Below are 115,343 nucleotides of genomic sequence, written 5' to 3'. Positions count from 1 at the left end.
AACCGGAAGAAAACGGATTACTAATTTTAAGATAGGCTTTTTCTACATAACTATAGCGACGTTCTTCACAGCGGATGATCTTGTCTGTTACTGATTGCATACAAACTAAACCAAGCAAATTCTGCACCATTTCGCGAAATGGACTCACAAAAACCTGTTTAAATTCTGCGGCACTATTTACCGTATTATAAGAGCCATCGGAAGCTTCCGCAATTTTTTTCAATTCTGCCTCTATATTCTTTGGAACACCGAGACCGATAACCGAAAGTTTAACGGAACGTTCCAGGGAATTTAGAGCCACCAGTTCTCTTGCTTTTGCAATTGGGTCGCCCTGACAACTTTCCACTCCATCGGTGACCAACATAATAGTAAATTTTCCCTTTTTTTTCTGAATTTTCTCAGCCAGGATTTCTAGAGAACGGGCAATGGGAGTCGCACCACTCGGATTTAATGTTTGAATTTGTTCCTGAAGGGTTTTACGCTTTAGTCTTTTAAAAGGTGACTGTAACTCTTTGAGATCTTCGCAGGCGTTGTGTCCGTATACATAAACTCCAAAACGCATGGGGTTTTCTTCGTAGGCACTACTAAATTGTTCTGGAAGATTTTTAATATAATCACTTAGAATTTCTTTTGCTACTTCCATTCGAGACTTGTCTCCCAGCTTCTCCTGCATACTACTACTCTGATCGATCAGGTAAATAAAATGCTCATTTCCTTCCAGACCGTTCAGGGAGACATCTTTACATTGTGAGCTAAATTTCGTATATTTGCATTCATCTTCACCTGCGTTTAAACTTGTGGAAAGGTTTTCAACCGCATCGGGTATGGAATCAGAATCACTATCCTTCAGAATCTCTGCTCCTCTTTTCATCTGTCCGATTAGAACAGAGCTGAGTAGGAGGCTAAAAAATAGGATCCCAATAATAAATTTATTTATTTGCCATTTCTTCATGTTTATACCTCTTGCTTGTTTTTTCCGCGCTATGCTTCTGGAATGCTTATTAGACAAAAAAACATGCGTTTTCGCTTTTTAGAGCTAATTCCAAAATCTCAGGTAATGATACTTAAAATACAACATGTATTTCTCTAGTTTTCGTGTATTTCCATCGCTGTCAATTAAAACAGATATTATAGCTTTGAAAACAGATATTTACAGGGCAGCTCAATGCAATAGTTCTTTTAGACTGATAAAGATCATAAAGCATGCTTATCAACTTTAGAAACGGCAAGGGACTTTATACTTATGTGCACACTCGCTTTACTCAGAATTATGTCCGTTTTAAAAAAATCTCAGATTTTAATTTTTTTTCTAAAAATAGAGTCCAAACTTCATTTTTCAAACCCTTTATAGTAGAGGGTCACATGAACCCAAAAAACCTTTGATGAAGTGTTTAAAAAAAGAGCTATAGCCTTTTTCTCCAGGTTCGCAAAGGTAGAAACAGAATTTGAATTGCACAGGCTTCCGAGAAAACTCGATGTCCTTGTGATAGAGAGTGATAAACCTATAGGGAAGCACCTTGACTTAATGAATTATTTTCAGGAATTTAATATCATCGAATTCAAGTCTGAAAGCCAGGGGGTGAAACTACAGGATATTTACAAAACTTTGTATTATATCTCGGCTTTTGTCCTACGGAAAAAAGAGAAGGTAAGCTTAAGCTTTACTCTTATCACAACCCAAAAACCCCAACGATTTTTAGAGACATATCATTTCTTAGAGAAGAGAAAAGGACTTTTTGTCATGGAGAATCCAGGAATAACAAAGATACATTGCATCGTAGTTTCTGAACTGGAGAAAAAGACTGACCGGGAACTGGAGTTCTTGCAAATATTTAAAGCAAAGAAACAGAGAGAAGAGATAATCCGGGAAGCCATAGAAAAAGGCTTCGGAGAGAACTTGAAAGACAGTTTTTTACTTTACAGAGAAGAAGTAGAGTTTATACTAAAGGAAATGGGAAAGAACATGACGGCCATAGAAGAAAGAGTTTGGGAACTAGCTGAAGAGTTTGGAATCCGGGAAAAAAGCATTCAGGAGGGAATTCAAAAAGGTATACTTCTGACTCAAAAGTGCGAAAAACGAGCAGAGCATAAAAGTAAGCTAAGGACTGCAATTAATGTGAAGAAAGAAGGAGCTGAGCTGAAATTCATTTCCCGTATTGTAGAACTTCCGGAAGCCTATTTGGAGAGATTTTTTAAGAAAGTCTAACAGTAGTAATTAATACTCAGTATTTACTTTCAGACTGCCAGATTTTGTATCAGCAATATTTCTTTTGTTCCCGTGTAAACCTCAATGCAATAGTTCATTTAAACTGATAAAACGAATTAAAAGACGGGAGAGTAAAACATGATCCTCATGTTTTTGGAGAATGAAATGGCTGATTCGTTCCGGTATCTTCCTGGAAATATTTCTCAAAGAACTCTCAATAAAGCTCTTATTTTCCATATTATTTAAGTAGGAAGCTACACTGATATATTCTCTCCTTTTTAAAAAGGAATTATCGGGAAGATACTGAAGTTTTTTCATGGTATAATTGATTACATGCTGAAGGCGGTATAAAACATTTCCGCTGCTGGCCTTTCCTCCCGTACCCGAACGCCTTATACGACTAAATTCCGGGTGATACTGGTTCCAGTAATGATTGTATAACCTGTCCATGCTTCTCAGATCTTTGGAAGTATCGAGGGCAGCTTTTTTTATTTCCCTATCCAGAAAGGGAACCAGGCAGGGTACAGTAGATAGACTTCCTGTAGGACCTGTAGAAAGCAGACAACGGGTTCGGGTATAATGTCCTATTGCTTCGAGGAGATCTTCATGTGTTTGACTATAAGCTTTCAGAAACTGAACAATCGCTCGCATTTTTTTGCGTATTTCCACTTTCTCATCTTTTCCAATTAGCTCCTGCATATAAAAATCTGTAACCGATTCTCTTTGAGAATAGAGTCTTTCTTCATAGGATCTCATACTTTGGAAAGGATGATTATAATTTCCCTGCATATAGATGTATTTTAAAACGGAAATTGGATCTTTGCCACCCTCAAAATAGTAGGTTCCACCTAAGATGGTATCCCCGGCGCATCCATCTACATAGTATGCCGGTTTTTGCTCGTTTATCAGATAATGTAAAAAAAGCAGGTGGGAGTATTCCAGACTATTTAAGTTTCGAAATGTATGCCTGAGATTTGTGTGGAATAGAGCGAGAGCATTCTGGGGAAAACCCATAACATTTAAACTAAGCCCGGCCAGTTCTGCCGCTTTTTTTGCCAGGTTTGTATCCCTGCTATTGTCACGGTTCTGAAAATGTAAAAGTTCAGGGTTCCGATAGGACAAAAAAGCAAGGATGAGTCTGGAATCGTAACCCCCTGACAATCCCAGCATATACTTTTTTTCCGGCATAAGAGAGAAATAGGATTCCAGGGCTATATGTATGCGTTCGGTACTTTCTATGATGTCGCAGTGCCTTTCTCCTACAGATACGTATTTATACCACATTTTATCAGTTTTGGTTAATTGTCTGCTTTGGGTATGAATACAAATAAATTCTTCCGGCATTAGTCTCTGTATATTCTCAAACAGAGAAGGAGAAAAGGGTAGATAACCAAATTTCAAATACTCAATACAGGCGAGATAAGACACGTTCTCTTTTGAAGATATAGAGAATTGGTTGTCGCTAATCTCGATTTCCTCATCATCTACCCTGTAAAATAAAGGGTTAATCCCCATATTATCCGTTTTCAGGTATAGATTTAAGGACTTCTTATCATAAACAGCAAGAGAAAAAAGTCCGCCCCGTATGCAGCTAATGGCGGCCTCGACTCCAATCTGGTTCAATTTTTCAGAGAATTCATCAAGGTTTTTTGCAGTATCTATACTAAGAGCCGAATCAAGATAAAAATTCCCCTGAAGGCATATAACATAGTTTTCTAATTTTCTAAAAAAGAAAGATACACTATCTTTAGGAATACGGGAATATATTGCCAGATTCCCCTCGCTAAATAAAAGAGTTTTAGAAACAGGGGGCTCTACACTTTCTTTTTTCAGATGAATTCGAAAACTATTTTTTAGAAGCATTGGATTGCACTGATTATGTTTAGACCCCTTGCATTTAACAAGGCTTTTTCTTTGGAAACAAGTTTTCCGATTCCAAAAAATGTAAGATTATATCAAGGACTTCCTTACGTTTTTCAAAATGGGGAACATGCTGACATTTATCGATGAGTTTTTTTTGCACCTTCGCATTTTTTAGCTCAAGGGCAAGATCCTCCAAATGACTTGATGCAAAATATTGATCATTTTTTCCCTGCATAAGAAGAACCGGACATACCACATTTTCCATAAAGGATTCAATACTCCAGTATTTAAACTCCTCGGTTAACCAGGTGTCATGCCAGGCATGAAACAGATCTACAGTCTTATCTCCATGGTATCTTTCCAGCCTACTTCCCAGATCGGTCATAAGATAAGCAAAACCAACTTCTCGTATAGCAGAACGAGTAAGCTCTTCACAATAAATATGGGCTGACTCTGAAATAACAGCCCTGACTCTATCCGGAAACCTTGAAGCGAATAATAAAGCAATACTCGCTCCATCACTGTGACCTATAAAAATTACTTCCCTAGATGGAAGTTGATTTAAAACCTGGGGTAAAATTTCAAAAGCTTCTATTTCGAGATAATCAATCTCTCTCTTCTTTAAAAACGGAGCTGATTTTCCATGACCGAATCTATCGTATAAAACTCCGGGAAGGCAGGCTTCTTCGCATAGCCTCTCCGGGAAGGTTTTCCATTGTTCTACTGAACCCAGTCCTTCATGCAAAAAAAGCAGGAAGGGCTTTTCCGGATCCATGAGATTACGGTTCAGGAAACGAAGATAGAGTTTTCCACCCTGAATTTCAAGATATTCTTCTACTTTGAGTCCCATCTCAGGAATAAATTTTTTTTAAATCAGCAATAATATTTTTCTGCATAGCTTCATTCGTTCCACCCCCTATGGATAGAAGTATCGAATCTCTATGCAGCCTTTCAATCGGATATTCCCGGCAATAACCATAACCACCTAAGACTTGAATTGCATTTCTCGATACAGTTTCGGCCATACGTGTGGCTACTAATTTTGCAGAAGCCGCCCCAAGAGAATTACGAGAAGAAGGATGGATTTTGGAAGCTACCTCATAAACCAGGGCCCTGGCCGCAGAACAATCAGCATAAGATTCTGCAATTAAACGTTGCATTTGCCCGAACTCACTTAACTTTTTCCCGAAGGCTTCCCTGTGTCGAATCGCATAATCACACATAATCTCAATGGAACGAAGAGCGATACCCAGAGACTGAGCCGCAAGAGTAACCCTCTCGATTTCCAGGTTGCGCATCATGTGACCGATAGCTCCATTTTCTTCCCCGATTAAATTTTCTTCGGGAACTTCCATGTCCTCAAAAATGAGCTGAGTGGTTGGAGAAGCTCGCATTCCCAGTTTTTCTTCTTTCTTTCCTACACTGAAACCGGGGAAACCTGATTCCACAATAAAGGCTGTGGTTTTTTTGTTATCCTTACTGTCCATTTTTGCATAGACCAGGAATACCGAACCAATATTTCCATTTGTAATATATTGTTTGGTGCCATTCAGTATGTATTTATTTCCTTTTTTAACAGCAAGGGTGCTCATTCCCAGAACATCAGTACCGGCTCCGGGTTCTGTCATGCCCATCCCGGCTATCCATTCCCCGGAAATCACTCTGGGTAAATAACGCTTTTTTTGTTCTGCATTGGCACTATTATTCAGATTGTTTACAAATAAAACTTCATGGGCAAGATAGGATAAAGTGAAACCCGGATCGTATTTAGACATTTCTTCATGAATAATTACAGCTGCAACAGGATCCAGGCCAAGCCCCCCATCTTTTTCCGGAACGGTTACTCCTAAAAGCCCCAGTTCTCCGGCTAACTGACTGAAGAGCTTGTGATTAAAACTTTCCTGTTCATCGTTTTCTTTTGCCTGTTCATCGAGGCGAGCTTTCGAAAAACGCGCAATATTATTTCTTAGCTCAAGGTGAGCTTCTGTAGGATTATAAAGGTCAAATGATTGGCTCATGGAAACAAGCATTCATCGGGTAAAGAAATAAGGATAGTTTTTTTCTCGTATTAGAAAAAAACATTTTCCAAAAAAAAGAAAGTCGAAAATGATTCATTGTAATGGGATATGATGGAATAGAAAGAAGAAAAAGCCCCCGGTTTTTATTTGAAACCTATGGTGAAATGAATGGGGAGTTAGAAGGGAAACCTTTAAGCATTTATATAGAAAATATCGGAAGTGGAGGGGCTATGGTCTTTTCTTCCTATCGTCCCGTAGAAAATGAAAGGTTACGAATTCAATTTATACGACAGGAAAGGGAATTTTTCTTGAATGCACACTGTATTTCCCACAAAGAGATTTCAGAGAAACGACAGCACATCCTGCAAATTGCTAAAAACATGGATTTTGTTTACAGACTCAATTTGAAATTTGAAAACAAGCTCAGCAAAGAAGATATGGAGTTTATTGGGGAGATGAGTCATGGATGAAATTCCTTCCTTTCTAAAAGATAATCAAAAAATATATGAAGAATACTTTGATAAGGATTTTACTAAAAGCCTCATTGAAAATGTGGTAGCCCCTTTAAATGACTATTACTTTCGAACTCGCATGATCGGCTTTGACACTTTACCGGAAAGAAATAATCCGGATAGGCCTCTTATTTTTATCAGCAATCATTCAGGGATGGCTTTTCCCTGGGATGCAATGGTTTTTGTAGGTTCGTACTACCTTAAATGTGGTTTTAGTTTTAAGAATAATATGAGAGCATTAGCAGCTCCAATGCTATCTGCCTCCAATTTAATGTGTCCATATATGATTCCAAATTTTTGGAAGCGTGTAGGAGGAATCGATGCCACACTGGAAAATTTCGAAACCATGATGCATCAAAAAGATTCTAATATACTCATATATCCGGAAGGTGTTCCGGGCATTGGAAAGGGTTTTAATCGACGTTATCAATTACAGAAATTTTCAACTTCTTTTCTCCGGATGAGTATTAAGTATAAAACAGACATCATCGTTGTGTCTACCGTAAATGCTGAATATATTAATCCTTACAGCTATAATAATCATACCATCAATAAATTAGTTCAAAAAATGGGTTTACCCTTTTTACCCCTGGGTCTTCTTACTCTTTTCATCCCTCTGCAACCCTGGTTTTTTTATATCGGTCTACCGGCTAATCTCACCTATGTAATGGGGCCGAGAATCAAACCTTACGAAATGCTGGACAAGCCCCTGGAGAAAATCCGCAAACCTGAACTCAGGGAATTACGAGATAAGGTTCTTTCTATTTTCCAGGAACACCTCGACGAGAGTGTGGAAACCTACGGGCAAAAACCCTTTGAATTCAAACGTTACTTTCTTTTGAGTCTAAAAAATTTGAATAAAATCCCCCTGGTGTCTCCCTCGGGATGGCCTATTCTATTCATGGAATTTTTACGACAGTATAAAAAAAAGAAAGAACAGCTAAAATTTAAAGTAGGTTTCGGAAGTTTCTTAAAGGGAATCTTATTTAACCCTTTTTCATTGTTTTATTATATTCCCCTATTAGGTCTTATTCCACTCATCTGGAAGGGATATAGGGATAACAATATTAAAGAACTCAGGGAAAGAAAAAGGCATCTATAAAAAGAAAGGGACCCTTATAAAAAGTAAAGAAGAAGAAAACACTTTTTATAAAGGGTCCGAATAGACGGAGATTATTCGGTTTTTGAAACCTGAAGAATAGCAATACCGGAATCAGCTTTTTCAGTGCTGTTTCCTTCTATTTCTTCTTTATTATACTTATAGCTCGGAAAACCATCTTCGAGGTTGTATTCCCGGCTATTTCCGGCTTTATCATATACACGGACGACAGCTGCTTTCCAGGTCCCCTGTTCATGATATTCTGTGAATGTAAAACTTCCCTCAAACTTTTGACTTGTTGCATTATAAGTAAGAGTAATGCTGTTAAAGCTTCCTACTTTATTATCTAAAAGCTTGAGTGGACTATAAAGAAGGATTACTACTTTCTGCGCCCCGCTTTTTACCAGTGTAAGCGTAGTGTCTGTAGTTGTAGTACTGGCTGTGCTACTATCTGTAGTTGTTGTGGTATCGGTGCTTGCAGTTGTAGTAGTAATAGAACTCGGATCATCAAGCTCGGCTGTGATGGTAATACTATCATTACCTACGGATTCTTTATCTACACTGAGACTTTTCAGGTAAGGAGGGAAAAAATCAACCTCAGCCGCAGCACTTCCTCCACTGAGAGTAAACTTGGATACAGTTATACTTGTATCGGTAAATACCGAATTATCAGTGGAACGTGCATAGGTCATGGAATTACCGGCCAGGTCAGAAACAGAAACAGAACTTAAAAGCCAGAGTCCATTTTCGTTAGAAGAGTTCACTGTCACAGTTCCCTCATATTTCTTTTGTGAACTGCTAGTTCCATCGGAGACATAGCTGAGTTTTATTTTAAGTTCATTACCGGGCTTACTTTTATCAAATGGATCAGCATAACGAGAAGGACTGATAAGTTTGGCTTCTACTGTATTGATATCTGTATCATTCTCTCCTGTTCCCTTATCTACCGTAAGGCTTAACTTGAGAGAAACTTCGGCTGAACTTACATCTACCGTATCTTCAGGTCCATCCAGAACCAGAGAGGTATCGGTACGGGTAAGTTCTGAACTGATGAGTGTAGGAGCTGTTTCATCCGGGTGAGTACCGGAAACTTCTACATAAGGAAGAGGTAATTTACTATCAATATCTCTTCCGCAGGCATAATAAGCAAAATTGTAAACACTTACTTTTGAATTTTTCCTGTATTCCCGCTTATTACCTACCTTATCTTTCAGGATAATATGGGAAACATACCATTTTCCGGATTCCTGGTAATCATGAACCTTTCCCTTTCCTTCGAATAAACCGGTTTCGGAATTTAAACTTAACTTGGCATAAATACTACTTCCGCCTTTTCCGCTAAACATCTTGGGGCTAAAGAGGCGAATGAATACTTCACTTACACCGGAAATGGGGTTGACGCCATCGTCTCCTTCCAGAATTTCTGCACTTACCGCCACATCTCCGGCAGATTGTAAGCTGGGGGTAAGAGTCATTTTTTTCACATAGGGAGGAGCCGTGTCTCCTTTCGAATTAAAACCACAGACGAAAGGCTTGGCTTTAGAAATGGGAGGATTTCCCGCTGCGGGACCTATAACTTTAATGGTAACACTAATGCCTTCTTCATTTACGACAGTGGCTTTTACTCCGTTTGATGAGGCTTCATCCAGTTCGATTTTAATTTTAAAGACATGGCTGGTATTTTTTGTAGTAGTTACCACTACCTCGTAAGTTCCAATCTTTAAGGTAACGGTGAAATTTCCTTCTGAGTCTGTGGAACTTGAAGTCATGTATTCTTCACCTGTTGGAGTGGCTTCCCCCTGATTGGCTGTACTGCTCGTACTATCTGTACCTGAGGTACTGCTACTGTCCTGGGTTTGTAATCGAATAGAACTCGCAGTGGTTCCGGAACTCGGCTCCGGGAAGTAGAGCATAGCATTTTGCAGCGGAGAACCGGATTCATTCAACTGTCCCTGAAGGGTGTAGACCTGAGTGGAAGTCGCTGCCAGAGCTAAAAGTAGGTCATTATTGGACTTTAGTTTTGGAAAACAGGCACTGAAACCCAATAAAACTATGGATAAAATTAAATAAAACAAACTTTTTCGTTTAAAAAACATCACTTATCTCCCTTACTTAATGAAAGACAAACATGGATTATCTTTTTTGCAGGGCAAGTTTAAAAAAAATACATCTCTCCAAAAAAGCCTGTGAAGCTTTCCTTAAGCTGTGGTAATCCGGTAGACTCCTTGCCTCTCTTCAGGCCACGCCCTCGGGAAAGAATTTATCTAAAGCACCTGCGTAAAATATGATGAAAGGTTAATATACAGAAATTTATTTGACTACCAGAACAGAACAATGGGCATGATGAACCACTCTATCAGAAACGGAACCCATAAGAAATCGTCCGAGAGGACTTAAGCCCCTGCTTCCAATAATAATCAGATCGTATTCACCTTGTTCTGCAAGCTCACAAATTATATCAGCCGGATAACCTTCCGAAACTCTTCTATCCCATTTAATACCCGCATGTTCCAAATCGGGATGTAATTTTTCAAAGCGTTGTTCTGAGATCCAGTTCACACGATTTACTCCTTCCGGAGCCTTTTCATAATAACCGGGAAGCGGTCCAAAATCTTCCACTACTTCTAAAATAGTTAGATGGGCACTAATTTGTTTCGCAGTGGCAATAGCATAGTCTATAGCTTTTTTTGAACTATCAGAACCATCTACCGGTACCAGTATTTTCTTAATTAACCTTTCCATTCGAATTACTCCCTTCTGCCCATGCCTGCAAGGGCAAATTTTACTTCCTTTTCCGGCTTTATAAGAAGATTTGATTTTATTGCTTCATTTGTCAAAAGAAATGTATCTCCTTTTTTAAAAAAAAGACCTTCTTCCGGTATAGATATTTCTCCTTCAATAATATGCAGAACCAGAAATCCCGTTTTATCGGAGAGTTGAGAAGCTGCAAATTCAGTTCCGGTTTCTATGAAGTCAAGAAAAAACGCCTGATTATGTGTAAGTAAAAAACGCTTTCCAAAGTTGCAGGGAATTTCTCTGTACGCTAATAAGTCTTTTTGACTGGATGAGTTATAATTAATTACAGAAAGGGCCTTTTCAAGGTGCAACTCTCTGGGTTTTCCATCTAAGCCCGGCCTTCCGTAATCGTATACCCTGTAGGTAGAATCTGAGGATTGTTGAACTTCTAAGAGGAAATTTCCGGCTCCGATAGAATGCAAAGTACCGGGTTTTATTAAAAATGCGTCACCTGGTTTTGTGAAATATTTTTGTAGGTCCTCTTCAGCTCTTAAGCTATTTATTTTCTTTAAATAGGAGCTTCGACTGCTGGATTTTGAAAAGCCACAGTAAATACTGGCTTTTGGGTCTGATTGAAGAATTAACCAGGACTCTTTCTTTTCTGAACTCTTTGGATCATGCTTGAGTACATAGTCGGCATCCGGATGAACCTGAACAGAAAGCTTGTCCCTGGCATCTATCAGTTTGATAAGGAGAGGAAAGCCTTTTTTGAGTTCATAGTCAAAATCAAAAAATAAATCCGGATATTTTGTATAACATTCCCTCAGGCTCATTCCTTTCCAGTTTCCATTTTTTATAATGGATATATCATTTCCGTAGTCAGAAATCTCCCAGGATTCTCCGATGTTTTCGGAAGGAATATTTCGCCCCAGTAAGGTTTTAAGTTTAGACCCCCCCCAGACCAGCTTTTTATAGATAGGTTCAAATTGTAAGACTTTTTGCATCTCTTTATTTCCATTTTGGGTGTAGGAAAAAGCAAGGACTTTTTAGAAAGAACCTCTGACTGTCCTATGATTTGAAAAGAAATTCTTGACTATTTTTAACTGAAAGAGTATACAATTTTCCTATACTTAAATTTGGAGGTTCTTCTTGAAACCTGTACTGAAAATGTTGTTCCTGAGCTTTTTGGCTCTTTCTTTCTTCTCCCCGGCTTTTGCACAAAAAAAAGGTCAGAGTCCCTGCGCAAAAGATGCACAAAAATTTTGTAAAGACATTAAAGCAGGAGATGGTCAGCGTACAAAATGTTTGAAAGACAATCGTGCAAAACTGTCCAGTTCCTGTAAAACTTATATCTCTAAAGTTGAAAAACTACAGGCAAGAATTCGTAAAGCTTGCTCACCGGATGTTCGTAAACTATGTAAAGGGGTTCAAAAGGGAGAAGGAAAAATTATTGCCTGCCTGAAAGAAAATAAAGATAAACTTTCTCCTGCCTGTAAAAAATATGTAAAGTAATTTGTAATATACAGTAAGCGGACCTGATATGGTTCGCTTGCTTCCTGAAAAATAAGGATTTTCAGAATATTCTAATTTATACATATATCATTATCCGAACATGTCAGACACCTTCAATTTAGCTGAATTTTGTTTACAAGAAAACTTAGAAAAACGAGGCAATAAAGAAGCTCTTATTTTCTTACGCGGGAAAAATATCCGTGCATCTTTTACTTATAGAGAGCTGGCTATAAAAATGGCTTCTTTATCCAAGCAGCTAAAAGAATACAATTTACAAAAAGGTTCCAGGATTTTCATTCGCTTAAATCATTCTCCTGAATTTGCCATTGCTTTTTTTGCTATTGTTGCTTCGGGCTATGTTGCAGTTCCCGCTTCTCCCCAACTCAGTAAAGAAGAAGTTACCTATCTTCTAAAAGATTCGGCATCCTCCCTGGTTCTATTTGACTCATCTTTGCCGCTTCCTTCTGAAATACCTTCATACTGCATTTCTCTCGATATCCAAAAAGTAGACTTTGAAAAAGAATCTAATTTAGTTTTTTTTAATACAAGAAAGGATGACCCGGCATTTCTCGTATATACCTCAGGCACAACCGCCTATCCTAAAGGTGTACTACACGCACAAAGATCGGTTCTCGGTAGAATCCCTATGCTAGAAGGCTGGACCGGTTTGCAGGAGAAAGATAGACTCTTGCACGCCGGACAAATGAATTGGACCTATACTCTTGGTGTCGGTTTGATGGATACCTGGGCGAGTGGAGCCACATCAATTCTTTACTCCGGTGAGAGTATACCGGAATACTGGCCTTATTTCATTGGAAGAGAACAGGTAAGCATCTTTGTTGCCGTGCCGGCTCTATACAGGAGAATATTAAAATATACTAAATTATATAATTATAATTTACAATCTCTCAGACACTGTCTTTGTGCCGGAGAAGCACTCACTTCTGATTTGCATGAAGTCTGGGTTAGAGAAAGTGGTAAGGAGTTATTTGAAGCACTGGGTATGAGTGAAGTTTCTACTTATATAAGTTCTTCCTCAAATTTTCCCTACAGAAGCGGCAGTCCGGGCAAGCCCCAAAAAGGAAGAAAAGTTTGCCTGCTTCCTATAGATAAAGAAAGCACAGAGCCTTTAGAAAAAGGAGAGGAAGGTTATATAGCTATTCATAAAACAGAACCCGGACTTATGTTAGGTTATTGGAATGTAGAAGACAAGAAACATACGGGTTTTAGAGGAGATTGGTTTATTACGGGAGATGTGGCTCACTATGATGAGGATGGTTATTATTACTATCACGGAAGAAATGATGAAATGATGAATTCTTTCGGATATAGAGTTTCTCCCCTTGAGGTTGAGAGAGTTTTAAAACAATGTTTGCTTGTATCCGATGCGGCGGTTACGGAGATAAAAAAAGAGAATGGGATCAGTTTAATTGCAGCCTTTGTTGTTTTACAGGACTCATGTAATGAAACACAGGTAGCAGAAAAAATTTTACAGTATTGTTCCGAACGCCTCGCCCGGTACAAGACTCCCAGGGAGTTCCACTTTGTAAATAAGTTACCCAGAAATTCAAATGGAAAATTAAAACGTAAAGATCTATTATTATTTCTCTAAAAGAAGTCTAATTTAAAAAGATTTTTTATACAAACTATAAAATGGAGAATACTTATGTATTTTAAATACTTAGTAGTTTTTATTCTATCTTTACCGGTATTTGCAGAATACACATTCAAAGTTCAACCTTTACCCGGAATGATTAATACCGAGTTGCAAGAATTTGGTCCTTCTCTCAGTAGTGACGGAAGAACTCTTTATTTTTATTCAAAGCGTTACGGAAAATATACAGATATTTTTTATACAAAAAAGAAGAAAGATGGTAGCTGGACTCCTCCGGCAATATTAAGGGGTGTTAATTCTCCTTACGATGATCAGAGTCCCCACATTTCCCAGGAAGGAAAATTCATGATTTTTTCTTCCAATCGCGATGGTTCTATAGAGTTTCGTTTACCGGACGGAAGACTGGGTGTTTCGAGAGATCTATATTATACAGAGTATAGAAATGCTAAATGGACAAAACCGGTTCGTATGCCGCTTAATGTTAATACGAAGGATATAGAAGAGAATCCCTTTGTACACGCTGATGGACTCTATTTCACCCGTTATCCATTCGGTAAACCTTATGAAGCTAAAATTTATAAATTAAAACTAGAAGGAAATGCTTTATCTAAAGAAAAGGCAGTTCCTTTACCATCCCCTGTAAATGAAGAAGGATCCGCAAGTATAGCAACTATAATTTCTAAAGATGGAAAGGAGCTATATTTTTCTTCCAATCGTAAAGGTGGATATGGTGGATTTGATATTTATAAAGTAAAAATCAATGAAGATGGAAGTTTTGGAAAGGCAGAAAATTTGGGACCGGAAATCAATACGGAAGGTGATGAAGCTTTTATGGTGATCGATGAAAGTGATAAGAGTCTTATTTTTTGTCGAAAGGAAATTGGAAAAAGTTATGATCTGTATTCCGGTAAGGAAGTTCCGAAAGATGATATTGCACTTATCTTGAAAATTAAGAAAAAAATATCCTTAAACAATATTCACTTTGATATCAATTCCCATACTTTAAAATCAGAATCATTGCCCGAACTCGATAAACTCGTAAAATACCTACAGGAATACAAGGATGTAAAATTAAAAGTAATCGGACATACGGACTTAACAGGAGACTTCACGGAAAACCAGGGTTTATCCGAGAGAAGAGCTAATTCGGTGAAGGAGTATTTTGTTTCGAAAGGGATTAACTCAAATCGTCTTGTTACGGAAGGAAAGGGATCTACCGAACCACTCCATAATAGTAAAAAGGAAGAATTCAATAAATTGAATCGCCGAACAGAATTTCAGATTGTTGAATAAATACCCCTTGAGCTTGTGAATAAAATATGAATTATATTGTAAATGAGTGGAGTGGCACTATATTTTTTCTGTTTATGTTAGTCATGCTGGGGTTCTTTATTTTTTTTTATAGGATCCTATTTCTTGTAGAAAAAAAGTTACTTTTAAGCGAGTCAAAAAAAGGAATTCTTATTGCTTCCTATTTTATATTCTTTCTCTTCTTCGTTATTTATTCATACGGATTATTTTTAGAACTTTTTAATAGAGGAAAAATTATTCAAGTTTACTCTATTAAAGAGCAGGGTAAGGATATTCTCAGTATTTTAAGTAGGGAAGATAGTCATGGAAAAGGTATGAGTATTTATACGTATTATTTACTCAACTATGATGCCGGAAGTGCTAAAAAGTTAAAGGAGATCCGCCTTGCTTCTATGAAAGACAATTACAGAATATTTGAAAGAAATGGGAATTATATCTGGTTGCACAGTAAAACTACAGGTCTGCAACTTTTAGATCTGGGGAAAGCAATCATTACTGCCGAAGAAAAAAAGATTATATCAAAAAACCCAAACCTACAATCCCCTATTTATCTTGACTCAACTTATCCTTATGACTTCCAGAACGGCAATATTCAAATTATAAGTTCAGACGGTAAGTATTACTCTATCAATTCTTCCCTGAGATTGCCAAACAGATTAAAAGATCGAATAGTTCTTATCCATCTAATTTCTCCTGTGGTAAATTTATCTTGCAAAATAGTTCTTGTGATTACTCAGTTTGCTGGAAAATGTTATCCGTAGATGGAACTCTCGCATATTCACTTAAGGCTGAAGAAAAAGCAGAGTTTGAATCTAATCAGTTATTGAAAAATCAGACAGGATTTTTAAATCCGAATTTTATTTATAAACTCAATACAAACTGTATTCTTGATTTGCCCGGACAGGCAGGAGTATGGGTTCTTCATTCTCCTGCCATTCGAACAGCAGCAAGTTTGCTTTCTTTTGTATCAAAAACGGGTGAGTCTTTAAATACAATTGATATTAAAGAGAAATATGGAAAATATGCGAAGGTAATCTTCACATATTCTTTTGGAGAAAATTATTATCTATTAATATCCAGAAAATCTTATACTTTATCGGCAGTTTCGTTTGATCCTAAAAATGGAAAAATCGGGAATGAGATCCATTACTTAAAGTAAGAAGAACCTGATACTTGACTTTTCCCCGGGCAGCCGTAAGCGACCGCTCCGGGGAAAGATATACTTCTAACTCGCTACGCTCGCTCAGTAACCGAATACTTACTGTCTGAACCGAAGTCAGAAAATGAAATTTTATAAATAAAGGGTCCGAAAACTTAGCGTTTAATCTAAACTTGCAAGCCCGTATGTTTAGCTATAGACTCCATGCGTTTTTGTAATTTATCAACTCCCAATAAAGAAAAGAGTATAGGAAGTTCAAGCCCGTGGATTTTTCCGGTCGTAAAAACACGAATAGGCATAAATAAACCCCTTCCTTTTTGCCCGCTTTCCTGCTCTACTTCTTTCATGATGGCTTTATAAGCTTCCACATCTGCGGGTTTCTTTTCCAGAACTTTCTTACGAAACAAGAGAGCCACTTTCTCTCCATCTCCTTCTAACATTTTCTTTGCTTCTTCGTTTTCTGTCTGAATTTCTGTCTGGAAAAATTCGGTTATATAGGGAGCCGCCTGAGACAACCTGTCGAGGTACACCCGGATAGAAGAAAGAATCGAGATAAGTTCTTCGCTGTCCACTTTTTTTACCTGTTCGGGAATTTCAGCTACTGCCTCAATAAAGGGGAGGGTTTGAACGGCAAGTTCTTTGATATCTATATGACGAATATGTTTATTAGAAAGCCAGTTCAGCTTAGATTTGGGATTTAAATTTTCAGCCAATTGTTCGAGGCTAAGGCTATTGAAGTCAAGAGCCTCATCCGCTTTTTGCTTTTTAAATACGTCAAAGGTCGCAGGCGATTTGGAACATTTCTCGATACGAAATGTGGTCTCAGCTTTCTTGTCCGGCATGAATTCTTCTTCATCTTCCGGCATCCAGCCCAGTAAAGCCATATAATTCACGAAGCACTGCGGAGTATAACCCAGGTCACGAAAAGCCAGTATGGATGTGGCACCGGCTCGTTTCGAAAGTTTCTTTCCATCCGTTCCTACAATTTCAGATACATGGGCATAAGAAGGAAGGGGAAAACCCAAAGCTTCAGAAATGACAATTTGTCTGGGTGTATTCGGTAGATGGCCGACTCCGCGAATAACGTGGCTTATTTTCATTAAATAATCATCGATTACTACTGCATAATTGTAGGAAGGAAAACCATCTGATTTAACAATAATAAAATCTCCGAGGTGACGGGTATCGAACTTTACTTTCCCCTGAACCAGATCATTTACCTGGAGAGTTTTGGCCGGTACGTGAAGGCGAATAGCATAGGGAATACCCTGTTCCAGTTTTTTCTGGATCTCTTCTTCGGAAAGATTCGCATCGGTTCCATCATAGATACTCGGTTCTCCTTTTTCTTCCGCCTGTTTTTTCTTGGTCTCTAATTCTTCGGGAGTGCAAAAACAGCGATAGGCCTTTCCTTCGGAGAGCAGGCGTTCCGTGAATTGTTTGTAGGTGGAAAGTCTTTCCGATTGAATGTAGGGGCCGTATTCTCCTCCTACTTCCGGACCCTCGTCCCAGTGGATCCCGAGCCATTTCAGGGATTCTAAGATCACTTTCATCGAAGCTTCTGTAGAACGAGCCTGATCGGTATCTTCTACCCGGACAATGAACTTACCTCCGGTAGACTTCGCATAGAGATAGTTAAATAGAGCGGTTCTTGCTCCGCCTACATGTAAAAATCCACTGGGAGATGGAGCAAAACGGGTTCTCACTTCCTCAAACATACTGTCACATTTTTTTAAGCAATATTAAAGGGTAGCCTTTTTTTCCGCCCTTTTCCCCTTTGTTGAGATTGTAATAGACAACATAGGTTCCCTGTTTATACACTTCCAGGCCGGAATCCGAAAAAGCAACAGAATGGAAAAGGTATTCCTTCTCGTCTTCAATCCGATAGTATCTGGGTTTTTCTCCGATTTGAATAAACTGGGTAAAGGAAAAGGGAACCGAAGGGGATTTATAAATATTTCTCCAGAATAATTCCCGTTCTTCTCCTTCGTGACGGTATTCCATTTCTTTCCAGAGGGAATTTTCTCCATGTCTTGAAAAAATAATCACCTCTGCTATGGATAAAACCGGCTCAAATACAGACGTTTCAAATTTCCGGATGGCCTCTTGAAGCTCGTTACTACTGACAGAACGGGTTCTGTATTCAAAAAAATTAATTTCAAAGCCCGGTGGTTTTTTATGAATATAGACCCTGCCGGATTTAATATTTTCTCTTATTTTCACTTTCTTTAAAGTGGAAGCCGGAAACGTAGAATGAATCTTTTGTAAGAAATTGTCCCTGTATACATACACACTGATTTCCAATTCTTCGCCGATGAGAATAGAGTTCTGTTTCCGGATTTTTAAGCAGGTGAACCTCCTGCTTTCCGGTGTAAAAAATTCATTTTCATCCGGAATAGAGGATTCCCGATAGTATACCAGGCGTTCCGGTATAGAGAATTTTTGATTTTTTTCTATGGGTTCGCTTGACTTACAATTAACAAAAAAAAACTTGGTAAAAAGGCTCAGAAGAATTAGAAAAGTTACCTTTGCTCTCTGCATAGATTGACTTTTTTTTGGAATTAGTGCAAATTTCATAGGAATTTTATACCAGTTTTTGGAATAACAGTTTGTTCTCCAGAGTAAAATTCTAAAAGAGCTTGACAAGCATAATAGGTAGACTATTGAAGCCAAAAAACATGAAAAACACCCAGACAAATAACCAGCCAAAAGAGCAGCTCCCGCATAATACATTCCAGGATCAGGTAAATGATGACCAGAGGAAGTATTCCCGCTATGTATGTGATTCACGGGCCATCCCCCATGAAATTGACGGATTAAAACCGGTTCAGAGACGGATTCTCTGGGCTATGTGGAATTCGGATGCGAGAAATCGACATACGAAAACCGTTAAAGTAGCGGGACTTGCCATGGGATACCACCCTCATGGAGATAAATCGATTCAGGATGCTCTTTCTGCCATGGCACAGGATTTTACTTTTGCCAATAATATCCCGCTGGTTCATGGTGAAGGAACTTTTGGAGATGTTCTGGATCCGAGTGCTATTGCCTCTCCTCGTTATACCGAAGTAAAACTTTCAGATTTTGCCAAGGATGTAGGGCTTTTTGAGAGTCTTCCCGATATCGATTATGTAAGCAATTATGATGAAACGGACAAGGAACCCATTCACTTTGTTGGAAAAGTTCCCCTTGTGCTTTTAAATAATATCCAGGGGATTGCCACCGGTTTTCGCTGTTTTATACCGGGACATAACCTCGGTGATATCATTGATTCTCAAATTAGCTATCTAAAAACAAAAAAACCAAAAAACATAAAACCCTGGTATAAAGATTTTCATGGTTATATTTCTCTCGATACTTCCGAAAGCGGGGCTGAAATCTTATCTACCGGTTTTGGTTTTATGTGGGAAGGAGATACATTGTTCCTTACAGATTCTCCTCAAAACTGGAACCGTGAGAAAGTCATTAATTATCTCGATGAGCTTATAGATAAAAAAGATAATTGGCTCCGAGAATATGTAGATCATTCTTCTGAACGTTTTCGTGTTGAGCTGGTGTACAAAAGGGGAGAGCCTCCTACAGATGAACAGATTCATGAACTTTTTAACAAGGTAAATACAGAGGTTCTGGCTTATAATATTATTACCTACGAAGGAAAGCTTAAAAACTACGGTCCTACAGAAATTATTGTTAGGTTCTGTGAATTTCGGAAGAGACATTTGATCCGTCGTTTTACAAGGCTTGCAGGTCTGGAAAAGGAAAAAATCGATAGAAATACAGAGCTGATTCGTTTCATTAAGGAAAGGTGGAATGAAAAGGTAGTAGGAATTAAGTCCAAAAAAGACTTTGAAGAGAAACTTCAAAAATCCAAGTTTGTTTATTTCGAGTGGTTGTCTACAATTCCTGTTTACCGAATGACACAGGAAGAGGTTGAAAAGTGTAAGGATGCTATAGTAGAAGCAAAAGCTAAGTACAGTGAATATATGGCCTTATGTAAGGAAGATGCAAAGTTAACCGATTTTATGATGAAAGAATTAGTTGAGCTTAAGGAAAAGTGGAATAAGTAATGACAAAGAAAACAGCAGAAGCGAGTAGTCGGAATTTTAAAAAGCTATCCAATGTAGAACACGTTCGGATGAGAACAGGGATGTGGCTCGGACAAAACTCTATGTCCACTTTTGAGCAACATTATTTTCTACGTAGTTCTGATAAAAAATATAGCATTGAGCATAAGGAGATTAATGAAATCCCCGCAAAGCTAAAGTGTCTCGATGAAGCCTGTATGAACGCGGTGGATGAATATCGTAAAAATCTTAAGGACCCGAAGGTTCCTCCTAAAGATAAAATGTCCCGTCTGAGTGTTAGTTTATCTAATAACTGTAAACGAATTACTGTTGCTGATAACGGACGGGGGATTCCGGCAAGTAATGCGGAAGGAGTTTATCTCCACCTGATGTACGGTGAAAACTTTGACGACCAGGTAAAGCAAGATCATGTGGCCGGACAAAATGGGGTGGGAATTTCTCTCGTGCGCATGGTTTCAGCATACTTTCGTGTAGAAACCATAAATGGAAAGCAGTTGTATAAAAAGGTGTTCACTCTACACGAAGATGTAAAAAAGCAAATCCGTTCTTACGGATACAAGGGAGATGTGCTGGAGAAAATATTCCTCTACTTCGACGAACACGGAACCTTTAAAAGTTGTAACCTTATGAAAGAGGAAGAGATTGAAAAACTAAATCCTCTTTTAAAAAAACATAATCATATAGAAATCATACAGGATGCCGATCCCAAAAAACACGGAACGGAAGTTGAATTTGAGTTAGATAGTAAATTCTTTAACAAGCTCGATATGTCCTTCGATTCTGCACTTTTAGAGCAGTATCTACAGGATATAGCCATGACAAATCCTGGACTTGAAGTTACCTTTTCCCATAAAAAGAAAACAGAAAAGTTTAAATTTAAAAAAGGGATGGATGAAATCTTTGCCAATTCTGACTTGAGTTACTACAAGATGGAGTACCAGAATCCGGAAGCACCAAGCCAGATTCATCTTGAAACCTATGTGGTAATGGGACAAAATAAAACCCTTACCTGGGTAAATACAAACTTTGCTGTACTGGGTGGCTCTGCTATTGAGTATCTTGAAAACCGTCTCTGCGATGAAGTGAGAAAGAAAAATCAGATTGTACAGTTAGAGAAGAAACTAAAAACCGCCTGTACGAGAAACGATGTAAGAAACTGTTTCCACATGTATGTAAACCTGCGAATCCTGAACCCTCGCTTCAAATCTCAGGACAAATCCTATCTCATTAATGATCTGAATGAAGAAATTCGTAAAGCGGTAGACAAAAATCTTGATAAGCTTTTAAAGAAGACAAATCTTTTAGATGAAGTTAAAGGCCAGATGGAAAGACGTACCCGGATGAAAGAAATGGAAGAAGCACAAAAAGGGGTACGTAAGGCTTCCAAGATGAATATAGCCAAGCTTATGCCTCCGACGGGTAAACCGAATGAACCCGGAAGAACTCTTTTCATTGCCGAGGGAGATTCGGCGATAGCCGGTCTTCGTCCGGCAAGGAATCCTAAGATTCACGGTCTATTCCCTTTAAGGGGAAAACCGATGAATTGCAAGGGAATGAGTCTTGCCAAGGCGCTGGCTAACGAAGAGCTGAAGAATATTGTGGCGATTATAGGCCTTCCCATTAACGGCCATGTTTCGAGCATAGATGAATTAAACTATGAAAGAATCAGCATTATCACAGATGCGGACTTTGATGGTTACGCCATACGTTCCCTGATGCTATCTTTCTTTTTTGAATACTGGCCGGAATTATTTGAATTAGGTGTGATACACGTTTCTTCTGCTCCTCTGTATGAAGTAGATATAAAATGGAAAAATGGTAAGAAAGAAACTTTTTTCTGTATCGATGATAAAGATTATGATATTCTTATGAAGCGAGTGGAAAAAGAAAAGGGAGAAATGGCCAGAAAAAAACGTAATAAAGGTCTCGGAGAAACCGGCAAGGAAGCCATGCGTTTTGCTGTAGACAAGTGCATGACGAAAATTCTTTTAAATGATAAAAAAGCAGCCCAGGAAATCCAGCTTTTATGGTTTCATAAGGGTTATGCGGAGCAAAGAAGGGAAGCTATTTCCGAATATGCGATGTCGGTAATAGAAGACTAGGTCAAATGAAACGGTTCCTTTTATTATGCTTCATTAGCTTTTGTTCTTTTGTGGTTTTATATGCAGATTCAAAAGAAGTTTTAGAATCGAAATATAAGACCTTTGAAGAAAAGTTAGAGAAAGAAGAAAAGGAACTTTTACGAAGAATTCAGACTCTACGTAAAGAACTAAAAGCTTTAAAGGAAGAATCCGCACAGGAATTAGACAGACCGAAAAAATCTGAAAAATCTACCCAAATAATTGAAGAGGAAAAAGAGAAAACAGGAGAAATTCGTTCAAAAAGTGAAATTCTAAAAGAACTCAAACTCTACCTTTTACAATTAGAAAAAATTACAGAAGAGCTTAAAAAGCTAAAATAGTAATTTTATATATATTATTTATCTAAAACTCTGTTTTTCTGAATCTTCGATAAAATTCACGGTATCCTTTTCTTTCCCAGAACTGTAAAGCCTGTAGGTTTGGACTGATAACACGGAGTTCTATTACAGGGAATCCATTTTCTTTCGCCCAATTTTCAGTGAACTGCAATAAAGAACTCATATAACCTTTGTTCTCCTTTCCTTTCTTTGTTACTGCAATATCAATATACAAGATTTTTTCTTCTTTTAAGAAGGGCTTTTCTTCAACTCTTGAAAGCATTATCGCGACAAGTTCCTTCTCTACCTTTTTGCCTATGAATAAGACCTTATCTGTGCCCTGTAACTTACGATAGATTTCGAATATTTTTACCGGGAAACGCTTTCTTACTTGAAAGATGGGATCTGCACCCGAAGCCAGTTGATTAATCGTGCGGGTAAAGTGATTTAAAAGTTCCAGAGACTCAATTTTTTCTGCATCACCAATGTGAATAATTTCTTCCATATTCTAGTTTTCGTCATACAATAAATGATGGATGAGAAAAAAAGAACCCTTACTGAACCCATTTTTCGACCAGGGATATAAGATTTTCCTTATCAAAGGGTTTTTGGATAAACTCTTTTACGATACCTTCATTCACTGCTTTCTTTATTTCCTCATTCAGGTTATAGCCGGATAAGATAAAGCAGGGAATATTTCCACAGACTTGCAGGGCTTCTTTGATAAACTGTAAACCGTCCATCTCAGGCATATTCATATCACTGATAATTATATCGTATATGCTAACTTCCTTCAGGAGTTTAAGAGCGTCCTCTCCGGAAATAGCTTTTTCTACGTAAAAAATCCCTTTGAAACACATACTGAATAATTCGAGGTTTATATATTCATCATCTACATATAAAATGCTTAAGTGCTTTTTCATCGGATAATCCCTTACTATTTCCTTGTATCTTTTTTCTTTGGAATGGCAAGCATAATTTTAGTTCTCTATTTTATTGCTCGGAAGTTCTATAATAGCTTCTGTTCCCTGGCCCGGAATTGAGGAATATTGAATCGTTCCATTATATTCTTTTAATATTCCATAAACAATAGACAGACCTAAACCCTTGCCCAGTCCCGTCGGTTTTGTTGTGAAAAAAGGATCGAAAATTCGTTTGAGGTCCTCTTCTTTTATTCCTATTCCGTTATCTATTATTCTAATTTTTATCATTTTATTATTAAGTTCAGTATGAATGGTAATCTTACCTCCATCTCCTTGAATGGCCTGTATAGAATTTAATAAAACATTAAAAATTACCTGGTGTAGCTTACTCTCGGAAATGAAAATTTCGATATTTTCGGGATAATAATGTTTATGCAAGGTGATTTTTCTTTTTATTATTTCATGTTGTAAAATAATAAGAGAGTGATTAATCATTTGGTTTACTTCACATTCATCTTTTCGGGTTTCGGTATGCACATTGAAAAAATTTAAACCTTTTACAATATCCGTTACTCTCTGTACACCCGTATTCATATTTTCTAATATTTTATTCTGTAAGTCTTTAAATTCCTCGGAACCTGTAATTTCTTTTGTTATATTTTCCAGGCTGTAAATACCCGCTTTTATAAAGTTAAGAGGATTATTCATTTCATGAGCCAATCCGGACGTTAAAATACCGAGAGAGGCCATTTTTTCTGATTCGATCAACTTGTTTTGTGTTTCCTGTAATTGCTGAAGGGTCTCTTCTAATTCTTCTTTTTGTTGTAATACTTTTTGATGATTTAAGTTGAGTTCTTCCGTTCTTTGCTGCACCAAATCTTCAAGATGTTTCTTATATAACTCTAATTCTATATTCTTGTCATTTTGTATACTAATGTTGTGCAACATAGAATCTCTATAAGTTTTACTAATTATATAAATCGCAACAACAGCTATGCTGAGAGCAACATAATCCACCGCCCATGAAAACATTTTTCTAATATAGATATTTGCGTCAAAAGTAACCTGCAAAATTCCTGATGTATGCAAATAAGCCATTATAATCAAATAAAATATGGATATACTCAAAAAAAATACTGCTGTTCGATTGCTAAATATAAAAACAGCGTATATCGGTATTAGAAGAGTATATATTTTACTGGAGGCTAAAAAACCATATTGATAGATTCCCGAAATTTGAATCATAAAGATAGCCAGGAAAAGAAATAATACTTTAAAGTTTATGGATACCCTTTTACGAAAAAGAGTCATGCTTATAAAAAAGAAAGCCAGGGAAGTTTGCAGGAAAAATACCCAGTTGAATCCACCGGTATAATAAGTTCTGAACACTGTAAAAAGGGTAGAAAAAAGAGCCAGAAAAGAAAAGGCAATAAGGGAATTGTCTATAAGTCTATTCCGAATCAGATCCATTTCCAAAACAGTATTTTTATCTTTGCTTTCCTGCGTGATTCTTTCCATTCTCATGATAATGCTACAGCAATAGAAAATGTCAACAGGAAAGATTGTTTAATTATTTTAGTTTTTTTCTTTCAGCTTTTGGCGCCTCTTACAATATGAACCTGGGGGTCAGGCATTGCTGGAATTAAAAGAAATAAATAAATACTATACAAGTGGAGATTCCCGTCTGCACGTTTTAAAAAATATTAACCTGAAAGTAGAGAAAGGCTCCTTCATTGCCATCATGGGACCTTCCGGTTCCGGTAAAACCACTCTTTTGGGAGTGGCCGCGGGTCTCGACACGATTGATAGCGGAGAAATATTATTAAATGCTATTCCTATCAGTGGAAAGAGTGAAGAATTTCTATGCAAATTGCGATCAGAGAAAATTGGCTTTATTTTTCAAAACTTTCAATTAATTAAAACCCTCACGGCTCTTGAAAATGTTAGCCTTCCCTTATATATCCAGAAAAAAGTTTCAGAAAAGGAAGCCCTGAATAAAGCAAACGAAATGTTACATAAGGTATCTATGGAACACCGGGCCGAACATTTCCCGACTCAACTTTCCGGAGGAGAAGAACAACGAATCGCTATTGCTCGTGCTTTTGTCAATCAACCTTCCCTCTTATTTGCAGATGAACCAACCGGGAATCTGGATTCAAAAAACGCAAAGAATGTAATGGATCTACTACAGGAACTTCACAAGAATCATTTGTCTACTCTGATTATTGTTACCCATGACCCGAAAGTAGCTGAATTAGCTGATAGGGTATATACCATGCAGGATGGGGTTTTAGAGGAAAGTAAATGAGAATGAATTTTTTTTGGAAGTATCTTTTTCGTGAAATCCTATCCAGAAAACTGTATTCCCTACAAATTATTATTTCGATTGCCATGGGTGTCGGTGCGATAAGCGGCGTAAGCTCCTATAAGGTAAACTTAAAAAATGCCATCTTCACAGAAGCGAAAGTTCTTATGGGTGCTGATCTTACGATTCAATCTTCCAGAAAGTTTGAAGAAAAAGAACAAAAACTTGTTCAAGATATAATCCCTTCGGGAACTGAATTGGCAATGCTTGTAAATTTTTCTTCTATGCTATATAATGAAAAAACAGAGGATACGGCCCTCAGTATGGTAAGAGCAATAGAGAAGAAATTTCCTTTTTATGGTTCAATTGTAACCCGACCTCAGAATGCTTATGTGGAGCTTGGTGAAGATGAAATTCTCCTTGATGAAAATCTTGCCAAAAACCTGAAACTGGAATTAGGAGATAAAATTCAGTTAGGTAGTCATTACTTTTTCTTAAAAGGTTTCATCCTGAGAGAACCGGGGCTTTCCGGTTCATTTATGGGAATGGCTCCGGGCTCTATCATCCTTGATTCCTCCTTACCCAAAACGGGTTTAAGTGTAAGAGGTTCCCGGATACAATATAATCTTTTAGTAAAACTTCCTCCTTCTATTGATAGCATGAAGTTTAAAGAGAAAAATTTTGAAAAATTTATAGAACACAATTTAACTCTTTATCATAATACGGAAGCCGGTTCCGGAAGTCAGAAGTTCATAAACAATACACTTGATTATTTAAGTCTTCTGGCTATGGCTGCATTTTTTTTGGGAGCTATTGCTATCTATATTTCCTGTAAGTCCCGACTGGAATTACACCTGAAGGAAATTGCGGTATTGAAATGTATAGGAGCTGACTCAGCTTTCCTCTTAAGTCACTTTATCAGTGAATTACTCATTTTATCGACTGTAGGTGTATCCTTCGGAATTTTAACAGCCTACTATTTCCAATTCTGGATTCCCGATTTGGCGGGTTCTGAATTTTTACTGAAGATAAAGCCTTCTATCCCTCTTACCGCCTTTTTGAAAGGAGTCTTTACCGGGATTTTGTTACCCCTCTTTGTTGCCCTTGAATCGATTCTGAACCTGAATCGTTTAAGTCCCCTTCTTGCCATTCGTAAACTCGAAGATGAAAATCCGGGCAAGGAAGTGAAAAGTTTGTCTAAAAAATCCTTACAGTTAATCCTATTATATACCATATTTTTCTTATTATCTTATCTTGAAACAGAAGATTTAAAAAAGAGTTTTGCCTTAAGTATTAGTCTTGTTTTAATTCCTGTAATGGTTTTTTTATCCTACCTCTTACTTCGATTTTCCTCTCGCTTTGTCTTAAGCTTGCAATTTTTCACCAGACCCTTTCGCCTGACTTTAAAAAAACTCTATACCGGTAAAAATCATCTTAATTTACCGGTGGTAGGTATCGGTTCTGCCCTGAGTATATTAATACTTTCTATATTTCTTAAAGATGCACTTATACGCCTCGGCGGAGGAGGAGAAGAAGCCTTAGAAAAACGCCCCAATGTTTTTGTACTGGATATAAAGAAGGAGCAAAAAGACTTTTTCTCAGGGCTTTTAAAGCAATACAAAGCTGAAAATGTTCTCATGGCACCGATGATAGGGGCCAGGCTGTATTCTATTAACGGAGAGCCTATAGAAAAGACAAAGACCGAAAAAAGTGCCTTAAAGAGAGATTGGAAATCCACTGCAAAAACAAGAGAGTATTTTTTGTCTTATCGGGAGAGCTTGTATGATACGGAAAGTCTTGAAGAAGGAAAATTTTGGGAAGGAAGAGGAGAAGAGATTTCTGTAGAAAAGGATTTTGCCAAAAGTCTGGGTGTTAAAATAGGAGACAGTTTGCAATTCAATGTACAGGGAAAACTTATTGAAGGCCGTATCAGTAATTTACGCTCTGTAAACTGGTCTGATATGAAACCAAATTTTGTTGTTCTTTTTTCTCCGGGAATATTACAAAAAGCTCCTGCTTTTTATATTAGTTCCTTCTTAATTTCGGAAGTGGAACTTCGCTATAAATTTCAGAAAGAACTGGTAAAGCTTGCACCGAATATAACCGCAATTGATATAGAGAAAAGTGTAAAAAGTTTTTTGGGGATTCTCGAAAAAGTTACAGATGTAATACGGCTTATGACTTTATTTATAATCGTTTCTTCGTTTTTACTGTTATATACGGCTATTTATTCCAACCGTAAAACAAGAGAAGAAGAAATTAAACTCCTGCGATTAATAGGTGCCCCGGCAGATTTTATTCGGCAAATGTATCTTTCGGAAGGTTTACTCCTGGGACTTTTTTCTTTTCTCAGCGGGCTTTTTCTGGCCTCAATATCCAATTACTTTCTTTCAACCGAACTTTTAAACCTTTCCGCTCATTATCCCCTGAAACCCCTGCTTTATCAATTTATTCTAATACAGGCATTTCTTTTTCTACTTTATTTCATTGAGATGGAGACATTACTCCGAAAGAGAACAAAGAAAATATATACCTGAATGCCCCACATCCTCTTACTCCCTATTTACTCCCCCCAAGGGGTTGGGGGATAGGTAAATATTTTTCTCCAACATTTACCTATCCTCATCTTATCATTCGCCTTGCTTCGACTCAAACTTACGTCATCGCTCAACCGATACAGGGTAAATCCGTTCTTCGAGAATTTGAAGTGTTTCCGGATCGATATCAATAGGTTGATTATATGGATCCATGATTTCTAAGTTTTCTATTGCCATTTCAGTCCCCTATGCCAAAGTATTTTTTCATAACTATATTTCTTCATTTTAGAGAAAAACCGAGAACAACATCCTGCTTACTAATGCCTTTTGCCTCTAAATCAGGAATAAAATCTTCTTAGCCAATTTCAATCAATTTCACTTCCCAATTCTGAGACTGTAATATTCTTATGATTTCTAATATATGAGGTTTTACTGTTTCATAGTGATTATTTACAGCTTTAATTAAGAATATCATAAGCGGAAACTTGGACAGATTTTGCTGATGTCTTAAACTTTTATCCATTGTAATAAAAACATCAAAGCCATTTAAGACCATCATACCCAGTAGTTCTCCATCTTTTTTACCATCCCAACCCAGACTTAAGGGAGTTTCTACTTGAAATTCATTGAATAAGCTTTTAAGCTTTCGAGGAATATTTTCATCAAGAAGGATTTTCATTAAGCAATTCCTCAGCATGATGTATCAGGTAGGATGACAGATTCAAGACCTCCAAAATTTTCTCTTTTGACACCCCCGGAAAATCTTCCCTGAATTCCTTTAAGGCAGACTCTGTTTCAAGGTAATCAAATAAAGCTTGAATCGGCACACGGCTGTTGGGAAAAACCGGGGTTCCGCTCATTGTTTCGGGATCGATAGTTACTACTTGTTTATAATACTCGATAAAATCTTCTTTATTGCTTATTTTTTCCATTTCCCTACTCCTATTCAAAATATTTCTTATTCTTACAGATTCGTCTACCTTTATTCTTTCTCTTTTTATAATTATAATGTAAGCATTTCTCTATAAGATTCAGAATAAAATCCTAAAACAACATCATTATTATCAATTCCTAATTCTTCAAATTCTTCTTCCATATCTCTATCAAAGCCGTTATACTGAATCCAGATTTTTCCATCCTCTTTAATGTCGATATGTAAATAGCAATCATGAATTCTGGTATCCTCATCTTTCCAACCAACAAGGTAAATTAGATAATGGTGATTAATTGCATCTATAATTACTTGAGTTTCTGTATCCGGTCTATTTACCGGAGAGAATTTGCCATAGTCCCGAATCAGTTTTATGATGGCTTCACTATATTTTTTTATCTTATCCATTGTTCTACTTTTTTAAGGTATATAGGCTCTTCTACTCTACCCCCTTAACCCACAGCTCAAGTCGTGGGTTAAGGAAAGGGATTCTGGGGATAGGTAAAAATCATAAACCGAAATGCTGCATTATCTTTGGAATAGTAGCCTGAGCCAGAATAGCAAGTTCAGCAGCAGCCGGTAGTGCTACCAGAATACCTTTCAAGGCATTGACCGCCATCTTAACCGTGCTTTTGTTTGCTTCACTGGCTTTTAAGGCTTCAGCAATCGTTTTCAGATATTCCAGTGCGTCAGTCTTACTAGTATCATCTAATTCTTTTTCTTTCTCTATAGAACCTTTTAGTTCTTCAAGTGCCGTTTTAATATCCGATTTTTCCGGCTCCTTGATTTCATTCAAAATGCTTGACACATTCCCGCTGATAGTTTGAGAACCGGAACCTATATTTACTCCAGTCATATTTCCACTGTTGGATACAGTAAAGTTTTGTGATTTTTCTTCTGACATATTCTATTCCTTGATAAATAAGCTATATTTTTCTATAAAATGTGATAATACTAACTTGTGAAACTCTTTCGCTTGTTTGAGAATTTGATTTGATTCTTGCATTAAAATTTTATTCCTTCGCGCATAACATTTTTATATATAGGAGTAGTTTTATATTTTTGAAAATTCAGTTCTTTGGTGGATAGTATTATGGGTGTAATAAACAAGTCATTTTCAAACCCATATTCCCAGATTATTTCCTGTATCTTTTCAGGTGCATCTTGCCTATAGGAATGGATGACAAGAAGATCATAATCTGAATCAGAATGGAAATCCCCTCGTGCCCTTGAACCAAAAAGGAAGAGTAAAGTTTTGAAGTATTGCTTTCGTATTATTTTTGCTATAGGAAGCAGCTTTTCAAGTTCTGAGTTCGTATTTGTAATTTCTTCCTGAAGCGTTACCATATCTATCTTCTCCGTCCTTTATTTCCTTCATTTAGAAAGTTTAATAGTTTTACCAAAAACGGGAATTTCATCCTGAAAGGTGAAGCTTTTTTGTATCATATACATCTTCTCTCTAGGCTGTTTATAGATTTCCAATACCTTTGTATTTACATCAACTATCCAGTATTCTTCTACTCCTGCTTCAGCATAGAGAGGAAGTTTTTGCCTGTCATAGGCAAGGGAAGTTTTAGATACTTCGACAATCAGGAGAGCTTTTCTTGGATGTCTTTTTATAAAATCCCACATACTTCCTTCTACTATGGATATATCCGGTTCTAATTCTGAACGTTCTAACTGTATTGTTTTTTCTGTTTGGATGAAAGTTCCGGAAGGTTTGAGCTCTCTCAGTAATTCATAAAGAAGGTTTGTGTAAAAATTGTGCTCAGTACTCTTTGTCATTTTTCTTAGTATCACTCCTTCAAAAAGCTCAGTCTTTTCCAGACCCGGGTCGAGTTCCAGCATCTGATGATATAAGTCTACAGGTATCAAATAAAGCTGTTCTGCTGCATCTTGAAGCAGTTCAGGGTCGAGTTTCTTATTCATATTGATTTCTCCTGTTAGCATCATTCTATCCCAATCCAAAATATTTCTTTATACCAGATATAAGCTTACCTTTCTTTTTTGTCAGCTCAGAATTTTCGGGTAAATCAGAGATAATATCTTCGAGTGATTGTAGCTCTCTTTTAGCTTTGCGACCTTTTCCTTCCGGGTCTTTTAATGCTCTTTTCAGGTTATCTACATTGGAGAGGGAATCTTCGAGGTCATCTTCATCCAGTTCTTCTTTCTCCAGTAATTCCTTAAATTCTCGAAGAAGGGCTGATAGTTCCTCTTTAGTTTGAATCGTAGAACTTACATCTCCGGCAACTTTCTGAGTTCCGGCAAGGTTGACAGCAGCCATATTTCCCTTATTATCTATGTGTATATTATTTATATAGGTATTCCCACCAAAGATTTTCCCTTCTTTGCCCATATACTTTTCTTTGAGTTCCGGGTTCTTCTCGATGCGGTCTTTCTGGTCTTCTATGCCATCGAGGAGTTCTCTTACTGAGAATTTCTTTCTTAATTCTCCATCAAAATATTCAGATATTCTCTCCATCTCATGTCCGATTAAATTCTCATACCCCACATAATGCCCCTCGTGTCCGGGTAAAGGAATTAACTCATCATAGTCGAGGTTCTCAAAAGACTTATGGATTTCACTGAAAGTTTTCCAGATTGTAGAGAAATACTCACGTTTTCTTTCTCCATTTACATAGACATAGCCTTTCTTATCATAGCGATCAAAGCGAACTAAAGCTCTGGTTTTATACTCTTCATATTCTAAGACAACACCGGAGCGCCAGGAGATTTTCGTATCCTTATGGCTTTTTACCATAAAACGGGGTATGATGGTCGGTGGCAGGTGTTCTTTATAATCAAAGACAAAACGCAGGCTGCCTTCTTTATCAAATTCAAACTCGGGTTCCGCTTCGGGTAATAGTCCGGGAATGAGGATTGCATCATTACTGATATAATAACAGAGTTCAAACTCTTTCATCAGATCAAGGATATATCTATGCTTACTTTTCGGATAACGCTTCGAGTCCAGGATTTCCTGTAGAAGTGCTGTATTCAACTTGCCTTCACAATCATTTGCTTTTTTAGAAGTAATGATTGTATATACTGCATCCGTAATCCAGCGGGGATTGATAACATGAGTGTCGGTGAGGCTTATGGAATCAAAGTGGAGAAAGACTCCGAGGTCATGGAGAAAATTTAACAGAACCCTTTGACCCGATTCCCAGTTAATACCTTCCTTTTCACAGATCTCGCGGTAGGTTTCATCGGAGATATAGTCTCTTGTGCTTTCGTTCAAAGCCTGTTTTACCTGGAACCACGATTTTGGCCAGAAGGTATGAAGTATTTCGGTATCTTCCAGTTCCTGCTGGATGGCATCGGCAAGCTCCCTGATACCGGTGTTGGTTTTGCAGGAGGTTGGGAAAAAGCCCCGGATGTTTTTATACTTTTCTTTAAGCTTCTTGCGGTCAGCATCTATATCCGGGTTCTCGTCTATCTTGTTCAGGGCAATAAACACCGGTGACTTGCTGCTGTTGGTATCAATCTGCTTGAGCCAGTATTCGGCTTTTTCGTCCTTGCGGTTATCCAAAACAACAAGATAAATGCAACGGTCGGAAAGAAAAAACTGGTGGGTAGCGTGCATGATTTCCTGACCGCCGAAGTCCCAGATATGAAGCCGCACCAGTTCATCTTCTACATCCAATTGCCAGTCACTGATATTAATTCCCTGGGTCTGGGATTCGTCTTTGTCGAAGCCCTGTCCCAAAATCCTCTTAACCAGAGAAGTTTTCCCGGCAGCCCCATCACCAACGATAATCAACTTGGCTTCGTTGAGAGGAAGAACTTCCCCGCGTTCTCTGGCTTCAAAGTATTCCACCAGAGCTTCCCTGCCCTGCATGATGATTTCCGGCATGGGGTTAATAAGAGGATTGCCATAAAGGTTTATGCCTTTATCTATTCCCCAGAAATCTTCTGTATAGTAAAGCTCCAGAGGCATATTCATGAAAACTCTCGGCAAATGCTTTATCTTATTTTTAGATAATTCTAATTTATTAAGATTTAAACCTTTTATACTCTCCGGCACTTCGGTTAGCTGATTACTCCCCAAATGAAGCGAAGTCAGGTTTGTGAGCCTGCTGATAACCTCCGGGATTTCCTTTAGCTGGTTGTCCGACAAATAAAGCGTTGTCAGATTTGTAAGCTTACTGATAACCTCCGGGATTTCCCTTAGCTGGTTGCCACCCAAATAAAGCTCAGTCAGGTTGGTGAGTTGACCTATACTCTCCGGGATTTCTGATAGCTGGTTATTACTCAAATAAAGCGAAGTCAGGTTGGTGAGTTTACCTATAAACTCCGGCACTTCGGTTAGCTGGTTACTCCTCAAATAAAGCGAAGTCAGGTTAGTGAGTTGACTAATCCACTCTGGCACTTCTGTTAGCTGGTTGCCACCCAAATTAAGCGTAGTCAGGTTGGTGAGTTTAGCTATTGATTCAGGAAGTTCTGAAATTTGGTTTCCTTTAAAACTCAAACCCATTGCTTCTAATAATTCTTCTGGAAGACTCTTACGTTCTTCTTCTGTTAAATTCGCTCCTCCTAAATTTACTAATTCACCAATGGAATCTGGAATCGATTTGACTTGACTGTTTGTAATTTCCAAGGTAAGAAGCTTATCTAATTTCCCTATAGACTCCGGTAGAGAATCTATTTTCGTTTCACTTAGCATTAAAAATTTGAGTTCTTTTAACTCACATAAAAATTCCGGGAATTCGCTTAAGTTCTTTCCTGAACCTATACCGAGCATTTCTAACTCTCTTAACTCTCGGATTTCTTCGGGGATTTCAGTACCTTCAAAGTTTTCTTCTCCAATTCCCCAGACATGCTTTGGTTCAATTTGTGATTTCAGTTTTAGATACATCGAAATATTTAAAATAAGACCGGGATGGCTGCATATTTCTTCGATTGGATTATCAATAATATTCCATATCTTCAAGTTTTTCAGCTTTCTAATATCTTCCGGTATGACTTTGATCTGGTTATTTGATAAATCCAGTATTTCCAGCCAATCCAGTTCAAAGACCTCCGGTGGGACTTCTGTGAGTTCCTCTCCCCTTAAATTAAGTTCGGTGAGTTTTTTCTCCCTCACTTCCTCTATTTTTTCCAGTATGTGCTGTGGTGTTTTCACCATGGTTTTTACCTGCTTCTCTCTCTGCCTTCTCCCTAACCCACGGCTAAAGTCATGGGTTAAGGAAAGGGGGCTCTTCCTCTTGATTGAGTTTTCCTTTCCTGTGATGTTCTTCCTGCTTTTCTATATATATAGCAACTCTCTGAAAAGAGCTTCTATCCACTGTAAATGCAGCATAGCCTCTTGCCCAGTAGTATTTGGAACCGAGCTTTCGGGATGAGTAGCCCTTTTGCTTTTTCAGAAAAGGACTCTCTTAGCTCTTTTAGAGCGGCTCTATCCAGCCACTTCTCCCGGTTTTTCGTAACAAACACCAGATGATAGTTCAGTTCATGGTAGGCATGGTTTCTTCTCATCACATCAGGCTTCCTTTTTCCTTAACCTCTGACTTTAGTTAGAGATTAAGGAGAGTGAGTGCTTCTTTCTCTTCAGTCCACAACTGGGGTCGTGTGTTCCTCAACCCTTTCCTAATCCGCCTGGCTTCGACTCAGACTTACGTCATCGCTCAGCCGGCGTGGGCTCGTGCCACTTCTTTCTCCTTAACCCACGGCTTGAAGTCATGGTATTAAATCCAGCTTTCGATTTTCAATCCCTGAATTCTCTTAAATTCTTTTACGTTATTGGTAACAAGAACACAGTTTAAAGAAATTGCATGAGCAGCAATAAGATAATCCATCGAACCAATAGGAGTTCCTTGCTTTTCTAAGAATGCTCTTATTTTTCCATACTCCTCTGCTGCTTTTTTATCATAAGAAACGACTTGAAAAGGAGATATAAATTCAAGCAAGGCTTTTTGGTTTTTGTCCAGTCTTTGGCTTTTATTCACACCATGAAAAAGTTCACTCAAAGTGATAGAAGATATTACAATCTCTTGTTGAGAAATTGATTCCAACTTTTTGAAAACACTTTCTGGTTTTTTCTTAATTGTATATATACAAATATTTGTATCCAGCATATATTTCATGTAAAACCTTCTCTTTCCTGCAAATCCGGTTGAATCCTTTCTGGAATAAAATCATCCGTAAACATATCCAGACTTTTATAGAAACGTTCAAGACTTCTCTTGATCGGTTGATTTCTTCCATTTTTCTCTATTTCTTCTACTTCCGCAATTATATCAAATACCAGAACTTCAATTGTTTTTCCGATATATTCATCCGGGATTTCAATCGTAATCGTTTTCGTTTGGGGTGTGATGATTTCTCTTACCATTTTTTTCTCCGTTATTTCCCTGTAGGGATGTTATTATGTATCTTTTCCAGTATGTGCTGTGGTGTTTTCACCATGGTTTTTACCTGCTTCTCTCTCTGCCTTCTCCCTAACCCACGGCTTGAAGTCATGGGTTAAGGAAAGGGGGCTCTTCCTCTTGATTGAGTTTTCCTTTCCTGTGATGTTCTTCCTGCTTTTCTATATATATAGCAACTCTCTGAAAAGAGCTTCTATCCACTGTAAATGCAGCATAGCCTCTTGCCCAGTAGTATTTGGAACCGAGCTTTCGGGATGAGTAGCCTTTTAGAAACTTACTTACCTCTGCGATACTTAGAGTTGGAGGTACAGAAACAAGTAGGTGCACATGATCTTCATAACCGTTCACGATATGAAGGAGAAGCGATAGCTCTTTTGCTTTTTCAGAAAAGGACTCTCTTAGCTCTTCCAGAGCGGCTCTATCCAGCCACTTCTCCCGGTTTTTCGTAACAAAAACCAGATGATAGTTCAGTTCATGGTAGGCATGGTTTCTTCTCATCACATAAGGCTTCCTTTTTCCTTAACCTCTGACTTTAGTTAGAGGTTAAGGAGAGTGAGTGCTTCTTTCTCTTCAGTCCACAACTGGGGTCGTGTGTTCCTCAACCCTTTCCTAATCCGCCTGGCTTCGACTCAGACTTACGTCATCGCTCAGCCGGCGTGGGCTCGTGCCACTTCTTTCTCCTTAACCCACGGCTTGAAGTCATGGTATTAAATCCAGCTTTCGATTTTCAATCCCTGAATTCTCTTAAATTCTTTTACGTTATTGGTAACAAGAACACAGTTTAAAGAAATTGCATGAGCAGCAATAAGATAATCCATCGAACCAATAGGAGTTCCTTGCTTTTCTAAGAATGCTCTTATTTTTCCATATTCCTCTGCTGCTTTTTTATCATAAGAAACGACTTGAAAAGGAGATATAAATTCAAGCAAGGCTATTTGGTTTTTATCCAGTCTTTGGCTTTTATTCACACCATGAAAAAGTTCACTCAAAGTGATAGAAGATATTACAATCTCTTGTTGAGAAATTGATTCCAACTTTTTGAAAACACTTTCTGGTTTTTTCTTAATTGTATATATACAAATATTTGTATCCAGCATATATTTCATGTAAAACCTTCTCTTTCCTGCAAATCCGGTTGAATCCTTTCTGGAATAAAATCATCCGTAAACATATCCAGACTTTTATAGAAACGTTCAAGACTTCTCTTGATCGGTTGATTTCTTCCATTTTTCTCTATTTCTTCTACTTCCGCAATTATATCAAATACCAGAACTTCAATTGTTTTTCCGATATATTCATCCGGGATTTCAATCGTAATCGTTTTCGTTTGGGGTGTGATGATTTCTCTTACCATTTTTTTCTCCGTTATTTCCCTGTAGGGATGTTATTATGTATCTTTTCCAGTATGTGCTGTGGTGTTTTCACCATGGTTTTTACCTGCTTCTCTCTCTGCCTTCTCCCTAACCCACGGCTTGAAGTCATGGGTTAAGGAAAGGGGGCTCTTCCTCTTGATTGAGTTTTCCTTTCCTGTGATGTTCTTCCTGCTTTTCTATATATATAGCAACTCTCTGAAAAGAGCTTCTATCCACTGTAAATGCAGCATAGCCTCTTGCCCAGTAGTATTTGGGGCCATTGACTTTAGTTAGAGGTTAAGGAGAGTGAGTGCTTCTTTCTCTTCAGTCCACAACCGGGCGCTTCCTTTTCCTTAACCCATCACCTCCTCTCACTCCCCTTTCCTCGTAGGAAAGGGGTTGGGGGATAGGTAAGAGTATTCTCAAGTATAACAGCACTATTCTCTAAATATAGCAGAATTATACTCCAGACATAGCCACCCCTTTCCTCGCAGGAAAGGGGCCGGGGGATAGGTAAAATTAGATGATTCTAATGATAGAAGAAATTTCTTCTTAGCCACATTTTAAGGTAGGTAATTTTTTAGCTTTTTACTGTATATCCTTCTTCTTCAATCTGATCCTTAATCGCCTGTAGAAGAGTTTTGGATGGATCGAAGTCTACTTTAACCTCTTTCTTTTCAAGACTCACTTCTACCGAGTGAATACCGCTAAGAGCCTGTACTGCTCCCGTAACTGCTTTCACACAATGCTGGCAGCTCATTCCTTCAACTATAATTGTTTCTATTGCCATTTTAAATCTCCTCTTATTCCGGATAGTTTGTGGATGAAACCGACTCTAAAGCTGCTTTTAACCACTCATAGAAATTATTAAATTTCTTTTCCGGCCTATCATCTCCAATACTGACATAAACCGGGTAATCCTCTGTGTTCGCACTGGTATCAAAAAGAAAGATATCATCATGCCATTTGCCGAAAACGACAAAAGAAGAATCCTTATCGTATTTTTTTGGAGGCAGAAAGTGAAAGGTTCCTTTATCAATGTAGCCGGCCAGCAGGGTTTTCTTGTAATCGGGTGGAAGCTTACAACCCGCGTTCTTTTCAAACTCTTCCACTTCTCTCTGTGTATATCTCGGAGTGCCGGGATGCATATTTAACCTATCAAAACCTCGGATTAAGTCTTCAATATTTTTTGAACTCATTCTATTCTCCTATGCGAACTTTAAAATAAGAATGTTCTGGTACCAATTAAAAACGGGTTTCTTTGTGGGGAAATATTTTTTTTTCTGGAATTATGATGAGATATCTTCCTGTCTTAGCGGGCCTTTCCGGTTTTTTAGCTGTCGCATTGGGAGCTTTTGGAGCCCACGCTCTGAAAGGTATTTTTAGTCCTTACCAGCTCTCGGTTTTTAAAACCGGGAACCTTTATCACTTTATCCACACCTTTGCTCTTCTTTTTTCTTTTTATGCCTATGAAAGAACAAGAGATTCGGCTTTTAAATATTCTTCTTATTGCTTTACTTTGGGCCTATTCTTTTTTTCGGGAAGTCTGTACACCCTTGCTATTACAGGGAAAGGCCTTTTTGGAGCCATAACTCCTATAGGAGGCGTTCTTTTTTTGAGTGGCTGGCTCTTTCACACCCTCGGAGAATACAGGACTCGAAGATAAATTTATACCCCGACTCGCGACCCCGGTAGGAAAAAGGGGCAGCACTGATGCTTCTATATTCCGGGCCGGGCTTACAGTGTGTCTAAAATAGGCTTATCTATTAGCTGCAAGAGCCTGTAGCTTCATTTTCAGACAGGGCTCTTATAATAATCCAGAACCTTTTACAAAAAGATTGACTCCTCTTCTTACAAATAATAATGCTTCATTAGACGATTTTCTTGTATTCAGATTCGGACGATTTTACCGACAAACCCCAAATATTTCGATGAAATGGATAGCGGTTGGCTAATTGGCTGATTCCTTGAGTCCGAATTCTAAAAAGAGAAATCACCAATAAATATTGGGTATTTTTTTTTAAAAAGTAATTTCCTATTACTATTAAGGATTGAATCAAAAGGAGAGTGTGAATGGAATATGTTTATCTGACCCTGGTTGCCGGTGTGCTTGCTCTTTTATTTGGTTTCTGGCGTACTTCCTGGGTTGAAAAACAGGATGCCGGCAATGAAACCATGCGGAATATAGGTTCCTATATTTATGATGGAGCGATGGCTTTCTTAAAAGCGGAATACAAAATTCTCGCAATTTTTGTGCTCGTAGTAGCTGTTATCCTCGGTATTACTGCTGATAATAAACTTTCTTCCAGCATTGTAGCCGTTTCTTTCATCGTGGGTGCTGTTTGTTCAGCTCTGGCCGGTTATCTCGGCATGAGAGTGGCTACCAAGGCGAACTACCGTACAGCTAACGCTGCCCGTACAGGTCTCGTAAAAGCCCTTGAAGTAGCTTTTAGCGGTGGTTCTGTAATGGGAATGAACGTGGTAGGTCTGGGAGTTGTGGGTCTGGGTGGCCTTTTTGTTGCTTATAACCACATATTCATAGAGCCCGGTTCTGCCGATACAGGCAAGCAAATTATTCGGGTTCTGAACATCCTTTCCGGATTCTCCCTCGGTGCATCTTCTATCGCTCTTTTTGCCCGTGTGGGTGGAGGAATTTATACCAAGGCCGCTGATGTGGGTGCTGACCTGGTAGGAAAAGTGGAAGCCGGTATTCCCGAAGACCACCCCTTAAACCCGGCAACTATAGCCGATAACGTGGGGGATAACGTGGGAGACGTAGCCGGTATGGGTGCTGACCTTTTCGAGTCCTATGTGGGTTCTATCCTCGGTTCTATGGTTTTAGCTACGAGCTTCGTAGGAGCTGCTACAGCCGGTGGTGGTGTAATGGGTTTTGAAGGTATCTACCTTCCTCTTTATATTGCCGGTCTGGGAATTGTTTGTTCCATCATCGGTACTTTTTTCGTGAAAGTGAAAGAAGGTGGAGACCCTCAGAAAGCCCTGAACATGGGTCACTTTATTGCATCTGCCCTGATGATTGCTGCAACTGCCGCTTTAGTGAAAGTCGGTCTTCCGGAAACCTGGACATCTGCAGATGTTTTAACCGGTGTAGCCCGTACTTACACCGCCTGGGGTGTCTTCTGGGCAACGATTATCGGTCTGATTGCCGGCCTACTGGTAGGTATCGTAACCGAGCATTATACAGGAACTAATAAATCTCCTGTTGTCAACATCGTAAAACAGTCCACTACCGGAGCTGCTACCAACATCATCGCCGGTCTGGGTGTGGGAATGTATTCAACTGCTATTCCTATTTTACTGATTGCTGCTTCTATCGTAGGTGCTTATATGCTTGCAGGTCTGTACGGAATCGCTATTGCGGCTCTTGGAATGCTGGCGAATACCGGTATTCAGCTCGCAGTCGACGCTTACGGTCCTATTTCAGACAACGCGGGTGGTATCGCGGAAATGGCTCATCTTCCCAAAGAAGTCAGGGAACGTACCGACAAGCTCGATGCAGTAGGAAACACTACAGCTGCTATCGGAAAGGGTTTTGCCATTGCTTCGGCAGCCCTGACTGCTCTGGCTCTTTTCTCCGCTTTCATGCAACAGGCAAATGTTAAGACCATCAACGTGGCTGACCCCTGGGTAATGGCCGGTCTTTTTATTGGTGGAATGCTTCCTTTCGTATTTTCCGCTATGGCCATGGGTGCGGTAGGTCGTGCTGCTATGGACATGATTAACGAGGTACGTCGTCAATTTGCTTCGATTCCCCAACTGAAAGCAGCCCTGGAGCTAATGCGTAAATACGACAACCAGATGGAAAAGATGGACGCTAAGGAAAAAGCTATCTTCGAAGAAGCTAATGGAAAAGCTGAATATGCAAAGTGTGTGGAGATTTCTACTCAGGCGGCTGTTCGTGAAATGATGCTGCCGGGTTTATTAGCTGTTCTTTCACCGGTGCTGATGGGCTTTCTTTTTGGTGCAGAAGCTTTAGGCGGTCTTCTGGCCGGTGTAACGGTTTCCGGTGTGCTTATGGCGATTTTTCAATCCAATGCGGGTGGTGCCTGGGACAATGCAAAGAAAATGTTCGAAGGTGGAATTGATATCAACGGTAAGAACTATAAAAAAGGTTCCGAGCCTCATAAGGCTGCTGTTGTAGGTGACACGGTAGGTGACCCTCTGAAAGATACTTCCGGTCCTTCTATCAACATCTTAATCAAGCTTATGTCAGTTGTAGCCCTTGTGGTTGCACCTCTGGCCCCTTACATGGGTCAGGTCATGAAGTTTATGCAGTAAAAATATACAGGCGGTTTCAATCGATTATTTGCTTGAAGCCGCTTTTTTAATGTTCCCTGAAAAAGCGGGAAAGCCAATGGACAGAGAACTTGAATTGAAGGATGAAGCTGAAATCTGGAATGAACAATATTCCAGGAAGCTTGTTAGCTCAGCCTATATAACCGCCTTCATCGGGATGATGACTTATATACCGGGTACTCTTTTTTCGGCTTTTATCATCGAAGAAAGAGGTAGTCTGGAAAATGTGTATATACGTTTTTTTCCTTTATTTCCAACTCTTATTACGGCTTATCTACTATTCAGAAAGAAAATTTCTGCTAAAGTATTTGCTTATACTATCTGGATGTCTCTTTTTTTATCGGCAGGTTTTGCAGCCAGCAGTCTCAGCAAAAATTTTGATACTTTAATAGCCAGCATACTTGCTAATATTCCTATTATTATTGCACCGGCCATACTCTTATTCTGGCATTATAAGCATAGTCTGTTTAACTGTGTATTCGGTTTTCTTGTTAATGTTCTTTTTGCTTATCTTTTCAATCCTGAAAACTTTTCTAAGTATATTACCTACTGGCTAATTCTTTTACCTATTGCTCTTGCTGCTATTACAATTTCTGGTTTGCGGTATCAGTATTTTCGAATCATCTTCTTCAATGCTCTTAAGCTTGCAAAAGTAAATCAAGTATTAGAAAAGCAAAAACAACAGATTGTAAAACAAAATCTTCAATTACAGGAGAAAAATGAAGAATTAAATACACAGGCTTTTTCTCTTACAGAAATGAATTCCATGAAAAACAGGTTTATCTCTATCATGGCTCATGATCTGAAAAATTCGTTCAACGAAATTTTAGGACTTTCGAAAATTCTAATGGAAGATGCTGAAGAGGAAAGTCTTGAGGATGTAAAAACCTATAGTCGCTATGTTCACAATTCTGCACAGAATACCTATACTATGCTAAATAGTCTTCTGGAATGGTCCAGGGCTCATGATGGAAAACTAATACTCCATCCTCAAAATATCGAAATAAATACTCTTCTTTTAAATGTGATAAGCCTTTTGCAAAGCAGGGCAGACAAGAAAAATATTACCATAAATAGGAATTTTGAAAAGAAGTTATTTCTATATGCTGATGAAAATTCTCTAAGTACCATATTCTTCAATCTTATAGGAAATGCAATAAAGTTTACCTATTTGAACGGTAAGATAGAAATAGACTTAGAGGAAACAGAGTACTGTATTCGTATTAACATTAGGGATAACGGTCAGGGTATAGCAAAGAAAGATTTGGATAAGATCTTTTCTTTAGAACATAATTTTCAAACAGAAGGCACTGAAGGTGAACGTGGAACCGGTATAGGTCTTATTCTCTGTGCGGAACTTATAGAGAAAAACAAGGGACAAATTTCTGTAGAAAGTGAACTCAGTAAGGGTAGTACTTTTAGTCTTTTACTTCCCAAAAGTGAAATTCCATGTGCGGAATCCTAGGGGCCTATGATCTATTAAAACAAAGAACCTTCCCAAAAGAAGTGCTTCAAAAAATGGCTACTGCTTTGCAACACAGGGGACCGGAAAAAGAAGACTTTTACTCAAAACCCGGTTATGCCACGGGAGTCAGACGACTCATTCTCAGGGACCGAGAAGGCGGGAATCAACCGATGCAAACAAATTCTTCCTGTTTTTCTTATAATGGGGAATTATATTCTTTTAAAGAAGACAGGCTAAGATTAAGCAAATCCCACATTCATTTTCATACTTTCTCTGATACGGAGGTTTTTCAAAAAGGCTTAGAAGTCGAAGGTCTCAAGTTTATACAAAATGCAGAAGCCCAATTTGCCTTTGCTTTTTATGATAAGACTTGCCGTTCTTTACTATTAGCCAGGGATAGATTTGGTATTGTTCCATTGTATTATACTTATCACAACAACTGGCTTTTATACGCTTCGGAAATAAAAGCCCTTCTGGCATCCGGAGAGATAAACCCAAAACCCGCCGCCCTTGCTTTAGACCATATTTTAAGCGGTCTTGCCCTGAGTCCGGGAGAATCCTGCTTTGAAAATATATTTTCTATTCCTCCAGGTTTCTACCTGCACATAGACGGAAAAGATAGGAAACTGGAGAAATATGTAGCTTCGTCGGAAGATGAATTTATTCTGCATAAAGAACCTGAGAAAAAACTTATAGACAAGCTGGATGCTCTTTTGCTTTCGTCTGTAGCCAGGCGGCTCGAGGCCGATGCGGATATAGGAGTTTACTTGAGCGGAGGGGTGGATTCTTCCCTGATTGCAGCTATGGCAAAAGAAGTTACAATTTCTGAAAAAAGAAAAGATTTAAGTGCCTATAGCATTCGTTTAGGAAAAGATGAGAGTAGCTTTGCAATAGAAACTGCTAAAAAACTTGGCATTCGACATATAGTTTTAGATGTTCAGGAGAAAGACATTATTTCTGCTTTTCCCGCCGCTGTATATGCTGCTGAAATGCCCGTATTAGACCATGCGAATATATGCTTACAACTACTGGCCAAAGAAGTAAAAAAAGATGGCAGGAAGGGAGTGCTTACAGGTGAAGGGGCCGATGAAGCCTTCGGAGGTTATCCCTGGCACAGGTTTATGAATCCGTTCATTCGAACTATAATATATAAGGGAATGGAAATGTATTTTTCGAATAAGAATATACAAAAGACTGCAGTTTTTAGAAGCTTTAACCAGTACCCACTCTTTCTTTTTCTTTCACATATACGAGATTTGTTTTACTCAAAAGAGTTTAAAGACAAAGTTTATTCTTCTAATAATATCTCTTATCCTCTCACAAAGAATTACCAGGTTAAAAGAAGTAAATTACAGAACTCCTTACATCTGGACTATGAGTGGCTCTTAGCCGGACATCTCTTGATAGACAAGGGAGACAGGGTTTCTATGTCCGCTTCTATTGAAGCGAGATACCCTTTTTTAGATACACAGGTTTTTCAATTTGCAAATCAAATTCCGGATGTTTATAAGTTCCGGGGATTAACAAACAAGTGGATACTGAGAAAAGTAGCAGAACGCTATCTCAGTAAAGAAACAGCCCAAAGAAAAAAGCACATGTTTCGGGCAGAACCTCTTATTCATGGAAAGGCACGTCCTAATTGGGTGGAGGAGCTTTTATCACCCGAATCTCTTCGATTCACCGGCTTCTTTGAACCTGCATTGGTTGAAAAACATTTGTATTCACGAAATCATTCCGGATATTTCAGCAATCCTTTACTACAGGTGGGTTTATCGGGAGTAGTGAGTACGCAACTCTGGTATCATTTATTCTGTGGAGGGAATCTCTGCTCTCTTCCGCCTTCAATATAGAGAATTAAAAGCCGGGGATGTATACCAGAGTAGAAGACCCTTTGCATTGTTCTTCTTTCTGGCTAAATCAATAATTGCCTGTCCGGCTCTTGCCATGTAGATGGGATCCAGTTGTATTTTATCTTTTTGAAATATTTCAATAGCTTCTTTACAGGATTCATTTTCTGTTCCATAAGCTTTTCCGATATAAGAAGAGCTGATAGATAGATCTGTATCTCCATAAGACGTAATTCCATATTTTACCTGTGATAAGCCTGCGAGGTTTCGAATATATAACTTTCCATTCCAGAAACCGGGATAAACCTGAACACTAAAGATAGGAGGAAGAGAAGGTTCTAACTGCCTTGCGAGTTGCAAACCGGCTGTGATTCCACCCGAACCATAGATACAAACCTGGTAATCTACAGGTACGGGCTGTTGTAAAAGTTCTAAGCCGGCTTCTACATAAGCAGAAATACCTCCCGCATTGGTTCCGCCGGGAAAGAGAAAATAGGGTCTTTTCCCTTCTCTTTTTAATTTATGATAGAGGTATAAAGCCCGAAAAGCAAGACTTAGTTCATTTATAGAAAAAGAAATGTCCTGCACCAGAGAACAGGTATTTTGATAAATTGCATAAGAATAGTCTAAATAAGGTTGTTTTAGAAATATCGCATGAACCTTAAAATCGAAAGTTTTTGCGATCTTAGCTGTAGCATTTACATGATGAGAGCCTGTAGTTCCGGCTGTAATGATATCTGTTACAGATTCTTTTTCTAGCAGGGGCAGAATTTTAGCCAGTTTTCTTGCCTTACTTCCGCTGGCCGAGTAATAGGAAAATAAGTCTTCTCGTTTTATCCAGACGGGTGTTCTGAGATACTCAGAAACCTTTTCTAAGTATTGAAGCGGAGTCGGAACCTGAATAAAAGATTTCAATAGCGAAAACCGAACCAATCAAATATGCGGAGAATAAAGAGAAAGAAATAAGCATGAATTTTTGTTCTAAGAGACTGCAAGAGTTTCATTTTTTTATACGGGAGAATCAGTTCAGATCGATTCCAAAGTTCTTCAAATTGTTTTTGAAATTGATTTAAAATCTTTTTATCCTCTGTATACACATTGGTTTCGAGCCAGGCCCCTGAAAAGGAGTTCGGAGTATAGTTTGCCTGACCGGCAATCAGGGAAGCTTTTTTCCCTAAAAAAGCAATGGCTTTACAATGCATCATTTCTGTAGGTCTTGAGGGAAATAGTCTTAGTTCTACATTTTCATTCTTTCTACAGGTATGAATACAGGAAAGATTTACCGTGTTTCGTAAAAGAAAACGAAGAAAAGGTTTTAGGGCCAGGGCATGACAATTATCCACCAGTATACGAAGACGAACCGTTTTTGAAACCAGTAAGAGTTCTTCTAAGGTTTTCAAATCGGAGAAATAAGTTGAGGCCAGGATTATCTCCGTAATATGGCTTTCTGTTATATTATGTATTTCTTTTATAACTGTCTTTAAGATTACAGGACCGGATTCCAGAATTTTATTTTTTGAGTTATAGTTTTGGGATTTTCGTTCAGTTTCTTTTGTGAAAAGGGATTTTAATTGCAATTCTTCTTCGGAGAAAAGAATAGGAAGAGATAGAGCATTTTTAAGGGAAACTAAAGCTATATTCCAGAGTTCTGAAGCCATAGTTCCACGTAAAAGAAATGTATTTTCCTGCCAGAGATAAGCCTGATCGATGATGTTGTGAGAAAAAATCAAACCGGCTTTCCCTGAATCTATGACAAGGTTTTTTCTATGGTCTTCTACATTGTGCAGGCTTTGCCAGCGATTTTGTAGGGAAACCCAGTCTGATTTGGTGTAAGGTCTATTATTATCCCAGGTTTCATGAAATCGACAGATCTTCGGAAATTTTCTATTTTTATTATATAGGGTTTCTCTAAGACTCGCGTTTAAAACAATAATACCTTCCGACTCGAGCCTGTGGCGGGTGAGGGGTGGAATTTTTACAGGGGTAAGGGAAGCCTTTTCTATTGTCTGGGTATCCAATATAACAATGATTTGGATTTCAGGAATCTGTCTTTTTTTTTCGATAAGCCACTTTGCTACTGTATGTGCCCAGGGGTAAGCCTTTTCTATCATCTGCAAAGTCCTTAATTCTCCATTTCCTGAAAATAAATACATTTGCAGGATAATATTTTCTCTGGCAGACTGTATCAAGTATTTGAGTATTCGAATCCTTTGCCGGGGTTTCGGAAAATAAAGTAATTCTTTTTTCACTATATCAATTTTGATAAAGCATAAGAAAGACTTGAAAGTCCGGGTACGGGTTTTTGCTCGTTTTTTTGTATATACGAGCTTATTCCCATCCTATCTGATTTCGACATACCCTTTTTTTTGATTTCTTTATACTGTGTTGCATTCAAGTTTTCTTTGATGGCAAAATACTTCGCTGCCTTTTTCCAGGCAAGAGCAACCTTTTTATCAGAGTAAGCTACTAAAGGTAAGAGACTCAACATTTCAAACTGTGTTCTGAGAAATGAACGCTTTGTGATTACCCCTTCCACTACAATTCTATCGTAACGAACGTGGCTTTTTTCTTCCCTGGCATGTAAGTCCATTACATCCAGAACGGGTTTCCAGCTTTCATCCAATTTTTCTTGCATGACAGGAAAAACGAACAGAGTCATCTCTTCGAACAAAAATGCCATCATGAAAAAAGAAGACAGGGGAGTGTGTCTCAGGATGAGAGAATCAAAGCTTGAACGATGCAGAAACTGAAGTTTATCTTCGGAATATAATTCAGGAGCGATTATTTTAGATAGAGTTTTAAACGCCCGAATATGCTCTTTTTCCTCATAAATAAACTTAGTATATTGCTTTTCCGTTAAGAATTGAAAGATTTTACTTTTATTATATTCCATATATTGAATAATCGAAGTTTCAAAATATACAAACATTTCACACATGAAATAGCTGGCCAGGTGGTTCAGTCGAATTCTTTGTTCTAAACTTAAAGATGTGTTCAGTAGCTGAGGCCAGTGATGTTCCGGGATTAAAAAAGTCTTCGGAACTTCTGATTCATATTGTATGCTATTCCAGTTGAGTGAGTTCATATTTCTTCCTATGCTAAGAACACCATTTCCCAATGGCTTTATAATGAAATCCATAAAAAAATAACATGATAAGGGGCATTCCGATTATATACGGAAGGAACTCTTTTATATCATTAAATTCTACCGCTTGAAAGGGAAAACGGGATAGAGTTCCCTTTAAAATGAAATAAAAGAAAAATATTATACCCAGGTTAAATAATGCAAGAGAAATCCACTGGTATGAAGATAAGTTAAAAAATAGGGGACTATCTTTTTCTCCTCTGTAGAATTCACAGATAAATCGTAAAAGTCCGTATAGCACTAAATAAGTAGAAAAGAATATTCCGGGAATATAAAATAACAATATCATTGTAAGCTGGAAAATTCCAATCCCGATACATCCGAGACTTTCGTATAATTGTACCGGGTAAAGAGGAGTTTGTGAATAATGGGATACCCGAATGGCTTTTGATAGGGGGTCTGTATAGAGAATATGTAGCTGATCTCTTGTGAAATTCGGAATTTCTTTTCCATGGCAACAACCATAATTAATACAGGCAGTTCTTGCATAACCATGTATAAAGCCACCTAAAAGAGCCGAACCATCCAGAAGGGCAAGCAGATTGAAGTTGTCTTTGTAGGAAAAATAAATAAAGGTAGATATTACTCCGAGTAAACCACCAAAAAAACCAAAGCTAATGTTTTTTAAAAAACGATAATCTTTTAGAATACTCTTAAATGATAAAATTATACTTTGAACAAAGGAAAATAGAATTAAATTTAGAGGAGCGTACAGGAGAAGGGAGTTTACCGTTTTTTTTGAGATCCCGAGCCCTACTAACAGGGGAATAAAGAGTAAAAGTCCAAATAGTAAAGAAATAGAACTTACAAGTCCAAAACGGATTAAAAGAATATTCTTATATTTAAATAAAACAATAGGCATACCGGTTTGATTATGTAACCAGTTTTGAATACGAAATTTATAATTTGGCATTAAAGGATGGATCCGTGTATATCATTCGAAAAACCTTCTTTTTTAGGAACTAAACATTTCCAGAAATATATCTTTTTCAACAGACTTACAGGTACTCGAAACCGTGTCAATTTGTAAATCTTTCCAATTATGTAAAAACTCTTCTTTCGATTCTATATTTTCAAAACAGATCACAAAATCATCACCGTAGACACGAAACAATTGTTCTTCCCTTACGTATTTTTTTAGAATATCTGAAAATTTGCGAATTACTTCATTCCCCTGATGCCAGCCAAACTTATCATTGTAATCTGACATCCCGTGAAGTTCGAGTAAAGCAAATTGGGAATATTGAATTTCCGGGATAATATTTCTTATTACCATCCATAAATAAGTATCGTTATATACCCCGGTCAGTTGGTCTTTGAAAAAATAAGAAAATCTTTCTTTTTCTAACTGCGTAGAAGGTAACTGGCTTGTATTCATCTGATTTTTATTCTGAAACTTTTTCGTTGCCCTAATCGCGGCATCAACTACCTCAGGATGATACCATTTCCCTCTGTATAAAAGTAACTCAGCAAGAGCTTCTTCTACTGTTTTTCTTGCCTGGTAAATACGATTCGTTGTCATGGCATCAAAGGAATCTGCAACAATCATAATATGCGAGAGTAAGGGAATTTCATCTCTTTTCGCACGATAGGGATAACCTGTACCATCATATTTTTCATGATGATACTTTATGATATTGGCCAGAGGTTTATAATAATCTATTTTATCTAATATTTGAAAACCTACATCTAAATGTAGTTTTATGAGTTCATACTCTTTTTGAGATAATTTCCCCGGTTTTAATAAAATCGAATCCGGGATGATTACTTTTCCTATATCATGAAGTATTGCGGCTTCTCTCAGCACGGAAATCTCTTTTTGGTTTAATTCCAACTCTTTAGCGATTTCTACCGAATAATCAGCGACCCGTTTTGTATGACCGGCTGTATAAGCATCCCTTTGTTCTATTACCCCTACCAGCATTTCAATTAGCTCTTTATAATGCTTGGCTCTTTCCTGTTCCATATCAAAAATTTTTTGCTTGTGAATTTCGATTTCCTTATTTGATTCAAAGAACTCAAAGAGTCGATAAAATTGGGGAATAACATACTGAGAAAAATATTTTTCAGATTGATTCCAGGGGATGGATCTATGGGTTACTAACTGGTTATACTTTTCAAATGATTTACGGGGAGAAATTTCGCCCTGCTGGTTTACTATTGCTTTTTCATTCGGGTTCCCTCCCCAGGAAATGGTACGGGTCTTTTCTTCCCGGGTCCAGATCCAGAGACTATCCGGATTTGTGCTCAGTTTCAGTACCATGATTCCGGCGCACATTTTTAATATTATATCAGGTAAATTTGGACAGACTCCTACCAGATAGTTGGTATAAAATATTCCATTTTCAATAAAAGTATCTATATTTTCTAATAAAAGAAGAATCTGAGAATTAGAAAGATCGAGATTGTAAGAAATAATTTTATTACGATTATAAAATATAAATCCATCGGATTTATAAATAGACTGAAATAAAAAAGTTTTGCTTGTGATTAAGTTTAGAGCATCCAATTCATTTTCCCTTGATAATAGGATGCCCATGATTATTTCCAGCCTGGCAAGTAACTCACTGTTTTTTCTGGAACTTTCGCTTTCTTCTCTCATCTGGATGATTCCACCCAGTATATTTCCAAATATTTCACAGACACTCTGTAATTTTAAACTGGGAGAATAGGAGGTTCCGTGATGACAACTTATAAGACCCCATAGACTCTGATTCACCAGGATAGAAATGGTCATTGTTGCACAGACTCCCATATTGTTTAAATACTCAAGATGAATGGGGGATACACTTCTTAAGGTACTATAACTCATGTCCAGAGGTTCTGAAATATGAGAAATAGTTTGAAGGGGAACAGGTTTATAATGTATATCTACGATTGTACGTATCATATTTTTACAATATAGATCTCTTGCCTGGGAAGGAATGTCACTTGCAGGATAGTGAAGATTTAAATAGGGTTCCATTTCCTCTTCTTTGGCTTCGGCTATAACTTCCCCATTGAATTCTTCATCGAAACGATAGATCATCACTCTATCATAGCCGCTTAATTTTTTTATTTCCTTTGTAGCCAGATCAAACAAATGAGAGATTTCTTGAGTTGTAATAAGTTTCTTGACAATACCATTTAAGACAAATTCTATCGATTCTATATCTCCTTCGGATAAGCTATTGGGAAGAATTTCTATGATAAATTCTTTTTCTGCATCGCAGATAATAAGATCGATAGGACTCGAAGAAAATAGGGGAATGAGTTTATTTGAAAATACATATTTTTTTTGAAGATTCCAATCAAGTTTACTTAATATCTCGGAAGAAATCTCATCCGGGAAAAGAAAATTCATTGGTTTATCTAAAATTGAAGTAAGGGGTATAACTATACTTACATTTTCACTGGACCGGGTTACTTTTAAGCTAAGCTTGTCAATTGCAATCGAGTATCCATGCGGCTGGATCAGGCTTGGAATGTGAATTTTTTCCTGTTCACATTTTGAAAAATCGAGTTTCTGGCTTTTCATGTTTATGTGTATCCATTAATTGTATAGAGTTGAGTGAAAATAGGTAAACCTCATTTAATTTTTACTTAGATACACCTTTCTATAATCGTGTGGCTTAATTCTTTAAAATCAGAGCTTACTTTTGATACTGCCTCATAGTGAGCTCCTATTGCTCCGTCTGCGGGTTTTAGATTAAAGATGTTTTTTTTCCCTTCCATGGTCATTGCCATTAAGCTTCGATAGTGCCTAATTAAGGCAATACAGTATTTAATGGAATTATTTTACAAAAGGAAAGTCAATCCTTTTTCCTTAGCATAAAGTTTCGAATATCAGAAATCTCTGAGTATTCCACTCTGATTGTATCATTATTATTTTGAATCAAATCTATCTGTTTAATTCTGAGTTCTTTCTCCTGAGATGTCATTACAGGGAAATTCATTTTTTCATTATGATGTTTTATTTCTTTTCCTGATTCCAGTCTATTCTTAACAAAAATTCTATGTTTTTCAATTCGCTTATATAAATACTCATTTAAAGAATCCTTAAATAAACCCACGGTATCTAAAAATTCCTTTTTAAAATAAGACTCCAGTTCAATACCTATACTGTTTCTTTCTGATGCAATAGCAGCTAATGTTGTAGTGCCGGTTCCCCAGAATGGATCCAAAACCCTATCCCCCTTGCAAGAGTACATGTTAATCAACCTGTAAGCCAACTCGAAAGGATAAGCTGCACTTCTGTTCCTGGTTTCCGAATTTTTTATGAGTTGTTTTATTCCTTTGATATCTTCCCAGATATCAGAAAACCAGACATTTCTTTCTTCCCAGAAATAAGAACTTTCACGACGAATCTCTTTCTGCTTCGAATTAAAACTCTTTTTAGGTCCTTTTCGGAATATTAAAATATATTCATGTTCCAGAGTAACATAAGCACCTGCCGGAAACATGCCGGAACCCATAAATTTATTAGGAGCATTGGTTTGTTTTCGCCACAGAATATTTGGTAGATTTTTAAAACCAAGCTGTAAGCACTTTTGAATAATCCTTGCATGATTGGAGAACAATTGAAAATCACCGTTAATACTGCGAGTAGCATCGCCAGTATTAATAATCAAAAAACCACCATCTTTTAGGGATGTATACAAAGATTCCCAGACTATGTCCATCTCCCTGTTCATAAGTTCGAAAGCTAATGATGGATCTTCTTTTAAAATATTTTGAATTTCCGGGTTCATTTGAAAAAAAAGATCATCCCACATCTGGATCATCGGATAAGGAGGCGAAGTAAGAACCAAATCAAGCGAATCTGGTTCGACTAACCCTGATAAAGACCTTGAGTCATGAATAAATATTTTGTGATTGGAACAAGCCATAGACAGTTTTAAAGACCTTTATAAATAAAGTGCCCTAATTGAAAAGTAAAAGATTTTCCTTCAATGCTTTGAGACGAACTTTACACTCCGTTCCAGGGATGGTAAGCGGATATTTAATATTTTGGCAGTATGTTTTTAATAAGAAAAATTAACTCGACAGAGAAGGTATGAAATATAACAAGAATAAGAATAGAATTAGAATTTATATGAAAACGTATTTCTTTATTATTTTATCCTTTCTTTTCAACTGTAGAATTCAGGATATAGAAAAACCTCCCCTTATCAATCTTTTGGGTGGGATAAATCAGACAGGGAAAATTGGAGTAGTTTCTTCTGACCTGGGGCCTGCCGGGAGATATAGTACAATGAGTCTCGATGGACTTTCAGTTCCTTCCAGCTATGTAAACATACATTCCGATGCAGAAGCCAGATATTATTTGGATAAAGTATACATCCTAAATAAGCTAAATCGAGATAATATCCAGGTCATAAACCCGGCTCTTGCTAATATTACAGAAATCGAATTTACCGTGGGGCGAGGAATGAATCCTCAGGATATAGTAGTTCTAAATCAAAACAAAGCCTATGTGACTTTACTTAATGATTCGGGTATTTTGATTGTAAATCCTTCTACGGGTTTACATATAGGAAAAATAGATCTGAGTGCCTATGCTGATAAGGAGGACAATCTTCCTGAAGCCAGTGGAATGATAGAATATAAAGGAAAGCTCTACGTAGCCTTACAGCGTTTAAACCGTAAAGCTTCAGGAGGTATCTGGCCGCCTACCAATTATTCTTCTCTTCTGGAAATCGATACATCAAGCGAAACAGTTATCGCCGAATATCGCCTGAAAGGTAAAAACCCGGTAGGACAAATTCAACTTATCAATCTCGATGGAGAGCCTCATCTTGTTTTTGCCTGTCCGGCTTACCAGGGTTTTAACTTTAAAATTGATGGCGGAGTGGAAGCCTTTAATCTCAGGACAAAAACTTCAAGAGCGAATTATTTATATTCAGAAGAAACAGCCGGTGGAGATATTTTAGAAGCCATACTCCTGGATGAAACTACAGCTTATGCAATTGTCCAATTTCGGGATTTTAGTTCAGCATTACATCGTTTTAATCCCCTTACCGGTGAAAAACAAAAAGAACTTAGCTTTTATCCGGCAAGCGGGGGGTATGTAACCGGTTTACTGATTGCACCCAATGCCTATCTTTATACCGGGGATAGTTCCTACACCAATCCGGGAATTATGATTTATGATAGTAAAAATGCTGATAAAAAGGTGGTTCCCTTACCGGTAAATGTGGGACTCAGACCTACCGGGATGATATACATACCATGAGAATATTCATATATATAATAATACTTATAATCTTAAGTCCCCTGTGGGCCGATGAAAACCCGGAAGTAAAAGAAACAGAAAAAGTACGGGTTGTTGGAAAAAAAGATAAAGATGAGTATGAAAGTCTCGAAGGAACCGAGAAAAATCCCAGTGGTTTTAGTTCCGTAATTCCCCTGGAGGATACAAAAGATAAATATAACTCCATAGACGAAGTTTTAGAAAAAGAGTCAGGCCTGCGTGTAAGAAGATACGGAGGGCTCGGAGCCTATTCCACCCTTTCTATTCGAGGAGCAAATCCGAACCAGGTAAAATTCTATATCGATGGAGTTCCTATTAATAATAATGTGGGTGGTGAGATTAACCTTGCCGAACTTCCCTTTGAAAATTTGGAGAGCATTGAAGTTCATAAAAGTGGTTCCTCTTACGGGCTGAGTTCTTCTTCTGTGGGGGGAGCGGTTAATTTAAAAACCAGAAAAGGAAAAAAGAAAAAGAAAGAAAGTCGGATTCTTCTCGGAGGAGGAAGCTTTCATACTATTAAAGGAACTGTATCTCATTATGATAATACGGGAGAAGATCTGGGTTATGGCTTTCTCGCATCCTCTGAAAAATCTGATGGAGACTTTCGTTTTCGTAATGATAATGGAACACCGGTCATTAATACCTATGATGATTATGATGACATTCGTAAAAACTCCTGGTATGAACGCTCAGCGGTTTCCGGAACAGTCAATCTAAAAAAAGGAAATACAGAGTACAAGTTATTTAATGATTTCTTATATAGGATGTACGGTCTTCCGGGTCAATCAAACCGTACAGAAAAAGTAAAACGAAAATATCTAAGAAACACATCGGCTCTGGGAAGCACAAGCAAGGGTATTGGTTTTGATAATTTGAACCTTTCAACAAGGCTGTATTATACAGGAATGCGGGACCAGCTTTTCGACCCCAAAGAAGAAATCACCTATTCGGAACCTAATTCAAGAGCGGATATACAGCAGTACGGAATTCACCTTTTACCCGAAATTTATCTTCTTTCGTATCATCAAATTTTACGTTTCATGTTCGGACTGGAAAGGGAAACCTTTAAAAATGATAAGAGAAACACAGATGATAAAATAGTAGAAAAGCTTCCACGAAAATTTAGAAGCCATGATCTGGTTCAGCTGGAAGATGAGTTCCGCTTTTTTAAAAAGAGATTGCGAATCATTCCTTCTTATAAATGGGAAATCTATCATGATAGATATAATGAGAATATTCTAAAGAAAGATTATTATAATCTAACAGAGAAGGATAGCTCTATTCAGAGACTTACCTCGAAGAAGCTCGGAGGACTCATTGTTCCTTATAAAGAAAAACATCTGGAATTTGCCTGGAAAGCCAATGTGTCGGAAGAATACAGGATGCCCGACTTTTTAGAGCTATTCGGAGAAAGAGGGAGTATTATCGGAAACCCAAATTTGAACCCGGAAAAAAGCCGAAACTTTGATACCGGTCCAGTAATAGAGCTAAACTATGAGAATCTTTCTTACCATACTTCTCTTGTTTATTATTCCAAAAATATTCTGGATATGATTCAGTATGTTCCGAATTCCCAGTTTACCCTGCGACCGGAAAATATCGACAGTGCCTATATAAAAGGATTTGAATGGAATCAGAAGCTAAAACTTTACAAAACCTGGATACTAAAAAGTAATTACACCTACCAGAAAGCTATAAATACCTCCGATTCCTATAGCTTAAATGGAAAATATTTGCCCCTGCGACCCATGCACGAATGGCAGGCCGGAATTTATTATAAGGCTGAAAAATTGGAATGCGGTCTGGAAAATACCTTTATTGGAGCAAATTATAAGGATAGAACCAACGAATACCAGAATTACCAGGAGGCCCGCTGGATTTATAATACCTATTTCACTTATTATCTATATAAGAATAAAGAAAAGGATTCGGAAACAGAAGTCTATATAAACTTCCAGATAAAAAATATCGGGGATAAACGCATTTCGGATATCGTAGGCTACCCCCTACCCGGCAGGTCTTACTATGCTTTCTTGAGTGCGAAGTTTTAGTATCCGCACAAAAAATCAGTGATGGAGGAACTAGCAACATTTTCAAGACCGATTTTGTTTAACTCGGCAATTGTTTCGCTTCTTTCATTTGGTTATTATTTTTTAGTTGAATTGCAAAATTACAAGTCTTTTTTCTTTTCATCCGCTTCGAACCAGCTATCAGAAAACCCTCCCATTGTCGGAACAGGATGCTTACTCAGCACAAGTTAATGACAAGCTTGATGTAGTATTTGATCTAAACTATACTTCAAGAACATCGTTTAAATATTTCTGCAAACGCCCGGTATTTTTATTATTCTTTTTTCTTCTGGTAGGATCTATAATTTGTAAAAGCCAATCAGATTTTTTACCGTTATAGTGTTCTATTAGCCTTTTTTCAACAGCGGCGGGTTGCCAGACGGAAAGTCTTTCCAGTCCCATACATTCTTCTATTGTTGCTTTTCTTCTATTGCCATTTTCGACAATTTCAAATATTTCTGGATTTAGAGCGTCCTGAACGAAACGTGGTGGTTCTTTTAATAGTGATTCTTCCAGAGGAATTTTTCCAATTTTCAACCACCTGCCTCTGGTAATTGCATAATTTTGCACGGATATAATAAATAAAATTGGGCTGGATATTATTTTTGTAAGGTCTTCTATTTCGTCTGTTGTGCGGTGATCGTAGAAAGCAAAAGAAGTTCCGGGTAGTATTCTGGCATAGGTATGATAATCCTCATTTAGGGGAACTTTAATTATAGAACCTATGGTTCTGTGTTGTTTTACTTTCTTCTCTGTCATAGCCCTGTAAATAACCAGAAAACGGCAATCAATGAAGTTATGCTACCAAAAATCTTTAAAGCGGTCAAGAGATATTTCTTTTTCTTCGGGTTCCTGTCACTAATAGAATTGATGCTATTTCCGGAAGTTCCACCTTTAGATTTTGCTCCACCATTATACTCAATAAGCATTTGCTCTCTGCCTCGAATTGCTTCATAATTATTGGATATTTTGTCTATATCATAAACATCAAAACCATCTTCATTTTTATGATGACTACTATCTCTCTTGGCCATAATTTTCTCTGCTAACTCTTCTTCTTTAAGACTTCCATCATCAATACCACTTGCTCTTCCTGAATAAACTTCTAAATTTTCAGGATTTGTTTTAGTATAGCTAACATGTAAACGTTTAGAGCTACTCATTATTTTAGTAATAATTATAACTTGTATATGTTTCAAGTAATTTTTACATAAAGCTTATTGCTGCTGTTCTTTTTTATAGAATCTTTATTGTACGAATCCTGCTCGGAACCCAATTCAAGATTAGAAGCCATGATCTGGTTCAGCTGGAAGATGAGTTCCGCTTTTTTAAAAAGAGATTGCGAATCATTCCTTCTTATAAATGGGAAATCTATCATGATAGATATAATGAGAATATTCTAAAGAAAGATTATTATAATCTAGCAGAGAAGGATAGCTCTATTCAGAGACTTACCTCGAAGAAGCTCGGAGGACTCATTGTTCCTTATAAAGAAAAACATCTGGAATTTGCCTGGAAAGCCAATGTGTCGGAAGAATACAGGAGGCACGCTGGATTTATAATACCTATTTTACTTATTATCTATATAAGAATAAAGAAAAAGACTCGGAAACAGAAGTTTATATAAACTTCCAGGTAAAAAACATTGGGGATAAACGCATTTCGGATATCGTGGGCTACCCCCTACCCGGCAGGTCTTACTATGCTTTCTTGAGTGCGAAGTTTTAGTCAGGGAAATATTACGGGACTATATTCCCCAACAAACCGATTTATGCTTCGGCCTGGCTCAGAACGAGCACCGATAGTCAGTTAGCTATTTCCACCTTTCAGATTGACAGTATGAACCTCAGATGTAGACAGCCTGAACCTCTGAGGTGCTTAGTCTGAACCTCCGAAGGAGAAGTTTAAACCTCGGAGGTAGATAGTACGAACCCTGAAGGTGGAAGTTTGGACCTCGGAGGTAGATATTACGAACCCAGGAGGTGGAAGTTTTAACCTCAGACGTGGATAATATGAATCTCCGAGGTGAAAACGTGAACCTTCGGGGTAGGTATTTATGATTTATCCTTCTCAATCGTTCGATGGATCGCCCACAAAATAAATTACTTGCTAATAAAATTGCAATTTATGAGAATATGTTTAAAGGCTAAAGATTGTATGAAAGTTACATTTGAATTAGAAAGCCAAACCGAAATAGATATAGTCATGAGATTTTTAAAATCTATCGAATCCTCTATTCATTCCTTAGATTGAAAGCGTGGAATAGAAATTGATCCTTTGCGATACGAATATTTTTATCAGTGCTTTTAATGGCATTCAAGAAACAACAGAATACGTTGAACTATATAAACTCAGTCATGATTTGTTCTTCTGGAGCGAGCAAGTGCTTGTTCGCTTACGTTAAAAGAAAAAACCCAGCTTTCTTGAGTGCGAAGTTTTAGTCAGGGAAATATGTGTTTACGGGACTATATTCCCCAATAAACCGTCTTTGTTGCTGAAAACTAAAAAAGCAATAAACATATTCTTTTTGCTTTTTGGTACAATCCGGGCTTGACCTCAAAAGCCTATACCTGATTATTGTCATATCATAAACATTCTAAAACTACGGGATATTCCATGAGCAATACAGAAGATTATAGCAACAAAGGTGGTTACCTTATCTTTACTTTTTCTATGGTTTTTACACTGGCATTTTTTGCTTACCTGCTTTTCTTTCATCCGGGTGTAAAACTTGACACCAGTATCAAAAAAAGCACTTCTATAGAAAATAAAACCAAGTAAATCGTTTCATGGTTTTTAAAATCCTCTTTCTCTATTTTTTTATCTGTGTTTCTGGACTCTCTTTGCTGGCTTACGATCCTTCCAAACAGCCAGTAAAGAACGAAACCCCAACACATTTAAAAGATATTGGGGTGGATGAAAGACCCGGAGCGAGTCTCAGTCTCGATACAGTGTTTCGGGACGAGAAAGGAGAAGAAAGACCTCTTTCTTCCTTTTTTAAGCAACAAAAGCCTATTCTTCTCGCCCTGGTCTATTTCAGTTGTCCGAATCTCTGTAATTACCAGTTGAATGGCTTGACCAAAAGTCTTAAAAAATTGGACTGGTTAACCGGAAAACAATTCGAGGTAATGGCTATCAGTATAGATCCCAAAGAGGACTCTACTCTGGCAGCACAGAAAAAAGAGGCATACCTGAATGAATATGCCAGATCGGGTGCATCCGAAGGCTGGCATTTTCTAACAGGAAAAGAGGAAAGTATTCATAAAATTGCCGGCGAAGTCGGGTTTCGTTACAAATGGAATCCGGAAGCCGAACAATGGGCACATGCAGCAGCTACTTACGTTTTAACCCCGGATGGGAGAATTTCTCGCTATCTTTACGGGATTGATTTTGATCCACAAACCGTAAAGCTTTCTTTGGTAGAAGCTTCCAATGGAAAAATCGGAAATTTTGTAGACAGGGTGTTATTGTTTTGTTTTCAGTTCGATCCAAAACTGAATCGCTATACCCTGTTTGCCTATAACCTGATGAGGGTTGCAGCAGGTTTGACCGTTTTATTTATAGGAGCATTTATGCTTCTATTCTGGTTTAAGCAAAAGAAATCAAAGGAGATACAAGGAGTCCACCGGTAATGAACTTCATTCACCTCGCAAATTCATTTATGCCACCTGACGCAGCTACTTACGCGAAAGGTTTAAATGGCTTATACATTTTCCTGTTAGTATCCAGCTTCATCGGCTGTGTTTTATCTATCGGGGGAATGATCTATTTCACATATAAGTACAGACGGAAGTCCGATAACGACAAAACCGCCTATATCACCCATAATTACACCCTCGAATTCCTCTGGAGTTTTCTTCCTCTGGTTGTGTTCCTGGTGAGTTTTTTCTGGGGATATAAAGTTTACAGCCACATGAAGACTTTTCCCAAGAATGCATACGAGGTCAATGTTACCGCTATGCAATGGAGCTGGAGTTTTCGCTATAAAGAAGGAATTGAAACAGCCAATAGGCTGGTTGTTCCTTTAGGCAAACCGGTCAAGCTACTTATGACTTCCAAGGATGTACTCCACAGTTTTTTTGTTCCGGCTTTCCGTAACAAGATGGACGTACTTCCCGGTAAATACACCGCCTACTGGTTTGAAGCTACACAGGAAGGAGAGTTTGACCTTTTCTGTACAGAATACTGTGGTTTTTCCCATTCCGGCATGATAGCCAAGGTTGTAGTATTGAAACAGCCTGATTTTGAAGCCTGGATAAAAACCGAAGAAGAAAAAGCCAAAATGGCCAATACAAAAGACCCGGTTACCCTGGCAAAAGTCGGAAAGGAAATCTTCGAAGGAAAAGGCGCCTGCTTTAGCTGTCACTCTATTGATGGTTCTCCCAAAGTCGGTCCGAGTTTAAAAGCCCTTTCCGGTGCTAAGAGGGAATTCGCCGATGGCACAAACGCAGTAGCCGATGAAAACTACCTTCGGGAATCCATTTTACAGTCCCGTGCCAAAGTAGTAAAAGGTTTTGCTCCTTCTATGCCAATTTTCCAGGGCCAGTTGAAGGATAACGAAGTTCTCGCTCTTATCGAGTACATTAAAACACTGAAATAATTATTAGGAGTTTAGATATATGTCACAGGCTCATACAGCAGGTGGTGAAAATCACAATTACCTGAACCATGAAAAAGGCCTGTGGTCCTGGTTAACCACCGTAGACCACAAGCGTATTGGTTTGATGTATTTTATCGCCATTGCCCTTTTCTTCCTCGTAGGAGGAATTTTTGCTCTTCTGGTCAGGTTCGAACTCATTGCTCCGGGTAAAACCCTGGTAGATGCAGGAACCTACAATAAATTCATGACTTTACATGGGGCCATCATGGTCTTCATGGTAATTATCCCCGGAATTCCGGCTTTCTTGGGAAACTTTTTTCTTCCTATTATGGTCGGAGCAAAAGACGTTGCCTTTCCCCGACTCAACCTGACAAGCTGGTATGTTTTCATGCTGGGAGCTATCCTCGCTGTTCTTTCTCTTACCATGGGTGGAGTCGACACCGGCTGGACTTTCTACACTCCTTATAGTATCCGCACAAGCGGTGGAGTGGTGATTATGGTAGTGGGTGCATTTGTAATGGGGATGTCTTCTATCCTGACCGGCTTAAACTTCATTGTAACCGTTCATAAACTTCGGGCTCCCGGAATGACCATGATGAGGATTCCCCTATTCGTATGGGCTCTTTATTCTACCGCCATCATCCAGATGCTGGCTACACCGGTTTTAGGAATTACCCTTTTACTTCTTATTGCAGAGAGAGTTTTAGGAGTGGGAATCTTTGATCCGAAATTAGGTGGAGACCCGGTTCTCTTCCAGCACTTCTTCTGGTTCTATTCTCACCCGGCTGTGTATATCATGGTTTTACCTGCCATGGGTGTTATCAGTGAACTGGTGACTACTTTCTCCCGCAAAACAATTTTTGGTTATACGGCCATTGCTTATTCCAGCCTCGCGATTGCGGCAGTGAGTTTCTTCGTCTGGGGACACCACATGTTTGTAAGTAGCCAATCTGATTTTGCCGGGATCATGTTCTCTATTATCACTGTATTCGTAGGGGTTCCGACGGCTATCAAGGTTTTTAACTGGGTAGCTACTATGTACAAAGGTTCCGTCCGACTCGATTCCCCCATGCTTTATGCACTCGGTTTTCTCTTCCTCTTCAGTATCGGGGGGGTTACCGGGATTATGCTGGCAACCCTCGGTATGAACGTCCACTTCCATGATACTTATTTCGTAGTCGCTCACTTTCACTACGTGATGGTAGGAGGAGTGCTTATGGCTTTCATGGGAGGAATCTTCTACTGGTTTCCAAAAATGTTCGGTAAAATGTGCCATGAAGGAATGGCAAGAATTTCCTGGGCATTTATCTTCATTGGTTTTAACGTAACCTTCTTTCCCCAGTTCATTTTAGGAGCGATGGGAATGCCGAGAAGATATTATGACTATATCCCGGAATACCACTCTCTAAACCAGATTTCTACTATAGGATCCTGGATTATCGGCACCGGCTTCTTGATTGCCCTGATAGCTATGATTCACGCCCTGATAGCCGGAGAAAAAGCCAGCAAGAACCCCTGGGGTGGAAAAACTCTCGAATGGTATACCGATGGAGATCCTCTTCCTATACACGAAAACTTTAAAGAAATTCCAGTAATTACGGCAGGTCCTTATGAGTATCGCTAATCCAGAAAATACAACAGAAGCACCCGTTTTTCACCACGCTCATCACTTCCAAAGTGCTGAGCACCAGTATTCTTCTTCCAAACAGGGAATCTGGCTCTTCATGGTTACAGAAATTCTCATGTTTGGTGGCCTTTTTGTGGCTTACCTTATTTATCACAGTTTGTATCCGGAAATTTTTCATCATGCAAGCCAGCTTTTGAATGTGAAAATGGGAGCTGTCAATACAGTTGTTCTGATTACAAGTTCTCTGACAATGGCTCTTTCGATTTATTTCCTGCAAATAAACGATACAAAGAAGGCGGCTGCGAGTCTTGCCATTACCTTTGCCTGTGCCATGACTTTCATGGTGGTAAAATACTTCGAGTATTCCCATAAGATTCACATGGGAACCGTTCCCGGTAATTATGCCTATATCCTTGATAAAAATGGAGAAAGGGTAAAACCGAAAGTGGAAGCCCTGGTGGAACAATCTGCCGGAATGACCAACCGGGAACTGGAAGAAAAGCTTCATATGAACCGTACCGAACTGGATCACTACAAAGCCCTGATAAAACTTCAGACCTTCAATGGAGAAGAAAGCACCGGTAAAAACTGGCCTCTATTCTTCGGCTTCTATTTTGTAATGACCGGTCTGCATGGTATTCACGTTCTTATGGGTGCGGGTTTGATTTTCTGGTTACTTTTAAGAACGATTCGCGGAGACTTCAGTTCGGCTTATTATACTCCTGTTGAAGGTGTCGGGCTTTTCTGGCATATTGTAGACCTTATCTGGATCTACTTATTCCCATTACTTTATCTGGTAGGTTAATTTATGGCTAATCATAACAATCACGAAGAACACCACATCATTCCGATTCCCATTTATCTTATGACTTTCGGAGTTTTGATAATGGGTACTATCATTACCATTTTTGTAGCCGAGTTTGATTTTGGAAAATGGAACATGATCATTGCAATGCTGGTAGCTACTTTTAAAGCGAGTTTTGTAATGCTCTATTTCATGCACCTGAGGTATGACAGCAATATGAACCGGGTGATTTTTGGTTCCGGTTTTGCATTTTTGATTTTGCTCTTTGCCTTTACCCTCGTTGATATTATCACAAGGGTAAAACAGGTTACTTCTTTCTAAGCAAAAACTACTACTTCAAAATTCTACTCTTTGCAGAATGACTTCGATAATTATTTGGAGTCATTCTGTTTCAAACCTGATACGGGACTTTTAAACCCGACTCTTTTTTAAACCTAAAATGGCCGTTGACAAAGTCGATTAGATAAAGTATACAGGTAATATGTTACGCATCGGCTATGGTGAGGGCAATTTCGAGAACCTGAGAAAGGATAAATGTTTATTTATCGATAAGACCCATTTTATTCCTAAAATGGAACCGATAAAAAAGTTTTTCTTCATACGCCCACGACGCTTCGGCAAAAGCTTATGGCTGAGTCTTTTAAAGTCCTATTACGACATCAATGCAAAGGATAAATTTGATACACTCTTTGCAGATCTCTACATCCAGAAAAATCCAACAGAATTACGAAATACTTATCTAACACTTTACCTGAACTTTTCCGGGATTCGGGGAGATGATTTTAGTAAATTGCAAAAGAGTTTTGATTATAGTGTGAATTTGTATGTTGATTCGTTTATACAATCTTATAAAAAGTTTTTACCCCATGATTCATTAGAAAGGTACCGAGCTATTGTGGGTAATCTAACCGCCGCTGATATAGTTGGGTTTATATTAAATGAAGTGGAAAAGACATCTTATAAAATCTATGTTCTTATTGATGAATACGACCATTTTGTAAATACCCTGGTAGCAGAAGGAAGGGATGCGACTCCTCTTTTTATCTCGCGGGAGAGCGGTGGTGAACGTTCCGGCTTTGTCCGTCATTTTTATGAGAAGCTAAAAATCGGCAGCGATTCGGGGGTTATGGAAAGATTTTTCATGACGGGAGTCTCTCCTATTATGCTCGATGAATTGTCGAGTGGATTTAATATCATGACCAATATGACGACAGATAAACGGTTCAATGAGATGTTAGGTTTTTCTAGGGATGAAGTGAATTCCATTTTAGATAGAATTCCACCTGAGAAATATGAGTCGAACCCGAGAGAGCAGGTACTGTACGACCTTCAACATTATTACGACGGCTATTTGTTTTCTCCCGGTACAGATACAACTCTTTTCAACACCGATATGGTTTTGTATTTTGTTGAGAAATTTCAGAGTTATGGATACCCGGAAGAAATTCTGGATATGAATGTAAAGACGGATTATGAAAAGTTGCAGGGTCGGATTGTTGGTGTAAGCGGTAGAGAAGAGTTGCAGAGAACGATAGAAAACATAGTGAATGAAAACACCATACGCTTTAACCTGGTTGAGAGGTTTACTTTTAAACACCGATTCGGACATGAAGAATTAAATTCCCTGCTGTTTTATCTGGGGCTATTAACAAAATCAAAAAAACCTTTCACCTATGTTGTACCCAATCATGTAGTTCGTAAGCTTTTCTGGGAATACTTACAGATGTTTTTACGAATAGAAAAGAACATCGCTTTCGATTCAGTGCTATTACACGATACGATAGCCGACATGGCGGAAAGTGGAAAGATAGAAAAATTACATATCCTCATTTCGGAGTTTTATCAGAAGAAGTTATCCAATTATGATTTTTCGAATCATTCAGAGAAGCATGTAAAGTTTATGCTGGTCGCCTACTTCACTTTAAGTGGAATCTATAATATTATCTCGGAAAGAGAGCTTCCCGGCGGAAAACGAATCGACCTCTTATACGAAGGAAATCCCGCGTATGATGACTATATAAAGTATAATTATATTATGGAGTTAAAATATATTAATAAAGAAAAAGAGTCTCAAGGAAAGGAGATCCGTGAGAAAGCTATAGAACAGGTAAAAGAATACTATAACATTTACACGGAGAACTTCCAAAGAAAAAATAAGAAAACGAAAGCTCTTCTTATCATGGTAAAATATACCAAAGAAAGCGAATTAATTGAGATAGTTTAGACAGCCCGCATTCTTTTTGCTTGTTTAAAGAAACTCTTCGATAAGTCCTCGCACATCAATAAAAGAATGCAAGGCATTCAAATTTCCGCTGAGACCGATAAGTGTTCTATTGACAAAGATTAAGTCCGCCGGAACCTGAATGTTCACTAAAACGTAACCAGGCTAAGAATGAGGGGATACGATGAAAAGGAGTATGTCTGAAAAAAAATGCCTTGACATGACTTGGATATATTATATTTTAATACAAAAAGACTTAAATATTCGAAAAATAGCAAGGTGGCTCTTCATGTTAAAGGTAAAAACATTTTTTTTAATAGTGGTTTTGTATAGCTTATCATCCGTCCCGATTTACTCTCAGGACAAAAACCAATCACAGATTCGAGCAGAAAAGAAGGTTCAGATCGGTTTAATGGCTTTCAATAGGAATTTCTTTTCTTTTTTTGCATTTAACCTGAATTCAAAGTTTTCTGCTGGTGTGAGCCTCAGTGGCTCTCGCTCAAAAAAACACTTTGATGTGAATTCAACAGTTATTACAAACCCAATTGGAACGATAGGGATTTTTCAGAAGATTGAAAATAAGGATACTACATTCGGTCGTGCCGGTTTATTCCTAAGATGGTATCCTTTTGAGAATGGTTTTTTTATTTCTATGTCTACAGGTATCAGCAAATACTCAAAAAGATCTGAGAAACTTTCCTATACCTTCGATAATTCAATACCCATGACATATTTGAAATATACGAATAATCTTTCAAACCGCGTTGATGCAGGTTTGGGCTTAGGTTATCAACATATTTTCTCAAGTGGATTTTTTATTGATGCCGGTCTTGAGCCATTTATTATGAGCAAAACAAAGTCCAATATCTATATTACAGATTTATATTCATCTTCAAGCATAAACCCCCTTGTAAACTATTACACGACGAAGACTTCTTTGAGACGTGAGTTTCAAGATTCCAGCAGAGGTATTAATTTTCATTTTAATGTGGGTATTGCTTTCTGAGTATTCGTATCATAATGTGTTTAAAGAAACTCTTCAATAAGTCCTCGCACATCAATAAAAGAATGCAAGGCATTCAAATTTCCGCTGAGACCGATAAGTGTTCTATTGACAAAGATTAAGTCCGCCGGAACCTGAATGTCCATTAACTTCCAGGTATATTTTTCTTTTACACGAATTAAAGCCTTGAAAATATGTCTTTCTCCAGCAAAAGAAAATCCACCCTTACTAAATACAGGCTTCATTAGCTCTCCGTATTCCGAGGTAATCTCTTCTTCTATCGTCCTTCCATCGGCATGATAAATCCCAAGCTCTTTTAAAGCTTGCGGCATCTCGGATAATTCCTTATTTAGTAAATGTTGTAATATCTTTTTAAAACTGAGGACAAAATCTTCCGGGAGAACTTTGACACTACCGAAATCATACAATATAATCTGTCCATCCGACCTAAATGCAAAATTGCCAATATTCGGATCAGCGTGTAAAAATCTATGAACGAACATTTGTTCTATAAATGAACGGTAGAGATTTGTTCCCCAGAGATCCAGAAGCGACTGTTCAAAGTTTCCTTTTTGTATATCATGAATGTCATAGGCTTGAACAAACTCCGAACTCAACACTCTTTGTGATGAAGCCTCTTGAATCGGAAGCGGTACATACACTATATTGGAATTTTTATAAATAGAAGCAAATCGATTTTGATTTTTAAACTCCATCTGATAATCCAATTCATATAATAATTGTCTATTTAATTCCTCCCAAATACTTTCGATGTTTATTTTCAAAAAAGTAGAAAATAGAAGCTTAAATAATACTCTCAGATTCTTTAAATCACTCTTGATAATTTCATCAATTTGTGGATATTGGATTTTAATTGCAACTTCCCTTCCATCTTTTAAGGTCCCCCTGTGAACCTGCCCTATCGAAGCCGAAGCGAAAGGTTTTTCTTCAATAGTTGAAAAGATTTCCTTATAATCAGGAAAGTCTTCCTTTAAAACAGTTTCCATAGTAGAGAAAGGTAAAGGTGGAGCTTCTTTTTGTAAAAGCTGGATAACCTGTAAAAGTTCCGGTGGCATGAGACCTTCCTGAAGGGAAAGCATCTGCCCGATTTTCATGGCACCACCTTTCAACTTCCCCAGTGTTTCGAGAATTTTTTGTCCATTATTGAACCAAAATTCAGCATTACGTTGTGCTTTCTTCACCTCACTACTGAAAAGGTTTAAGGTTCCATTACCGAGGATGGAAAAACCAACATTGCTTACCATCCCCCCTATTTTCATAAAACGTGAAAACGCCGATGTTATAAGAGTATCTTCCGAATGGCTCATAATCTACCAAAATGTTTTTAATAAAATATGTAAAGAATTAAATACCCAAAGATGAACTTACAGCGTATCTTAAAATAAGCTTATATACTAAAGAAAAGCAAGCAGCAAGAGCCTGGCATCATTTATGGGTGATTTTTCTTTCTCTTTCGTATTTCTTTTGCCCGACTACGATTCACTTCTATTAATTCTTTTTGAAAACCTTTTACGAGTTCGTCCGAATCTTTATTGATCCTGTCAATCATTCTATCCGGTAACAAATACCATCTTCCGGAAGAACTGACCAGAACTTCTCCCTGTGCGCTTTTGAGTGTAGCCCTGGTGTAAAGTCTTCTTTTTCGTACGGTAGTAATCCAGGCATGAACTTCTACTACTTCCTCAAGCGGAGTCGCTTTATGGTAGCGCAGATAAAGCTGGTCGGTCATAACTATGTGACCGATGTGGTGGGCTAAAACCCCCTGGGCTTCATCCAATAGCGCGGCTATCGCACCACCATGAACGAGACGCCTTTTTCCGGGTGCCCCCTTTTCATGGCCGAGAAAGTTATGGGTAAACTTTACTTCTCCATTTTCCTCATCAAATAAAATACTGGCTTTCAAGCTCGCAAAATTTTCACGTCCGCATACATAGCAGTCATCGGGGTGAAGGTCGGGAGCAATTCGGCTTGGCTTCACAATGTCTTTTTTTTCCATGTCACTAAGGATCTTCTACAAGGAATCTTCTCATCCTTACAGTCCTTTTCTGATTTTACGTTTACAAAATCAGGCTATTTTTTATCATACCGATAATTTTTATGCCTGCCCTTTATTATCTGAACTCACTTTTTGAATACGAAATCGCCCATTTTCCGAATCTGTATCAACCTTCAAAACTCGAAATAAACTACGCTTCTGCCTTATCTCATCTTTTCTGGCTACTTTCTTCCCCGGAAGATCAAGTCTTTTTACCCTATCAGGTAGATGAAAGCCTTGCATCCGAATGGAAAAAGAAAGGCCTGCAATTCGGAGAAGTTTACGCAGGAAGTTTTCAGCCGGACTCTCTTATTCTCTGGGGACAAAACTTGAATTGGAAGCAGAACCGCTGGGAACATTCAAAGGAAAAAACAGAGTCTGCAAGGCTCTATAATTCCAAGTTCCGACAGGCGAAATATAAGCTCAACTTGCAAATACCCGGAATTCTTCCTATTTTTCATACGGAGATGCTTAAAGACGAACTTTTATATGTGCAAAAAAAGGAATTTAGCTTTTCCGGGAAAGGAAATCGATTACGGAAAGGTTCGGATTGGAAGAAGGAAAATCCCGAGACAGATTCTGTGTGGGAAGAATGGAGAGAGCACAGAACTCTGGATTTCAGCTGTATTGCTGAAAAAAAAGGTTCGGATATGCAGATTCTGGGATACACCCGGATGTTAAATTCTCCGAGAGGAACTTACAGGGGAGCGATTCTTTCCTCTCCGGAGAGTCTTCGTATACCGGCTAACTATTCCGAACAGGTTGAAAAATTCATTTTCGGGTTTGCGAAAAGCTATGAAGGTCCCTTTTCTGTGGATAGTTTCTGGTTTCAGGATGAAAGGGAAGAAAATTTACAATATATCAGTGAAGTGAATTTTCGTTATTCCATGGGGAGAATCCTTTTAAAACTACAGGAAAAATTAAAAGAAGATTCCTCGGCAATTCTCCTATTAAACCCTGAAGAGGCCCGGGAACTCGAGAAAACTTTTTCTCTTTTACAGGTATGTCCATTTTTTCAAATCTCCCGTGTAAAAACCGCTTATTTTTTTATAGGCCTAAAAAAACATGGTGAAATTCAGCTCCTTCAAAACTTAAAGAATTTGTCCTATAATAGCTGAAGTTATAGTCTAAAGGGAAATATGAAACTGGACATCCAAACCTTAAAAACTCCCCTGAATAAAAGTTCCAAACATGGATTGGAAAGAGAAGCTCTAAGGATTGATTCGGAAGGAAATATCTCACGAAAAAAACATCCTCTGCTTCTTGGTTCGGCACTGAAAAATCCCTGCATTAAAACAGATTTCTCGGAGGCACAGATTGAGTATGTCACAAAACCTTATCCTTCTATAGAGGAAACTCTTTCGGTTTTGGATGATTTGCATCACTTTACCGGTAAGCGACTCGAAGAAGAAACGCTCTGGCCTTTCAGTATGCCCTCTATTTTACCTGAAGATGAAAACGATATTCCTCTTGCTTATTATGGAACAACTCAAGAAGCCCAGAAGAAGACGGTTTATCGAAGGGGACTCGGATATCGATACGGAAGAAAAATGCAGACTATTTCCGGGGTTCATTATAATTTTTCTTTTTCGGATGAGCTTTTAGAAGAAGCTTCACAAAAACGATATGGACAAGTCTTGAGTAAAGAATCTCGATCTGAACTATACTTTGGTTTGATTCGGAATTTTAACCGCTTATCCCCTCTTCTTATTTATTTGTTTGGTGCCTCACCTGTGGTCGATCATTCTTTTGTGAACGAGCCTCAACTGTTGCAGGAACTATTTCCGAATACATTCGGTTTTCCTTATGCAACTTCTCTACGATTAAGTAGAATTGGCTACACTTCAGAAAATCAGGATTCTCTACACATTTCTATGAACTCCCTTCCTGAGTATATTCGAGATTTGAGAAGTGCTATTCAAACAGTATATCCTCCTTTCCTGAAATACTCGATGACTCCGGGAAATCAATTAAATCCGAATTATCTGCAATTGGAAAACGAGTTTTACGCCATCCTTAGACCCAAACAAACACCGGGGGAAGGAGAAACTCCTCTTGAAGCCCTTGAAAAACGTGGTATTGATTATATAGAAGTGCGTTGCCTGGATATAGACCCTTTTGTTACCAATGGAGTGAGTAAAGACAGTCTTCTTTTTACCCACATGTTCCTTATATATAATCTCTTAGAAGCAGCTCCGGAACTATCGGTTTTCGAGAAAAATCAACTTATCGATAACCAGAGAAAAGTGGCTGAAAATGGTAGGAAGCCCGGTATTAAGATTTCTTATTATAACAAAGAATATTCAGTGACAGAACTTGGACTTTTTATTGCAGATGAGCTTTCATCTATTGCAAAAATATTAGATAAGGAAAGAGGTGGGACTGAATATTCCTTATGCTTACAAAGACAAAAAGAAAAATTCTTAAATCCTGCACTCTGTCCTTCTGCTAAATTGTTACAGGTATTGGAATATTCAAAACAAAGTTTTATTTCATACGGACTGGAACTGAGTTCTAAAAATTACTCCTACTTTCTCTCGAAATCTTTAAGCTCCTGTACAGAGAAATCCCTGGAATGTATTGCAAATAAATCCTTATTTGAGCAGAGAGTGGAAGAGTCAAAAGAAAGTTCGGAATATGTAGAAATTCCAATATATGTTTGCAATGTCTGAATATATTTTAGAAGCTTATGCTGATCTCGAAATATCTACCCAGATAGTTATCCGGGAAGCCCTTGCCAGGAAAATTCGGGTAGAAATTCTCGACCGTAAGGAGAATTTTATTCGCCTGAGTAAAGATAGAAAAACAGAGTATGTAAAGGAAGCCAGTAAGACCTCTCTTGATAGCTACATTTCTTTTCTTATCATGGAAAATAAATCTGTTTCCAAGTTAGTATTGGCAGAAGGAGGGATTTCGGTTCCAAGTGGAAAAAGTTATGATACGATTTCCAATGCCCTTGAAGATTATTCTCTTTATCAATCCAAAAAAGTAGCTATAAAACCTGTCACTACAAATTTTGGAACCGGTGTTTTTATTAAAGAAGAAAATAGCAATTTTGAAAATTTCAAATACTATGTAGAAACGGCATTTTCTTATTCTTCCTCTATTATCATTGAAGATTTTATCCGTGGCGAGGAGTATCGCTTTTTGGTGCTGGGAGAAGAATGTGTGGCGGTTTGTAAGCGTGTACCTGCCAATGTAAAGGGAGATGGAAAATCCAATATCATAGAACTAATAGACAAGAAAAATCAGGATCCGAGAAGAGGAAAAGGACATGTGACTCCTCTTGAAAAGATTCAACTGGGTGAAGTGGAAATGGAAAATTTAATTTCCCTCGGCTACTGTGCTTCTTCTATTCCGGAAGATGGAGAAACCATTTTTCTCAGGAAAAATTCAAATATAAGTACGGGAGGAGATTCTATAGATTTCACTGATGAGATGCATCCTTCTTATAAAGAGATAGCAATAAAGGCTAGCAGGCTGGTTTCTGCAAAAATTTGTGGAGTAGACATTATTATTGAGAACATAGATGAAAAGGCAAGTCCGTTAAATCATGGAATTCTCGAAGTGAACTTTAATCCCGTCTTATATATCCATGAATATCCTTATATAGGAAAGTCCAGGGGGATAGGAAAAAAAATTCTGGATTTATTAGGATTTTAAGAGCTTGGTTAAAAAGTTGCAGGTAAGCGAGTCTGTTTAAGCGTCCAGCTCGGAGTTTTCTTTTTTTAATTCCTGAATAGCCAAATCACTTTGTTTATCATGGATTATTCCAAGAAAGACAAGTAAGCCTTTAGGAAGTTTATAAATAATCTTGAAACTTTTCATGTAATGATAATAGCGGTATTCAATTTTTTCATCTTCAAAACCCTCTGCTTTAATCAGTGGAAACGAACGAGGATGTTTTTCTACTTTTTCTATCGCAGGGAGTATTCCATCAGCAAATTTATCTGCGTTCTGTAATGAATCTTTCTTTATATAGTTATAAATATCCTTTACATACTGAAAAAATTTCCTACCAATTATAGTTTTTCTTTCATTGTCATCTGCCACTCAGTATACTCCTTTTTAAATTCTTGCTTTGTCATCATTTCTGAAGATTCGCAATCCTTTATCCATGTCAAAAAATCATTTTTTCTCATGGATTCACTAAAATAAACCTCTGAAGGTGTCTTAGCTGATTCTTCTGTATCTTCTAATGGCTTGAGAATTTGGTATAGATTTTGTAGAATGTCTTTTTCTTCTAAAAATAAGATTAGCCTTATTATTTCTAATTTTAGTTCCTGTGTTTCCATATAATAACTCTGTATATAACCTTTCTTATTGTTTAAAAAAAGCAATAGAAAAAAAGTTGAACCAGAAAAAATAGGATTTTTAAACATCCGGCTCCTATGCGATTTATAGAAAACATGACGGTAGTTTATACTAGGAAAAAATTCTGGATTTATTAGGATTTTAAGAGCTTCTTATTTTCTTTCAATTCCTAATATAGTTATATCATCTTTTCGAAATTTCTGTTTTCGGAACTCTCGTTCTCTGTGCATAAGTTCTATCACTACTTCCTGTATAGATTTTCGGTGTAAGGCAATTACGGTTTCCAGAATATTATCTTCTCCAAACATTTCATTTTCTGCATTAAGGCTTTCGGATAGACCATCTGAAAATAAATAAATTCGATCTCCGGAATGAAAAGGAAAGGAGATATCTGTTATATTTGGTTCTTTTAAAAAACCCAAAATCGGGCCTGTCCTATTGAGCCACTCCTGTTTTAGATTCGAATAGAGTAAAAGTTGTTCCGGGTGCCCGGCAGAGGCGTATTGTATTTCATTTTTCTGAGTATCTATATCTATAACAATGCAGGGAAAGTAGGTTTGCAAGGCTTCGTATTTATTTAGAAATCGTTCATTCAATTCCTTCAAAACGAAAGAAGGTTTTTCATCGTATCGCTTAATCTCTTCGTATTCACTTTTTATGGCAATGGTGATGAGGGAAGCCTGAATTCCATGACCGATAACATCACAAAGCATGAGTCTGGTAAGAGAATCTGAAATGGAATAAATATCAAATATATCTCCGCCGACTTCATCGAGAGGATTAAATTCATAATAGTAATCAAGATGAGACAGCCTGGTGTTTTTATGAGGTAATATTTTATCCTGAATTTTTTTTGCTATTGATAGATCTCTTTTCATTTGTTCTATAGAATTATTTAATTCTCTCGTTCTTTCTTTTACCTGGTATTCAAGGTTTTCATTGATTTGTTTGAGTTCTTCTCTTGCCTTATGTGTTTCGCGACTATAGATAGCCTTGGTGAAAATTTCCGATAAGGAACTTAAAAAATTGATTTCATCCTGTGTCCAACTTTTGTTTACTTCTGTTCTGGAAACAGATATAAACCCGTATAAATTCTTTCCCATACGTATCGGTGTATCCAGGCTGGCAATGGTTTTGGCTATTTTTTCAGGGTCATTTCGAAATTCCAGCATGGCCGGATGTAAAAGAGCATCATTTGCTACAATAGCTCCTTTCTCCAGATAAGCGAAGTAGCGGGGATACTCTGAGCGTTTTAAACTTTCCATTCCACTATGTGCTTTTTTATGCACATCATAAAAGTCGATACAATAAAACTTTTCTGAGTATTCCAGTAACCAGATAGATACAGTATGAACATTTAAAACCTTACTTACGGATTCAGAGATAATATTGGCGGCTAATTCTATATTACCCGATTCTATAGAATTACTGGTTGCGATTTCAGCGAGAATATTATTTTGTTCTTTAAGGGAATCATTTTTTGATTGGATCTTATGGGCGTATGAACGTATATCATCCAGCATGGAATTAAAAGCATCAGCCAAAATTTGAAATTCATCTCTTGACTTCATATAAAAGTGAAGATCAAAATTGTGCTCTTTTAATTTCTCCGCTTTATCACTCAGGATTTTTATAGGCTGACTTATCTTGTAGGCAATAAAGTAAGAAAGGGCGAGAGACAGAATAAATGCAGCAATTACAAATTTTATACTAAAGAAAAGAATTCTATCCAACTCAGATTCAATAATAGATGAATCCAAATCAATACTGAGTATGGCCACTTGTTTTTCACCATCCTGTAGAGGACAAAAAGAACTGATAAAAATACTTTTCTTATTATCCTTCCTAATATGGCTTATGGTATGCATGTTATATTCGTAGGTATCTAAAATTTCAAGAGAATTCACAGACCAAAATTCTCCAAGAGAGTGCTTACTTTCCATTTTGTCGGGATCTACTTCCCTGGCCTCAGCTATAATTTGAAAAACACGCCTGTCCTTAGACATTGGTGTTTCAATTAAAATAGAGACATTAGAAAAGGGCATTTTTTTTATATCCATTTCCTTGCTTTTATACCTGGAGGCTTCCTGGATTTCTAAAAGGGTGTCTCTAAGACTTTTATAGGCCGGAGAGTTCATAAGCCCTTTAGCTACATTCTCTCTCAATATGCGGATACGACTTCCCGGTTTTAACCTATTTGCACTATCTGACATTTGATTGACTGAAAGGGATTGGATTTTTTGTTTCAGTGTAAGGATATGTTCCAGTTCTTTTTTGTGAAATAGGAAAGAACCGAGACGACAGACTTCTGATACCTTTTCTTGTTTTTGCAGGATAAGGGTTTCCCGTGTCAGACCATAAAAATACCAGCTACTGATTCCGGCGAGGAAAAGTGCCAGTAAGGAAATGGCAAATCCTATTTTAACGAAAAAGGGCAGACGCATCTTTCTATCAGGATAGCTTTTATCTTCTTACCTTCAACAAATAAATAGACCTGTATGCAAAAAACGGATTTTTTTCGGGAATAAAAAATTTTGCTTTCCTTTATCGATATATGTGGCTATCTTTCGTTATGGCTGCAAGCCCTGTTTTTCAAGTTTTGCTTTTTACAGATGATGAGACTTTCCTAAGAACCTGTAAAAAGACCTTGCAGGACATGATTCCCCCTATAAAAATAAAACATTGCCATTACGGAACCTTCCCTAAACTTAAAAAAGAACCTATTATCCTGATTTATGATGAGAGCACAGCAGCGAAAGGAATAGAAGAACTGGTTCAGCTTAAAAATAAATTTCCGGATATAGGAATCCTGGTATATTTCCGGGAAAATACGGATTTTTTAATTTCTTTAATTAACCAGCCGGTAACATTTCGCTGCATTTCATTTCCTGTTAAATCCTCTACCTTACAGACTGAATTGAAGAAATTGCTTTTAAGTTATGAACGGAAAAAAAAGAAAAAGAGCAGGATACTCGAAGAAGAAAATAAAGAACTCGGCCTGGCTCGTGAAATCCAAAAAAGTTTACTTCCAAATACTTCTCCGAACTGGAAAGATCTGGATATCGAGTTTTATAGCGAACCAGCAAGGAATGTGGGAGGAGATCTGTTTACTTATTACGGAAACAGAAACGATAGGGCACTCATCAGTAAACATATTATTGCAGTTGGAGATGTTTCCGGAAAAGGAATTTCAGCCGCTCTTCTAATGGCAACCTGTCTTTCAAGAATAGATATGGCCATGCGTTTACAAATAAAATTGACAGAGAAAATGCAATATTTAGATTCGATTTTAACACCCTATATGAAACCTCAAAAACAAAATTGCGCTCTCTGCTTGATGGAATTTTCCGGAATCAATACCGGTCAGGCCATTGTACGGATTGTGAATGCAGCTTGCATCCCCCCCTTCTTAATAAAAAAAGATGGTAGTCTGACCTGGATAAGAGCGAAAGGCTTTGCTCTCGGGCAGGGCATTGGGACTCAATTTGGATATAAAGAGCATAAACTCTCCTTAGAAGATGGTGATACATTTGTCCTGGTGAGTGACGGTGTCATTGAAGCAAATAATGAAGCTTCTGAATTGCTCGGCTTTGAAAGGTTTGAAACGATTTTGAAGTCGGTGAGTACGAACAAGTCAAAAAAAATATTAGAATACATTCATAAGTCAATTCGTCAATTTTCCGGTAAAGCTGAAGTTCATGATGATTTGACTATAGCCGTAATACGTTATAATAAAATTTTGGGAAGAAAACATGATAGAAAATGATAAATATAAGTGGCAGTATACGTTTTTTTATAATTATTTGGAACAACTAAAACTGGCCGGTTATACAAACAAAGAAATCTGTAAAGTAGCCTGGAAGCCCTATCTTATAGACGATTTAAAAGTTATGGGTGAAGACCGGGATTTAGATTTTCATAAAGTACTTTTAAAACCGGAAGAAGTTGATACATATCTTCAAAAAATTCCAGATACAAAGATCAGTATCGATGAAGAATTTTTCAGGAAGCGTAAAACGGTAATTTTATTGGTACCGGGCTTTACCCATCATACCTTAAAAAATCTTTCCCTGCACGAGCAAATCGAAAATCCTAAATCACCGCATCAAATTATCCACTTCAAATTTGGGAAAGATGGAAAAACAGTAGAAGAAAAAATTTATAATGAAGGACAGGGTTTAAAAATTGCTTACCTGGCTTACCCGAGGGCCAATGCTCATTCGAGTCATGTAATCGAACCCCTTTTCCGCTTAATACACGAATCAAAAACAATTCGTCGCTGGGCGATGGAAGAAAATCAGAAATTTGTATTTTTAGGTTACTCTTACGGTTCTCCTTTGAGTCTGGAGCTTTTATCTGCCTTAAATCAGGGAAAATATAAGGATGAGTTTATCTTGAACTCCACCAAAGCTTTCTTTTCTCTCTGCGGAGACATAGGAGGTTCTTACCTTGCTGACTATGTAATTGACGAGACTTCTAAATATAGTATATACAGAGCTTTGAAACTTGCTAAACGTTCCAGGCTTATCGCAAAAGTCTTTGGTTTAAAAACTAAACAGGATCTGGAAGATATAGCAGAAGGAGCCAGGTCTCTCGGACACGAAGAAAGACAAAAAGCACTACTGGATTTTAGTTCTAAGATGCCTTCTAACTTAAAATATTTTTCCATATCTTCCTTCTTACCTATGGAAGATTATGTAAATGGCTTATTCCGTAACTTTGATGATTGGTCGATGTATAAACAGGCTCTGGCTTCTAAAGATATTTCTATTTATAACGATGGACAGGTTGTTTTAAAAGATACTATAATTCCAAAATTTAAAAATGTACCGGAAGGGAACATTGTAAATTTGGGTGCTGTTCGAACTCATCACTGGGGAGTGAGTTATAAAACCTTTAACTTCGGTAATAATAAGTTTCCGAGAGTTCCTTTTTATCACGCTCTGATAAAAACACTTTTTCAAGCGGAACTTTCGTAAGCTAAATAATGAAAATTTTTAGTTTATTGTTATATTTTCTTTTTGCAAATTATCTATTGGCTTATGATGTATTTGTTGATAAAGCTTTAGATGAATATAATCTCAGTCAAAATCTGGAAATATTTATTGATAAAACCAGAAAAACAGGGATTGAAGATATCCAAAGTGGAAAATATGATAAAGAGTTTAAAAAGAACAATCAGAAGAATCCAAATTATGGAATTCAATACGATAGATTCTGGATACGACTCCAAATCGAAAATTTGGGTAATAAATCAATCGATCGATTTATTGAATACTCTTACCCTTTAATTGATGTTCTTGATTTCTACGTTTTTGAAGAAGGGAAAAACATACAAACTTTTAACACAGGGGATATGCGAAATTTTTCCAGCAGGGGAATTGAGACCAGTAACTTCGTATTCCCTCTACACATCGAACCCAATCACAAACAGACTCTTTACTTTATGGTGGAAAGTAAAGGGTCTATACAAATTCCTATAAGCATTTGGAAGAAAGATGCATTTATTGAAGCCGATGAAGATAGACAAATTTTTCTGGGTGCTTATTACGGAACTCTTGCTATAATGTTTTTATACAACTTATTTTTATTTTTTATAGTTAGAGATTTTAGCTATTTCTTTTATATCATTTATATATTAGGATATTTTTTCTTTCAGAGTAATTATAACGGTATGGTTTTGAAATACATTTTACCGGAGTACCCGGAACTCACCAATATCTTAATGCCCTTTAGTATTGGAATGACTTTATTTTTCGCATCTTTATTTTCCATGTCGTTTTTACAAACGAAAAACTATACTCCGTTTATGCATAAAGTCTTATACGTTGTGTTACTTCTTAACTTTTTTGTAATGTTCTTATCCCCTTTTGTTGATTACAAACCTATTGTTACAATAGCAACAGCCTCCGCTTTTCCTTTTATTTTATCTGTTTTGACAGCGGCTTTTATTGTTTTAAAGAAAGGCTTTTTGCCTGCGAGATATTTTATCTTTGCCTGGACTTCTTATCTTCTGGGAATGGCTATTTTATCAGGAAAACAATTTGGAATTTTTCCTGTAAATAACTTTACAACTTATTCTATACAATTTGGCTCAGCTATAGAGGTTACTCTTTTATCCCTGGGTCTGGGATACAGGATCAATACATTTATACAACAGAGAAATGAAGCCAGGTTAGAACAATTAAAATTGGAAAGAAAGAGTCAAGTAATAGAATCCGAATTATTAAATGCAAGGAAAATTCAGGAGCTATTAATTTCAAAAAATACTCCGAATAATCAGTATTTTTCTACTGCCTTATATTATCAACCGGCACATTCTGTAGGTGGCGATATCTGTGGTTTTCAGGAATTAGAAGAAGGAAAATTGGGTGCCTTTATTGCTGATGTATCGGGACACGGTATACCGGCAGCCCTTCTTTCCCTACTCATTAAACAACAATTTGACTATTTTTCTATTAAGGGTAAAACACCAAAAGATATATTAGAACAGTTGAATATAGAATTATTTGAACGCCTGGCCGGTCATTTTGTAACTTTCTTCTACTGCCAGATCCAGAATTCTTTAGTTCAATATGTAAATGCAGGCCATAATCCCCCTATTTTATATAAGCGATCAAGCGAAGAATATCATTTTTTGAGAGCAAAAGGTAAGCCTCTGGGAATTTTTCACAATAACTCTTTAGAAGCCGGGGAAATATTATATACATCGGGAGATAGGCTGGTATTGTATACAGACGGTGTAACAGAAGCCGGAGAAGAAAAAGATCAATTCGGTGAAGAAAGACTTGTAGAAGTGATAAAGAATACAATTAATTATACGGCGATAGACGCTCTGGATCTTTTAAAAAGGGAAATCATCTTACACGCCGGAAATAACTCCTTCGATGATATGGCTATAATGATTATAGATATGCACTAAGATTCTCTTAACTTTACTTTTATAGTTCTATAATTTATTACTTGCATTTTTAGAGCCAAAAACCTTTTATACGGATATGGATTCATTTATTATACAGGAAATTTCCGAAGAACTGAGGCTGAAGCCGGGGCAAGTAGAAGCCGTATTGGAACTATTAGAAGATTCAAATACAATTCCCTTTATTGCTCGCTATCGTAAAGAAAAAACCGGTTCTTTGGATGAAGTGCAGATAACGCAAATACGTGACCTGCACGAGAAACTAAAAGAACTCCTGAAACGAAAAACATCTATTTTAGATTCTTTGCAAAAACGAGAACTCTTAAACCCAAACTTACAAGAAGAAATTAAAAAGGCAAAAACACTTGCGGAATTGGAAGACATTTATCTTCCCTATAAACCAAAACGAAAGACCAGGGCTTCAATTGCTATTGAGAAAGGTTTGCAGCCCATTGCCCTCAGTATTTATTCCCAGACGAACTCTTTTAACCCTAAAAAGGAAGCCGAAAAACTTCTACAAGAAAAACCGGAACTTGAGTCTGTCGATAAGATATTATCCGGTGCCAGGGACATTATCGCTGAGATGATAAGCGAAGACAAGAAGACAAGAACTCTTCTTCGAAAAGTATATGCAGATAATGCAATAATCGAGTCTTCTAAAAAAACAAAAATTGAGAAAGAGGGTGCTGAAAAATACGAAGACTATTTTGAATTAAAAACACCCTTAAAAGACTGCCCGGCTCATAGAATACTTGCTATTTTCAGGGGAGAAAAAGAAGCTTTTCTAAAAGTTTCAGTAGAACCTTCGAAAGAAATTTGTTTATCAAGCTTAAAAAGTTTACACATAAAAGGACGAAACCCTTCCTCTGAAGAAGTGCTCCTTTCTATAGAAGATAGTTATAAAAGACTCTTGCAACCTTCTCTTGAAACCGAGTTAAGAAATAGTTTGAAAGAAAAAGCAGATATTGATTCTATCCAGATTTTTGCTGAAAATCTTCGTCAACTTCTCTATGCTGCTCCTCTGGGTAATAAGGCAATTCTGGCTTTAGATCCGGGCTTTCGTACCGGTTGTAAATTGGTCTGTCTTGACCCTCAGGGCAAACTTCTATATCATACAGCCATATATCCCCATAAACCCCAGGAAAGAACAGAGGAAGCTAAAAATATAATATTAGAATTAGTAGATAAATATGCAATCGAAGTAATTGCAGTCGGGAATGGAACCGCCGGTAGAGAGACTGAGTCTTTCGCTTCTTCCTTACCTTTTTTCAAAAAGCTACCTGTAGTGATGGTCAATGAAAGTGGAGCTTCAATATATTCAGCTTCCGAGGTAGCCAGGGAAGAATTTCCAAATGAAGATGTAACTGTAAGAGGAGCGGTATCTATAGGAAGAAGACTAATGGATCCACTGGCTGAGCTGGTAAAGATAAATCCGCGTTCTATCGGAGTCGGACAGTATCAACATGATGTAGATCAATCCTTACTCAAGAAAAAGTTGGAAGAAGTTGTAGAATCCTGCGTAAACCGGGTGGGTGTTGATTTGAACACCTGTAGCAAAGAGTTACTTGCCTATGTATCGGGTCTCGGCACTTCACTGGCTAAAAAGATAATTGCGTATAGAAACGATAAGGGAAAGTTTCAGTCGAGACAGGATTTGAAAAAAATATCCGGTCTTGGTGCCAAAGCTTTTGAACAGGCAGCCGGCTTCTTACGGATTCGGGCTGCTAAAAATCCTCTCGATGATAGTGCTGTTCATCCGGAGAGTTATGGCATTGTGGAAAACATAGCAAATAAAATGCAGACAAGTATACAGGAACTCATTGGCAATGAAAGACTTTTAAAAAGTGTTAAGCCACAGGACTTTGTTACAGAGACGATAGGGCTACCGAGTTTAAAAGATATTCTTTCCGAACTATCCAGGCCGGGCAGAGATCCCAGAGATAGCTTTGAATTTTTCGAGTTTGCCAGGGGAGTAGAAACGATAGAGGACTTAAAACCCGGCATGAATTTACCGGGCATCGTTACAAACCTGACAGCCTTTGGTGCTTTTGTCGATATAGGAGTGCATCAGGATGGACTCATTCATATCAGCCAGATTTCTAATACTTTTATTAAAAATCCAGCCGAGGTTTTACACCTGCAACAAAAGCTGAGGGTTAAAGTTTTAGATGTAGATGTTAAGCGAAAGAGAATTTCTCTCAGTCTGAAAGAAGCTTAATATTAAAGGGGTCTTATAAAGTATTATCTGCTTCTCTATATTCCTGTTTCCATCTTAGAAAACCTAGGATTGCTAATATAAAGAATAGAGAATATAATATAGTTGTATAATATAATTCTTTTTTCGCATAGACCCCTATGGCGATAATATCCACACTTATCCATAAAATCCAGGATTCCAACTTCTTTTTTCCCAGAAGCCACTGAGCAGCCAGACTTGCAACTGTTGTAAAAGCATCCGGATAGGGAAGGGAGGCATCTGTATAACGCTGCATTCCATAGCCAAGAAAAAATGTACCTACTACTATCAGGATTAACCAGGTATAAAAAACCTTTCCGAGACTCGTAATTTCTGCATCGTTCCTACTTTTTCCTCCGTAAAGCCAGAAATACCAGCCATAAAATTGCATGAAAATATAAACGATATGTAAGAGCATATCCGAGTATAATTTAGCATTATAAAATACAAATATATACAGACTCACCTGCACAAGGCCAGCCGGCCAGCACCAGATATTTTCTTTTATAGTTAAAAGAACACAAGCTAAGCCAAAAAAGGTAGCGATAATTTCTATTGTTGTCATAGAGAAGGAATACAGTTTGTTCCCGTAGAGCTTTGGGAATCAACAAAATATTGATTTGTTCAGAGAAGGGAAAACAAACCCGGAGATAGAAACAAATCATCTAAAGCAGGTTCCAACTGAAAACCCGGACTTAGTTCCATAAGGTAATATTAGTTAATAATTACTTTCGATTTTTTAGAAAAGATCTGACTTCTAAAATCGCATTTCTCCGGTCCAGTACCGTGCTTTCGGCTTTCGACTCCTCTGCATAGTTTTGAATCCGGATATGAATATCTTTTCCGTAAATATGCGTGGAAAGCTGGTAATCTTCTGAGGACTTTGCATTTTCCGAGCCTGAGTATTCCGAGCTATGCAAGAGATTCTTTTTCCGTAGAAGGAGTATGAAATTGGAAAACTCTTCTTCCGATAGCTGGAAACTCGCTTTTTCACCGGAACTTTTCTCTATACTCAGATTATTTTTCTCCATTGTATAAATTTCTTTAATGATACTTCCATTTTTCTTATTCGAATACAGAAGTTGAAGGGTAAAATCCTCATTTTGAGGAGAAGTCATTCCCTTACATTGAAGAAAGATTGATAAGGAAAGGAAAAAAAAGAATAAGATGGATCTTTTTCTCATCTTATTCTTTTACAAACCAGTGTACCTGTCCCGGCATTAGGTGGATATACAGTCCGTAGCGCATGAGATCATCGATACTACGGATATAATGGGCTTCTGAAGAAACATCAATAAAGCGAATATCATGGATTCCGTTTCTATCCAGTTTCTCTAAAATTTCATCATCAATTTCCAGTCTTCCCTTGATTTCGTGGGGATAAAAATTATAGATTAAAATCTCAAGATGAGGATCGTTTGTATCTTCTACCAGGGTATAGGAAACTACATCGGAAAGATCATACTCTCCATAGGGATGCAGGTGGTTATGATGTATTTTAAGTTTTTTCTCCTTCCGGCTGGCAATAGCCCGGAAAGCACGGATATAATAAGCCAGAATCTCAGATTTCACTTCTTCATCCGGAATTCTGGAAAGTTGCACCGGAACTTTATACTCTACACCCAGATCCTGACCATCGTGATACAGAATCATACCGGGTAAGAAACAAAGAAGGGAGAAGTCCGAAACCGAGTCCTGAGCGAAAGTCGCATAGGCTCTTTGTTCATCGTGGTTTTCTATAAACCTTAAAGACTTTTCCTGAAAACCCGGATCTGCATTTAAGTGACCGAGAATTTCTCTCAGATTTTTTTCTTTTAAGCGGTCATAGAGAGTTTTATCGTAGGTATAATCAAAGCCGAGGGTCTGTAAATGGTATTCGAGATTCCAGTATACTTCGGCGATGAAAATAAATTTCGGATGCCCCAGTTTAACGGATTGGATTAAATCAGTCCAATAAGGTTTCGCCTTTTTTCCGTGAGTTTTCTCAAAAATATCTATAAGGGGGAGCATGGCCATGTCGCAACGCACCCCATCACAAACGCTGGCGATTTCTCCTAAAATTTTCTTATGGAAAGCGAGGGTCTCCGGATTAGAAAAATCCCATTGAACTGTATCTGTCCAGCCATCAAAATAGGGGTCTTTTCCGTGATAAAAGACTTTTCCATTTCTTTCAAAGGAGTTCCGGCAGGCCGGGCCATTTTTTTGTAGAAATAAACCCGGATGAGTATCCAGAAGAGGAGTATCCACCGCCATGTGATTGGGAACAAAATCCAGAATGAGCTTTTTTCCCATAGCCTGTAGCCTGTCCCGAAATATTTGAATTTCTTCGAAAGATTTTGCACAGAGAGGGTTCGGCCTATAGCGATATATTGCGTAGGGAGAACCAATGATCTCGTTTTCTTTTAGATCCGGAAGAATGGTTTTAAAATCTTTCCTCAGACCCTCATGCTTACTGGCTATATTCACAGAGGCAGGAGAAGGTTCCCAGATCCCCATGAGCCAGATATAATCAGCTGCACGGATTTCCGGGCTTTCAAAAAAGCTTTCTGGAAATTCCGCTAAAGTACAGCGGTTTTCGAGACAAAAAATTCTTGTATTTAATTCGTAGATATAGCTTTGCTTAAACGTAATATATTTCATGGGAGACCGGCTTATTTTGAAACTAAATTATTCTTTTTATAAAAAAACACTATTTATCGTATTTTTATTTATATCCCTTTCTTGTAAAGAAAAGACACAAAACTCTTCTAACATTTCTGGAATAGTTAAGGATATTCCCTGGCAGGGAAATCCGGAATCTATCCCTCCGAAAATGAGAGAAACAAACCCTCTGGCAAACACATCGGCAAAAAAAGGTGGCTCTTTTAGGATTTATGCTCACCAGTTTCCAAAATCTCTAAATTATTATCTCGAACAATTTGCCACCACCGCCCAGATTTTTACCATGATGTATGAAACTCTCACCGCATATCACCCCGAAACTCTGGAAACCATCCCGCATATCGCAAGGGAATGGAAGATTTCCGAGGATAAAAAAACTTTCACCTTCCTCCTCGATAAAAATGCAATGTGGTCGGATGGTAAACCCATTACAACAAAAGATATTTTATTTACCTATGATACAATTATGAACCCTAAGCACGATACGGCTGTTTTTCGGATTGGACTTTCCCGCTTTGAAAAACCAAAAGCTATCGATGAGTATACCGTTGAATTTAAAGCAAAAGAAATTCACTGGAATAATTTTAATGAAATTGCAACAGGGTTTTTGGTTCTTCCCGAACACGTTTATAAGGGAATGGATTTTAACCGGGTAAATATTGAATTTCCGGTAGTTTCCGGTCCTTATAAAATCGTGGAAGTGAAAAAAGGCCGTTATATCAAGATGCAGAGAAGAGGTGATTACTGGCAGAGGGCGTATCCTTTTGTTAAAGGACGTTATAATTTTGATGAACTGGTCTTTAAGGTCTACAACCAGGAGAATATTGCACTTCAAGCCCTAAAGAAAGGAGACCTCGATATTTTCCCCGTGTACACTGCCTCTGTCTGGGCTACCGAAACAAAGGGAGATAAGTTCCAGAATAGCTGGATTATCAAACAGAGAGTTTTTAACCAGAAGCCGATTGGATTTCAGGGCTGGGCCATGAATATGAGGCGGGATGTATTCAAGGATAAACGAGTTAGAAAAGCTATGGCTCATCTGGTTCCGAGGAAGATGTTTGTAGAAAAACTTATGTTTAATGAGTATGAACTTACGGATAGTTATTTCCCCGATTTTTATCTGCTGGGTGAAAAAAATCCGAATGAACCCATAGACTATAACCCGGAAAAAGCGAGAGCTCTTTTAAAAGAAGCCGGCTGGAAAGCGAATCAAGAAGGTTATCTGGAAAAAGATGGAAAAAAACTGGAATTCAGCGTATTAGAACGTGACCAGAGAACCAGTAAATATATTACCCCTTTTATTGAAAGAGCCAAGCAAGTCGGAGTCAGGGTCAATATAGAGACAACCGATCTCGCAGCCTGGAGCCAGAGAATAGATAGTTTTGATTTTGATATGACCTGGACAGCCTGGGGTGGAGGAATTTTTAAAGATCCGGAACCTTTATGGTTTTCGAAGTATGCCGATGAAAAAGGTCAGCATAACCTGCCCGGTTTAAAACTTCCCGAAATTGATAAAATCATTGAAGAACAAAAAACCATATTTGATGTGAATAAGAGAAATGCTCTTCTGAAAAAACTGGATACGATTATCTATAAAGAATATCCTTATGTACTACTCTGGCATTTGAATAACACAAGACTTTTGTATTGGAATAAATTTGGAATGCCTAAGAATCCCCTGGGGAAATACGGTGGGGAGGGTTTTTCTATCGACTACTGGTGGTATGATGAAGGTAAGGCAGATGCCTTGAATAAAGCCATGAAGGACAATAAGGCACTGGAAAAAATTCCGGAAAATATAAAATGGATGGAGTAGATACCGAGGTTTAAGATGAAAAGGGCTATAGTGATGATATTTCTAATAATGGTTTATTGTAGCCCTCCTTCCTTTATCGGAGAAGACAGAGTTGATGTAGCTATGGTTGCTTTTCTATATCGCATCTCCGAACAAGCTCCGAAAGATTTAGTTTATACACAATCGGAGCTTCTTGGCTATACAGGAGTCAGTATCAGTAATTTGAATCCCACGGTATCGGGCATTGTGGAATATTATACAATAAGTCCTTCATTACCGGAGGGCTTAAGTTTTTCAAATACAACAGGCGTTATCAGCGGAACTCCCAGCTCTGCCAGTTCTCGAACAGAATATATCATTTCTGCTATCAATGGAATTGGCAGTGCCTCTTTTTCTATCTGGATAGAAGTACAAAAAACTATTACCCCCATTGCGTTTGCTTATAATCTCAGCAGCTATTCTTTTTATATGAATTACTCGGTTGGCACAATAACACCTTCAGTAAGCTCGGGTTCGGTGAGTTCGTATTCTGTGAGTCCTTCTCTTCCTGCCGGTTTAAATTTGGATACAAATACCGGTGCTATTAGCGGAACCCCTACATCCGCTCAAACTGCTTCTGTCTATACGATAACGGGAAGTAATTCCGATACTTCCTATTACTTTAGTTTATCGATTACTGTGAGTACGGGCTCTCCGGGGATCAATTATACGAATACATCTTATTATTTTACTTTAAATACAAAAGAGAGCCTTGTGGCCGGTCTCAGTGGTTTAAGTCCTACTTCCTGCACCATAAGTCCAACACTTCCTTCCGGTTTGAATATAGATAACTATAATTGTTCTATCAGCGGAACTCCTATTGTAGCTGAACCTTTGAAAGATTATACGGTCACTGTAACGAATGGACAGGGTTCTGCAACAATAGGTTTAAAAATAGGAATAAAAATTTGTTATACCTGGGGCTGTTTTATTGATAATGGTGATGGAACAGTTTCTTTTTCCGGAATCGGGATTGCCAGCTCTTATGATTATTCAGGTAAAAGTTTTACTTTTTTAAAATGTACTCAGGGACAGACATATAATTCTTCCTCAAATGACTGTACGGGAGCGGGCACGGCTCCTCTCTATAATGCCAGGCAGGTTCAATTTTGTACGAGTAACTCGGATGATTGTAATAATAGAGACAAAACCCAGCTTCTGGGTTCCGGCTTTTGGGGTACGGAGTCAAGTTCAGCTTATACTGACTGCAACGGGGTAAGTTTTGCAGGAAAGACCGGCTGGCGTGTGCCTAGCCATGAAGAGCTAAAAGCCACATTTCATTGCATTGATCTGAGTATGCCTTCTGACTTAAGTTCCTGTGCTACGGGTTCAAGTGCTCCTACAATCAATTCATTTTTTCCTAATACAGTTTCGGGGGCTTATTGGTCTTCTACAAGTTATAGCGGAGATAGCCAGAATGCTTATGTACTGTACTATGATATAGGAATAGATTCTTATGCTCTCAAAAACACATCTACTTTTTATGTTCGCTGTGTAACAGGTCCATGACAGAAGCTTTACGAACTGAAGTATTTAACTCTACTCATGCAATCGAAATAGAAAATGTAAATAAAATTTATCCTCTTTACGATAAACCTCTAAACCGCGTTAAAGAAGCCTTAAACCCCTTTCGAAAAAAATACCACCATGACTTTTATGCTTTATCTAATATTTCGTTAAACATTAAAAAGGGAGATACTATCGGGATCATAGGACAAAATGGTTCAGGCAAATCTACTCTATTAAAGATCATTACAGGTGTACTACAGGCAAGTTCGGGACGCGTTTCTGTTAATGGCCGAATTTCATCTCTTCTGGAATTGGGTGCCGGATTCAACCCGGAACTAACAGGTATTGAAAATGTGTATTTTAATGGAATGATAAATGGTCTTACAAAAAAAGAAGTAGAGGAAAAGTTAAACGATATTTTAGAGTTTTCTGATATAGGGGAATTTGCCTATCAGCCCGTAAAAATTTATTCGAGTGGGATGTTTGTACGCCTGGCATTTTCCTGTGCAATTTATATCGAGCCTGATATTTTGATTGTAGATGAAGCTCTTTCGGTTGGGGATGCCTATTTCCAGGTGAAATCGATAAATCGTATGAAAAAATTGATAGAAGCCGGTTGTACGGTTCTTTTTGTATCCCACGATCCAGGAACAGTTCGTACCTTATGTAAAACTGCTTATCTATTACACGAGGGAAAAATACTTCAATCGGGTGAACCTTTAGAAGTATTTGATTTTTATAACTCTCTTATTAGTTTAAAAGATAAAGAAAGAATTGTTGATTTTTCTAAATTAGAAAGAGATGAAATAGCTAAAATAGGAAAACGCACAGGAAATTTTAAAATAAAAATTGAATCTATTCAAATGTTGAATGAGAAAGGAAAGGTTTCAAAAGAATTTATTAGCGGTGAGAAGGTTGAAATTCTTATCAGGGTTTATGCAAATGAATCTGTAGAGAAGCCTACTTTTGGAATCGCTATCCGGGATAGGCTCGGGAATGATATATTCGGAATTAATAATATGACACTTCATCAGGATAGTATCAATTGTCTTAAAGGTAATTCTTATACGATTCAGTATTCCTTTCCTATGAATCTCGGAGCAGGTATATACAGCCTTACCGTGGCTATACACGGAGACAGAACCCATGTAGAAGATTGTTATGATTGGGTAAATGATGCAATAGCTTTTACTGTTATATCCTCTTCTGATTTTAGTTTTACCGGCTATTGCCGAATAAAACCTGACTTTTCTATTTCCGGGCCGGAATTGAATTAGAGAATGATTTTTAATTTATAAAGGAAGAATATATGGAGGAAGGAAATAACTATCTTTTCAAAATCTTATCAGATACCTTTCAGGAACCCATCTTAGCTATAAAACAGGAATATGATCTGAATGATTTTCTTGTTTATAAAGATGAAATATTTATCCAAAATCTTTTTCGAGGAATTTTACAGAGAGAAGCATCCGAAGAAGAATATAGTGAATATTTACAGCTTTTACAATCCGGAAGAAGTGAAAAAATTCAAATAATGGGAAAGCTGAGGTATTCGAAAGAAGGAAAAGAAAAAAATATAAAAGTAAAAGGGCTTAAAGGGAAATATATCTTTTATCTTATATTTCAAATTCCTATTCTGGGTTATTTTTTAAATTTAGTCCGACTTATTTTAAAACTACCTAAACTCTTTCCTTATATTGAATCCCTGCACACAGTTTCTCAAAAACGCTCCTACAGTTTTTCCGAAGCCTTACTGAAAGAATTAGAGCCGGAACAAAAAGAAATGAAACAGACTCTGGAGAAAATAAAACAACAGCAATCTGGACTTGAAAGTAGTTTTTCCCGTATCGCCAATCAAGAGAATTTAAATATAACAAAAACATTAAATATCTTTAAAAAAGAAGCAGAGCACATTCTGGATGCGTTTTATCTGGATTTTGAAAATAAGTTTCGAGGAGAAAAAGAAAGAATCAAGAACCGTCTGGGTGTATACCTACCCTATATCAGGAAATTACAAGTAGATTTTTCTGAAAATTTAAAAGCCCTGGATCTGGGATGTGGAAGAGGAGAATGGCTGGAACTATTAAAAGAAGAATCCATTCAGATTAAGGGACTGGATCTAAATCGCTCAGTCATAAGCGAACTGCAAGAATTTGGGTATGATGTAATAGAGGAAGATGTAATACAATACATTAATAGTTTGGAAAGTGCTTCTCTTCATATTCTAACAGCTTTTCACCTTGTAGAACACTTACCCTTCCCTGTGCTTATGACACTTGTAAACGAAGCCTATAGAGTACTAAAACCCGGAGGGATTCTTATCTTAGAAACTCCTAATCCGGAAAATATACTGGTAGGTTCTCAGTATTTCTATATAGATCCCACTCACAGAAACCCTATTCCACCTGCTGCTTTGCAGTTTATTGTGCAATATAAGGGTTTTGCTTCGCTTGAAGTTAAGCGACTACCCAATGATTTCAAAGTAGAATATAATATGACTACAGATGAAAGCTTAAATTCTATAATAAAACATTTCACTGCCAGTATGGATTATTCGATTATTGCTTACAAATAGGCCCTGGTAAATAAAAAAGCCCGGCTTGTAACCGGGCTTCTCGTTTCTATAATATAGCTTGAAAGCTCTTAATTGCTTGCGAGTTCTCCATTGTAATGAAGAGCAAGTTTTTGATAATCTGCGGCTTCCTGCTCTAAAGCTTCAGCTTTTTTCAGATACTCTTTCTCTTTAATATCCTGCAATCTTGCTTTTCCACCAAAGTGCATTTTAGCCAGTGCTCTGAAACGTTCAGCCTCAGCCTTTTTTTCTTTGGACAGCAAGTTCATATACTTACTAACAGACTCTTTTTGTGCCGGAGTAGAAGCTCCCTCTACCAGGGCTTTCATTAGAAGTTTGTTTTCCTGTGCCGGAGTGATAGCAAAAACGGAAGAAGTTAATCCGAACACCAGGGCGATAGTAAGTAATTTGATTGTAGTTTTCATGTTTATAATCTCCTCTATTTGCTTTTTAGACAAGTACCCTGCTATTTTTGTTTGCATACTCTTTATAAAAAACGATTTTTTTTTATAACTTAAAGTAAAAATAAGAAGCAAATATATTTCTCTTTAAGCAAACTGTATAGGCTCTTTATATGTTCTGGTTAATACTGCAAGTCTATTTTTATTCCTCCTTTGTATGACTGAGAAGTAAATTTACAAGTACGGGCATAAAATCTTCCGGCAGATCATGTCCGAGTCCATCAATTAAATGCAGTCTTGCATTAGAAATGTAACGGGCAAGGTTTTGGGCACAGGAATAATGAATTAGAGGATCCTCTTTTCCGTGTACTATCATCGTCGGAACTTTTAAACTCGGATAATAGTTTCGTAAAGAACCGGTAGATAGAATGGCGTGTAACTGCCGATTTAAACCCTCCGGTTTATAGCTTCGAAAATAACCTTTCTCGATTATTGTCAGTAATTCCTCATCGCTTTTTTGTCTAAAACCAGGGCTTCGGATAGCTTTAATTAATAATAGCCTTCTTCGTTTAACGGATTCCAGGTCATGCCCGCTGATTCCACTTCCTAAAAATTTCCAGAGTGTATCTATAGAAGGAATCGGATTGTCAGTCGAATTATCAGAAGTGGCAAGCAGGGTGAGAGTTTTGACTCTATCGGGGTATTTCGAACTGAGAATTTGGGAAATCATTCCCCCCATAGAGATTCCGAGCAGATGAACCTTTTTCAACTCGAAATGATCCAGTAAGCCTATCGTGTCTTCTACCATATCTGTAAGAGAGTAAGCGTGTTGCATCGCAAATTGAAAGCGATACTGCAAAAGGCTTAAAAGAATATTATCCTGCTTCTTGTAGGGAATTTCCTCTGAAAGCCCTACATCCCGGTTGTCAAAAAGTAACACCGGATAGGAATGCTTCTGCAAAAGTTCTAATAGGTTTTCGGGCCAGCTTGTCATCTGAAACCCGAGACCCATTACAAGAACAATAGGGGTTTTGTCTCCATCAGGTAAATAACGTACATGGAGATGAATCCCATTGCTTTTTACTTTTCCTTCAAACTCGTCCATCTTTTACTTCTTAGGCTTTACGAAAATTCGAATTTCCTCATAGTCTATACTTTCTAATACCAAACTTAGCTTTTCACCGAGATAAAAAGTCTTGGTATATTTCTTCGATTGAAAGGAAAATTCATTCGGAAGCAAAAGCTCTTCTTCATCTGTAAAATGCTGGTGACGAATGACTCCTTCTACATTCAATTCTTCTAATTCAACAAAAACCGAATGAGGACGTATGCCGGTTATCGTTCCTATAAAATCAGTTTTACCCGTAGTTTCTACATAACGACAGGCTTTTAACTTCACCATATCGCGTTCGGCATCCGCTGCTGCACGTTCTTCTTCCGAGCAGTGATAACCCATAGAGGTAATTTCTTCTTTCGTGTAAGGCAGGGTATCCTCGTTCAGGAGTGCATCCAATGCCCTGTGGCAAACAAGATCCGGGTATCGACGAATCGGGGAAGTAAAGTGGCAATAATCCTTGAAGCCGAGTCCCCAGTGACCTTCATCGCTACCATCGTAGTAGGCCTGCATGAAGCTTCTTAAAAGAAAGTAATTAAAAAGTTTTTCAGCCGGATGTCCCTGTACAACTTCGAGGGCTTTTTTCAGGTCAGAGTAATCGGTTCCCCGTATCCAGTGCTTGATGCCATACATACGCAAGAAGGAGTTCAGGGTTTCGAGCTTGTCATCTTCCATAGGTTCATGAATTCGGAAGAGAGAAGGAACTTTATTCTTCCTGAGCTTTTCGGCAACTTTGATATTCGCAGAGAGCATTAGTTCCTCGATAAGCATGTGGCTTTGCAAGCGTTCCTGTGCCTTGATTTCCACCACGTTTCCCTCTTCGTCAATTACAGGTCGAACTTCGCTGAGGTTTAAATCGATTCTACCGCTCTTTTGTCTCTTTTGTTTTAGAGCCATAGCCAGACGGTTTACCTTACAGATCCAGTTTCCTTCTTCATTCTTTTGAATTTCTTCTTCCGCCATATCATAGGTATAGCGTTGATTTACTTTAATAATACTTTTATAAAACTTGGCGAAGTGAATCTCCCCTTCGTAAGTACCTACCATTTCTACTGTAAAAGCAAGGCGATTGGTTTCGGCTACCAGGCTACAGAGATTTTCAGAAAGTTCCGGGGGTAGCATCGGAACTACCCGGTTTGCCAGGTAAACCGAAGTTGCCCTTCTGTAGGCTTCTTCGTCGAGGGGGGAACCCTGCTTTACATAATAGGAAACATCAGCAATGTGGACATAAAATCGAATTGTATGCTCTTCTTCCACGAGACTAATGGCATCATCAAAGTCCTTAGCAGTAGCACCATCGATAGTTATGGCATGCAGATCCCGCAAATCTACCCTTGACTGCCAGTCGGAAACCGTAGATTCATTGACTTCTTCCGGTAAATTTTTCATAAGCCCATCCGGATAAACAGGGTTATAATTATATTTCATCAGGATACGATCCAGGTCTTTGTCGAGGTGCGTATCATCTTCAAAACGGATGAAAGATACATCAAAAATGAGGTGTTCATGAAGTTGTTCGTCTTTCATTTTAACAACGACAACATCTCCTATCTTCATCTGATCGAGTATATCTTTTAAAATACTTTTCTTAGGAATAATTCCTTCTTTATGATCTCCGGCTAAGTCTAAGAACTGACCGAGAATATATTTTCCTTCGAGAGAGCTTATCTTCATCCGGTAGAGCTCTCTTCCCCTGCGGGTAATGTCAATAACCTCTCCCTCAAGTCGAAACTTCTTTCCTATATCGGTAGGAAAAATATTCACTATATCACCTTTGATAGCAGACTCCGTTTTGGGTGCCGGAACAAATACTTCATGCCCGGAATTTAAACGAACAAAGCCATCCCCCCGGTTACTGATGGAGATTTTACCTTCTAATTTAAAGGGTTTCTTTATTTTGAATTCTTTTTTGTGAACTTCAATGAGTCTCTCTGCTTCTAATAAAGAAAGAAAGAAATACAGTTTTTCTTCTCTCTCCTGCATTTTCTCTCGATCTCTTCCTTTTACTTTTTTCTTCTTTTTATGCCCGCCTTTGGCATAAGGATCGGAGTATACAAACTCTTCTATCAGTTCATTGCGGGTAACTTCTTTTCCTGCCCTTGCGTGCAGGTATTCATAGATTCTTTCTACGAGTCTGAGTTTTCTTTTATATCCAGCCATATATGGTTTTCCTTTTATTGTTCTGCATAGCTCGCTCTCATGTAAGCGGGGTGCAGGTTTTTATATGTATCTTTTACTACATCTATGTAAAAAATTTCTTCGGCACACATTGTTGCCAGTAAATCCGGAGAAGGTAAATCTTCCCGAATATTTTTTGTCGCTATATTTTTAAGGTTTACATCGGAATAAACAGAATAAGTATAAAATTTTTCTTTATAAGATATTTCTAATTCTTTCGGTGGAATATCCATACTTCCATAAAAACCATCTTCATCATAATAAGCCGCGTATACTTTTTTCTGTTTTGCATCGAGAACTACAAAGGAAGGGTTTTTAGTTTTGTAATAATAATAAGAAGAATAAACTTTCAAACTATCTACTCCTTTCACGGGAATTTCCCAGAGCTGGGCCAAATTTCTCGCTGTTGAAACAGCAATGCGAATCCCGGTAAATGAACCCGGGCCTATTCCGCAAAGAATGGCGTCCGGCTTTTGAATGGAACTTTCCTCCAGGGCGATTTGGATATCTTTCACCAGTCGAAAAGAGGATTCCCTTGGATGCAAGCCCTTATAAGAATATAGAGTTTGAACGGAAGTCTCCTTATGCTCATAAACAGAGATAAGTATCCAATCATAACTTGTATCAATAAATAAGTATTTCATTATATTCTATTAACTATATATTTATTATAGAGTCTTCTTTTGCAAAAAATGCAGAATCGAACGAACCGAAGCCATTGACCCGTCTTCATAGCCACAAAAATCCATGATTTCTATCTCTCTACCCATTCGGATATATTCATTCACTTCAGAATAAACCACTCCCCCGGATTCTTTGCAGAGGGCGAATACAATTTCAGAGGTAGAACGATGAGCATAGGGGCCTTCCGAAACTTTTTTAATCAGGCTTCTGTCGTCTATACCTTCATAGATTTTCCAGGCTTCACAGTCTCTCGAATAATACCTCGTTCCGCTTCGCTTCAGGCAATGGCTGCTTATCGTGATAAGGCTTTGGGGGAAACGAATCATCGAATGCCGAACCTCAGAATCGTAGAATTTATAGGATTCAAAAAAGGCTTTTTCCGAAGTTGTAAACGGGTAAGAAAAAAGCAGGGAAGCAGCGAAATATAGAATAAGAGCGAATAAAGACCATAGGAGTTTCATAAGCTAAGCATTTCCTTTCCTGTTTTTAAGTCTATCATAATTGTATTTATTCTACTTTGTCAAGCGAGGTTTCAAATAGCAAATTTTAAAAATATGGTGTATTCTGTAATTTTTCTGTAGGATAGAAATTACAAATATATACCCTTTTTCACCTTTCCTGCGGTGATGTTATTTTTCTTGACGGTAATTTAAGTTCATTCAATTCTTAACTATGCAGTATTATTTGCATAAAAATTCTATTCCTCAAGTCAAACATGCCAAAACAAAACAATAATTTCGCAGGAACCGGTGGAGGTAAATCATGGAAAATAAAGCTCATAAAATATCAAATTCATTTACGGACTTCCTGCAAAGTGATAAAAACAACAATATTTTCTACAAGATATTTAAGCATTCAGTTATCCCAATTATCATTCATGATCTTGACATGCATATTTTAGATATTAATGATAGTGCGTTGCATGAATTTGGCTATACAAAAGAGGAAATTTTAAAAAAGAGTATATTTGATTTACATGATGAATCTGAATTAGAACATTCTGCCAAAGTGCGAGATACTATGCAAAAAGTAGAGAAATTAAGTGTTGAAACAAGCTTCAAGAGAAAAGATGGAACCACATTTTATGCTATGGCCACTCCCTGTAAATATTTATTTGAAGACAAAGAGATAGTTCATGTAACTATTCAGAATATTACAGAACAAAAAAATACCTTAAATGAATTGAGAAAAAGCGAATCCTGGTTAAAACACATTCTGGAAATATTACCTGTGGGCGTTTGGATTACGGATAAGAATGGCGTAATTATTCACGGTAATGAAACCGGAAAGAATATTTGGGAAGGTGCTCTCTATGTTGGAATAGATGAATTTCACCAGTATAAAGCCTGGTGGTATAGCACGAAAGAATTAATAAAGCAGGAAGACTGGGCAGTAGCAAGAGCAATCAAATATGGAGAATCCTCTTTTAAGGAGGAAATAGAGATTGAATGCTTCGATGGATCTCATAAAATAATATTTAACTGGGCATTACCCATCTTTGATGAAAATAATCAGTTTGAAGGGGTCGTAGCACTAAATCAGGATATTACGGAAAGTAAAAAAGCTGAACGCTGACAGCTTAATCGCTGGTGGCTGGCCCGTTAATTGCCCCCTACTAATTCCTGAGCATACCTTTAATTCCAAACATCTAATCATCAAATTCCTAATCCCATTCTGTATCTATAATTTTCAAGCTGAGTTCTTCAAGAGCTCTTTCGAATAAAAGTATAGAGAGTTCTTCTCCCTCTTTTCTCCGATAGACTCCGTAAATCAATAAGCTATATTTGTCGGATTTAAGAATAGATATCTTTTGTTCTTTGCTTGCTTTTTTTAGTGTACAATCAAGATTGATGTCTATGCTTCCGGTCTTTGCGAGAAGAGGAAAATAACCCGTCGCAGGCCAGAACCCCGGTATAAAGGTTGGCAAAAACAATATATCACCTGAATCCTCATTCCACGGTTCCGGGTTATAATAACCTATCCTGATTCTTTCCGAACCACGAATATCAATTTGGATATAAATAGTATCTTCTGAATCAGACACATATTCTTTTTCTCTATAGATTTTAGAAAACTTTCCGGTATTTTGAATGTGAACAAGGATTGCGTCTACTAAGCTCTCTTTATAGGCTTCCAAATAAGGTTTCTGGTCAGGCAGGCCGCTCGGTTGTTGTAATCTTAATATCGGATCTTTGAGTATGGCAATTGGATCCGATGAGTTCTTAACTTCTATTTCTTTATATCCGATGCTTCTGTTTAGTAAACTTGCCCTGCAATTTATGATTAAAAATATTAGTAAAAGAAAATATTTCATATGCTGATTCCTATTAAGAACGCATAGTTCAACTTTATCGTTCCTGGTGGCCGGACCGCATATCTTAATTGTTCATGTAAGATCCAAAACCTTTCCGGGCTTATATATCCGGGATCCGGATAAGCCAGTTTTATGTTAGGATCAAATGCAGGCTTATGAAGACTTACCAATCCAAATTCAATTCCTACCGTTAATCCAAATGGAAGTAAAAACTTTCCACCAAGCCCTAATCCATAATAAAATGTGGGTAATAATTCTGCTGTCATACTTAAAACCGGGTAGCCATACTCCTCCGTTCCGAATATAGCCGGAGACACAAAAACCGTATTTAAGGATGAAAGTATAACTTTTGATTTTCGAGTTCTGCCGAGGTAAGCTGAAATATAATAGGGGTAGTTGTCCTGGATGAAAGGATAGAAATGTAGGAATGCATTTAGGTTCATATCAGGTACGCCCTGTGTTTTTCCATAATCTTGCTGGTATGTTTCGGCATATGTAATAATTCCCTTATCCATTGTGCCAAAATCATAAGTCCCCATATCCCAGCCCCCGTTGTAATGAAAGTTATAAGAAACTCCAAGAGAGAAAAAACTATTTAAGTTATATCCGAGGTTTACAGTTGTAAGCTTGAAACCATCCAGGCCGATCGTTAAAAAACTTTTATAAGTTTGCCTCTCTACTTCCTGTCCGTAAGGGCCTAACTCACTATGCGATAATTCTTTGTTTCCGATGACTTCTTTCGATAATAAAAAATTTGGCATGAATATTAAAACAATTATAAGAATCAATTTTTTCATAGGATTAAAACCTGTGATGGATTCCTATCGAGAAAACTGCTGGATGTTTCCGGATAGGAGCTTGGATATTTAGAGAGAAGTTGGTATCATCAGAAATATAGAATATATCATAAACGTTATAAACATAGACACAGGCAGCAATAAAGAGCCAGTTGTTTGCACTGTATTCCCAGCCCTTTTCTGCTTTTTCGGCTTTCTCTCCATAAACCCAAATAGCTCCATAAGAAGGATTGTTTTGGGTATAGGCATATAGAGAGATTCCTTTTAAAAATCTTGCTTTTCGAGATTCTTCCACAGAATAAATATATTTTTGTGCATTATATATGTTTAAAGTAAATAAAAACAATCCGGAGAATAGATACCCTTTCCTTTCGCTTCCCAGTAACCACTGCCCGCTACCCGGGAGAATTAAAGACAAATATTTTTTATGTGTTTTGTAGTCGTTTGATTTAAGATATTTATCACCGGGAGGTGTTCCTGTAAGTTTGGATACTATCTCTTTATTCTTGTAGGAGATTTTATGCTTATCACAAAAGGTCTTAATCTTCTGGTTTAAAATGTATAATTCCTTCCGGGTACAATTAGACTTCGAACATTCAAGCGAAAAATCATATAAAATGTTTTCTGATTCGGTATCAATGATATAAATATTTCTATAGTATTTATAACCGGATGCCCGGACTGTTCCCCAGATAAGATAATTTGCTCCTTTTTCTCCGGCTTCCCTGGACATCTTTTTTATGGACGGGAGCCTATCCGGGATATCCTCTAATGAAACATTATCTTTCTCTATTAAATCTAAGGATAAATTTTCTAAAATTTCTGAAGTTATCAGGGTATTGTTCAGGGCTGCTTTTTTAGAAACTCCCTGCAGGTTTATAAAGGGATAGACCATGAATTTAGACTTCTCTTTTGCTTCCGGACTTACAGTAAGTAGTAAGAATATTAGAAATGTAAAATATTTCATGCAATTTATAAAATAATCTTTGTAAGCTTTAAGGTTCAATCTTTTTTCAAATCTTAAAACCTTATTATCCTTTATCTCACTACCCAAAATCATCCCGTAAAGAATTAATTAGAATTTTTTGAAAAATTTAAAATTCTTCTTGAAGTGCTTTAAATCCCGAAAGGCAATGGTGCTATGAATTGGACAGAAGAGCAGGTGCTGGCACTTTCTCCCGATGCTTCCTCAACCAAAGCCGGAAAGGGACTGGCCAATGCCCGTAAGTGGGTAAGTTATGCGGTAAACGAGAAGGCTCTCTGGGGAGAATGCCAGGGTAGCGGGAAGAATCCCTATAGAACGAAGATTGACCTGCAAAATATTGCCTTTAGCTGTTCCTGTCCGAGTCGGAAGTTTCCCTGCAAGCATGGACTGGGGCTTTTTCTCTTATATGTAAATCAATCTTCTACGTTTAAAACTACCGAAGAGCCGGACTGGGTAAAAGAATGGCTGGATAAAAGACAGGCCAGTGAAGAAAAAAAGAAAGCTCCCAAAAAACCTGTAGATGAAAAAGCGAAAGCCAAACGCACAGAAGCCAAGGAGAAAAAAATCCAGGAAGGAATTCTTGAACTTCAGGACAGGTTGCAGGGGATGATTCGGGTGGGTCTTCTGGATACAGTTCAGGAGTCTCATTTCTGGGAAACAGCCCGCGCGAGAATGGTGGATTCTCAGGCTACGGGGCTTGCGGCTATGCTGCGTTCTCTCTCCGATATTAACTTTAATGACGATTCCTGGAAGTCTCTAACTTTAAAAAAGATATGTCGAATTTATCTTACTACGGAGGGTCATAAAAATATAAACTCCCAGGCTGAAGACCTTCAGGAAGAACTTCGTTCTCTTATAGGCTGGCCTCAAAATCAGGATGAGCTTAAATTACAAGAAGGAATCAAAGATACCTACCTTATCCTGAGTAAAAAAGTCGAACAGGAAGACAACCTGAGTGTTCAATCCAACTGGCTCTACGGCAAGAAGACAAAACGCTTTGCTCTTATTTTGAGCTTTGCCGTCGGAAGTCAGATTCACGATGTAAGCCTCATGCCCGGTCTTTCGATTGAAGCCGAATTGGTTTTCTTTCCCGGTGTCGCACAATACCGCGCCCTGGTAAAAACAAAAGGGAATAACACAGAACCTTTTTTAGCGGAGGGATTTAAAAATCTTGAAGAAGTGCAGGAAGCCTATTCAGATTTACTTTCCATAAACCCCTGGCTGGATAGAGTTCCTCTTATTCTTGAAAATGTGGCTCCTGTCTATGATAAGGGTAGCCTATACCTTAAGGATTCTGAAGGTCGATTTGTTTCTGTGGAGAAAGGTTTTCCTGCTGCCTGGGAACTTCTGGCCCTAAGCGGTGGCAGACCCCTGACTATGGCTCTCTTACGAAAAGAAGATGAGTTTTTGCCCCTGGGTGCCTGGCAAAATAAACATTATATAATATTCTAATAAATACTATGATAGAAGATTGGTTACAATTACAAAAAGTGTCTCTTTTCGGTACGGCCAAAGAGAGTCTCGATAAACTTTCCTTTAGTGATACTCTTTCCGGCTTCAGAGAGAATGTGAAAAGAAAAGCAAAAAATCCGGAAGAAGAGTTTTTCTTTCTCTGTGCTTTAAGCTTAAATTATATAAATGCAGGTAAGGAATTTCCAAAGATGTCAGAGATTCCCTATAAAGAAGCAGAACCGGAAACGAAAGCAATTATTTCAGCCGAAAAAACTTCTATCCTGCAAAAGATTCTCAGCCATGATTTTGCTGATGTTCTACAATTTTTCCTTTCTGCCTGTGTAAATACTAAAGAAATAATTCCACCCGAATTTGTTCCGAGACTTTTAGACTACGGAAAAAAGTTTATAGAACTGCGAAAGTACCTTCCGGATAGTACGGGTAAACGCGGAGAATGGCTCGTAAGTTTAAACCCGGACTGGGATTACCTGAGCCCGAAAACCGAAAAAGAAGCCTGGGAAGAAGGTAAAACTGCCGAAAGAGTAGAGCTTTTAAAAAATGTAAGGGAAAGAGATGCCGCTTTAAGCCGTGAGTATCTCCTCTCTACCTGGAAAGAAGAAAATGCAGCCAACAGAACTGCATTTTTACTCTGTATGCGTCAGGGTTTATCCCCGGATGATGAGAAAATGCTGGAATCCTTTTTATCTGACAAAAGCGATAGGGTGAGAAGCATTGCAGTTGATTTTTTAGTCCGCATCAAAGATTCCAAATTACGTTCAAAATTATCCGCCTATATTCCTTCCTGTATCAAGTTTAAGGGTTCCGGAAAACTCCTTTCTTCAGCTTCCCTGGAATTTATTATTCCAACAAAAACAGGAGAGATGTTTTCGGATCTGGGCATTAAATTGGATAAGGACATCAAAGGTCTGACTCCGGAAGAAGGAGAAGTCTTTAATTTTCTTTCTTTGCTTCCTCCTTCTGAACTCAGCTCAAACCTCGGTACAAATCCGGAAGAGTTTATCCGGCTTTTACAATCTTCTAAGAAGAATGCCAGATTCCTTCCTGCCATTTATGATTCTACTTCTCTGCATTCCGATAGAGACTGGGCAAAAGCTATTCTTGAAGAAAAATCCAAAAACAGCAAGTTTCCGGCTATGCAGGAAGATGTGGTGATTCGTCTTTTAGATTCTTTGCAGGACACAGATCTGGAATATTTCTTAGATAAAAAAATCTATGTTACGGGTCGTTACGGAATTAATATATTATATTATTTGAATAATTGCAGATTTCCCTGGTCCTATAATTTTACCCAGAAAGCCATGAATGAACTGGGTTCTCAGTATAAAAATTGGTACTACAATAAGAATGAAATTTATACCCTGAACCCTTACATTCACCCGGACTTTCTCGAAAAGGCCAATGAAATCGTAGCTAATAATGATTCTCTAAAAGAGGCTATCAGCAACATGCTTTTAGCAGTAGAGCTTAGAAAAAGAATTAAAGAAAGTTTCAATATATCATAAAATACAAATAGAAAGGATTTGAAATGTCAGTACTGAGAGCGCACGCGGAAGAACAATTTAAAGAAGAGCTTGCCGAATTAAAAAAACAGGATAAGAGTAAAAGACCTCCAAACTGGGAGCTATCTCCTGAAGCTGTGGTTACCTATCTTGTAGGTGGGAAGTTAAAAAATGGGTTCACGGTATCTGCCAAATACATCGGCAACCGGAGGTTAATGGAAATTGCTGTAGCTACCCTTACTACGGATAGGGCCCTACTTTTATACGGTCTACCCGGAACCGCCAAATCCTGGGTGTCCGAGCATCTGGCGGCTGCAATCAGCGGTGTTTCAACTCTCATGATCCAGGGAACTGCCGGTACCGGAGAAGAGGCCATTCGTTACGGTTGGAACTATGCTCGCTTACTTTCAGAAGGTCCCTCGGAAAAGGCTCTTGTAATTACTCCACTCATGAAAGCTATGCAATCGGGACAAATTGCAAGGCTGGAAGAGCTTACCCGAGTCAGCTCTGATGTGCAGGACACATTGATTACCATCCTTTCAGAAAAGACGCTTCCTATTCCGGAGTTAAACACCGAAGTACAGGCTGTAAAAGGTTTTAACCTTATCGCTACTGCCAATAACCGCGACAAGGGAGTAAATGAACTTTCGAGTGCGCTAAAACGCAGGTTCAATACGGTGATCCTTCCCGTTCCCGATACAATAGAAGAAGAAATTGAAATTGTTCAACAAAGGGTAAATAGCATGGGCAAAGCCCTCGAACTTCCGGCAGAAGTCCCGGCTATGGAAGAAATTAAGCGTATTGTAACTATCTTTAGAGAATTGCGAAGCGGCTTAAGTTCGGATGGTAAAACAAAAATCAAATCGCCAAGCGGAACTCTGAGTACCGCCGAAGCTATAGCTGTTGTCAGTAACGGTATGGCTTTAGCCGGTCATTTCGGAGATGGAAAGCTTACAGCTAAAGATGTGGCTTCCGGTCTTTTAGGAGCCATCATTCTCGATCCGGTTCAGGATAAAATTGTCTGGGAAGAATATCTGGAAACGGTGGTAAAAAAGAGAGACGGCTGGAAAGATATATACAGGGCCTGTAAAGAAGTAGATTAATGTCGGTTCATATTCTCGGTATACGACACCACGGCCCGGGTTCGGCCAAGGCAGTAAAAACACATCTACAAAAGCTCAAGCCGGACTGCGTTTTGATTGAGGGACCTCCCGATTCAGAAGATGTTCTGCCTCTTGTTATGGATAAGAAGATGAAGCCGCCCGTGGCCCTTCTGGTTTATATGGAGGAAGAACCTCAAAGAGCCGTTTTTTATCCATTTGCCGAATTTTCTCCGGAATGGCAGGCCATGCAATATGCCCTGAAAAAAAAGGTGGCCCTGCACTTTATGGATCTTCCTATTGCCAATCGAATTGCTCTTGAGCTTAAAAAAGAAGAAACAGAGAAAACGGAAGAAGAGAACACAACTGAACCTGTAAAAACAGAAGAACCGGAAGTAGAGAAAGAAGCTTCCGAAATTCCGGTTAATCACGATCCATTTCGTTACCTCGCCGAAGCAGCCGGTTATAAAGATGGAGAACTCTGGTGGGAATACACCTTCGAACAGAGAGAAAATTCGGAAGATTGTTTTGAAGCCATACAGGAAGCTATCCATGTTCTGAGAACCGAGCTACCCGAAGTGGAAGATGAAAAAGAGCAACTAAGAGAAGCTTTCATGAGAAAGACAATTCGGGAAGCAGAAGCGAAATACAAGAAAATTGCGATTATCTGCGGTGCCTGGCACGGCCCTGCCCTTGAAGATAGAACGAACGAAAAAGAAGATGCCGCTCTTTTAAAGAAACTTCCTGCCGTAAAAAAAATTCAATCCACCTGGGTTCCCTGGACTTTTAGCCGCCTGAGTATGCAGAGCGGATATGGTGCCGGCATTCGCTCACCCGGCTGGTATAAGCATATCTGGGAAAACAAGAACTTCACAGAAAGCTGGATGACAAAAGTAGCCAGAACCTTTCGCAAAGAGAATATGGATGTATCGGTAGCCCATGTGATTGAGTCGGTAAGGCTTGCCGATGCTCTCGCTTCGATTCGAAACATTCCGAGGCCGGGACTGGTAGAACTGAATGAAGCCACACAATCGGTTATCTGCATGGGAGATGAAATTCCCTTGCAACTTATTCAAAAAGAGTTGATAATCGGAAAGGCTCTCGGTAAGGTACCCGACTCCGCACCGAAAGTACCTTTGCAGGTGGATCTGGAACGATTGCAGAAAAAACTCAGGCTACAGGCCACAGCCGAATCAAAAGATCTGGAATTAGACTTGAGAAAAGATTTGGACTTAGAGAGAAGTCATTTTCTACACAGGCTCAATATTCTCGGTATTCACTGGGGTAAAAACATACATGCAAAAGGCAAGGGTACCTTCTGGGAAGCCTGGAGACTTAAATGGGAACCCGAATTATCGGTGAGTATTATTGAAATGGGAATCTGGGGAAATACCATTCGGGATGCTTCCCTGAAGTATATACAAAATCGGGTTCAAAACTCAAATTCCCTGCCTGAAATCACGGGACTCTTTGAAAAAAGCTTATTTGCGGATTTGCCGGAAACTGTAAGTATACTGGTTCATCGTGTAGACAACCTGGCAGCGGTCTGCGGAGATGTCTTCCAATTGATGGAAGCCATTAGCCCTCTTGTAAATGCTGCAATGGGGAATGTAAGAAAAACGGATGCTGAAGTAACAAAAGCCCTGATTGAGAATCTGGTTGTCAGAACCTGCATCAACCTTCCGAATGCCTGTTATTCTCTCGACGATGATGCGGCAAGAGCCACTTTTGAACGAATCGCTTCTGTGGATTCTAATCTCAAATTAATAAACAACGATTCTTTAACGGAACGCTGGGTAAATACTCTGAAAGAAATAATGGATACGGAAGATGTTCATGGAATCATTCACGGAAAATGTGTGAAATTACTCTTAGATAATGGAATCTTTAATTCCGGGCAAGTAGAAGAAAAATTGGAACTCGCCCTTTCTGTTGGTGTAGAAACTGCTTACTCGGCTTCCTGGCTGGAAGGTTTTTTACAGGGAGCTGCACAACTACTACTCTACGACGATTCGATTTTTAAAATCTTAGATGCCTGGATAGCAAAATTAGATAAGGAAAAATTTGTAGAAATTCTCCCCTTATTGAGAAGAACCTTTTCCAATTTTTCCGATCCGGAAAGAAGACAAATCGGAGAGAAAGCCAGAGGTGTAAAGATAGCAGGAACTTCTGAATTGGAGAATAAATCCGGTTTTAATCCTAAAAGGGGAGAGAAAACCTTTCCGCTTGTAACAAAGCTTTTAGACCTGGAGACAAAGTAAATGCAGGATGATAAAATCAAACGCTGGCGTTTAGTGCTGGGTGGAGAACAGAGGGATGGCACAGGGGTTCAGCTACAGGGAGAGGAACTACAAATCGACAATACGCTTTCTGCCCTGTATGACTCGGAAAGAAAAGGTGGCCTCGGTAAGTCATCACCGAATGTATCCCGCTGGCTCGGAGATATACGTACTTACTTCCCCAGTTCTGTAGTCAAAGTTATGCAGCAGGATGCTTTTGACAGGTTGGATATGGCTTCTATGCTTACAGAACCAGAAATGCTTGAATCTCTCGAACCCGATGTCCACATGGTTGCAAACCTGATGAGTCTCGGAAAAGTGATTCCCGAAAAAACCAAGGATACTGCCAGACAGGTTGTGCGCAAGGTGGTCCAGGAACTTATGAAGAAGTTAGAACAACCCGTGCGTCAGGCGATTTCCGGAAGTTTGAATAAAGCCAATCGAAACAATAGAAGACCGAGGCATAACGAAATCGATTGGAATACAACTATTCGTAAAAACTTAAAAAACTACCAGAAAGACTATAAAACGATTATCCCGGAAACTCGATATGGTTACGGTAAAAAGCGTTCTTCTTTGAGAGATATAGTTCTCTGTATCGACCAGAGTGGCTCTATGGGTTCGTCTGTAGTCTATTCCGGGATTTTCGGTGCGGTCATGGCTTCCATCCCTTCCGTAAAAACCAAGATGGTGGTGTTTGATACGGCCTTTGTCGATCTAACAGAAGAATTACAGGATCCGGTGGAACTCTTATTTGGTGTTCAGTTAGGAGGTGGTACCGACATCAACCGTGCCCTCGGTTATTGTCAAAAAATCATTGATAAGCCCTCGGATACAATTCTTGTTTTAATCACCGATTTATACGAAGGTGGCAATCAGACCGAGATGAGAAAAAAGGTGGCCTCTCTTGTGAGTTCGGGGGTTCAGGTGATTACACTTCTTGCACTCAGTGATGATGGAGCTCCTTTTTTTGACAGAAATAATGCAGCCTATTTCTCCGGACTCGGAGTCCCGGTATTCTCCTGTACGCCGGATTTATTCCCGGAACTTATGGCCGCGGCCATACAAAAGCAGAGTCTTTCTGAATGGGCAGCAAAAAATAATATTCCTCTCGGAAGAGAATCTTAAATTTTGCTAAAATAATATATAAGAGAAATATAAACTAAGGACATAACAATATGAGTAAAATGGAAGATATTCAAAATTTCTGGAAGATCATTCAGGAGAATATAAAAGAACTTACAGACGAAGAATCTGAAGAACTCGAAATCTACGAGAAAATATTAGAAGCTCTCGATAAAATACATCCTGAAATTTTCTACGAGTTTATGCTCTCCGATGATGACATACTAACTTTAGTACTCAGTGCCGGGGGAAACAAAGAACTATTTCCCCTGATAGAAGAAATGGTTTCGAAAGCTCCTAAATTATCCGAACTGGAAGTGCAGGCTCTCATGCCAAACCTGGGCTTTGAGGAGACGATCTTTTTACAAAGCTCAGATATGAATGTGGCTGATGTTTATTTTCTCCCTAATCGGAAGACTGAGAATCAACAAATTAGTTTAGATATATACGTTCCGAAAATTAACTACAGTGATTCCGGGGATGAAAAAGAAGAGTTACATTTTGCCCTGGTGGATTCCATAGTAGAGGGAATCGGGGAGCGTTTCTACGCAGAAAAGATCAGCTCTATCCATGTTTTCTCAATGGATAAGACACCTAAAGATAATAAACTCATTCCCTTACTGGAATTGGAAGAGTATCTAAATAGTCTAAAATAGTATATACTAAAATTCTTTCCCGGACTTCACAAAAGTCCGGAGTTCTATCTCTTTCATCTGAAGTCAAAAATCTACTTCCCAGAAAAGGCCTGAATCGAAACATTGTATTTAAGTTATGAAGCATTTATCTATTTTCCTCCTATTTGTTCTATTTTCCTGCAAAGATCCTGTTTTGGAAAAGTGCAGGGCTGCCTGTGATATGTTTATTCGTTGTACCGAAGAAACCTATAAGGTTAAAGTCCCGGCTGAATTACAGGATAAGGCCGGACGTCAGTGTGTAGATGGATGCACAAGGTTACAATCGCAAATTCTTAGTTGTTACGACGAAGCCAATAATTCCTGCAAGGGGATGGCGGAATGTATCAAGCAATCAGATCTAATGGAGTAAATATGAAGAAAGATTCAATATATTACTATATACTCATTCTCTTACTTTCCCTTCCATACCTATTAACTCTTCCCCTTGATGTAATGGATATAGATTCTGCCCAGTATGCAGAAATTACAAGAGAAATGGTAGAGCGAAAGGATTTTATATATTTACGAGACAACGGTAAGCAATACCTCGATAAACCGATTATGACTTTTTGGAGTATTGCTCTATCCTATCTTATTTTCGGTATTCATAATTATGCCTATAGAATCCCGGCCATACTGATTACTTTTTTCTCAGTCTTTTTTTTATATAAGCTCTCCTTTTTACTATACGAAGACGAAAAAAAAGCGAGACTAAGTTCTATTCTTTACCTTTTAAGCCCCGGTCTCTTTGCTATGGTAATAGACCCCAAGACAGATGTGTATTTAGTCGCCTTCCTAATTTTTACATATTATTTCTACTTCTCAGGCTTAAAGAAAAATAAAAATTACTATTATCTAATGTATTTAAGCATGGGTCTGGGTTTTATTACCAAGGGGCCTATTTCTGCTGTGATACCGGCTATCTCAATAGGAGGAGATATTTTACTGCGAAGAGATTGGAAGCTCTTAAAAGAAATGAAACTTATAGGCGGAATTCCTATCTTGCTTTTTTTCCCCCTACTCTGGTCTTACTTTTTATACCAGGAATTTTCCTTTTACGGGCCCAACTTTTTTCTCTGGATTCAGTCTTTCGGAAAGATAACCGGACAGGGTCTACATGCCGGTGGTAAAATGAATCCCGGTTTCTTTATTTCAAATTTTTCCTGGGCTTTTCTGCCTTTCATCCTTCCTTTTTTTATGCTGCTCTTTTTACAGCTCAGGGCATCCATTCACAGAGCTTCCGGTTTTTTATCTTTTCCTTCTTATCTATTGCAAACCATACGCAAGAATGAATTTCCGAGGGCCCATTTTGTTATCCCGTTCTGGCTTTTTCTTTTCTTTTCTTTGATTTCTCTCTCCACATTCCAGCTCCCCCAGTATATCTTCTGGGTCTTACCGGCAGCTTCTCTGTATACGGCCGATCGTCTCGTCGAGTTTTTTAAGACGGAAACTTCCATAAAGCAAAGACTCCTGTTTTATCCGGTATTGATAGTTTCTGTAATTCTAATCGTCCTGATACCCATTTACACGGTGGATGTAAATTCTCTATATTACCTTATACCAATACTCTTCATCCTTTTTCTTTACCTCTTAAAAGATTCCTTCGAATGGGAAATTTTGAGTGTTAGTCTTTCTACTCTTGCCCTCTTTATCATAACCACTCTCTATATATATCCTTTACTTTTATCTTATCAGCCGGCCAAACAGGTAGCCGCAGTTATTAAGGAAAAAGAAGCCGGGAAAAAAGAGTTTTTTGCTTATGGATTATCTTTTTCCAAGCGCTCCTATGCTTTTTACGCAGAACGTTTACGAAAAAGTATTTTTGATATACAGACTTTTAAGAAAAAGCTAATAGAAGACAAAGAACGTCTACTTATAGTTCCAGGCAAGTTTCATTTTTCCTTAAAGGCATATCTGGGTAAAGAATTTAAATTAGAAAAGGTAAATGAATTTCCGAGTTATGGAAGAATTGCCAAACCGGAGAGGGAATTTTTCTTAAAAAAAAGTAGACCTCTTTTACTTGATAAAGTATATATCTATAAAGTGTCCCTGGAGAATGATAAAAATGCTCAATAAACTGAAATATCTGAATACGGACGAGAAGCTAAATGTGTTTACTCATGGAGGAGCCTCCATATTTAGCCTCTTTGCCATGTTACTTCTTGTCTATAATGCTGTCAGTGAAGAAAATATCTGGAAAATTCTCGGTTCTTCGGTCTATGGCTCTTCTCTTTTCCTGCTTTTTTTCATTTCGGCAGTATACCATAGTCGCACAGGAAAAGCGAAAAAACTCTTTCAAAAATTTGACCACATTGCTATTTATCTTTTAATTGCCGGAACCTATACTCCCTATATTCTCGTCAAGTTTCGCAATGATAGAGGACTTTTAATATTAGGAATTGTCTGGTCACTTTCGGCACTGGGAATTATTTTCAAAGCCTTTGCTGCTCATAAATTTAACCTGCTTTCCACTCTTTTCTATGTACTCATTGCCTGGACAGTACTCTTAGAAATTAAAACGGTATTCCAGACTCTGAGTAATTCCTGTCTTGTCTGGTTAGTCGGAGGAGCCCTTTTTTACATGATAGGGGTATATTTTTTCTTAAAAGACCATAGACCCCTGTTTCATCCGATCTGGCATATCTTCGTAGTCGCAGGGGCTTTCAGTCATTTCTTATCCATTTATCTCTACGTTATTTAGAGAATCCGTATATTCCTTATTTCTAAATAAATAAGTTCCGGCCAGAAGTCCCAAAAAAGATGCAGCAAGACCGGGTAAAACGGGAGGAGGAAAAGCAAAAGAAGATACCCGGAAAAAAAACCAGGTTCCGAGTCCCAAAACCATCGCCAGTATAGCCCCTACTGCGCTGCTTCTTTTCCAGAGCAAACCACCCAGAAGGGGAACAAACAGGGATACAAGACTAATCGAAGAAGCTTCTGCCACCAGTTCATAAATATTACTACGATGCAGGGCGAAGGCAGTTCCTATTAAAGCAATTAAAAAAACCGAAATCCTGAGTAGAAGCAAATGTTTTTTATCATCTAATTCTTTAATTAAGGGTTTTATAATATTCTCACCCAGAACAGAAGCCGGAGCCAGAATAGCTCCACTCGCAGTACTCATGATTGCAGAGAGTAAGGCTCCTAAAAATATAACCTGTATAAAAAGTGGCATGTGCTTTTGGACAACCGTAGGTAAGATTTCCTGGGGATTGGTTTGTAAGATTTCGGGATAAACCTGTGTAGCCGCAAGAGCAGCAAATAAGGGCAGAAAGGCTATACTTAAGTATAAGGCACCGGCAAGATAAGAAGAAGATACCGCTACCTTTTCAGAGCGAGAGGACATGACCCTCTGAAAAATATCCTGCTGCGGGATAGAACCGAGGCTCACTGTTATCCAGGCGACAAAATAGTTGGTCAAAGAAATATAGTCCGTTTTAGGAAAGGGACGAAAAAAACCGGGACCTGTTTTTTTTACAATAGCCTGAAATCCTCCCGCTGCCGGTACTAATTCATATAAAAGTAAAGAAAGGCCTATTACAATAATAATGGTCTGAAGAAAATCTGTAATCGAGATAGCCCACATTCCTCCTACAAAAGTATATAAAACAACAATAGAGGCCCCGATAAAAATTCCACTTACCATGGATATTCCTGTAACACTATGGAGAATAATTCCGAGGGCAACTAACTGGGCAGCTACCCAACCGAAGTAGGAAGGAATAATACAGATAGCAGCAATAATCTCGGCTTTCCTACCAAATTTCACTCCGAAAAAGTCAATGATCGTTACTAAATTCATCCTGTAAAAGGTGCGAGCAAAGAATGCCCCTACCAGAAAAAGGCAGAGAGAAGCGCCCAGTGGTTCTTCAATAATTCCTAATATTCCTTTTTTAACGAATTCAGAAGAAGCACCGAGGATGGTTTCCGAACCAAACCAGGTAGCAAACAAAGCCGATGTAGCTAAGAAAGCCGGCAGGTTTCTTCCGGCTAAAACAAAGTCCATGGAGCTTTTCACAAATCGGGAAGCAAGAATCCCCACAAGTAAGGTTCCTCCAAGGTATAAAAAAATAAATAGAGCCAGCATTATTTCTTAGATTTCCTTTGTAATAATCTTCCGAGAATAGGAAGCTGAATACCGAGCTTTGACAGAGAGTATAAGAAAATTCCACCGGCAGCTCCCTCATCCAACCAGCCAATAATGGGGACAAGGTCTGTGGCTTCCGGGATAAACATGTATACGAAACTTCCGAGAGCTGTAATCGACCAGAAAACTTTTTTTCCTGTGCTAAGCTCCGTCTCTTCCGAGCTCTTTTCTTCATCCTTCATAAAATTCTCCTTTCTGGTAGAGCATATCGAAAAATATTAGAATTATTCAACATTTTTATTATCAGGATAAATTAGAATTAGGAGCAAAAAATGTCTTATCAATGGTTTAAAATCTGGCACATCATTGCATTTACCGCCTGGTTTGCCGGTATATTTTATATCTGGAGATTATTTGTGTATCATGCGGAAACCGGTTCACAGGAAGTAAGAGATACACTTGCTGTAATGGAGAGAAAACTCTACAAATACATTATGAGACCGGCAATGGTAGTTACAATTTTTTGTGGAACTGCCCTTCTATGGATTCAGTGGAATTCTTTCGCCAGAACCTACTGGATCTGGATAAAAGTCGGGCTTGTTGTCCTGGTCTTATTCCAGCATTTCCTTTCTGAATACTACAGACATCAGCTACTAAAAGGAAAGGAATACAACTCCAAACTTTTCAGGGTCTTAAATGAGTTTCCCACTCTACTTCTTATTTTTATCGTAATCCTTGTAATTTTAAAACCCTGGTAACAAGATAAAGGGAATAAAAAAGACTTTCTTTTAAAACCCTGCAAATCATATCCTGTACCTGTTATGAAGAAGTTGTACAAGGTTTTACTGGTCGAGGATGATGAGCTTGCCTCACAGGCGATTATTCATTACTTAGAGAAATACAATTTTGCTGTAACCTATGCTGCAAATGGTAGTGTAGCTCTGAATATTGTAAAAACAAAAGGGAATATCTTTGATATAGTCCTTGTGGATCAGATAATGCCGGTCTTAGATGGCTTGAGTTTTTTACAAAAGGCCAAACCCATTCTGAATGATACCCCCTGCTTGATGATGACAGCGGTTCGTGATAAGCAGGTAGTTCTAAAATCAGTCAGCCTGATTCATACTTACCTTCTTAAACCTATCATGCCCGATGCCATTTTTAGTCGGATAAAGAATATACTCAAATTAGAAGAGGAAGATATTATCCAAAAAAGTGAGCATCCCTTCAAGCCTGCCTACAGAGGCAAGTCGGCTAATGTATTTCAGGTAGTACTTCATGGTTGTCCGTATAAAGATTTCTCAGAAGAAGTTTTAGACGTTTGTAAGCTATATTTAAAAAATAACTCCGGCCTTGATATAATTGAAATTTATATAGAAGAGGAACTTTCGTACACGAAAGATGCCGGAGATTATCTCGATAATCTCATCAACAAACTCGCAAAACAAACCCGCGTGAAATACGAGGACATTTATTTAAAAGGTCCCTTCTTACAGGATAAAGATAAAAAGTATTTCTTGCAGTACAAAGGCCTTTCTCTCGCAAACTTTGGAGAACCGGAAGAAAAAGGGGATAAGAACAATATGCCTGATAAATCCAGATACTTAATGATGGACTAAATTAGGAATTTGATTTCTGCTTTTGTTCAATCGTCTTTAGGATAAACTAAATTGATATATACTCTCAGCAGAAAAGACTCCATCCGCTGCATATCTTCTTTCATAAAAACTTACGAGGCCATTTTTTTTTAGAAAAACAAGGGCGGTAGATCGGGTTCCGTATACCGGGCTTTTTATAAAAATAGAAGATAAAAAGCGTTCGTTTTCAAGACCCACTCCTGTATCCGGCAGCAAGTGATCCGGTGCCTTTTCTGTATTCTGCATGAGCTGAAATAATTCTTCCACTTCCAGATTTTCACTCAGTATATAATCTTTAACAAGAGCCAGACCTTTTGCTATTTTGGGCCAATCAGAGTTCAGGTGAGCATTACTCAGTCCGTGAAAACCCTCTTTGAGTTCATGACATACCCTGTTCATATTACTATATACTTGAAATCTAAGACTCTGAAGATTTCCGAAAAAAAGGTTATAGGGGTTATATTTGTCATTGGAAGTCTGAAGATATTCTAAAAAAGATTCCGGCTCTTTATCTGAAAGCAAATAGTCTTTTACGAGTTGTCCCCTGGAGAGTCTTCCTTCCCTGTGAGCTTTCATGTCTCTGTAGTTGGTTAAAGCACTGACTCTACCGTTTGTATGTAAACCTAACCAGGTTCCTCCTTCTTTTTCATCCTTTCCGGCTAAGAGTTCAGGAAATTCCGGCCAGAATCCGGCTTTGGTGGTGGGTCTTTCGTGATATTCATCCCGATTGGCAAGAAGAATCAGGGGAAAGTCCTTATGTTGTTTTAAAGCAATAAATAATATACACATATACTTATATCCCTAAAAATAATACCGGCAACCGAGAGCAAAAAGTACATCCGTACCCTTATTTTTCCCAAAGAAAATATTTCCGCTGAGTTCGGTATAGGCTTCTATATTCTTTTTTCCTCCGAAAAACAAAGAAAATCCCAGAGGAATACGAAGCCCGGTCTGTAAAAGATAAGAATCCGAAAAGAAGTCTTCAAAAAAGTCCCTGGTTTTATTTTCTCTTTCTAAAAAAATAAGGCCCATTCCGGAATAAATGGACCAACTAAAAAGATTTGGCCCGGCAAAAATTCCGCTATTAGTCCCCGGGCTGTATATATTATACAAGAAACTTCCGTGAAGATGAAAACGGTTCGAGCTTAAACCGAGAGCGGTATCTACCGACATTTTATTATTTAGTAAAAACCTACCGCTAAGTCCGGAAGGGCCAAAAAGAGAACCACCAATACCGATACTTCCCTCTGCCTGAAGGGCTTTTGGCATTCCTGAAATACAAAGAAAAAGAAAAAGAGCAAATAGGGCTTTCATAGTCTAACAGGAAAGGGAAACTCGCTATTTTTTTCAAGGATTTTGGTAAAACGCAAATTGGCTTTTTTAATTTACAAAGCTCATTCTATATAATACCCTGATTCGGTATAGTCTAAGGTTAAAAAAAACCGTTCCAATTTAAATTTAATCCCGGAGTAAATATGAAAACAAGAATAATATCAGGAATATTGTCTACTTTCTTGGTAATTATGTTTTTTTCCTGCAAGGAAAAGCCCAAAACCGTTCTTTACCAGGGTTTTGTAGTCGGACTCAATGGAGTTCCGGTTTATAAAAAACCCGCCGATTACGGACATAAAATTAGTGTATTACCTGTTGATGCTCAGTTCGAAGTTTTAGAAGAAAAAATTCCCGATCCAAAACTGAAAGATAAAAGATACTGGTATGAAATCCGTTCCGGAGAAAGCAGGGGTTATCTCAGCTATAATGAAGTTCTCATCAATAAGAATGTATCCATTTTTTCACAGGCTGGCACAAAAAACGTCGCTTTAATCACAGCCAAAGGGGGTTTAAACCTGAGACAAAAACCCGGGCTTAAGGCGAAAGTAATAAAGGTTTTGCCCACAAATAGTCTTGTTGAAGTAATCAAGCAGGGTTCTTTTATGCAGGCGATAAAAGATAAGTATGATCGCTGGCTCGAAATTAAAACAACTACAGGGGAAACCGGGTTTATATTCGCAGGCTATGTAAATCTCTATACAAAAGAAGAAGCAGAATTAGCATCCAAAAGAAAAGAAACCCAGGATAGTGGTTATATACTGATAACTGTAGATTCTCCCGTATACTATGAAAACCCCGGAAAAGACCCGATAAACCCTGAAAATAAAGAATTTCAGGGAGAAGGGATGAACTATAAGGGCTTTCCTCAGAAAGGAGAATTTGGTGTAGTTAAATCTATGGTAGAATTAGCCGGAAAGAAATACTTCAAAATAGAAATGGTGGAATTTATTAATTACAGTGATATGTATTCCCAGGCTATGGGTTGGATAAGTGCTGATTCCGGAACCTATTATAGCGAAGAAGATTTTGAAACGTATACCCTGAAAAATGCCGGGGAATTTGAATCCGGATTTATAAATTTAGTGAAAACATCTATAGAAGGAGATATTAATTTTACAGAAACGAAACTCACCCCTCTGGAATTCGAATCTCCGAACCCGGAAAAACCGAATCCTTCCTTTTACCTGGCTCACATCGCCACAGGGTATAAAACCAATAATAATCACGGAAATTTTTCTATGACGCAGT

Annotated in this window: 109 protein-coding genes (2 of these 109 running past the window's edge); 53 read left to right on the top strand and 56 right to left on the bottom strand. The window is 38.0% G+C overall.

What is annotated here, in order from left to right; genetic code table 11:
• On the bottom strand, positions 1-952 hold the 5' portion of the coding sequence (locus H7A25_05065; protein ID MCP5499249.1) for a VWA domain-containing protein. The gene continues 182 nt to the left of window position 1, outside the view; 952 of the gene's 1,134 nt are visible here — the first part of the coding sequence; it begins with the start codon at positions 950-952; its stop codon lies beyond the left edge, outside the window.
• 435 nt (positions 953-1,387) lie between these two features.
• Here H7A25_05065 and H7A25_05060 point away from each other — a divergent pair, with 435 nt between their 5' ends.
• On the top strand, positions 1,388-2,206 hold the full coding sequence (locus H7A25_05060; protein ID MCP5499248.1) for a hypothetical protein: 819 nt from the start codon (positions 1,388-1,390) through the stop codon (positions 2,204-2,206).
• 81 nt (positions 2,207-2,287) lie between these two features.
• On the opposite strand, the gene H7A25_05055 is transcribed toward H7A25_05060, so the two are convergent.
• The 3 genes from H7A25_05055 to H7A25_05045 are packed head-to-tail and all read right to left on the bottom strand — an operon-like array spanning position 2,288 to position 6,099.
• Positions 2,288-4,069, bottom strand: a complete 1,782-nt coding sequence (locus H7A25_05055; GenBank protein MCP5499247.1) for a hypothetical protein — start codon at positions 4,067-4,069, stop codon at positions 2,288-2,290.
• A gap of 34 nt (positions 4,070-4,103) precedes the next feature.
• The gene (locus H7A25_05050; GenBank protein MCP5499246.1) at positions 4,104-4,919 is read right to left on the bottom strand and encodes an alpha/beta hydrolase; all 816 of its coding nucleotides are present in this window, start codon (positions 4,917-4,919) and stop codon (positions 4,104-4,106) included.
• Position 4,920: 1 nt separating this feature from the next.
• Positions 4,921-6,099 carry an acyl-CoA dehydrogenase family protein gene (locus tag H7A25_05045; protein MCP5499245.1) on the bottom strand — a complete coding sequence of 393 codons (1,179 nt, stop codon included), beginning with the start codon at positions 6,097-6,099 and terminating at the stop codon, positions 4,921-4,923.
• A gap of 89 nt (positions 6,100-6,188) precedes the next feature.
• Between H7A25_05045 and H7A25_05040 the strand changes: the two genes are divergently transcribed.
• Together H7A25_05040 and H7A25_05035 are read left to right on the top strand one after the other, a co-directional pair.
• On the top strand, positions 6,189-6,557 hold the full coding sequence (locus tag H7A25_05040; protein ID MCP5499244.1) for a PilZ domain-containing protein: 369 nt from the start codon (positions 6,189-6,191) through the stop codon (positions 6,555-6,557).
• The gene (locus H7A25_05035) at positions 6,550-7,701 is read left to right on the top strand and encodes a 1-acyl-sn-glycerol-3-phosphate acyltransferase (GenBank protein MCP5499243.1); all 1,152 of its coding nucleotides are present in this window, start codon (positions 6,550-6,552) and stop codon (positions 7,699-7,701) included. The genes H7A25_05040 and H7A25_05035 overlap by 8 nt, the downstream gene beginning before the upstream one ends.
• A 71-nt stretch (positions 7,702-7,772) precedes the next feature.
• On the opposite strand, the gene H7A25_05030 is transcribed toward H7A25_05035, so the two are convergent.
• The 3 genes from H7A25_05030 to H7A25_05020 form a co-directional block, all read right to left on the bottom strand.
• Entirely contained in the window at positions 7,773-9,794 is a 2,022-nt protein-coding gene (locus H7A25_05030) for a hypothetical protein (GenBank protein ID MCP5499242.1), read from the bottom strand.
• Positions 9,795-10,008: 214 nt separating this feature from the next.
• Positions 10,009-10,440 (bottom strand): universal stress protein, encoded by a 432-nt coding sequence (locus H7A25_05025; protein MCP5499241.1) that lies wholly within the window; start codon positions 10,438-10,440, stop codon positions 10,009-10,011.
• Positions 10,441-10,445: 5 nt separating this feature from the next.
• Positions 10,446-11,438: a class I mannose-6-phosphate isomerase gene (locus H7A25_05020; protein ID MCP5499240.1), complete on the bottom strand. Its 993-nt coding sequence runs from the start codon at positions 11,436-11,438 to the stop codon at positions 10,446-10,448.
• 145 nt (positions 11,439-11,583) lie between these two features.
• Here H7A25_05020 and H7A25_05015 point away from each other — a divergent pair, with 145 nt between their 5' ends.
• From H7A25_05015 to H7A25_04995, 5 genes are all read left to right on the top strand, one after another.
• Positions 11,584-11,946, top strand: a complete 363-nt coding sequence (locus H7A25_05015) for a hypothetical protein (protein ID MCP5499239.1) — start codon at positions 11,584-11,586, stop codon at positions 11,944-11,946.
• A gap of 100 nt (positions 11,947-12,046) precedes the next feature.
• On the top strand, positions 12,047-13,558 hold the full coding sequence (locus H7A25_05010; protein MCP5499238.1) for an acyl-CoA synthetase: 1,512 nt from the start codon (positions 12,047-12,049) through the stop codon (positions 13,556-13,558).
• Between the two features lie 54 nt (positions 13,559-13,612).
• A complete protein-coding gene (locus H7A25_05005; GenBank protein MCP5499237.1) occupies positions 13,613-14,854 on the top strand; it encodes a PD40 domain-containing protein in 1,242 nt (413 codons plus the stop codon).
• A 26-nt stretch (positions 14,855-14,880) separates the two neighbouring features.
• Positions 14,881-15,633, top strand: coding sequence for a hypothetical protein (locus tag H7A25_05000; GenBank protein MCP5499236.1), 753 nt, complete (start codon positions 14,881-14,883; stop codon positions 15,631-15,633).
• Complete coding sequence (locus H7A25_04995) at positions 15,621-16,031, top strand: hypothetical protein (protein ID MCP5499235.1); 411 nt, start codon at positions 15,621-15,623, stop codon at positions 16,029-16,031. The genes H7A25_05000 and H7A25_04995 overlap by 13 nt, the downstream gene beginning before the upstream one ends.
• Positions 16,032-16,198: 167 nt before the next feature.
• Here the strand turns inward: H7A25_04995 and H7A25_04990 are convergent, their stop codons facing one another.
• Both H7A25_04990 and H7A25_04985 read right to left on the bottom strand, forming a co-directional pair.
• Positions 16,199-17,746 carry a glutamate--tRNA ligase gene (locus tag H7A25_04990; protein MCP5499234.1) on the bottom strand — a complete coding sequence of 516 codons (1,548 nt, stop codon included), beginning with the start codon at positions 17,744-17,746 and terminating at the stop codon, positions 16,199-16,201.
• 4 nt (positions 17,747-17,750) lie between these two features.
• The gene (locus tag H7A25_04985; GenBank protein MCP5499233.1) at positions 17,751-18,605 is read right to left on the bottom strand and encodes a hypothetical protein; all 855 of its coding nucleotides are present in this window, start codon (positions 18,603-18,605) and stop codon (positions 17,751-17,753) included.
• Between the two features lie 101 nt (positions 18,606-18,706).
• Here H7A25_04985 and H7A25_04980 point away from each other — a divergent pair, with 101 nt between their 5' ends.
• From H7A25_04980 to H7A25_04970, 3 genes are read left to right on the top strand one after another with little or no spacing between them, the layout of a single operon-like run.
• Complete coding sequence (locus H7A25_04980; GenBank protein MCP5499232.1) at positions 18,707-20,095, top strand: DNA gyrase subunit A; 1,389 nt, start codon at positions 18,707-18,709, stop codon at positions 20,093-20,095.
• The gene (locus H7A25_04975; protein ID MCP5499231.1) at positions 20,095-22,215 is read left to right on the top strand and encodes a DNA gyrase subunit B; all 2,121 of its coding nucleotides are present in this window, start codon (positions 20,095-20,097) and stop codon (positions 22,213-22,215) included. Before H7A25_04980 ends, H7A25_04975 begins: the two co-directional genes overlap by 1 nt.
• A 5-nt stretch (positions 22,216-22,220) precedes the next feature.
• Positions 22,221-22,574: a hypothetical protein gene (locus H7A25_04970; protein ID MCP5499230.1), complete on the top strand. Its 354-nt coding sequence runs from the start codon at positions 22,221-22,223 to the stop codon at positions 22,572-22,574.
• Between the two features lie 22 nt (positions 22,575-22,596).
• On the opposite strand, the gene H7A25_04965 is transcribed toward H7A25_04970, so the two are convergent.
• Genes H7A25_04965 through H7A25_04955 form a run of 3 tightly spaced genes read right to left on the bottom strand, consistent with a single transcriptional unit; the run spans position 22,597 to position 25,012 of the window.
• Positions 22,597-23,076 (bottom strand): GNAT family N-acetyltransferase, encoded by a 480-nt coding sequence (locus H7A25_04965; GenBank protein MCP5499229.1) that lies wholly within the window; start codon positions 23,074-23,076, stop codon positions 22,597-22,599.
• Positions 23,077-23,125: 49 nt separating this feature from the next.
• Positions 23,126-23,494 carry a response regulator gene (locus H7A25_04960; protein MCP5499228.1) on the bottom strand — a complete coding sequence of 123 codons (369 nt, stop codon included), beginning with the start codon at positions 23,492-23,494 and terminating at the stop codon, positions 23,126-23,128.
• 57 nt (positions 23,495-23,551) lie between these two features.
• A complete protein-coding gene (locus tag H7A25_04955) occupies positions 23,552-25,012 on the bottom strand; it encodes a hypothetical protein (GenBank protein MCP5499227.1) in 1,461 nt (486 codons plus the stop codon).
• A gap of 115 nt (positions 25,013-25,127) precedes the next feature.
• Here H7A25_04955 and H7A25_04950 point away from each other — a divergent pair, with 115 nt between their 5' ends.
• Together H7A25_04950 and H7A25_04945 are read left to right on the top strand one after the other, a co-directional pair.
• Entirely contained in the window at positions 25,128-25,802 is a 675-nt protein-coding gene (locus H7A25_04950) for an ABC transporter ATP-binding protein (GenBank protein MCP5499226.1), read from the top strand.
• A 2-nt stretch (positions 25,803-25,804) separates the two neighbouring features.
• A complete protein-coding gene (locus H7A25_04945) occupies positions 25,805-28,336 on the top strand; it encodes an FtsX-like permease family protein (GenBank protein MCP5499225.1) in 2,532 nt (843 codons plus the stop codon).
• 355 nt (positions 28,337-28,691) lie between these two features.
• Here H7A25_04945 and H7A25_04940 read toward each other — a convergent pair whose 3' ends face one another.
• The 16 genes from H7A25_04940 to H7A25_04865 all read right to left on the bottom strand — a co-directional run bounded on the left by H7A25_04940 (position 28,692) and on the right by H7A25_04865 (position 38,186).
• Positions 28,692-29,015, bottom strand: a complete 324-nt coding sequence (locus tag H7A25_04940) for a hypothetical protein (GenBank protein MCP5499224.1) — start codon at positions 29,013-29,015, stop codon at positions 28,692-28,694.
• Complete coding sequence (locus H7A25_04935; protein ID MCP5499223.1) at positions 28,999-29,268, bottom strand: DUF433 domain-containing protein; 270 nt, start codon at positions 29,266-29,268, stop codon at positions 28,999-29,001. The genes H7A25_04940 and H7A25_04935 overlap by 17 nt, the downstream gene beginning before the upstream one ends.
• A 71-nt stretch (positions 29,269-29,339) precedes the next feature.
• Positions 29,340-29,675, bottom strand: a complete 336-nt coding sequence (locus H7A25_04930; GenBank protein MCP5499222.1) for a XisI protein — start codon at positions 29,673-29,675, stop codon at positions 29,340-29,342.
• A gap of 100 nt (positions 29,676-29,775) precedes the next feature.
• Entirely contained in the window at positions 29,776-30,171 is a 396-nt protein-coding gene (locus H7A25_04925) for a hypothetical protein (protein ID MCP5499221.1), read from the bottom strand.
• A 101-nt stretch (positions 30,172-30,272) separates the two neighbouring features.
• On the bottom strand, positions 30,273-30,614 hold the full coding sequence (locus tag H7A25_04920; protein ID MCP5499220.1) for a nucleotidyltransferase domain-containing protein: 342 nt from the start codon (positions 30,612-30,614) through the stop codon (positions 30,273-30,275).
• Positions 30,615-30,641: 27 nt separating this feature from the next.
• Positions 30,642-31,196, bottom strand: coding sequence for a Uma2 family endonuclease (locus H7A25_04915; GenBank protein ID MCP5499219.1), 555 nt, complete (start codon positions 31,194-31,196; stop codon positions 30,642-30,644).
• A gap of 25 nt (positions 31,197-31,221) precedes the next feature.
• Positions 31,222-34,395 (bottom strand): leucine-rich repeat domain-containing protein, encoded by a 3,174-nt coding sequence (locus H7A25_04910; protein MCP5499218.1) that lies wholly within the window; start codon positions 34,393-34,395, stop codon positions 31,222-31,224.
• A 49-nt stretch (positions 34,396-34,444) separates the two neighbouring features.
• Positions 34,445-34,633, bottom strand: coding sequence for a transposase (locus H7A25_04905; GenBank protein ID MCP5499217.1), 189 nt, complete (start codon positions 34,631-34,633; stop codon positions 34,445-34,447).
• On the bottom strand, positions 34,548-34,745 hold the full coding sequence (locus H7A25_04900) for a transposase (GenBank protein ID MCP5499216.1): 198 nt from the start codon (positions 34,743-34,745) through the stop codon (positions 34,548-34,550). The genes H7A25_04905 and H7A25_04900 overlap by 86 nt, the downstream gene beginning before the upstream one ends.
• A 209-nt stretch (positions 34,746-34,954) precedes the next feature.
• Positions 34,955-35,353, bottom strand: coding sequence for a type II toxin-antitoxin system VapC family toxin (locus tag H7A25_04895; GenBank protein MCP5499215.1), 399 nt, complete (start codon positions 35,351-35,353; stop codon positions 34,955-34,957).
• Positions 35,350-35,601 (bottom strand): hypothetical protein, encoded by a 252-nt coding sequence (locus H7A25_04890; GenBank protein MCP5499214.1) that lies wholly within the window; start codon positions 35,599-35,601, stop codon positions 35,350-35,352. Before H7A25_04890 ends, H7A25_04895 begins: the two co-directional genes overlap by 4 nt.
• A gap of 124 nt (positions 35,602-35,725) precedes the next feature.
• A complete protein-coding gene (gene tnpA / locus H7A25_04885; GenBank protein ID MCP5499213.1) occupies positions 35,726-36,133 on the bottom strand; it encodes an IS200/IS605 family transposase in 408 nt (135 codons plus the stop codon).
• 209 nt (positions 36,134-36,342) lie between these two features.
• Entirely contained in the window at positions 36,343-36,741 is a 399-nt protein-coding gene (locus H7A25_04880) for a type II toxin-antitoxin system VapC family toxin (GenBank protein MCP5499212.1), read from the bottom strand.
• Positions 36,738-36,989, bottom strand: a complete 252-nt coding sequence (locus tag H7A25_04875) for a hypothetical protein (protein MCP5499211.1) — start codon at positions 36,987-36,989, stop codon at positions 36,738-36,740. Before H7A25_04875 ends, H7A25_04880 begins: the two co-directional genes overlap by 4 nt.
• 578 nt (positions 36,990-37,567) lie before the next feature.
• On the bottom strand, positions 37,568-37,777 hold the full coding sequence (gene copZ, locus H7A25_04870; protein MCP5499210.1) for a copper chaperone CopZ: 210 nt from the start codon (positions 37,775-37,777) through the stop codon (positions 37,568-37,570).
• A gap of 13 nt (positions 37,778-37,790) precedes the next feature.
• A complete protein-coding gene (locus H7A25_04865; GenBank protein ID MCP5499209.1) occupies positions 37,791-38,186 on the bottom strand; it encodes an SMI1/KNR4 family protein in 396 nt (131 codons plus the stop codon).
• A 95-nt stretch (positions 38,187-38,281) separates the two neighbouring features.
• Between H7A25_04865 and H7A25_04860 the strand changes: the two genes are divergently transcribed.
• From H7A25_04860 to asnB, 4 genes are all read left to right on the top strand, one after another.
• On the top strand, positions 38,282-38,653 hold the full coding sequence (locus tag H7A25_04860) for a DUF423 domain-containing protein (protein ID MCP5499208.1): 372 nt from the start codon (positions 38,282-38,284) through the stop codon (positions 38,651-38,653).
• Positions 38,654-39,060: 407 nt separating this feature from the next.
• Positions 39,061-41,283: a sodium-translocating pyrophosphatase gene (locus tag H7A25_04855; GenBank protein ID MCP5499207.1), complete on the top strand. Its 2,223-nt coding sequence runs from the start codon at positions 39,061-39,063 to the stop codon at positions 41,281-41,283.
• Positions 41,284-41,359: 76 nt separating this feature from the next.
• The gene (locus tag H7A25_04850; GenBank protein ID MCP5499206.1) at positions 41,360-42,766 is read left to right on the top strand and encodes a HAMP domain-containing histidine kinase; all 1,407 of its coding nucleotides are present in this window, start codon (positions 41,360-41,362) and stop codon (positions 42,764-42,766) included.
• Positions 42,751-44,616: an asparagine synthase (glutamine-hydrolyzing) gene (asnB, locus tag H7A25_04845; GenBank protein MCP5499205.1), complete on the top strand. Its 1,866-nt coding sequence runs from the start codon at positions 42,751-42,753 to the stop codon at positions 44,614-44,616. Before H7A25_04850 ends, asnB begins: the two co-directional genes overlap by 16 nt.
• Here asnB and H7A25_04840 read toward each other — a convergent pair.
• From H7A25_04840 to H7A25_04815, 6 genes are all read right to left on the bottom strand, one after another.
• A complete protein-coding gene (locus H7A25_04840; protein MCP5499204.1) occupies positions 44,608-45,528 on the bottom strand; it encodes a pyridoxal-phosphate dependent enzyme in 921 nt (306 codons plus the stop codon). The genes asnB and H7A25_04840 overlap by 9 nt on opposite strands.
• A complete protein-coding gene (locus H7A25_04835; protein ID MCP5499203.1) occupies positions 45,525-46,766 on the bottom strand; it encodes a phosphatidylserine/phosphatidylglycerophosphate/cardiolipin synthase family protein in 1,242 nt (413 codons plus the stop codon). Before H7A25_04835 ends, H7A25_04840 begins: the two co-directional genes overlap by 4 nt.
• A 95-nt stretch (positions 46,767-46,861) precedes the next feature.
• A complete protein-coding gene (locus tag H7A25_04830; protein ID MCP5499202.1) occupies positions 46,862-47,698 on the bottom strand; it encodes a diiron oxygenase in 837 nt (278 codons plus the stop codon).
• A 13-nt stretch (positions 47,699-47,711) separates the two neighbouring features.
• A complete protein-coding gene (locus H7A25_04825) occupies positions 47,712-48,671 on the bottom strand; it encodes a prolipoprotein diacylglyceryl transferase (protein MCP5499201.1) in 960 nt (319 codons plus the stop codon).
• Between the two features lie 42 nt (positions 48,672-48,713).
• The gene (locus H7A25_04820) at positions 48,714-51,275 is read right to left on the bottom strand and encodes an HD domain-containing protein (GenBank protein ID MCP5499200.1); all 2,562 of its coding nucleotides are present in this window, start codon (positions 51,273-51,275) and stop codon (positions 48,714-48,716) included.
• 274 nt (positions 51,276-51,549) lie between these two features.
• Positions 51,550-52,626 carry a site-specific DNA-methyltransferase gene (locus tag H7A25_04815; GenBank protein ID MCP5499199.1) on the bottom strand — a complete coding sequence of 359 codons (1,077 nt, stop codon included), beginning with the start codon at positions 52,624-52,626 and terminating at the stop codon, positions 51,550-51,552.
• A gap of 167 nt (positions 52,627-52,793) precedes the next feature.
• Between H7A25_04815 and H7A25_04810 the strand changes: the two genes are divergently transcribed.
• The 3 genes from H7A25_04810 to H7A25_04800 are packed head-to-tail and all read left to right on the top strand — an operon-like array spanning position 52,794 to position 56,251.
• The gene (locus H7A25_04810) at positions 52,794-53,972 is read left to right on the top strand and encodes a hypothetical protein (GenBank protein MCP5499198.1); all 1,179 of its coding nucleotides are present in this window, start codon (positions 52,794-52,796) and stop codon (positions 53,970-53,972) included.
• Entirely contained in the window at positions 53,969-56,041 is a 2,073-nt protein-coding gene (locus tag H7A25_04805; protein MCP5499197.1) for a TonB-dependent receptor plug domain-containing protein, read from the top strand. The genes H7A25_04810 and H7A25_04805 overlap by 4 nt, the downstream gene beginning before the upstream one ends.
• A 21-nt stretch (positions 56,042-56,062) precedes the next feature.
• Positions 56,063-56,251 (top strand): hypothetical protein, encoded by a 189-nt coding sequence (locus H7A25_04800; GenBank protein ID MCP5499196.1) that lies wholly within the window; start codon positions 56,063-56,065, stop codon positions 56,249-56,251.
• 30 nt (positions 56,252-56,281) lie between these two features.
• Here the strand turns inward: H7A25_04800 and H7A25_04795 are convergent, their stop codons facing one another.
• Together H7A25_04795 and H7A25_04790 are read right to left on the bottom strand one after the other, a co-directional pair.
• A complete protein-coding gene (locus tag H7A25_04795; GenBank protein MCP5499195.1) occupies positions 56,282-56,818 on the bottom strand; it encodes an immunity 26/phosphotriesterase HocA family protein in 537 nt (178 codons plus the stop codon).
• The gene (locus H7A25_04790) at positions 56,815-57,222 is read right to left on the bottom strand and encodes a hypothetical protein (protein MCP5499194.1); all 408 of its coding nucleotides are present in this window, start codon (positions 57,220-57,222) and stop codon (positions 56,815-56,817) included. The genes H7A25_04795 and H7A25_04790 overlap by 4 nt, the downstream gene beginning before the upstream one ends.
• A gap of 176 nt (positions 57,223-57,398) precedes the next feature.
• Between H7A25_04790 and H7A25_04785 the strand changes: the two genes are divergently transcribed.
• From H7A25_04785 to H7A25_04745, 9 genes are all read left to right on the top strand, one after another.
• A complete protein-coding gene (locus H7A25_04785) occupies positions 57,399-57,686 on the top strand; it encodes a hypothetical protein (GenBank protein ID MCP5499193.1) in 288 nt (95 codons plus the stop codon).
• Positions 57,687-58,675: 989 nt separating this feature from the next.
• Positions 58,676-58,840 carry a hypothetical protein gene (locus H7A25_04780; protein ID MCP5499192.1) on the top strand — a complete coding sequence of 55 codons (165 nt, stop codon included), beginning with the start codon at positions 58,676-58,678 and terminating at the stop codon, positions 58,838-58,840.
• A gap of 8 nt (positions 58,841-58,848) precedes the next feature.
• Positions 58,849-59,691: an SCO family protein gene (locus H7A25_04775; GenBank protein ID MCP5499191.1), complete on the top strand. Its 843-nt coding sequence runs from the start codon at positions 58,849-58,851 to the stop codon at positions 59,689-59,691.
• Entirely contained in the window at positions 59,691-60,659 is a 969-nt protein-coding gene (gene coxB, locus H7A25_04770; protein MCP5499190.1) for a cytochrome c oxidase subunit II, read from the top strand. The genes H7A25_04775 and coxB overlap by 1 nt, the downstream gene beginning before the upstream one ends.
• Positions 60,660-60,678: 19 nt before the next feature.
• Entirely contained in the window at positions 60,679-62,283 is a 1,605-nt protein-coding gene (gene ctaD / locus H7A25_04765) for a cytochrome c oxidase subunit I (GenBank protein MCP5499189.1), read from the top strand.
• On the top strand, positions 62,270-63,091 hold the full coding sequence (locus H7A25_04760; protein ID MCP5499188.1) for a cytochrome c oxidase subunit 3 family protein: 822 nt from the start codon (positions 62,270-62,272) through the stop codon (positions 63,089-63,091). Before ctaD ends, H7A25_04760 begins: the two co-directional genes overlap by 14 nt.
• A 3-nt stretch (positions 63,092-63,094) precedes the next feature.
• Complete coding sequence (locus H7A25_04755) at positions 63,095-63,412, top strand: cytochrome C oxidase subunit IV family protein (protein MCP5499187.1); 318 nt, start codon at positions 63,095-63,097, stop codon at positions 63,410-63,412.
• A gap of 160 nt (positions 63,413-63,572) precedes the next feature.
• Positions 63,573-65,315 (top strand): AAA family ATPase, encoded by a 1,743-nt coding sequence (locus H7A25_04750; GenBank protein MCP5499186.1) that lies wholly within the window; start codon positions 63,573-63,575, stop codon positions 65,313-65,315.
• 193 nt (positions 65,316-65,508) lie between these two features.
• Positions 65,509-66,318 (top strand): hypothetical protein, encoded by an 810-nt coding sequence (locus H7A25_04745; protein ID MCP5499185.1) that lies wholly within the window; start codon positions 65,509-65,511, stop codon positions 66,316-66,318.
• 20 nt (positions 66,319-66,338) lie between these two features.
• Here H7A25_04745 and H7A25_04740 read toward each other — a convergent pair whose 3' ends face one another.
• Positions 66,339-67,643, bottom strand: coding sequence for an AarF/ABC1/UbiB kinase family protein (locus H7A25_04740; protein MCP5499184.1), 1,305 nt, complete (start codon positions 67,641-67,643; stop codon positions 66,339-66,341).
• A gap of 122 nt (positions 67,644-67,765) precedes the next feature.
• Positions 67,766-68,332: a PaaI family thioesterase gene (locus tag H7A25_04735; GenBank protein MCP5499183.1), complete on the bottom strand. Its 567-nt coding sequence runs from the start codon at positions 68,330-68,332 to the stop codon at positions 67,766-67,768.
• 101 nt (positions 68,333-68,433) lie between these two features.
• On the opposite strand from H7A25_04735, the gene H7A25_04730 reads away from it, so the two are divergent.
• Genes H7A25_04730 through gshAB form a run of 3 tightly spaced genes read left to right on the top strand, consistent with a single transcriptional unit; the run spans position 68,434 to position 72,034 of the window.
• Positions 68,434-69,489 carry a hypothetical protein gene (locus H7A25_04730; protein ID MCP5499182.1) on the top strand — a complete coding sequence of 352 codons (1,056 nt, stop codon included), beginning with the start codon at positions 68,434-68,436 and terminating at the stop codon, positions 69,487-69,489.
• Positions 69,490-69,510: 21 nt separating this feature from the next.
• Positions 69,511-71,043, top strand: a complete 1,533-nt coding sequence (gshA, locus tag H7A25_04725) for a glutamate--cysteine ligase (GenBank protein MCP5499181.1) — start codon at positions 69,511-69,513, stop codon at positions 71,041-71,043.
• Entirely contained in the window at positions 71,036-72,034 is a 999-nt protein-coding gene (gene gshAB, locus H7A25_04720; GenBank protein MCP5499180.1) for a bifunctional glutamate--cysteine ligase GshA/glutathione synthetase GshB, read from the top strand. The genes gshA and gshAB overlap by 8 nt, the downstream gene beginning before the upstream one ends.
• 36 nt (positions 72,035-72,070) lie before the next feature.
• On the opposite strand, the gene H7A25_04715 is transcribed toward gshAB, so the two are convergent.
• From H7A25_04715 to H7A25_04705, 3 genes are all read right to left on the bottom strand, one after another.
• Positions 72,071-72,424: a type II toxin-antitoxin system RelE/ParE family toxin gene (locus H7A25_04715; GenBank protein ID MCP5499179.1), complete on the bottom strand. Its 354-nt coding sequence runs from the start codon at positions 72,422-72,424 to the stop codon at positions 72,071-72,073.
• Positions 72,394-72,666, bottom strand: coding sequence for a hypothetical protein (locus tag H7A25_04710; protein ID MCP5499178.1), 273 nt, complete (start codon positions 72,664-72,666; stop codon positions 72,394-72,396). The genes H7A25_04715 and H7A25_04710 overlap by 31 nt, the downstream gene beginning before the upstream one ends.
• A gap of 171 nt (positions 72,667-72,837) precedes the next feature.
• Positions 72,838-75,129 carry a SpoIIE family protein phosphatase gene (locus H7A25_04705; GenBank protein ID MCP5499177.1) on the bottom strand — a complete coding sequence of 764 codons (2,292 nt, stop codon included), beginning with the start codon at positions 75,127-75,129 and terminating at the stop codon, positions 72,838-72,840.
• Between the two features lie 110 nt (positions 75,130-75,239).
• Between H7A25_04705 and H7A25_04700 the strand changes: the two genes are divergently transcribed.
• The 4 genes from H7A25_04700 to H7A25_04685 all read left to right on the top strand — a co-directional run bounded on the left by H7A25_04700 (position 75,240) and on the right by H7A25_04685 (position 81,822).
• The gene (locus H7A25_04700; GenBank protein ID MCP5499176.1) at positions 75,240-76,451 is read left to right on the top strand and encodes a SpoIIE family protein phosphatase; all 1,212 of its coding nucleotides are present in this window, start codon (positions 75,240-75,242) and stop codon (positions 76,449-76,451) included.
• Entirely contained in the window at positions 76,438-77,664 is a 1,227-nt protein-coding gene (locus tag H7A25_04695) for a hypothetical protein (protein MCP5499175.1), read from the top strand. Before H7A25_04700 ends, H7A25_04695 begins: the two co-directional genes overlap by 14 nt.
• A gap of 8 nt (positions 77,665-77,672) precedes the next feature.
• Positions 77,673-79,607: a SpoIIE family protein phosphatase gene (locus H7A25_04690; protein MCP5499174.1), complete on the top strand. Its 1,935-nt coding sequence runs from the start codon at positions 77,673-77,675 to the stop codon at positions 79,605-79,607.
• A gap of 76 nt (positions 79,608-79,683) precedes the next feature.
• Entirely contained in the window at positions 79,684-81,822 is a 2,139-nt protein-coding gene (locus tag H7A25_04685; GenBank protein MCP5499173.1) for an RNA-binding transcriptional accessory protein, read from the top strand.
• 13 nt (positions 81,823-81,835) lie between these two features.
• Here the strand turns inward: H7A25_04685 and H7A25_04680 are convergent, their stop codons facing one another.
• From H7A25_04680 to H7A25_04670, 3 genes are all read right to left on the bottom strand, one after another.
• Positions 81,836-82,405 (bottom strand): nicotinamide mononucleotide transporter, encoded by a 570-nt coding sequence (locus H7A25_04680; GenBank protein ID MCP5499172.1) that lies wholly within the window; start codon positions 82,403-82,405, stop codon positions 81,836-81,838.
• Positions 82,406-82,565: 160 nt separating this feature from the next.
• A complete protein-coding gene (locus H7A25_04675) occupies positions 82,566-83,024 on the bottom strand; it encodes a hypothetical protein (protein MCP5499171.1) in 459 nt (152 codons plus the stop codon).
• 1 nt (position 83,025) lies between these two features.
• On the bottom strand, positions 83,026-84,480 hold the full coding sequence (locus H7A25_04670; GenBank protein MCP5499170.1) for an alpha-amylase: 1,455 nt from the start codon (positions 84,478-84,480) through the stop codon (positions 83,026-83,028).
• On the opposite strand from H7A25_04670, the gene H7A25_04665 reads away from it, so the two are divergent.
• Genes H7A25_04665 through H7A25_04650 form a run of 4 tightly spaced genes read left to right on the top strand, consistent with a single transcriptional unit; the run spans position 84,479 to position 90,419 of the window.
• Complete coding sequence (locus H7A25_04665; GenBank protein ID MCP5499169.1) at positions 84,479-86,317, top strand: ABC transporter substrate-binding protein; 1,839 nt, start codon at positions 84,479-84,481, stop codon at positions 86,315-86,317. The two genes, H7A25_04670 and H7A25_04665, sit on opposite strands and share 2 nt — an antisense overlap.
• A gap of 33 nt (positions 86,318-86,350) precedes the next feature.
• The gene (locus H7A25_04660) at positions 86,351-87,844 is read left to right on the top strand and encodes a putative Ig domain-containing protein (protein ID MCP5499168.1); all 1,494 of its coding nucleotides are present in this window, start codon (positions 86,351-86,353) and stop codon (positions 87,842-87,844) included.
• Positions 87,841-89,121, top strand: a complete 1,281-nt coding sequence (locus tag H7A25_04655; protein ID MCP5499167.1) for an ABC transporter ATP-binding protein — start codon at positions 87,841-87,843, stop codon at positions 89,119-89,121. Before H7A25_04660 ends, H7A25_04655 begins: the two co-directional genes overlap by 4 nt.
• 32 nt (positions 89,122-89,153) lie before the next feature.
• Positions 89,154-90,419, top strand: a complete 1,266-nt coding sequence (locus H7A25_04650; GenBank protein MCP5499166.1) for a class I SAM-dependent methyltransferase — start codon at positions 89,154-89,156, stop codon at positions 90,417-90,419.
• A 68-nt stretch (positions 90,420-90,487) separates the two neighbouring features.
• On the opposite strand, the gene H7A25_04645 is transcribed toward H7A25_04650, so the two are convergent.
• The 5 genes from H7A25_04645 to H7A25_04625 form a co-directional block, all read right to left on the bottom strand.
• Complete coding sequence (locus H7A25_04645) at positions 90,488-90,841, bottom strand: hypothetical protein (GenBank protein ID MCP5499165.1); 354 nt, start codon at positions 90,839-90,841, stop codon at positions 90,488-90,490.
• Positions 90,842-91,019: 178 nt separating this feature from the next.
• Positions 91,020-91,922 (bottom strand): alpha/beta hydrolase, encoded by a 903-nt coding sequence (locus tag H7A25_04640; protein ID MCP5499164.1) that lies wholly within the window; start codon positions 91,920-91,922, stop codon positions 91,020-91,022.
• A gap of 3 nt (positions 91,923-91,925) precedes the next feature.
• Complete coding sequence (locus H7A25_04635; protein MCP5499163.1) at positions 91,926-94,091, bottom strand: VacB/RNase II family 3'-5' exoribonuclease; 2,166 nt, start codon at positions 94,089-94,091, stop codon at positions 91,926-91,928.
• Between the two features lie 14 nt (positions 94,092-94,105).
• The gene (gene tsaB / locus H7A25_04630; protein ID MCP5499162.1) at positions 94,106-94,753 is read right to left on the bottom strand and encodes a tRNA (adenosine(37)-N6)-threonylcarbamoyltransferase complex dimerization subunit type 1 TsaB; all 648 of its coding nucleotides are present in this window, start codon (positions 94,751-94,753) and stop codon (positions 94,106-94,108) included.
• Positions 94,754-94,777: 24 nt separating this feature from the next.
• Positions 94,778-95,254: a hypothetical protein gene (locus tag H7A25_04625; protein ID MCP5499161.1), complete on the bottom strand. Its 477-nt coding sequence runs from the start codon at positions 95,252-95,254 to the stop codon at positions 94,778-94,780.
• Positions 95,255-95,555: 301 nt separating this feature from the next.
• On the opposite strand from H7A25_04625, the gene H7A25_04620 reads away from it, so the two are divergent.
• Entirely contained in the window at positions 95,556-96,368 is an 813-nt protein-coding gene (locus tag H7A25_04620; GenBank protein MCP5499160.1) for a PAS domain S-box protein, read from the top strand.
• Between the two features lie 88 nt (positions 96,369-96,456).
• Here H7A25_04620 and H7A25_04615 read toward each other — a convergent pair whose 3' ends face one another.
• From H7A25_04615 to H7A25_04605, 3 genes are read right to left on the bottom strand one after another with little or no spacing between them, the layout of a single operon-like run.
• A complete protein-coding gene (locus H7A25_04615) occupies positions 96,457-97,107 on the bottom strand; it encodes a hypothetical protein (protein ID MCP5499159.1) in 651 nt (216 codons plus the stop codon).
• Positions 97,104-97,904, bottom strand: a complete 801-nt coding sequence (locus H7A25_04610) for a hypothetical protein (protein ID MCP5499158.1) — start codon at positions 97,902-97,904, stop codon at positions 97,104-97,106. The genes H7A25_04615 and H7A25_04610 overlap by 4 nt, the downstream gene beginning before the upstream one ends.
• A gap of 4 nt (positions 97,905-97,908) precedes the next feature.
• Complete coding sequence (locus tag H7A25_04605; GenBank protein MCP5499157.1) at positions 97,909-98,871, bottom strand: hypothetical protein; 963 nt, start codon at positions 98,869-98,871, stop codon at positions 97,909-97,911.
• Positions 98,872-99,045: 174 nt separating this feature from the next.
• Here H7A25_04605 and H7A25_04600 point away from each other — a divergent pair, with 174 nt between their 5' ends.
• From H7A25_04600 to H7A25_04560, 9 genes are all read left to right on the top strand, one after another.
• Positions 99,046-100,341, top strand: a complete 1,296-nt coding sequence (locus H7A25_04600) for an SWIM zinc finger family protein (GenBank protein MCP5499156.1) — start codon at positions 99,046-99,048, stop codon at positions 100,339-100,341.
• An 8-nt stretch (positions 100,342-100,349) separates the two neighbouring features.
• A complete protein-coding gene (locus H7A25_04595) occupies positions 100,350-101,864 on the top strand; it encodes a hypothetical protein (protein ID MCP5499155.1) in 1,515 nt (504 codons plus the stop codon).
• A 23-nt stretch (positions 101,865-101,887) separates the two neighbouring features.
• Positions 101,888-102,964 (top strand): AAA family ATPase, encoded by a 1,077-nt coding sequence (locus H7A25_04590; GenBank protein MCP5499154.1) that lies wholly within the window; start codon positions 101,888-101,890, stop codon positions 102,962-102,964.
• Positions 102,964-105,222 carry a hypothetical protein gene (locus H7A25_04585; protein MCP5499153.1) on the top strand — a complete coding sequence of 753 codons (2,259 nt, stop codon included), beginning with the start codon at positions 102,964-102,966 and terminating at the stop codon, positions 105,220-105,222. Before H7A25_04590 ends, H7A25_04585 begins: the two co-directional genes overlap by 1 nt.
• A complete protein-coding gene (locus tag H7A25_04580) occupies positions 105,223-106,368 on the top strand; it encodes a VWA domain-containing protein (GenBank protein ID MCP5499152.1) in 1,146 nt (381 codons plus the stop codon).
• Between the two features lie 50 nt (positions 106,369-106,418).
• Complete coding sequence (locus tag H7A25_04575) at positions 106,419-107,021, top strand: hypothetical protein (protein MCP5499151.1); 603 nt, start codon at positions 106,419-106,421, stop codon at positions 107,019-107,021.
• Between the two features lie 115 nt (positions 107,022-107,136).
• Positions 107,137-107,409, top strand: coding sequence for a Cys-rich protein (locus H7A25_04570; GenBank protein MCP5499150.1), 273 nt, complete (start codon positions 107,137-107,139; stop codon positions 107,407-107,409).
• A gap of 2 nt (positions 107,410-107,411) precedes the next feature.
• Positions 107,412-109,115 carry a glycosyltransferase family 39 protein gene (locus H7A25_04565; GenBank protein MCP5499149.1) on the top strand — a complete coding sequence of 568 codons (1,704 nt, stop codon included), beginning with the start codon at positions 107,412-107,414 and terminating at the stop codon, positions 109,113-109,115.
• Complete coding sequence (locus H7A25_04560; protein ID MCP5499148.1) at positions 109,105-109,740, top strand: hemolysin III family protein; 636 nt, start codon at positions 109,105-109,107, stop codon at positions 109,738-109,740. Before H7A25_04565 ends, H7A25_04560 begins: the two co-directional genes overlap by 11 nt.
• Here H7A25_04560 and H7A25_04555 read toward each other — a convergent pair.
• Complete coding sequence (locus tag H7A25_04555; GenBank protein ID MCP5499147.1) at positions 109,714-111,126, bottom strand: sodium:solute symporter family protein; 1,413 nt, start codon at positions 111,124-111,126, stop codon at positions 109,714-109,716. The genes H7A25_04560 and H7A25_04555 overlap by 27 nt on opposite strands.
• On the bottom strand, positions 111,126-111,368 hold the full coding sequence (locus H7A25_04550) for a hypothetical protein (GenBank protein ID MCP5499146.1): 243 nt from the start codon (positions 111,366-111,368) through the stop codon (positions 111,126-111,128). The genes H7A25_04555 and H7A25_04550 overlap by 1 nt, the downstream gene beginning before the upstream one ends.
• Before the next feature lie 90 nt (positions 111,369-111,458).
• Between H7A25_04550 and H7A25_04545 the strand changes: the two genes are divergently transcribed.
• Both H7A25_04545 and H7A25_04540 read left to right on the top strand, forming a co-directional pair.
• Positions 111,459-111,884, top strand: coding sequence for a CopD family protein (locus tag H7A25_04545; GenBank protein MCP5499145.1), 426 nt, complete (start codon positions 111,459-111,461; stop codon positions 111,882-111,884).
• Positions 111,885-111,947: 63 nt separating this feature from the next.
• On the top strand, positions 111,948-112,745 hold the full coding sequence (locus H7A25_04540) for a response regulator (protein MCP5499144.1): 798 nt from the start codon (positions 111,948-111,950) through the stop codon (positions 112,743-112,745).
• Positions 112,746-112,781: 36 nt separating this feature from the next.
• Here the strand turns inward: H7A25_04540 and H7A25_04535 are convergent, their stop codons facing one another.
• Together H7A25_04535 and H7A25_04530 are read right to left on the bottom strand one after the other, a co-directional pair.
• Positions 112,782-113,552, bottom strand: coding sequence for an NRDE family protein (locus tag H7A25_04535; GenBank protein ID MCP5499143.1), 771 nt, complete (start codon positions 113,550-113,552; stop codon positions 112,782-112,784).
• 12 nt (positions 113,553-113,564) lie between these two features.
• Positions 113,565-114,077 (bottom strand): hypothetical protein, encoded by a 513-nt coding sequence (locus H7A25_04530; GenBank protein MCP5499142.1) that lies wholly within the window; start codon positions 114,075-114,077, stop codon positions 113,565-113,567.
• A 161-nt stretch (positions 114,078-114,238) separates the two neighbouring features.
• Here H7A25_04530 and H7A25_04525 point away from each other — a divergent pair, with 161 nt between their 5' ends.
• Positions 114,239-115,343: the 5' portion of an SH3 domain-containing protein gene (locus H7A25_04525; protein ID MCP5499141.1), read on the top strand. Its footprint extends 329 nt past the window's final position; the window shows 1,105 of its 1,434 coding nt (coding positions 1-1,105); the start codon lies at positions 114,239-114,241; its stop codon lies beyond the right edge, outside the window.

It is taken from the genome of Leptospiraceae bacterium, from assembly GCA_024233835.1.
Lineage (GTDB): Bacteria > Spirochaetota > Leptospiria > Leptospirales > Leptospiraceae > JACKPC01.
This window is presented reverse-complemented; position numbering and strand designations above follow the sequence as displayed.

Excerpts from the sequence above, each read along its gene's own strand:
- H7A25_04675 (MCP5499171.1), bottom strand. The coding sequence starts at position 83,024 with ATGAGAAAAAGATCCATCTTATTCTTTTTTTTCCTTTCCTTATCAATC.
- H7A25_04760 (MCP5499188.1), top strand. The coding sequence starts at position 62,270 with ATGAGTATCGCTAATCCAGAAAATACAACAGAAGCACCCGTTTTTCAC.
- H7A25_04605 (MCP5499157.1), bottom strand. The coding sequence starts at position 98,871 with ATGAAATATTTTACATTTCTAATATTCTTACTACTTACTGTAAGTCCG.
- H7A25_04745 (MCP5499185.1), top strand. The coding sequence starts at position 65,509 with ATGTCTGAAAAAAAATGCCTTGACATGACTTGGATATATTATATTTTA.
- H7A25_04965 (MCP5499229.1), bottom strand. The coding sequence starts at position 23,076 with ATGGAAGAAATTATTCACATTGGTGATGCAGAAAAAATTGAGTCTCTG.
- H7A25_04660 (MCP5499168.1), top strand. The coding sequence starts at position 86,351 with ATGATATTTCTAATAATGGTTTATTGTAGCCCTCCTTCCTTTATCGGA.
- H7A25_05035 (MCP5499243.1), top strand. The coding sequence starts at position 6,550 with ATGGATGAAATTCCTTCCTTTCTAAAAGATAATCAAAAAATATATGAA.
- H7A25_04595 (MCP5499155.1), top strand. The coding sequence starts at position 100,350 with ATGATAGAAGATTGGTTACAATTACAAAAAGTGTCTCTTTTCGGTACG.
- H7A25_04970 (MCP5499230.1), top strand. The coding sequence starts at position 22,221 with ATGAAACGGTTCCTTTTATTATGCTTCATTAGCTTTTGTTCTTTTGTG.
- H7A25_04825 (MCP5499201.1), bottom strand. The coding sequence starts at position 48,671 with ATGCCAAATTATAAATTTCGTATTCAAAACTGGTTACATAATCAAACC.
- H7A25_04575 (MCP5499151.1), top strand. The coding sequence starts at position 106,419 with ATGAGTAAAATGGAAGATATTCAAAATTTCTGGAAGATCATTCAGGAG.
- H7A25_04960 (MCP5499228.1), bottom strand. The coding sequence starts at position 23,494 with ATGAAAAAGCACTTAAGCATTTTATATGTAGATGATGAATATATAAAC.
- H7A25_04930 (MCP5499222.1), bottom strand. The coding sequence starts at position 29,675 with ATGGATAAGATAAAAAAATATAGTGAAGCCATCATAAAACTGATTCGG.
- H7A25_04600 (MCP5499156.1), top strand. The coding sequence starts at position 99,046 with ATGAATTGGACAGAAGAGCAGGTGCTGGCACTTTCTCCCGATGCTTCC.
- H7A25_04810 (MCP5499198.1), top strand. The coding sequence starts at position 52,794 with ATGAAATATAACAAGAATAAGAATAGAATTAGAATTTATATGAAAACG.
- H7A25_04655 (MCP5499167.1), top strand. The coding sequence starts at position 87,841 with ATGACAGAAGCTTTACGAACTGAAGTATTTAACTCTACTCATGCAATC.
- H7A25_04705 (MCP5499177.1), bottom strand. The coding sequence starts at position 75,129 with ATGCGTCTGCCCTTTTTCGTTAAAATAGGATTTGCCATTTCCTTACTG.
- H7A25_04590 (MCP5499154.1), top strand. The coding sequence starts at position 101,888 with ATGTCAGTACTGAGAGCGCACGCGGAAGAACAATTTAAAGAAGAGCTT.
- H7A25_04690 (MCP5499174.1), top strand. The coding sequence starts at position 77,673 with ATGAAAATTTTTAGTTTATTGTTATATTTTCTTTTTGCAAATTATCTA.
- tsaB (MCP5499162.1), bottom strand. The coding sequence starts at position 94,753 with ATGAAATACTTATTTATTGATACAAGTTATGATTGGATACTTATCTCT.
- H7A25_04800 (MCP5499196.1), top strand. The coding sequence starts at position 56,063 with ATGGAGGAACTAGCAACATTTTCAAGACCGATTTTGTTTAACTCGGCA.
- H7A25_04585 (MCP5499153.1), top strand. The coding sequence starts at position 102,964 with ATGTCGGTTCATATTCTCGGTATACGACACCACGGCCCGGGTTCGGCC.
- H7A25_04805 (MCP5499197.1), top strand. The coding sequence starts at position 53,969 with ATGAGAATATTCATATATATAATAATACTTATAATCTTAAGTCCCCTG.
- H7A25_04890 (MCP5499214.1), bottom strand. The coding sequence starts at position 35,601 with ATGGTAAGAGAAATCATCACACCCCAAACGAAAACGATTACGATTGAA.
- H7A25_04850 (MCP5499206.1), top strand. The coding sequence starts at position 41,360 with ATGGACAGAGAACTTGAATTGAAGGATGAAGCTGAAATCTGGAATGAA.
- H7A25_04755 (MCP5499187.1), top strand. The coding sequence starts at position 63,095 with ATGGCTAATCATAACAATCACGAAGAACACCACATCATTCCGATTCCC.
- H7A25_04540 (MCP5499144.1), top strand. The coding sequence starts at position 111,948 with ATGAAGAAGTTGTACAAGGTTTTACTGGTCGAGGATGATGAGCTTGCC.
- H7A25_04645 (MCP5499165.1), bottom strand. The coding sequence starts at position 90,841 with ATGAAAACTACAATCAAATTACTTACTATCGCCCTGGTGTTCGGATTA.
- H7A25_04865 (MCP5499209.1), bottom strand. The coding sequence starts at position 38,186 with ATGAGTTCAAAAAATATTGAAGACTTAATCCGAGGTTTTGATAGGTTA.
- H7A25_04615 (MCP5499159.1), bottom strand. The coding sequence starts at position 97,107 with ATGAAATATTTTCTTTTACTAATATTTTTAATCATAAATTGCAGGGCA.
- H7A25_04830 (MCP5499202.1), bottom strand. The coding sequence starts at position 47,698 with ATGAACTCACTCAACTGGAATAGCATACAATATGAATCAGAAGTTCCG.
- gshAB (MCP5499180.1), top strand. The coding sequence starts at position 71,036 with ATGTCTGAATATATTTTAGAAGCTTATGCTGATCTCGAAATATCTACC.
- H7A25_04695 (MCP5499175.1), top strand. The coding sequence starts at position 76,438 with ATGATAGAAAATGATAAATATAAGTGGCAGTATACGTTTTTTTATAAT.
- H7A25_05025 (MCP5499241.1), bottom strand. The coding sequence starts at position 10,440 with ATGGAAAGGTTAATTAAGAAAATACTGGTACCGGTAGATGGTTCTGAT.
- H7A25_04820 (MCP5499200.1), bottom strand. The coding sequence starts at position 51,275 with ATGAAAAGCCAGAAACTCGATTTTTCAAAATGTGAACAGGAAAAAATT.
- H7A25_05040 (MCP5499244.1), top strand. The coding sequence starts at position 6,189 with ATGGGATATGATGGAATAGAAAGAAGAAAAAGCCCCCGGTTTTTATTT.
- H7A25_05050 (MCP5499246.1), bottom strand. The coding sequence starts at position 4,919 with ATGGGACTCAAAGTAGAAGAATATCTTGAAATTCAGGGTGGAAAACTC.
- H7A25_04925 (MCP5499221.1), bottom strand. The coding sequence starts at position 30,171 with ATGTCAGAAGAAAAATCACAAAACTTTACTGTATCCAACAGTGGAAAT.
- H7A25_04560 (MCP5499148.1), top strand. The coding sequence starts at position 109,105 with ATGCTCAATAAACTGAAATATCTGAATACGGACGAGAAGCTAAATGTG.
- H7A25_04900 (MCP5499216.1), bottom strand. The coding sequence starts at position 34,745 with ATGAGAAGAAACCATGCCTACCATGAACTGAACTATCATCTGGTGTTT.
- H7A25_04775 (MCP5499191.1), top strand. The coding sequence starts at position 58,849 with ATGGTTTTTAAAATCCTCTTTCTCTATTTTTTTATCTGTGTTTCTGGA.
- H7A25_05030 (MCP5499242.1), bottom strand. The coding sequence starts at position 9,794 with ATGTTTTTTAAACGAAAAAGTTTGTTTTATTTAATTTTATCCATAGTT.
- H7A25_04640 (MCP5499164.1), bottom strand. The coding sequence starts at position 91,922 with ATGGACGAGTTTGAAGGAAAAGTAAAAAGCAATGGGATTCATCTCCAT.
- H7A25_04975 (MCP5499231.1), top strand. The coding sequence starts at position 20,095 with ATGACAAAGAAAACAGCAGAAGCGAGTAGTCGGAATTTTAAAAAGCTA.
- H7A25_04835 (MCP5499203.1), bottom strand. The coding sequence starts at position 46,766 with ATGTATTTATTTTCAGGAAATGGAGAATTAAGGACTTTGCAGATGATA.
- H7A25_05010 (MCP5499238.1), top strand. The coding sequence starts at position 12,047 with ATGTCAGACACCTTCAATTTAGCTGAATTTTGTTTACAAGAAAACTTA.
- H7A25_04860 (MCP5499208.1), top strand. The coding sequence starts at position 38,282 with ATGAGATATCTTCCTGTCTTAGCGGGCCTTTCCGGTTTTTTAGCTGTC.
- H7A25_04780 (MCP5499192.1), top strand. The coding sequence starts at position 58,676 with ATGAGCAATACAGAAGATTATAGCAACAAAGGTGGTTACCTTATCTTT.
- H7A25_04955 (MCP5499227.1), bottom strand. The coding sequence starts at position 25,012 with ATGGAAAGAATCACGCAGGAAAGCAAAGATAAAAATACTGTTTTGGAA.
- H7A25_04880 (MCP5499212.1), bottom strand. The coding sequence starts at position 36,741 with ATGAAATATATGCTGGATACAAATATTTGTATATATACAATTAAGAAA.
- H7A25_05055 (MCP5499247.1), bottom strand. The coding sequence starts at position 4,069 with ATGCTTCTAAAAAATAGTTTTCGAATTCATCTGAAAAAAGAAAGTGTA.
- H7A25_05005 (MCP5499237.1), top strand. The coding sequence starts at position 13,613 with ATGTATTTTAAATACTTAGTAGTTTTTATTCTATCTTTACCGGTATTT.
- H7A25_05020 (MCP5499240.1), bottom strand. The coding sequence starts at position 11,438 with ATGCAAAAAGTCTTACAATTTGAACCTATCTATAAAAAGCTGGTCTGG.
- H7A25_04635 (MCP5499163.1), bottom strand. The coding sequence starts at position 94,091 with ATGGCTGGATATAAAAGAAAACTCAGACTCGTAGAAAGAATCTATGAA.
- H7A25_04735 (MCP5499183.1), bottom strand. The coding sequence starts at position 68,332 with ATGGAAAAAAAAGACATTGTGAAGCCAAGCCGAATTGCTCCCGACCTT.
- H7A25_04670 (MCP5499170.1), bottom strand. The coding sequence starts at position 84,480 with ATGAAATATATTACGTTTAAGCAAAGCTATATCTACGAATTAAATACA.
- H7A25_04535 (MCP5499143.1), bottom strand. The coding sequence starts at position 113,552 with ATGTGTATATTATTTATTGCTTTAAAACAACATAAGGACTTTCCCCTG.
- H7A25_05000 (MCP5499236.1), top strand. The coding sequence starts at position 14,881 with ATGAATTATATTGTAAATGAGTGGAGTGGCACTATATTTTTTCTGTTT.
- H7A25_04620 (MCP5499160.1), top strand. The coding sequence starts at position 95,556 with ATGGAAAATAAAGCTCATAAAATATCAAATTCATTTACGGACTTCCTG.
- H7A25_04815 (MCP5499199.1), bottom strand. The coding sequence starts at position 52,626 with ATGGCTTGTTCCAATCACAAAATATTTATTCATGACTCAAGGTCTTTA.
- H7A25_04990 (MCP5499234.1), bottom strand. The coding sequence starts at position 17,746 with ATGTTTGAGGAAGTGAGAACCCGTTTTGCTCCATCTCCCAGTGGATTT.
- H7A25_04555 (MCP5499147.1), bottom strand. The coding sequence starts at position 111,126 with ATGCTGGCTCTATTTATTTTTTTATACCTTGGAGGAACCTTACTTGTG.
- H7A25_04995 (MCP5499235.1), top strand. The coding sequence starts at position 15,621 with ATGTTATCCGTAGATGGAACTCTCGCATATTCACTTAAGGCTGAAGAA.
- H7A25_04915 (MCP5499219.1), bottom strand. The coding sequence starts at position 31,196 with ATGAATAAGAAACTCGACCCTGAACTGCTTCAAGATGCAGCAGAACAG.
- coxB (MCP5499190.1), top strand. The coding sequence starts at position 59,691 with ATGAACTTCATTCACCTCGCAAATTCATTTATGCCACCTGACGCAGCT.
- tnpA (MCP5499213.1), bottom strand. The coding sequence starts at position 36,133 with ATGAGAAGAAACCATGCCTACCATGAACTGAACTATCATCTGGTTTTT.
- H7A25_04750 (MCP5499186.1), top strand. The coding sequence starts at position 63,573 with ATGTTACGCATCGGCTATGGTGAGGGCAATTTCGAGAACCTGAGAAAG.
- H7A25_04580 (MCP5499152.1), top strand. The coding sequence starts at position 105,223 with ATGCAGGATGATAAAATCAAACGCTGGCGTTTAGTGCTGGGTGGAGAA.
- H7A25_04700 (MCP5499176.1), top strand. The coding sequence starts at position 75,240 with ATGTGGCTATCTTTCGTTATGGCTGCAAGCCCTGTTTTTCAAGTTTTG.
- H7A25_04545 (MCP5499145.1), top strand. The coding sequence starts at position 111,459 with ATGTCTTATCAATGGTTTAAAATCTGGCACATCATTGCATTTACCGCC.
- H7A25_04945 (MCP5499225.1), top strand. The coding sequence starts at position 25,805 with ATGAATTTTTTTTGGAAGTATCTTTTTCGTGAAATCCTATCCAGAAAA.
- H7A25_04935 (MCP5499223.1), bottom strand. The coding sequence starts at position 29,268 with ATGGAAAAAATAAGCAATAAAGAAGATTTTATCGAGTATTATAAACAA.
- H7A25_04710 (MCP5499178.1), bottom strand. The coding sequence starts at position 72,666 with ATGGAAACACAGGAACTAAAATTAGAAATAATAAGGCTAATCTTATTT.
- H7A25_04650 (MCP5499166.1), top strand. The coding sequence starts at position 89,154 with ATGGAGGAAGGAAATAACTATCTTTTCAAAATCTTATCAGATACCTTT.
- H7A25_04985 (MCP5499233.1), bottom strand. The coding sequence starts at position 18,605 with ATGAAATTTGCACTAATTCCAAAAAAAAGTCAATCTATGCAGAGAGCA.
- H7A25_04685 (MCP5499173.1), top strand. The coding sequence starts at position 79,684 with ATGGATTCATTTATTATACAGGAAATTTCCGAAGAACTGAGGCTGAAG.
- H7A25_04730 (MCP5499182.1), top strand. The coding sequence starts at position 68,434 with ATGCCTGCCCTTTATTATCTGAACTCACTTTTTGAATACGAAATCGCC.
- H7A25_04570 (MCP5499150.1), top strand. The coding sequence starts at position 107,137 with ATGAAGCATTTATCTATTTTCCTCCTATTTGTTCTATTTTCCTGCAAA.
- H7A25_04625 (MCP5499161.1), bottom strand. The coding sequence starts at position 95,254 with ATGAAACTCCTATGGTCTTTATTCGCTCTTATTCTATATTTCGCTGCT.
- H7A25_04550 (MCP5499146.1), bottom strand. The coding sequence starts at position 111,368 with ATGAAGGATGAAGAAAAGAGCTCGGAAGAGACGGAGCTTAGCACAGGA.
- H7A25_04610 (MCP5499158.1), bottom strand. The coding sequence starts at position 97,904 with ATGAAAAAATTGATTCTTATAATTGTTTTAATATTCATGCCAAATTTT.
- H7A25_04565 (MCP5499149.1), top strand. The coding sequence starts at position 107,412 with ATGAAGAAAGATTCAATATATTACTATATACTCATTCTCTTACTTTCC.
- asnB (MCP5499205.1), top strand. The coding sequence starts at position 42,751 with ATGTGCGGAATCCTAGGGGCCTATGATCTATTAAAACAAAGAACCTTC.
- ctaD (MCP5499189.1), top strand. The coding sequence starts at position 60,679 with ATGTCACAGGCTCATACAGCAGGTGGTGAAAATCACAATTACCTGAAC.
- H7A25_04895 (MCP5499215.1), bottom strand. The coding sequence starts at position 35,353 with ATGAAATATATGCTGGATACAAATATTTGTATATATACAATTAAGAAA.
- H7A25_04920 (MCP5499220.1), bottom strand. The coding sequence starts at position 30,614 with ATGGTAACGCTTCAGGAAGAAATTACAAATACGAACTCAGAACTTGAA.
- copZ (MCP5499210.1), bottom strand. The coding sequence starts at position 37,777 with ATGGCAATAGAAACAATTATAGTTGAAGGAATGAGCTGCCAGCATTGT.
- H7A25_04795 (MCP5499195.1), bottom strand. The coding sequence starts at position 56,818 with ATGACAGAGAAGAAAGTAAAACAACACAGAACCATAGGTTCTATAATT.
- H7A25_05045 (MCP5499245.1), bottom strand. The coding sequence starts at position 6,099 with ATGCTTGTTTCCATGAGCCAATCATTTGACCTTTATAATCCTACAGAA.
- H7A25_04855 (MCP5499207.1), top strand. The coding sequence starts at position 39,061 with ATGGAATATGTTTATCTGACCCTGGTTGCCGGTGTGCTTGCTCTTTTA.
- H7A25_04665 (MCP5499169.1), top strand. The coding sequence starts at position 84,479 with ATGGGAGACCGGCTTATTTTGAAACTAAATTATTCTTTTTATAAAAAA.
- H7A25_04740 (MCP5499184.1), bottom strand. The coding sequence starts at position 67,643 with ATGAGCCATTCGGAAGATACTCTTATAACATCGGCGTTTTCACGTTTT.
- gshA (MCP5499181.1), top strand. The coding sequence starts at position 69,511 with ATGAAACTGGACATCCAAACCTTAAAAACTCCCCTGAATAAAAGTTCC.
- H7A25_04910 (MCP5499218.1), bottom strand. The coding sequence starts at position 34,395 with ATGGTGAAAACACCACAGCACATACTGGAAAAAATAGAGGAAGTGAGG.
- H7A25_04875 (MCP5499211.1), bottom strand. The coding sequence starts at position 36,989 with ATGGTAAGAGAAATCATCACACCCCAAACGAAAACGATTACGATTGAA.
- H7A25_04940 (MCP5499224.1), bottom strand. The coding sequence starts at position 29,015 with ATGAAAATCCTTCTTGATGAAAATATTCCTCGAAAGCTTAAAAGCTTA.
- H7A25_04790 (MCP5499194.1), bottom strand. The coding sequence starts at position 57,222 with ATGAGTAGCTCTAAACGTTTACATGTTAGCTATACTAAAACAAATCCT.
- H7A25_04980 (MCP5499232.1), top strand. The coding sequence starts at position 18,707 with ATGAAAAACACCCAGACAAATAACCAGCCAAAAGAGCAGCTCCCGCAT.
- H7A25_04530 (MCP5499142.1), bottom strand. The coding sequence starts at position 114,077 with ATGAAAGCCCTATTTGCTCTTTTTCTTTTTCTTTGTATTTCAGGAATG.
- H7A25_04680 (MCP5499172.1), bottom strand. The coding sequence starts at position 82,405 with ATGACAACAATAGAAATTATCGCTACCTTTTTTGGCTTAGCTTGTGTT.